Raw genomic sequence first — 112684 nt, forward strand, 5'->3', positions numbered from 1 at the left:
ATATTCCTGTCCCGGTGATCGCACCGCCGCTCGACCTGCGCGCTGACGCGGGCGGTTCTGTGCCGCGGCCAAAGACCAACGTGGCCGACGAGATGCTGTCCGGCGTCAAGTCGATGTTCCACGCCGTTCTGCCAAAGAGCGCTACCCCCGATTAAGACGGCGCCTGCACTGCGCCAAATCTGTCAGCCGCCGACGCGGGTAAGACCGCTGCGGGCGGCATCGTCGCGTGGACGAAGGGCGACAGCCTTCGTGTAGGACGCCGCCGCCTTGGTCTTGTCGCCCAGCCGCTCATAGGCCTGCCCCCGAATCGTCCAGACCTGCGCGTTGTGCGGATCGGCCTCGGAGGCCTCATCGAGATCGGCCGCCGCCTCCTTGACCTTGCCGATGGCGAGATAGCTGATCGCGCGGCCGAGCAGCGGTTCGACCTTTTGCGGATTGAGCCCGCTTGCGGCGCCGAAATCGGCGATCGCGAGGTCGTGCTCGTTGTTGCCCTGGTAGACCAGGGCGCGGCCATAGAGGGCCTGTGCATTGTAGGGATCGAGCGCGACAGCGCGATTGAACTCGTCGAGCGCCGCGGTCGTGTCCCCCGACTTGGCAAGCGCTTGGGCTTTTGCCGTGTGGCTCTGTGCTTCGCTGACGTTCCCGGTGCTCACGGCGTTGTCGGCGGTGGCCGGCTTGGATTCCTGCTGCGGCTTCTCCTTCTCGGGCATCAGCGAGCCCAGATCAAAGGAGCAGCCGGACAGTGCGACCGCCACCAACAGCAAAGCGAGCGGGCGTCGGCAGGGTCGAAGCGACTGTGCAAAGCCGGGCTCGGGGAAAGGGGAGACCATCTACGGTTCGCTCGCGCGCTGGTGCCGCATCTGTAGTGCCCCATCCCAGAAAAGGCACCGCTACAAAATAATAACGCGGGCCCGGGGCCCGCGTCATCGAAAACTCAGTCTTGCAATTTCGGCAAAATCAGCGCGGACCTGCACCTGCGCCTGGGCCACCACGGCCGCCGCGATCACCACCCGGGCCGGCGCCGAACACCGGCTTCGGCTTCATCGGCAGCAGGCCTTCGCGCTGCAGCTTCTTGCGGGCCAACTTGCGCGCGCGGCGCACGGCTTCGGCCTTTTCGCGGGCCTTCTTCTCGGAGGGCTTTTCGTAGTGACCGCGGAGCTTCATCTCGCGGAAAATGCCCTCGCGCTGCATCTTCTTCTTCAGCGCCTTGAGGGCTTGGTCGACATTGTTATCGCGAACGAGAACCTGCACGCGGCATCCTCTTCAGTGGATCGGATTTGAATTCTGGTAAGTCTAAGGGGATGGCGAAACGCCCGGCCCTTAACCTTGAGGGCGCGGATGTATCAGACAAAACCCGACATGTCCACCTGTGAGGCGGCTTTTCGGGCCAAGTTCAGCCATTAAATGAGGCCAAAACTATCCCTGTGCGGTCCCAATTTGGGTGATTTGGCGCCAAAATGCGGGCCGTTGTTCCGGAGGTTGATCCGGAGGTCTTGAAATCAGGGGAGACGCCACATGGATATGAAGAAATATGCCGCCGAGGCCATCGGTACGTTCTGGCTGACATTCGCAGGCTGCGGCAGCGCGGTCATCGCAGCGGGCTTTCCGCAGGTCGGAATCGGTCTGGTCGGCGTGTCCTTGGCCTTCGGCTTAAGCGTCGTCACCATGGCCTATGCGATCGGCCACATCTCGGGCTGCCATCTCAATCCGGCCGTCACGGTCGGCCTTGCCGCCGGCGGTCGCTTTCCGACAGGGCAGATCCTGCCTTACGTGATTGCGCAGGTCTGCGGCGCGATCGTTGCCGCCGAGCTGCTCTATGTGATCGCCAGCGGCGCCCCGGGCTTCGACGTCACCAAGGGCTTTGCCTCCAACGGCTATGACGCGCATTCGCCTGGTCAGTACAGCATGGTCGTGTGCTTCGTGACCGAGGTGGTGATGACCATGATGTTCCTGTTCGTCATCATGGGCGCAACCCATGGCCGCGCGCCGGCCGGCTTCGCGCCGCTCGCGATCGGGCTTGCGCTGGTGATGATCCATCTCGTCAGTATCCCCGTCACCAACACGTCGGTGAACCCGGCGCGCAGCACGGGCCCCGCGCTGTTCGTCGGCGGCTGGGCGCTGGCGCAGCTCTGGATGTTCTGGGTCGCGCCGTTGATCGGCGGTGCGCTGGGCGGAGTAATCTATCGCTGGCTCAGCGAGGACCCCACCGGCGTCGTCGCGGGCGTGAAGACGGCGTGATGACGAAGCGGGATCGCGGCGGGCGCCGCGGTCCCCTCACTTGGCTTTCGCAGATCGGACTTCGGTGACATGGCCCATCTTGCGGCCGGGGCGCGGCGCGCCCTTGCCGTAGATGTGCACGGTCGCGCCCGGGACGGTCAGCCACCTTTCGTAATCGTCGATCTCGTCGCCGATCAGATTGGTCATGGTGACGACCTCGCCGAGGCGAACGGGCTTGCCGAGCGGCCAGCCGGCGATGGCGCGGATGTGCTGCTCGAACTGGGAGACCGACGCGCCGTCGAGTGTCCAGTGCCCGGAATTGTGCACGCGCGGGGCGATCTCGTTGACCAGCACCTTCGGTCCGGCGCCGTTGGCGAGCACGAACATCTCGACGGCGAGCACGCCGACATAGTCGAGCGCGGTCGCGATCTTGCCGGCGATGCTGCGCGCCTCTTCGGCTAGTGCATCCGGGATCGGCGCGGGCGCCCGGGATATCTTCAGAATGTGGTCGCGGTGCTCGTTCTCGGTGACGTCGAAGCATTCGACCTGGCCTGCGGCCGAGCGCGCGGCAATCACGGAGATCTCACGCTCGAACGGCACGAAGGCTTCCAGGATCGCCGCCTTGGTGGCGAGGCTGGTCCAGACCTTCGCGATGTCGTCGCCCTCGCGGATGATGACCTGGCCCTTGCCATCATAGCCAAAGCGGCGGGTCTTGAGCACGGCCGGGAGGCCAATCCTTGCGATCGCTTCGCGCAACGATGCGACCGAGGTGACATCGGCGTAAGCGGCGGTGCCGATGCCGAGCCGCGTGGCAAAATCCTTCTCGGCGAGCCGGTCCTGTGTGGTCTCGAGAATCTTGCGGTTGGGCAGCACCGGGCGGCGCGCTGCCAGCACCATTGCGGCGGCCGATGGCACGTTCTCGAATTCGTAGGTGATGACGTCGACGTCGTTGGCGAACAGCTCCAACGCCTCGACATCGGCGTATTCCGCACAGGTCGCGTTCAGCACGACGTCGAAGGCCGGCGAATCCGGATCGGGCGAGAACACCTGGCAGCGCAGGCCTAACCGCGCCGCGGCCATCGCCAGCATCCGGCCCAGCTGCCCGCCGCCGAGGATTCCGATGGTGTCGCCGGGCTTCAGCTTCACCTGCTTTGAGTCAGTCACGCCTTGTCCTCCGGGCGCTCGGCGACCGCCTCGGTCTGCGCCTTGCGCCAGGCGGCAAGGCGGTCGGACAGGGCCGGATCGGACAGTGCCAGCACGGCCGCCGCAAGCAGCGCCGCGTTGATCGCGCCGGCCTTGCCGATGGCCAGGGTGCCGACCGGGATGCCGGCGGGCATCTGGACGATCGAATAGAGCGAATCGATGCCCTTGAGCGTCCTGGATTCGACCGGGACGCCGAACACCGGCAGTTCCGTCAAGGCGGCGGCCATGCCGGGCAGATGCGCAGCGCCGCCGGCACCGGCGATGATGACTTTGAAACCAGCGGCCTTGGCGCCCTTGGCGAAAGTAAACAGCCGGTCCGGGGTCCGATGCGCCGAAACGATGCGGGATTCACAGGCAACGCCGAGCGCTGCAAGCGTGTCGGCGGCATGCCGCATGGTGTCCCAGTCCGACTGGCTTCCCATGATGATGGCGATCGGCGCGGTCATGTCGTCAATTGTTCTCGGGAAAACAGAAACATAGGCCAGATTAACGGTTCCGGCCGGCGGCTCGCAAGGCGGTGGCAAGGAGAAGGGAATGCACTATCCTGTCTTGGTGAATCCCCGCAAGCCTTCATTGAGCAGGATGCCCATGAAGAAACCAAGAAGGGCGACCGCGGTGAAGGCCAAAAAGGGCGGAAAAACCAGCGGGAGCCGAGCGAAAACTGCCCCCAAGCGTTCTGCGGCTCCGAAGCGGCGCCGCGCGTCCGCTGCTGACGGCGCCAAGGCGACCATCAAGGCGACCATCCGCGGCCTGCGAACCAAGCTCAAGCAGGCGCTGCGGCGGATCGCGGAACTCGAGGCGGCCGCCGACACCGATTTCCTGCTCGACATTCCGAACCGCCGCGGTTTCGAGCGCGAGCTCCAGCGCGCCGTCGCCTACATGAAGCGCTACCATGCCAGCGGCGCGCTGATCGTGCTCGACGTCGACCGGCTGAAACCGATCAACGATTCCTTTGGCCACGCCGCCGGCGACGAAGTGCTCAAGGCGATCGCCGGTACGCTGACGCGGCAGATCCGCGCGTCCGACGTGGTCGGACGTCTCGGCGGCGACGAATTTGCGCTGCTGTTGTGGAATCTCGGCGAGACCGATGCCAAGGCGAAAGCCGTGATCTTCGAGCAGACGGTCGACGAATTGTCGTTCGTCTTTCGCGGCCAGCACGTGACGGCGGGCGCCTCCGCCGGTGTCGCGCTGCTGGGCTCGCAGTCCGATGCAGCGCGCGCCCTCGAGGAGGCCGATGCTGCCATGTATGTGCGCAAGGCGCACCGCCGGCATGAGCCGCGGATCGGGCTGATGAGCAGCTAGAGCGTGATCCGGAAAAGTGTGCATCGGCTTTCGCTTGCGACAAACGCAGAATGCGTTTGCGCGGAGATCATGCTCAAACAATAATCTACAGCGTGGCGAGGTCTTCCGGCACGTTGCCGAATTTTCGCAGCAGTTTTGCGTCACCGAATTCGCCGGTCATGGGATCGCCGCTGCGGCTGAACGCAACCGCGCCGATGTGGCCGGCACCGCGGGCCAGACTCTCGGCACGCCGTAACGCGGCGGTCGAGGTCTGGAATTCTTCGGCGGCGCCTGCGACCGGCGATCCGTCGGCATCGATCAGGAATGGCATTGCAACGTAGTAGGTGACATCCGACATGGCGTTGCTCCCAATGGTGACATCAGGCGGCGCTGCTCCGCGCCTTGCTGGGTGAGGTTTCGGGAATGCAGCCTGCCGAGATCGCCGCCTGCAATTCCTCGAGCTCGGTTTCCAGATATTCGTTGGCCATGATCAGCGCCTTGATGGTGCTGCGCAGATTGCCGTCGCACATCGCGATGGCCTGATCGCAGGCTTGTTCATAATGGCTGTTGTCGAAAAGGACGGTTGCGGACATCTGCGTTTCCCTGGGCGGTTGGGTCCAAATGTTCTCTCTTTGTTCCTTTTGAGTCAAGCGGATTCAAATGCCGCGGCTTCCCTGCGAAACGATGCCTGTGGATCAGGCGATGATGTCGGGCGTGATCTGGTCTTCGATGAAGGCGATACGGTCGCGCAACAACAGCTTGCGCTTCTTCAACCGCTGCAACCGCAATAGGTCGGGGGCTGGCGATTGATGCAGTGCATCGATCGCCGCATCGAGATCTCGGTGTTCCTGGTGCAACCGGGCGAGTTCGGCTTCGAGCTCGCGCTCGTGTTCATTGGTCATGTCTGCGGTGGCCGAAAACCGATAGGCTTGAGATTAAGGCTGTGGATGCCCTGTGGAAATTATCGTCCTTGCGCGGCGTGATCGCAAGCATCTGGATCGTCGGTCAGCATTCTCTCGCAAGATATTTCGGTGGATCGCTTACCGCGGCTCAGGCAAGCGCGTTGATATCATGGATTTTTCGCCGCGCGGTTCCTTACTCACGCTTCATTACATATGAATTTTCAAAAATGACACTGCGACGATGGATATCCATCGACAGATCGAATCGGTGATGTACACTTGCTCGTCCGGATCGAATCCAAGGTTCACCCCTACCGAGGAGGTTTCGAATGACAATTCAGGCACATCTGGTTGAATTGGAACGGAAGCACAAAACTCTCGAACACGAATTGCACGAAGCTCTCGTGCACCTTTCAACAGACGACCTGCAAATTGTTGAGTTGAAGCGCCGGAAGTTGATGGTCAAGGACCAGATCGAGCGTCTGAAGCACACCGGCGACACGCTTCACTAATAACCCCCGTAAACAGCGTAGAGTTTGATCGTACCCTTTCACGCAGGGATCAGAGCCATTGCGCTCATCCCTGCTGCAAGCTGCGCGCTGCGCAATCATCGTTGCGCGGCGCTTATATGTCTGCGAGCTCGGCGACGTGGTCTGCGATCGCGAGCGACGACGTCAAGCCCGGTGATTCGATGCCGAACAGATTGATCAGGCCTTCGACGCCGTGGTCGCGCGGACCCTGCATCAGAAAGTCCTGCGTGGCGACGGCTGGCGGCACGATCTTCGGGCGAATGCCGGAATAGCTCGGCATCAAGGCTCCATCGGGCAGCGTCGGCCAGTATTTGCGGATCGCCGGATAGAAGCGCTCGGCGCGCGACGGATCGACCTCATAGTCGATCGTCTCGATCCACTCGACATCGGGGCCGAAACGCGCCTGTCCCGCCATGTCCAGCGTCAGATGGACGCCGAGCCCGCCCGGCTCGGGCACCGGATAGATCAGGCGCGAGAACGGCGCTTTCGCGTTGCAGCTGAAGTAGTTTCCCTTGGCGAGATAGGCCGGCGGAATCCGCTCCAGCGGCATGCCGTCGATGTGGCGCGCCACGGTCGTCGCCGAAAGCCCGGCGGCGTTGACGAGAAGGCCACATTGCAGCGTCATCGGCGCCTCGCCGCCGGCCTCGATCTCGATGATGCCGCCGACCGCCTTGGCGCGGATCAGCGGTGTGTGAAATGCAAAGGCCGCGCCCGCCGCCTCGGCCTCGCCGCGCAGCGAGAGCATGTAGGCATGGCTGTCGATGATGCCGGTCGACGGTGAAAGCAGTGCGGCGTCGCAGGCAAGCGACGGCTCCAGCGCGCGCGCGGCTTCGCCCGAGAGCAGCTGCATGTCGAGCACGCCGTTGGCCGCGGCGTGCGCCTTGATCGATTGCAGCTTCTCGGTTTCCTTCGCACTGGTTGCGACGATCAGCTTGCCGCAGTTCTTGTGCGGGATGCCGCGCTCGCCGCAGTAGCGGTAGAGCGCGTGCTTGCCGCTGACGCACATGCGCGCCATCCAGCTTCCGGCGCGGTAGTAGATGCCGGCATGGATCACCTCGCTGTTGCGCGAGGAGGTCACGGTGCCAATGGCCTCGGCTTCCTCGAGCACGATCACCTCGCGCCCGGCCTGTGCCAGCTTCCGGGCCACCGCGAGCCCGACCACGCCGGCTCCGATGACGACGCAGTCGACCCTATCCATGGTTATTCAGGGTTCTTGCTGGAGGTGCCGAGGGCGCCGGAGCCTGTTTGCCTGGGAAACCTGCCGCGCGGCCGTTTTCCATTAAGGAAGCGTTTATCATGTCAGGGCAATTGCCGTATTTTACGTCACATTTTTCTGTTGCGCGTACAGGCGTTTACCCGATCCAAACCCGTGAAGCCAGACAATCCGCAGCTGAAATCGCGGGTGGCGGATGGCTGAGAAGAACTGGCACGCGGACAGCACCATTCTGATAGCTGTGCAGGTCGTCGTGTGCCTGGCCGGAGCGATGACGCCTGCGCGCGCCCTTGCGCTGTCCGAACGGTTCGCCCCGGCGGACTATCTCGGCGGGCTCGATCCCAGTCTGGTCTGGGAAAGCCTGATCGGCGGCATTGTTGTCTGCGCGCTGCTGGCGGCCATCGCCCTTTGGATCAATTCCGCCTTGCACCGCGCCAGGCGGTCCCAGTTGCGGCGCAACGCCTTCGTCTCCTCCGCCATGAACAATCTCAACCAGGGCGTGGTGATGACGGATGCGCAGCGGCGCATCATCTTCTGCAACGACCGCTATCTCGAGATCTACAGCCTGTCGCGGTCGGACCTCTGGGCCGACATGACCGGCTACGACATCCTCGAGCTGCGGCGCGCGCGCGGAGTCCTCGGCGGTGTTTCCGACGACGAGTTCTACGAGAAGGCGGCAAGCACCAACGGCCTGATCACCGAACTGCCGGACGGGCGCGCCATCCTGGTGAAATATTTCATTCTGCCGAACGGCGGGTCGGTGGCGACCCATCTCGACGTCAGCGAGCAGCGCAAGCTGTCGCGGCAGCTCGCCTCCACCAAGCAGTTTCTGGAAACGGTGCTGGACAACGTGCCGGCCTGCGTCGCCGCCAAGACCATCGAGGACGGCCGCTACATCTTCGCCAACAGCGCCTACGAGCGCTTCTGGGGCTTCTCGCGGGACTTCGTTGCCGGCAAGAACGCGCGCGAGCTGTTTGCGCCGGTCTCGGCGGCCAGCATCGAGGCCACCGACCGCGCGGCGCTCGCGGCGCCCGACGGCCAGTACCGCAACGAATTCGAGGTCGAGCGCGACGGGGCGCGGAGCATGGTTGCCTCGATCCGGATCGTGGTCCGCAACGAAAACAACAAGCCCGAATTCCTGCTGCTCCTGTTCGAGGACATCACCGACCGCCGCTCGCTGTCGCAAGAGCTGGAGAGCACCAAGAAATTCCTCGAGCTCGTGGTCGACAACATCCCGGTGGCGCTGATCGTGGAGCAGGTCAAGGATGGCCGCTATCTGCTTGCCAATCGCAGCGCGGAGACGATCCTCAACCGCAGGCGCGAGGAAGCCACCGGACTGACCGCGTCCGATATCTTCAATCCCAAGGAAGCCAAGCTGATCATCTCGCGCGACGAGGCCGCGATCAAGAAGCGCGGGATGGTCACCGAGGAGCATCCGATCTCCACCAAGGATGGCCTGCGGTTGTTCCTCACCCGCCGCGCCACCGTGCTAAGCGATGCCGGCGAGCCGCAATATCTGATCAAGACCCACGAGGACGTCACCGACCGGCGGCAGACCGAGTCGCGCATGGCGCACATGGCCTATCATGACGGCCTGACCGACCTGCCCAACCGGGCCGCTTTCCTCCAGGCGCTGACCCAGATGATCGAGGCGTGCGAGGGCACCGACGAGGAGTTCGCCGTCCTCTGCATCGATCTCGACGGGTTGAAGGAGGTCAATGACGTCTTCGGCCATGCTCTCGGCGACAAGCTGCTGGTCGAGGTGGCCCAGCGGCTCCAGGACGCCGCGCGCGGCGGCGTGGTGGCGCGCCTCTCCGGCGACGAGTTCGGGCTCATCATCGACGGCAAGCAGCCTGATGCGGGCCTCGCGCTGGCGCAGCAGCTTGGCGACGCCATCGCCCAGGAATTCCAGATCGACGGCCGCGCGGTCCGCGCCGGTGTCACCACCGGCATGTCGGTCTTCCCGCATAATGGTGCCGACGGTGCCTCGCTGCTCGCCAATGCCGGCGCCGCGCTGTTCCGCGCCAAGCAGAAGTCGCGCGGCACGATCAGCCTCTACCAGCCGGAAATGGACCAGCAGATCCGCGACCGCCGCGTGCTGCACCAGGACCTGTCGAAGGCGATCAAGAACGGCGAATTGTCGCTCGCGTTCCAGCCGCAAGGGATTGCGAGACACAGCGTCGCCGAGAGCGAGATCATCGGTTTCGAAGCGCTGGCGCGCTGGCAGCATCCGGTTCGCGGCCAGGTCTCGCCGGCCGAATTCATCCCGATCGCGGAGGAGAGCGGCCTGATCGTCGAGATGGGCGAATGGATTTTGCGCCAGGTCTGCCGCGAGGCGGCGTCGTGGCCAAAGCCGCTCCAGGTTGCGGTCAATCTGTCGCCAGCGCAGTTCATGCACGGCGACGTGGTCGGGCTCGTCCATTCCATCCTGCTCGAAACCGGGCTTGCGCCCGGCCGGCTCGAGCTCGAAATCACCGAGGGCGTGCTGATCGAGGATTTTGATCGCGGCCTGGCGCTGCTGCGCCGGCTAAAGGCGCTCGGCGTGCGCATCTCCATGGACGATTTCGGCAGCGGCTACTCCTCGCTGAGCTATCTCCAGGCGTTCCCGTTCGACAAGATCAAGATCGACCGCGCCTTCATCATGAATCTCGGCCGCAACCCGCAATCGGCGGCGATCGTCCGCGCCGTGATCGATCTCGGCCACGGCCTCGAAATGTCGATCATCGCCGAGGGCGTCGAGACGATCGAGCAGCTCGCCTTCCTTGCCAAGGAAGGCTGCGACGGCGTGCAGGGCTATCTGCTCGGCAAGCCCTTGCCGATCGGGCAATATGCCGGCCTCGTCGGCCGCGCCGAGGCCATGGAGCTTGCGCTCAAGACCGGCTAGAGCGTTCTCGAGCGAAGTGGATTCCGGTTCGCGTCAAGAAAACGCGTCAAAATAGGAATCCAGAGCCCCGTTCCGATTTCATCGGAACGGAAATGGCTCTAGTGATGGGGCGCTTCGTTCCCTCTCGACGGTTTCATGGCGGATTACGATCTTGCGATCATCGGCGGCGGCCTGAACGGTGTCAGCCTCGCGCGCGATGCCTCTGGCCGCGGCCTCCGCGTGATTCTGGTCGAGCAGGGTGATCTTGGCGGTGCTGCTTCGTCGGCGACACCGCGGCTGATCCATGGCGATCTGTCAGTGCTGGAACGGCGCGGCTTCTGGCGGGTGCGCCGGGCGCTGGCCGAGCGCGGGACCTGGCTCCGGATCGCGCCGCATCTGGTCCGGCCGATGCGCTTTGTGATCCCCGTCCATTCCGAGGCGCGTCCGCCATGGCTGCTACGGGCAGGCCTTTATGTCTATGACAGCCTCACGAATCGGGGCGGGCTTTCGGGATCGACCACCCTCGACATCACGCATCATCCGGTTGGCAACGCCCTGAAGCGTCCGTTCGGCATCGCCTTCGAATATGCCGACTGCGTGGTCGACGATACCCGCCTGGTCGTGCTCACGGCGCTGGATGCCGCCGAACGTGGCGCCACGATCCGGACCGGCGCGCGCTGCGTCCGTGCCGACAGGACCGACACCTGGCGGCTCGCGGTGGTCGATCGTGGCCATCGCTGGGTGGTCACCGCCCGCGCGCTGGCCAATGTCACGGGCGGCTGGACGTCGATGGTCGCGGAGACCGTGCTGCGGCAGCCGCAACCCTCAATGGCAGCGATGCAGATGAGCCAGATCATCGTGCCGCGGCTGTTCGAGTCCGACAACGTCTATGTCTTCCAGAACAACGACGGGCGGCTGATCTTTGCCAGCCCCTTTGAGCGCGACTTCACGCTGATCGGCACGGTCACGCACGCCTTCACTGGTGATCCAGCGATCGTTGCGATGCCCGGTGCGGACGTCACTTATCTCTGTGAAGCGGCCAGCCGTTATTTTCGCGAGCGGGTCGCGCCGGCCGATGTGGTGCGGACGGTCTCGGGCGTCAATCTGATGCCAGCAGCAGCGCAGCGGCGCGATGGGACAACGCTGTTCCATGCGCGCCGGCGCAAGGCGCCGCTGCTCACGATGTTCAGCGGCGACGTCACGACGTCGCGCCTGCGCGCGGAGCGGGCGGTGACGCGGCTGACGCCGTTCTATCCGATGTCGCCGCCCTGGACCGCCGGCGCAGCGTTGCCCGGCGGAGATTTTGCCTGGGATCGTTTCGATACCGAGGTTGACCTTGCACGCGACCGCTGGCGCTTTCTCTCGGAGCCGCAGGCGCAGCGGCTGGTCGCGGCCTATGGTTCGCGATTGCCGGCGGTGTTGGGCGAGGCGAAGAGCCGCGAAGAACTTGGCCCAGCCTTCGGTCCCGAACTGACCGGCGCCGAAGTGCGCTATCTGATGAGCCACGAATGGGCGCGCTTCCCCGACGATATCCTCTGGCGCCGGTCCAAGCTGGGCCTGACGATGCCTGCGGCGGACCGGGATGCGCTCGCTGCGTTCATGGCGGGGGTGAACGACTCACCTCGAACCGGTTGAGCAAAGGCCGATCCGCCGCTAGCGTGCGGCGGAATCGGGGTTGGCAGGGAACATGACTGACGAGTTGCCCAGGACTGACGTCGCGGTTGATGCGGCCGGCGGAAATGCGCATCCGGCGGCGGATCAGCCGTTGCTGCGCATCGAGGGCGTGGCGAAGACGTTCGGCACCTTCCGCGCCGTTGACGGTGTGTCGCTCGACATCAAGGCCGGCGAGTTCTTTGCTCTCCTTGGCCCGAGCGGTTGCGGGAAGACGACGCTGCTTCGCATGCTCGCCGGCTTCGAGGCGCCGGACGAGGGGCGCATCCTGCTCGGCGGCAAGGATATCGCGCAGGCGATGCCGCATGAGCGGCCGATCAACATGATGTTCCAGAACTATGCACTGTTTCCGCATCTTGCGGTGCGCGACAACATTGCCTTCGGCCTGAAGCGCGCCGGGATGGCGCGCGCCGACATCGCCACCCGGGTGGCGGAGATGGTGGCGCTGGTGAAGCTCGAGGGATTGGAGAAGCGCAAGCCCGACCAGCTTTCCGGCGGCCAGCGGCAGCGCGTGGCGCTGGCCCGCGCGCTGGCGCGTCGACCCCAACTGCTGCTGCTCGACGAGCCGCTCGCAGCGCTCGACAAGAAGCTGCGCGAGAGCACGCAAGGCGAGCTGATGGAGCTGCAGCGCCGGCTCGGCATGACCTTCATCATCGTCACCCACGATCAGGAGGAAGCGATGACGATGGCGAGCCGGATCGGCGTGATGAACGCCGGCAGGCTCGCTCAGGTCGCAACCCCGCGCGAGCTCTATGAGGCGCCGCGCTCGCGCTGGATCGCGGAGTTTGTCGGCGACATCAATCTGTTCGACGGCGAATTCAAGCTGCGCGACGGTCATCGTCTGGTGATTGCTACGCGCGATGCCGGCACGCTGGTGGCGGCCGAGCCGCGCGAGCCGATCGGCGAGACAAGATTGTCGGTCGCGATCCGCCCTGAGAAGGTCAAGCTGTCGCGCCGCGGCCCGGTGAGCGAGGCCGGTATTGAAACGGCGATCAACCGGCTGGACGGCGTGGTCGCCGATATCTGCTATCTCGGCGGCACCACCACCTACCAGGTGAAGCTCGATTCCGGCGGAATGCTGCAAGCTTCGGTGGCCAACAGCGCGCGTCTCGATGTCGACGCCTACAGCCTGAACCAGCACGTCGTTGCCTGGTTCACGCCCGACGACTGCGTGGTGCTGCCGTCATGAGCGCGCGCCGTATCTTCGCGCGACCGGCGCGCTTCGCCGCGATCGGGCCCTATGTCTGGATGGTGCTGTTCTTCCTGGTGCCGTTCGGCTTCGTGCTGAAGATCAGCCTGTCGCAGACCGCGATCGCGCAGCCGCCTTACGAGCCGGTATTCGACCTGACGGCGGGGTGGACATCGCTCAAGGCGGCCTTAGCTGCACTGTCGATCGACAATTTCAAGCTGCTCGCCTCCGACGACATCTATGTGTTTGCCTATGCGCGCAGCCTCACCGTCGCTGTCACGGCGACCGCGCTGCTGCTTTTGATCGGCTATCCCATCGCCTACGGCATGGCGCGGCTGCCGAAGCGCTGGCAGGCGGTGGCGATGGTGCTGGTGATCGTGCCGTTCTGGACCTCGTTCCTGATCCGCATCTATGCCTGGATCAACATCCTCCAGCACGACGGCCTGCTCAATCAGATCCTGCTGGCGCTGCATCTGGTCAGCCTGCCGGTGGTGTGGCTTTCCACCGACAGCGCGATGTATATCGGTATCGTCTATTCCTACCTGCCGTTCATGATACTGCCGCTCTACGCCACGCTCGCGAAGATGGAGCCGGTGCTGGAGGAGGCGGCTTCCGATCTCGGTGCCCCGCCGTGGCAGGTATTCTGGCTCGTCACCTTCCCGCTGTCGCTGCCCGGCCTCGGCGCCGGCGTGCTGCTGTGCTTCATCCCGATCGTCGGCGAGTTCGTGATTCCGGACCTGCTCGCCGGCTCCAATTCGCTGATGATCGGCCAGACGCTGTGGCTTGAATTCTTCACCAACAAGGACTGGCCGGTCGCTTCCGCGGCGGCGATCGTGCTGCTCGTGGTGTTGCTGCTGCCGCTCTTGCTCTACGAGCGGCTCCAGCGGCGGCAATTGGAGGAGCGGTGAGATGCGGAAGGCTTTTCGCCTGTCCCGCTTCAACATCGCCTCGCTCGCGCTGGGTCTGGCGTTCCTCTATCTGCCGATCCTCATTCTCGTGATCTACTCCTTCAATGCCTCGCGGCTGGTGACGGTGTGGGGTGGCTGGTCGCTGCGCTGGTATTATGAGTTCTTCAATGACCGCGCCATGATCGAGGCGTCCTGGATGAGCCTGCGGGTCGCGGTCTCGTCCGCAACCATTGCCACCCTGCTCGGCACGCTCGCGGCAGTCGCACTGTCACGCGGCGAGCGTTTTCGCGGCCGCACGCTGTTCTCGGGCATACTCTACGCCCCATTGGTGATGCCAGAGGTGATCTCGGGCCTGTCGCTGCTGCTGCTGTTCGTGGCGCTGAACGCCGAGCGCGGCTTCTGGACGGTGACGATCGCTCATACCACGCTGACGATGTGTTTCGTCGCCGTCGTCGTCCAGTCCCGCCTCGGCTCGCTCGATCGTTCGCTGGAGGAGGCCGCGATGGACCTCGGCTGCGATCCCGTCCGCGCCTTCCTGTCGGTGACGCTGCCGCTGATCGCGCCTGCAATCGTCGCCGGATGGATGCTGGCCTTCACGCTGTCACTCGACGATCTCGTGATCGCGAGTTTTACCACGGGCCCCGGCTCGGCGACCTTGCCGATCCGGATCTATTCCGAGGTGCGACTCGGTGTGAAGCCCGAGATCAACGCGATCTGCACGCTGGTGATCGGCCTGATCGCGGTTGTCATCGTCGTCGCCTCGCTCGCCTCAAAACTGTCGAGCTCGCAGGCCGAGAGCGCTGCGCCAATGTGATCCGGAGGCGGTCATGACATTCGCCTACCAGATACTGACCCACACGCCGCTCTGGGTCTTCGCGCTGCTGGCCTATCTGGTCTGGCAGGGCATCAAGGCGACGCAGCCGGGCACCGTGCCGATTTGGCGTGCGCTGATCGTGCCGGTCGTGTTCATCGTCTGGGGCGTCTCGCGGATCAGCTTCGGGCATCAGGATAACGTCTGGCCGCTGGTCGCCTGGACCGTGGCGGCGCTTGCGCTGTTGCCCCTTGGCGTGCTGACGCCGCGCCCGTTTGAAGTGGATCACGCCAGCGGGCTGATCATCCGCCCGGGCAGCGCGTCTGCCTTGGTCCGCAACCTCGTCGTGTTCTCGCTGCAATATGCCGTCGGCGTGATCTCGGCGATCGACGCCAGCGACCGCGCGCTCGCAATCATCGTCGGCCGCGCCATCTCCGGCGCCACCGCCGGTTATTTCCTCGGCTCGACGATCGCGCTGCTGGTCGCCTATCGCAGGAAGCGCGCTGCGGTTGTTTAGGACTTCACCGCACCCGCCGTGAGCCCGCCCACCATGTAGCGGCGGAAGGCGTAGTAGATCGCGGCCGGCGGCAGCGCGTAGATGAAGCCGGTGGTCATCAACAGCTCCCACGGCGAATCGTCGGCGGCAAGGAAGTTGCCGAGCGCGACGGGAAGCGTGATCTCGCGGTCGTTCGACAGCAGCAGGAATGCGTAGAGATATTCGTTCCAGGCGAGCAGCACCGCATAGGTGCCGATCGCGACCAGCGAGGGCATCATCAGTGGCAAATAGACCAGGCGGAAGATCTGGGGCGTCGTCGCGCCGTCCATCACCGCGGCCTCGTCCAGCTCGACCGGCAGCTTGTCGGATGCCTGTTTCAGCACCCAGATCGCGTAGGGCGAGGCGATCGTCACCATCGCCAGGATCAGCGCCCAGTGATTGTTGAGCAGGCCGTAATTGCCCATGGTGCGGTACATCGGCACGGCAAGGAACGCCGCGGGGATGAAATAGGTGAACAGCGCCAGATTCATCACGATGCGTCCGCCGGGCACGCGCAACCGCGAGATCGAGAACGCCGCTGCGGTCGCGATGACCAGCGTCAACACGCCGACGGCTGCCGCGATCACCAGCGAATTCCAGAACTGCACATAGAAGTCGCGCAGGAAATAATGCTGCTGCTTGAACACGATTTCGAAGTTGTGCAGCGTCGGATGGTCCGGCCACAGCTTGCCGGAGAACGCGTCTTCCTTCGGCGAGATCGCGAACAGGAACATGTGGTAGATCGGTATCATCGTCCAGAGGAAGACGGGAATGCCGATCAGGAGCAATCGCGCTTCGGTCGCGACTTCGCGTAAGGTAGGGAGCTTCATCGCGACAACCGTTTCATCATGAAGTACACGAGCGGCAGGACGAACGGCATCGCGCAGACGATGGAGGCCATCGCGAGCGAGAGCTGGTCGAGCCGGAGATAGCGGATGCCGAGCGTGGCCAGCACGTGCGTCAGGTCGGCGGGGCCGCCACCGGTGAGCAGGTAAACGCTGTTGAAATCGCCGAGCGTCCAGATCATCGAAAGCAGCGTGCAGGTGATGTAGAGGGTCTGCATCGACGGCCAGGTGATGAAACGGAACTTCTGCCACCAGCTCGCGCCGTCGACTTCGGCGGCCTCGAACAGATCGTGCGAGATCGCAAGGCGCCCGGTGATCAGGATCAGCGTCCAGAACGGCAGCGACTTCCAGATATGTACGCCGATCGCCATGGTCAGTGCGACCGTCGGGTCGTTCAGCCAGTTCGGGCCGTCATCGCCGGTGAAGGAGAAGATCAGGTGGTTGATCACGCCCCATTCGGGATTGAGCATGAAGCGCACCGACAGGATGGTCGGGATCGACGGCACCGCCCAGGGCAGGATGAAGATCACCGAGAGCCATTTGATCCAGGTGCGCTGCTGCGCGAAGAATCCGGACAGGAACAGCGCGATCAGCATCTTGATGTTGATGCCGATGACCAGGAAGATCAGCGTGTTGACCGCAGCACGCGCGAAGATCGGATCGTTGTAGAGGGCGACATAGTTTGCCGGAGCGCGCGCCAGCCACAGCCCGTAACAGACGGGATAGACGACGAAGGCAAGGAAGACGAGCAGATAGGGCGTGAGCAGCACGATGCCCCAGACCTGCGCCGGGGTCAGCCGCGACGACAAGGGCGGTGAGGGGATCGCATGATCGCCAGAGAGCGTAATCGCCATTCGTTCGGACTCTTCTCTCGAATCTTACACCTCTCCCCGCCTGTGGGGAGAGGTCGGATCGCCCTTGGGCGATCCGGGTGAGGGGGTACAGGACTCACTGTGCGCGCTACTGGCGGAGAGAGCCCCTGGCCCCAACCCTCTCCCCGTAAGAACGGGGAGAGGGTGGAGTGCTTTAACCCGCGACCTGCTTGATGCGGATGATCAGTTCGTCGACGGCCTTGTCGACCGGCACCTTCTCGCTGACGACCCGGTTCATCGCCTTGGCCCAGACGTTCTCGTTGTTGAGGATCGTGAACTTCCAGTTCTTGGTGAAGTCGAACGGCGCGGTACCGCCGGTGAACTGGGCGTAAACCGCCTTGCGGTGCTTGTCGGCCTGCCAGAACGGGCTCGCCTGGCTTTCCTTGGTCACCGGGAACCAGCGGCCGAGCGCGCCCTCGATATAGGGGCGAACGTTCTCTTCCTGGAGCAGGAAGCTGATGAACTGCTTGGCCTCGGCCTTGTTCTTGGCCGCGGTGAAGATCAGCCCGGTCTTGACGTCGGAGCGGTAGCGGATGGTCGAGCCGTCGGGTGCCTTCGGGAAGGACGCCGTGATGATGTCCTGCTCGTAGGCCTTCTTGCCGGCCTCGCGCTGCTCGGGCGTGAGCGCCTGGTTCTGCGAGTCCTCGTACCACTTCGCCGCGATCGAAATCGTGAAGTTGTGGGTCATCACGATCGTCTTGTTGTGGAAGGCGACGTTGTTGTCCGGATCCTTCCAGGTCGTGGAGGAGGGCGGGGTGCAGCCCTTGATATAGGTGTCGGTGTAGTCCTTCAGCGCATGAATCAGGCCGTCGCGGACCTTGGGATCGTCGACCAGCAACTTGCCGTCGTCGTCGACGAGCTTGACGTGGTAGGCGTCCATGAAGGTGTAGAACGACTGGAAGGCGTCGGTGGATTCCACGCCCATCGGTTGCCCGACAGCATAGATGCGTTGGCCGGTGGCCTTGCGGATCCCCGGCTGGACCTTGTCGCACCAGAACGTCCAGTAGCCTGCCCAGTCGGTCGGAATGTCGCTCTGCTTGAAGCCGGCCTTCTCCAGCATGTCGCTCCAGATCTGGACGTGCATGCTCTGCTGCTTCAGCGGGAAGCCGTAATAGGCCTTCTTCTTGGTGACGTCGTTATAGAGGATCGACGCATCCAGGGTGTTTTGCACGAACCGATCCTTGATCGGCTCCATGACATCAGTGAGGTCTTCGAGCTTGCCCTCATAGGCCCACTTGCCCTGCGCCTGCACGTCATAGCTGTCGGAATAGGCGACATCGGGCACGGTGCCGGCGTCGAGTGCGGCGACCGTCTTCGGAATCATGTCCTGGATCGCGTACTGCGACAATTCGACCTTGATGCCGGTCTTGGCTTCGAACTTCTTGATCGTGTCGAGCAGCGCGTCGTCTTCCGAGCGATAGAAGCCCTTGCCCCACCAGACCGTAATCGTCTTTTGTTGCGCAAATGCGGGTGCAGCAGCTGCAAACAGCCCGGCCGCAGCGACCGCCAATGATACCGCGCCAATAACCTTGGATTTCACGTTTTTCTCCCTCAAGCCGCCGGTGTTTAACCGGTCGGATAAAACACTAGCGCATGGCCGCTATCCGATCTAGCGGCATGTTGTCAGACCTAGGTCGTGGGGTATCGGGCCGGAGGAGATGCTTAACGCGTGCATCGATCCAATCGCCGCATCAATTCGCCCTGATCAATTCGCGCGGTCAGCGGGCGCCATCCTCAGTTGGACTTGGCGTTTTCTTTGGCGTTCTCCGCCGTCGGCGATCCCTCGGGCGCCGGTCGCTTTCCGCCGCCGGTGATGCGCTGCTTCAGGAGGTCGAGGAAGGGAGACGCCGCGGGCGAGTGGCGGATCAGGCTTTCAGGGTCGGGGAAGATCAAGGGATCGTCCCAGGGACCCTGCACCATGAAGGGCAATTGAAAGCCGGCCGTTGTGTTGAGGCTCGCAACTCCCTTCATGTCGTATTCGCGCGTCGGCACCGACGCGGTACCGGTCAGCGTAATCTTCGCCGCGGGCCCTTCGATGCGGATGTCCTCGGCGGTTGCGATCCCGTCGGCGAATTTCACCGCGACGGTGAGATTGTCATAGGGCGTTGAGCCGCTGCGGAAATTGCCGCCGCCGGACAGCGGCCGCCGCTCCAGCCGCTTGAGCAGTTGCTCGGCGTTGAAGCCCGCGATCGCGCCGTCATGCCCGGTCACGCTGGCGCTGCCGTCGAGCGACTGCACGAGGCCGAACGGGCTCGAGCCGGAGGCGACGAGGGAGACGCTGATGTTGCCGCGGCCGGACAGCTTGTTGATGCCGAACAGTTCGGAGGTGCAGGCCTGGAGGTCGACATCGGTGAACTGGAATTGCGCCTTGACGTCGGCGACGGTGTCGGAGCGCGCGATCCCGAACGAGCCCTTGGCGATGCCGCCATAGACCTGCGCCTCGCCGACCGAGAGCGCCAGCGTGCCGTTGCGCAAATTGGCGCCGATCGCGGTGCGGCCGAGTTTTGATGGCCCGACCGTCAGCCGCGCCGCCGACAGGCGCATGTCGAGGTCGGTGGTCGAGAGCCCATTGAGATCGAACAGCTGCCGGTTCCAGTCGCGCGCGCCGCTCGCGAGCAGGCGGAAGGTGGAGATGTAAGGCGTGAAGTCGAGCGCGTCGGCGGCGAGCGTCGCCTGGAGCGTCTGCCGGCCGTTATTGGCGTAGGTCATCACGCCCTCGGCGGTGTTGCCGTCGAGCTCGACATTGACGTTGGTCAGCGCGATCGAGGCGCCCACGACATTGGCGCGCGCCTTCAATGCGAAGCGGCCGAAGCCGCCGCTGCCGGGCTGCGGCTGTCCGGTCCAGCGCAGCGCGTTGCGCAAGGAGGGGCTGTCGATGGTGAGCGTGCCTTCCATCATCGGGCTGGTGCGGTTGGCGACGCTGCCGTCGAAGGCGAGCTTGAGCGGAGCGCTGGCGATCCGCGCCTTCAATCCGGAGCGGTCCCCGGAAAGGGCGGCGACGAAATCAGCAAAGCTGATCGAGCCGTCCACACGCTCGCCGCGCCAGTCGAACTGGCCGGTCGCGGCGAAGGAGCGCGAGATCGAGGGCCAGGCCAGCGACAGGTCGATGTCGTCGAACTGCTCGGTGGCGCGCGTTGCGGCGTCCTCGTAATTGAGCACGCCGTCCTGGATCCTGATTTCGGAGAATGACACCTGGTTGTCGGCGCCGGGCTTCATGGTGCGCGCGATCGTCTGGATGAAGGGCGTCCAGTTGCTCTCGCCGTCCGGCTTCAGGCTGACATGGATGTGCGGCCGCAACAGCGTCAAATCGGCGATCTCGAACCGTTGCAGCAGCAGGGGCAGCAGCCGCAGGTTGGCGGTGAGCACGTCGACATGGAGCGCGGGGTCGCTGGTGCCGCCGCCCTTCAGGCCGACGTCATGAAAGGAGATGTAGCTTGCCGGCAGCAGCGAGATGTCGATCGCGCCGGCGACACTGAGCTCGAGCCCGGTGACGTCACGGATCTGCGCTTCCACCGCCTTGCGCAGCGCGTCGCGGTTGATGAGCCAGGAGGTCGTGATCAGGGCGATCAGCACGACGCCGAGCAGCGCCGCGATCGGCGTCCCGAGGCGCTTCATTCCTTGGGCCATGGTCAATGGCATGTCCTGATCGGGTTGGTCGCTGGAGCCAAAAGGACGGGCCGGGATACCTGCGCGCCCCACGCCCAAGTCCTATTACGTTAAGCCCCGCAACTTGATGGGTTTTCTTGTCGCTTTCAAGGCCGCGGACGGGTCTGCCCACGGCGTGGGCAGCTTCTACCACCGGGCTGCGAAACGGAGAACCCCGTATCATTGACGGCTTCGGACGATTTCGCCTAATAATCGCCGCCAATAAGGCGCGACGCCTGCAAGCCGAAGGTTCAGTCGAGGGTTTTTTGCATGAACAAGGTCTATCCCGACGCCAAGTCGGCGCTTGAGGGCGTTCTCAAGGACAACATGATGATCATGTCGGGCGGCTTCGGCCTCTGCGGCATCGCGGAGGTGCTGTCGGATGCTATCCGCGAGTCCGGCGTCAAGGGCCTGACAGTGGTTTCCAACAATGCCGGCGTCGACGGCATTGGCCTTAGCCGCCTGCTCGAAACCCGCCAGATCAAGAAGATGATCTCGTCCTATGTCGGCGAGAACAAGCTGTTCGCCCAGCAATTCCTCGCCGGTGAGCTGGAACTCGAATTCAATCCGCAGGGCACGCTGGCCGAGCGCATCCGCGCCGGCGGCGCCGGCATTCCGGCTTTCTATACCAAGACCGGCGTCGGCACGCTGATCGCCGAGGGCAAGGAAGTGAAGGAGTTCGACGGCGAGAAGTATTTGATGGAGCGCGGCCTGTTCGCCGACCTCGCCATCGTGCACGCCTGGAAGGGCGACACCGCCGGCAACCTGATCTACCGCAAAACCGCGCGCAACTTTAACCCGATGATGGCGACCGCCGCCAAGGTCACGGTGGCCGAGGTCGAGCATCTGGTTCCCGCCGGTGAACTCAATCCCGACCACATCCACACGCCCGGTATTTTCGTGAAGCGCATCGTCGAGGTCGGCATGGCCAAGAAGCGCATCGAATTCCGCAACACCCGACCGCGCACCGCCGCCTAACACATCAGGAGATTGAGATGGCCTGGACCCGTGAACAGATGGCCGCGCGCGCAGCGAAGGAATTGCGTGACGGCTACTACGTCAATCTCGGCATCGGCATCCCGACGCTGGTCTCGAACTACATCCCGGACGGCGTCGACGTCAGCCTCCAGAGCGAGAACGGCATGCTCGGCATGGGACCGTTCCCCTATGAGGGCGAAGAGGACGCCGATCTCATCAACGCCGGCAAGCAGACCGTCAGCGAGCTGCCCACAACCAGCTATTTCTCCAGCGCCGATTCCTTCGGCATGATCCGCGGCGGCCACATGGATCTGTCGATCCTCGGCGCCATGCAGGTGGCCCAGAACGGCGATCTCGCCAACTGGATGATCCCCGGCAAGATGGTCAAGGGCATGGGCGGCGCGATGGATCTCGTCGCCGGCGTCAAGCGCGTCGTCGTGGTGATGGAGCACTCCGCCAAGGACGGTTCTAAACTCCTGAAGACGTGCAACCTGCCGCTGACCGGCGAGCGCGTGGTCGACATGGTCGTCACCGATCTCGCCGTCTTCACCATCGACAAGCACGGTGACGGTGGCATGGCTCTGATCGAGCTCGCCGACGGCGTCTCGCTCGACGAGGTCAAGGCCAAGACCGAGGCCGAATTCCGCGTCGCGCTGAAGAATACGTAAGGTCCTCGCGAAGGAGCGCGCATGACGATACGGTCTGCGCGCCCCGACGATGCCGATTTCATCGCTGGCACCATTCTGTCCTCGATGCGCGGTCATCGGCCACGCGGCTGGTTCGACATCGCGCTCGGCCGGCCCGAGGCTGAGTGCCTTGCGTTTGCGGCGCGCATCGCCGTCGCGCGGACCGTGTCGATCTGGCACGTCTCCCGTTTCCTGGTTGCTGACGTTGATGGCAGGCCCGCGGCTGCGCTGTGCGCGCTGCCCTTCGCCGGCTCCGGCATGGCTGCGTGGCGCGCGCTCGAGGAGGTCGCCCGCGAGGATGGGCTTGGCGCCACCGAACTGGAGGCCATCCGCCGGCGCGGCGCGTACTTGCGGAGCTGCTGGCTCGCGGGCGACGACGATGACTGGCTCATCGAGCATGTTGCGGCCAATCCGGCCCATCGCGGCCGCGGCCTGGTGCAGGCGCTGATTACCCACGCGCTGGAGGCAGGACGGGCCGCCGGATTCTCGCGCGCGACGATCCCCTTCCTGATCGGCAACGCGGCTGCGGAGCGGTGTTACGCCAGGGCCGGATTTAGTTTCGCAGGCGAGAAGCGCGACGCGGATTTCGAAGCGCTGATCGGCGCGCCGGGTTTCCGCAGGTTCGTGCGGGCGATGTGAGCGTCGTGCATATCCACGCGCGCTGACTACAGAAACGTAATCGCAGGCCAGACCGCGCCTTAGGCCGCGGCTGCCGACGGCACGCCAGCCGGCTTGGCCGGCGGCCGCACGCCCTTGCGCCATTCGGTGATGGTGCAGCCGAAGCGGCCGCGGAACCAGCGGGCCATGGCGCTCTGCGCGGAGAAGCCGAGTTGCGCGGCGATATCGGCCAACGGCCGGTCGGGGTCCTCGATCAGCTGGATCACGAGATCGGCGCGTTGCGCGTCGAGGATCGCCGAAAAGCTGGTGCCGGCTTCGGCGAGGTGGCGATGGATGGTGCGGCGGCTGCAGACGAGATGCTCGGCCACGCGCTCGACCGTGCAGTCGCCCCCAGTGAGCAGGAGGCGCACGACTTCGTCGACCTTCTCCTCCCAGCCTGCCGGCCGGTTTTCGATCGCCTCGATCCGCTTGCGCAGATAGCTCGCGATCAAAGGATGCGCGCTCGGGATCCGGCGCTCCATGTCATGCGTCGACAACAGGATCGCGTCCTCCTTCGCGTTGAAGGTCACGCGGCAGCCGAAGAACTCGCGATAACGCTTGCGGTCGTGCGGCGGCGCATAGTGCAGGTGCACCTCCTGCGGCCGCCAGTCACTTCCGAACAGTGACTGGATGATGCGGTGGACGCTGCCCAGGGCCATGTCGATGGATTGGCGTGGCGCGGTCGGTTGCCGGCCGCGCAGATGCAGCGTGACGGTCACGGTCTGCTTGCCGCGCGCGACGTCGAGCCGCATGCCGTCATGATGGATATGGATGAAGCGCGAGAACGCTTCGATCGCCTCGCCGACGGTGGCCTGTTCGCGCACGATCAAACCGACCGCGCCGAAATTGGTCAGGCCGCCGCGCTCGGCGAGCCGCAAGCCGAAATCTTCGGCACCAGACGCCTCTGCCGACAATTCGAGCAGGCGCCGCAGACCAGTGACGGCAATGGGGATATCGGGCTTGTCGAAGCAGGCGAGCGGCAGCCTGACCTTTCGCATCATCTGTCTGGGGTCGAGCCCGACCGACCGGGCGACCTCCGGGTAATAGCTCAAGCCTGCGCTGCGAATGAGATCGGTCATGCGAACCGTTCCTGTCAGGCATTCCCGCAGATGTCCCGAAATGTAAAGTTTCTGTCCCGATCCGTCAAATCAGGGAACAGGATGGAACATACATAAGCGAAACCGAAGCACTGGCGCGAATGCCGTGCGCACGACGGCGGGGCGCGACGGGCCCCCGGCCGCCTCGGACCATTTGACCAAGACATTATTGGATCGGGATTATGCCGGGAAACATGCTTTCCAAGGGTGAGGTATTCGTCATCGACACCGACGCCGCCTCCCGCGAACAGCTTTCAACTGCGCTCGAACAGAGCGCCTATGACATGATCTGCTTCGCCGACGGTGCGTCTTTGTTGTCGGAAGCAAAGGCGCGGATGCCGGCTTGCGTGTTGCTGGAGATGCCGCCAGATCGCTCCGCCCTCGACGTGCTCAAGCGACTGCGCGAGGAGAATTGCATGGCGCCGGTTCTCGTGACCTCCGCGAACGGCAGCATCGCCATGGCCGTCGACGCGATCAAGAGCGGCGCGTCCGATTTCATCGAGAAGCCATTCCGCACCCATGACATCGTCGACCGTATCGATGCCGCGATCGAAGCGTTCGCACAGCCCGATGCGAACCGGCAGCGCTGGCTTCCCGGCTGCGAGCCGCTGACTGCGCGCGAAAACGACGTGCTCGTCCATCTTGCTGCCGGCCTGACCAACAAGGAAATCGCCCGCCGCATGCATCTGAGCGCACGGACAATCGAGGGCTATCGCGCCAGCATTTTGAAGAAGGCCGGCGCCAGGAATGTGACAGACCTGCTCCGCCGCATCTTCGGCCAGGCGTCGCCCAGCCAGGTCTGAGGCTCTCCTTCAAAGCCTTGGGTGAAAAGCCTTGGCTGTGCCGCGGCGCGATCAGGCGTTCCGCGGTCATGGTGCCGCCGCGGCGGCGCCCCACGGAAACCCCAATCGAACCGGTTCCTTCTCTGCCGCGTCTCATCACGATGGCGCTGCATGTTTTCACGCGTCCGGCTGGCGGCGCGGCGACATTGGCAGGAGGGAATTTTGATGCGCACGATCGCAAGATGTCTGGCGACGACGAGTCTGGTGCTGGTGACAACGGCGTTCGCGTTGCCGTCATGGGCCGCCGATGTGGACGCCACGTCTAGCATCGACACGGTCACCGTTTATCCCGATGGTGCGACCGTCACCCGCGTTATCGCACTGGACATTGCTTCCGGCGACAGCACGCTGGTCGCGAAGGACTTTCCGCTTTCGCTCGATCCGTCCTCCCTTCGCGTCGAAGGCGAGGCGGGCACCAAGCTCACCATTGGTACGATCGACGCACGACCGCCGCGCGCGGCCCCTCCTGTCAATCTGCCCGAACTCGACCAGCGCATCGAAGCGCTCAGGGATCAGCGCGCCGATTTGCAGGGCGCGATCGACTCCGCCACCGCCCGGCGCAAGTTCGCACAGCACTTTGCCGAGGCCTCTCCCGCCGGCCTCGGCGACAAGGGCGAGGCGAGGCCGATCACCGAATGGCGCGCGGCCTTTGCTGCAGTTGCCGAGGAGATCGCGACCGCCGACACCGCGATCCGTGACGCCGCGCGAAAGCAGCGCGAGATCGATCGCCAGATCGCGCAACTCGAAGCCGAGCGCTCGGCCAAACCGCCGAGCAAGCTCGAGGTGCGGATCGACGTTGCCTCTGCCGCCGCAACGAAGGCGACGCTGCGGGTGACCTACGCTGTCCGTAATGCGCGCTGGCTGCCGCTCTACGACGCCCGGCTCGACACCGGCGCCAAGGACCGCAAGCCGCAGTTGGAGCTGGTCCGCCGCGCCGAAGTCACGCAATCGACCGGCGAAGATTGGTCCAACGTTACGCTCGGCGTTTCCACCGTTCGCATCGGCCGCGGCGGCGGCGCCCCGGAGCTGAATTCGCTGGTCGCGCAATACCCGCAACCGCCCAAGCCGATGGCACTTGGTGCAGCCTCCGATCTGGCGCGGCCTGCTCCGGTGATGCGCCAGGTGCAATCGCCCGCTATGGCCAAAGTCGCAGACGCGCTCGAGCGCGTCGACGAGCAACAGGCGGTCGCCGAGATCGGCGACTTCCAGGCCACCTTCCGGATTCCCGGTCGCGTCAGCCTCGGCGCCGCCGAGGGCGCCAAGAGCTTGCGCATTGCTTCCATGAGCGTGCCCGCCGACCTCGCGGTGCGCGCCGCACCGGTGATGGATCCCACCGCCTTCCTCGAAGCCAGCTTCAAGCAGACCGACGACACGACGCTGCTGCCGGGCAAGGTCGCGATCTATCGCGACGGTGTCTTCGTCGGCCGCGGCAAGCTCTCGGCTTCAGCCAAGGACGATATCGCCCGGCTCGGCTTCGGCGCTGATGACAAGGTCAAAATCGAGCGTGCGGTGCTCAAGCGCAACGAGGGCTCGGCCGGCCTGCTGGTCACGACCTCGAAGACCGACGAGCGCGCGTTCAAGACCACCATCCGCAACGGTCACGACTTCCCGATTCACGTCGCGATCGAGGACCAATTGCCGGTCAGCGAGAACGAGGACATCGTCGTCGAGATGCTGCCCGCGACCACGCCGCCGACCGCAAGCAACATCCGCGACAAGCGCGGCGTGCTGGAATGGTCGTTCGACGCCAAGCCCGGTGAGGTCAAGGACATCAACTTCGCCTGGCGCATCCGCTGGCCGAAGGACAAGGGCATGGTGATCGTGCCGGCGGGCTAAGATTGCTCGCCACGAAGCAAGCGCGCTCCCTCTCCCGCATGCGGGAGAGGGCTGGGGTGAGGGTGCTTCCACATAGAGACTCCCAATGTGGAGAAAGCCCTCACCCGGCGCTTCGCGCCGACCTCTCCCGCAAGCGGGAGAGGTGCAGCGAGTCCGCGGTCGCATCGATCGTCCCAAAGCCTATATGTTCTAGCGAATTGGCGCAGACGCCGCGGTGCGCATCGATTGCGGCAGCACGTAAGGCACGCCGTCGGCCTGATGCACGACGGCGTCGATCTCGAAGATCTCGCGGATGGTCTCGCGTGTGACGACATCGGCGCGCGGGCCGTCGGCGGCCAGCCTGCCTCCATTCAGCACGATCAGCCGATCTGCGAAGCGGATCGCGAGATTGAGGTCGTGCAGGATCGCGATCACGGCCGTGCCGCCGGCCGCGCGGCGCCGCGCCGCCTCGACGAGATCGATCTGATGGCGCAGATCGAGGCTTGAGGTCGGCTCATCCAGCAGCAAAAGTCCGGGTCCATGCGCGGCCTCACCGCAGGCGAGCTGCACCAGCACGCGGGCGAAATGAGCGCGTTGCTGCTCGCCACCCGATAGCGTCGGCAATTGCCGTTCGCGAAAATGCTCCAGACCAACCTCGTGCAGCGCGGCGTCCACGAGCCCGCCCGCGTCGCGCGGGCTGCGATCGCCGGCGCCCATCAGCACGATCTCCTCGACCGTGAAGGGGAAGGCGACGTTGACGTGCTGGGAGAGCATCGCGCGGTGTGCAGCCAGCTCGCGCGGTGTGAAGTTTTGGATATCGCGCTGCTTCAGCCGCAGCTCGCCCTGGCTCGGGCGGAGGTCACCGGACAATAGCCGCAGCAACGTGGATTTGCCCGCGCCGTTAGGACCGATAATGGCGACCATCTCGCCGGCCGTCACAGTCAGGCTGACTCCATCCAGCAGCGTTGCGCGCCCGGCACGCTTGCTGAGGCCGCGCGCCTCGATCACCGCGCTCATAGCGAGGCGAGCCCGCGCTGCCGCATCAATATCCCCAGGAACAACGGCGCGCCGACCGCCGCTGTCAAAATGCCGATCGGCATCTCCGCCGGCGCCACGATGGTGCGCGCTAGCGTGTCGGCGCCGACCATCAGGATGGCGCCGAGCAGCACCGAGGCCGGCAGCAGCAGTCGATGCGCCGGTCCGATGATCAGGCGCAACAGATGCGGCACGACGATGCCAACAAAGCCGATGACGCCGCTGATCGAGACCGCGACGCCGGTCATGGCGGAAACCAAGACGATCGAAATCCGCTTCAGTCTCTCGACGTCGACGCCGCCGTGAAACGCGTCGGCCTCGCCAAGCAACAGCAGATCGAGGCCACGCGCAATAAACGTGCAGGCCGCGAGCGCGACGACGAGAACCGGCGCGAGCACGGCCGCCTTGGTCCAGGTCGCGCCGCTCATCGAGCCCAGGAGCCAGAAGGTAATGTCGCGGAGCTGACGGTCGTCCGCGACGAAGACGAGCAGGCCGATGCCGGCATTGGTGATGGCGGTGATGGCGACGCCCGCGAGCAGGAAGATCGCAATCGAGGTTTTGCCGGCACGGCTAGAGATGCTGTAAAGGATCGCGGTCGTGGCCAGCGAGCCCGCGAAGGCTGCGAGCGGCAACAGCTCTGTCTGGAGGAAGCGGTAGGCCTCGCCGAATCGCGAATCGGTAAAGACAATCGCGCTCGCGGCCGCGAGCGCGCCGCCGCTGGAGACGCCGACCAACGCGGGGTCGGCGAGCGGATTGCGAAACAGGCCCTGCATGATCGCGCCGGCGGTGCCAAGCAGGCCACCGACCATCGCCGTCGCCGCGATCCGGGGAATGCGGATCGACCACAACACGAGCTGGTCGCGCGTGGTCACGGCATTCGCTGTGCCATCCGAGACGAAGCCCAGCGCAGCAGGCAATCGGGAGAGCGGAATGCCGGCTGCGCCGACTGTGAGCGCGATGATCGCAGTGGCTGCGAGCGCGGCAAGGAGCGCCGGAATTGCGATCGACGCGGATCGTCGTCCCGCGTTGCGTCGCGCGGCCCGCGCCTCCGTCCCGATCGCCATGGTCATTGCCGGCAATTCGCCGCCGACAAGGCCGACGTGAATGTGCCGCCCTGTTCTGCCAATGCCGGATAGAGCTTTATGGACAGATCCCGCGCGGCTGCTGCGGTGCGCGGTCCGAAGCCGAGCAAATAAAGCCCGTCCATCGTCACAAAACTCTTGTTGGCCGCGACCGGCGTCAGGGCAAAGCCGGGATGAGCGTAGATCGCGTCGGCCTGGAGCGAATCCTTGCCTCGCTCGATCGACAGCACGAATTCGGGCTTGGCCGCCACGATGGCTTCGTCGCCGATGATCTTGTAGCCGTCGTAATCATCGACGGCGTTGGCCGCGCCCGCGAGTTGGATGATCTCGTCGGCCGCGGTCTTGTGGCCGGCAACCATCGCCCGCCCGTTCTGGAGCGACATCACGAACATCACGTGCACCGGCTTCGTCACCTTGGCGCGCAGCGCGCGGAGCTGGGCGAGATCGGCGCTGACCGCCGCGCTCAGGCATTCGGCGCGCGCATCGACTCCCATGGCGTGGCCGACCAGTCTGATCTTCTCGATCAGGCCCTCCTCGGAGAAGGTCTCCGGCACCAGTACCAGCGGCACTTTCGCGGCCTCCAGGATGTCCATGGTCTCACGCGGGCCAGATCCCTGGATGGCCAGGATCAGCGTGGGGTTGAGGCCCAGCACGCCCTCGGCCGAGATCTGGCGCATGTAGCCGACATTTGGTTTGTCGTGCAGCGCCGCGGCCGGATAGAGGCTCGTGGTGTCGACACCGACCAGCCGGCTCTCGAGCCCGAGCTCATAGAGGATCTCGGTGATGGCGCCGCCGATCGAGACTGTGCGCGCGTAGTCGGTGACAGCGACGTCGCGATTGCGCGCGTCGTGCACGGTGATGCTGGTGGCGTGCGCGGCGGAAGCGAGTGCGATCGTACTGGTGAGCAGCAGATGTGAGAGGGTGCGACAAAATGTCATTGCAGGTTACTTCGTCAGGATCAGCTTGTTTTGCGAGGTCAGACGGAGGCGATAGCTCTCCTCGCCATGCGCGATGATGATCTCCCGCTCGGCGGCAAACAGCTCGCGGCTGTCGATCCGGTTACCCCGCATCATTAGGGTTCTCGTTGTTGCAGAAGGGTTTTCTCCGTGCCCTTCGGCGTCGCTGATGTTGTCTCCGGATGCGGCTGACATTGGTGTTGTGATGCGCCTTCGAAATTTCAGATGCGTCCTGCTTGTATAAGCGGCGCGAAGCGCATTCCAACCGCAGCAAATTACAATCGATATAAACTGCAACCTCGCGACATTGACCGTCAGAGTGTTGCCACGTAACCAATCAAGACGCGGCGCAACTTGCCCGCGTCTTGAGAAAATTAGCCAGCCAGTCGCTCTCTTTGCGAGCGCACGCCAGCCAACCAACAAAGTGAAGTGCAGGCTGAGGCTGATATGGCTGACGGGGCTAGGTATTCGCGCGCTCTCATTTTGGGCGCGTCGGTGGTTTCAATCGCGGCAATGGTGACGGAGAGCGGTCTCGCGCAGACCGCTCAGCCGCAGGCCGAAAATGCGTCGTCGGAACGGCCGAAGCAGGCCAAACGCAAGCAAGCCAAGCCGCAAGTTGTTCAGCAGGCCAAGCCTGACGTGATGAATGCCCGGGCCCAGGCCGGCGGCACGGCGCCCGTGCAGACGCTCGACACCATTACAGTCGCCGCAACCAAAACCCCGGAGCGCGCGATCGATGCGCTCGCGCCGGTCAGCTCAGTGTCGCTCGACAAGATCCAGGGCCTGCAGCCAAACCGGTTGTCAGACGTCTTCTACGCCGTCCCCGGCGTGTCGTTCCAGGAGCGCGGCGATGATCCCGCGACCGTCATCAATGTCCGCGGCTTGCAGGATTTCGGGCGCGTCGCCGTGGTCGTCGACGGTGCGCGGCAGAACTATCAGCGCACCGGCCACAACGCCAACGGCTCCTTCTTCCTCGATCCCGAACTGATCGGTGGCGTCGACGTGGTGCGGGGGCCTACGGCCAACATCTATGGCTCCGGCGCGATCGGCGGCCTGGTCTCGTTCCGGACCAAGGACATCAACGACGTGCTGCGCCCTGGCGAGCGCTGGGGTGTCGATCTCTCCGGCTCCTATGGCTCGAACAACAGCCGCGGCCTCGGCTCGGTGTTCGGCGGCGTGCGCGCCACGCCCGATGTCGATATTTTCGGCGGCGCGGTCTACCGCACCCAGGGCAACTACAAGGACGGCAACGGCACCGAGATCGGCAACACCGGCAACCAGGTCGAGGCCGGGCTGATGAAGCTCACGGTGCGTCCCGCGCTCGGTCACGAGGTCAAGTTCGGCGCCACCTTCCAGGACTATCAATACGACATCGGTCAGATCAACCGCGGTCCGACAACGACTGCTGCCTTGATTGCGTTGAATCGCGGTTCGTCGGTCTATGCGTCCGACACCAAGAACTACACCGGCACCGTCACCTGGAACTACGCGTTGCCGAGCGACAATCTGTTCGACTGGCACATGTCGGTCTATGGCAACCGCACCGACAACGACCAGACCAAGACCTATCACTACAGCACCACGCCCACGGCCTATTGCGGTGGCGGCCTCGGCAACAACATCTCGGGCTGCGTCGGCGACAAGCGGGGCTATGCCCTCAACACGTTCGGCGTCGATGCCAACAACACTACGCGCTTCAACGTCGGCGACTGGCGCAACGCGCTGACTTACGGCGTCGACGCGTTCCAGGACGACGTGATCACGACCGACAGCCGCGGCAACTCCAACATCACCACGCCGAGCGGCATTCGCACCGTGTCGGGCGGCTTCCTCCAGCTGAAGCAAAACTACGGCACCTGGTTCGAGGCTGTCAGCGCGATACGCTATGATCGCTATAATCTGCAATCGGGCAATACGAACACAGGCGGTGACCGCTTCTCGCCGAAGATCACCCTCGGCGTCACGCCGGTGGCGGGCTTCCAGCCCTATGTCAGCTATGCCGAAGGCTATCGCGCGCCCTCGATCACCGAGACCGTGATTTCCGGTGCGCATGCGACCGGTGGCGGACCGGCTTTCTTCGTCTGTCCGGACGGCACCTCCGGCCTGTTCTGCTTCCAGCCCAACCCGAACCTTCGTCCCGAGGTCGGCAAGAACAAGGAAGTCGGCATCAACTTGAAATACGACAACATCTTCACCGCGTCAGACTCGTTCCGCGGCAAGATCAATCTGTTCCGCAATGATGTCTCAGACTACATCGATCTCGTCGCCTCGACGCCGGTCGCGACGCCGTTCGGCTCGTTCAGCCAGTTCTATCAGTACCAGAACATCGCCAATGCCCGCATCCAGGGCTTCGAGGCGGAGACGATGTACGATGCCGGCAGCTGGTTCGTCGGCGTTGCCGGTCACTATATCCAGGGCAAGAACGTCGCGACCAATGTCGGGCTCGCGACCATCACTCCGCGCAAGGTCGCCACGACCGGCGGCGTCCGCCTGCTCGATCGCACGCTGATCCTGACCGCGCAGTGGGCCTCGTTCGGTCCCAACAATGACGTGCCCGCCGGCTATCTGCCCGCGACCGGGTACGAGCTGGTCAATCTGTACCTGACTTACAACGCGACCAGGGACATCGTGTTCTCGGCGTCGATCGACAATCTCCTGAACCAGTACTACCGGCCTTACGCAATTCCCGGCAGCTCGACCGACGGCACCACGCAGAACGACGTGCTGTGGTCGAGCCCGGGACCGGGCCGGGTCTACAAGGCCGGCCTGAAGATTCACTTCGGAGGTGCGTAACCGCTAGCACCACGCCACCAACCTCCGCCGGGCCGCGTTGATGCTCCAGCGCGGCCTCAGCGTGTTTTCGTCTTGATCAGAAGGAGAGACTTTCATGTTCATCGCCATGAACCGGTTTCAGGTGAAGAAGGGCGCGGAGACCGCGTTCGAAACCGTCTGGGCCACCCGCGAATCCTATCTCGGCAGCATGCCGGGCTTCGTCGAGTTTCATCTGCTGAAGGGTCCGGAGGCCGAGGACCACACGCTCTATTCCTCGCACACGACCTGGGTCGACAAGGCGGCGTTTGAGGGATGGACGCGCTCGGATCAATTTCGCCGAGCCCATGCCCGCGCCGACAATCCGACCGGCGAGAGCCTCTATCTCGGCCATCCCAGGTTCGAAGGCTTTGAGGTGATCCAGAGCGAGCGCAAGGCTGCGGCCGCCTGAGGCGGCGAACGACAAGAGGAGCCGGACATGCTGAGCACCGATCTCGCCGATCTCAGGGCGCATATGGCCGACAATCCCGGCGCGGTGATCGAGGATGTTGCGCGCGAGCGCAAGGTCTCGCCGCGCGCGCTGATCGAGGCGCTGCCGTCGTCGATGGTGCGCGTCGGCAGCGGCGAGCACTTCGCCGCGGCCATGCAGGACATCGCGGAGTGGGGCGAAGTCACGCTGATCGTGCATACCGATGACGCGATCTTCGAGTTCACGGGCTCAATTCCCGCGGGCGAGATCGGCCGCGGCTATTTCAACCTGATGCAGCCGAAGGGGTTGCACGGCCATCTCCGCCACGAGCGCTGCGCAGGCGTGGCTTTCGTCGAGCGGCCCTTCATGGGCAAGACCTCTGCCTTTGTCGCCTTCGTCAATGCCGATGGCGGCATCATGTTCAAGGTCTTCGTCGGCCGCGACGAGACCCGGGCGTTGCGTGCGGATCAGTTCGCGCGGTTCCGGCAGCTTGCCGACCGGATCGCGGCGCAGCCCGCGGCGTAGCTTCTTTCTATCTGTCGGGAGATCAGGATGCAGGGCATTTCCGGGCTTCGGCACATGATCGGATCCATCCTGGCGGTGGCGCTCGCGCCGTCGCCGGCCGTCGCGATGGACGAGGCATTGCTGCCACGTAATTTGTCGCCCTGGGGCATGTTCATGGGGGCCGACATCGTCGTGAAGACGGTGATGATCGGGCTCGCCTGCGCCTCACTGGTGACGTGGACGGTGTGGCTTGCCAAGACCATCGAGCTTCGCCGCAAGAGCGTGCTCGCCCTGCGGCGCACGCGCGCGCTCGAAGGCAATTTGAAGCTGACTGAAGCGGCAGAGCAAACCGGTGACGTGCACGATCCAGTCGCCCAACTCATCCAGTCCTGTGCCAGGGAGGCGGAGCTCTCCGGTGGCATCCTCGACGACGGCCTTCAGGAACGGGTAGCCCTGCGGCTCGAGCGGGTCGAGGCGGCGATGTCCCGGCAGATCGCGCGCGGCACCGGCGTGCTCGCGACCATCGGCGCCACCGCACCGTTCGTCGGTCTGTTCGGCACGGTCTGGGGCATCATGAATTCCTTCATCGGCATCTCCGAGAGCCACACCACGAGCCTCGCGGTGGTCGCGCCCGGCATCGCGGAAGCACTGCTCGCCACCGCGCTCGGCCTCGTCGCCGCGATCCCGGCGGTGGTGATCTACAATCATCTGGTCCGCGGCATTGCCAATTACCGCGCGCTGCTCGGCGACGCCTCGGCACAGCTCATGCTGCTGGTCAGCCGCCAGCGCGACCATCGCGATTTCCGCCTGGCACGGGCGGCGGAGTAGGTCATGGCCGCGAAGCTCGGCGCACGCTCGCTATCTGCGCTCAGGTCGCGCGGCGACGTGAGCGACCTCGACGTAACCCATGAGATCAACGTCACGCCGTTCATCGACGTGATGCTGGTGCTCCTCATCATCTTCATGGTGGCCGCGCCGCTTGCCACCGTCGACATCGGCGTCGAGCTGCCGGCGACCGCCGCCGCGCCGGCACCGCGGCCGGACAAGCCGGTCTTCGTCACCGTGAAGCCGGATCTCTCGATCGCCGTGGGCGAGGAGACAGTCGCGCGCGATGGGCTTAGTGGTTCGCTCGACGCCGCCACCAAGGGCAGCAAGGACGAGCGCATCTATCTGCGCGCCGACAAGGCCGTCTCCTACGGCGACCTGATGGAGGTGATGAACGCCCTGCGCAATGCCGGTTATCTCAAGGTCGCGCTGGTCGGCCTCGACGGACGCAGTTGATGGCTGCGAACGCTTTTGCCCTGCATGAGCCGCTCGGTGAGCGCGAAACCGCGCGGTGGAGCCTTTCGGCCGTGGTGATCGTGGCGTTGCATATTGCCGCCGCGCTGCTTGCCATGAGCTGGCTCAAGTCGCAACCAGAGCAGGGCGTGAGCCTCCCGGCGATCATGGTCGACTTGGCGCCGGTGACCTCGGCGCCGCAATCGACGCAGGACGATGTCGCGCCGGGACCGCCGATGCAGGCGGCCGACGCTTCGCCGCCGGAGCCGATGCAGCAGCAGGCCGTCGAGGAAACGATCGCGCCGACGCCGCCGCAGGAGAAGCCGGAGGTCGTGGCACCGCCGGAGCAGAAGCTGGAGCCGACGCCGGCCAAGCCTGAGCCAGCGAAGATCGTGCCGGTTGAAAAGGCCACACCGGCGAAGCCGAAGGTGGTTCGCCGTGAGGCGAAAAAGCCGTCGAATGCAACGCCCGCGTCCCGCACCAGCGCGCCGCCGCGTGCCGAGCGTGAGGCGCCGATGGCGTCCGCCATGAGCCCAGGGGCTGTCGCTTCAGTGATCGCGTCCTACAATCAACGCGTCCGCGCCCATCTGATGCGCTTCCACCAATATCCTTCCGGCGGCGGCGGTCAACGCGGCGTGGCCAGGCTGAGCTTCACTCTCACCCGCAGCGGGCAGGTCACATCCAGCCGTCTCGGCTCGTCCGGCGTCGCTGCGTTCGATGCTCAAGCCACGTCGATGATCCGCCAGGCCTCGCCGTTTCCGCCGTTCCCGGACGAGATCAAGAACGGCTCGATGAGCTTTTCGATCCCGGTAGAGTTTACGGTGAGATAGCTCGGCTTCTTCACCTCGCCCCGCTTGCGGGGAGAGGTCGGATTGCATCGAAGATGCAATCCGGGTGAGGGGGACTCTCCGCGAGTCTGTCTCTGACCGTGATCCTGGAAGCAGCCCCTCACCCCAACCCTCTCGCCGTTAGAACGGGGAGAGGGAGAGGAGAGAGCAGGGCCCTACTTCGCCTTCAGAAAATCAGCGACTTCGAGCAGCATGAACTCGTCGTCATCGGCCTTGTTGGGATCGCGGCTCGACGAGAACGGTAGATTATTGTCGTTGCCCACGATGATGTGGGTATCGTCGACGCGATCGACGTTCTCGATGGTGAAGAACGGGAAGGTGTAGACGCCGTCATTGAGCGGCTTGCGGGCCTTCTTGTCGGGGTCCTGGATCTTCAACAGGTCGATATAGCCGATCTTGCGCACGGGCTTGCCGACATTGGCCTCCGTCAGCTCGATCTTGTAGACGCGCTTGAACTTGGCGACGTCAGGGAAGCAGTTCTCGCCGCGAGTACCTTGCGGGCAGGCCTTGTCGGGCGTGCCTTCGCCGTTATCGCGCTCGATGACGAGGCCGGCGCTCGGATCGATCATGTTGAAATCGCCGATGGCGTTACCGTTCTGCTCGAACACGTACTGCCAATAGCGGCCGGTGAATTTTTCCGCGGCGACGTCGAATTCGAGGATGCGGGAGGCTTCCTTGCCGTCGACCCGCTCCCAATCCTTCTTGTCGGCGTCCCACAGCGGCCCCTCGAGCAGGCCGTAGAGGAATTTGCCGTCCTTGGACGACGCAAAGCCCTCAAAGCCCTTGGAGCGGCGGAGGTTGACATTGGTGTAGGTCGCGCCCGGCGCGCCCGGCGTCGCCACCGCCCAATGATCGGGCGAGCGCACCCGCTTGCCGTCGGCAATCGTCTCGAAAAGCCCAAGGATCTTGCCGGTCTTGTCGGCCTTCAGGATATAGGGGCCGAACTCGTCGCCGATCCAGAAGGTGTCGCCGACGATCTGAAAACCTTCGGTGTCGAAGTCGGAGCCGGTGAGGTAGCGCTTCTGCGTGTCCTCGTGGACGATGCGGAACGGCACCTTCTTGTCGGGATCGTGCAGGAAGACGGTTTCCTGGCGCTCGATCTTGCCGCTCGCCCAATCCATCTTGTAGCGGTTCAGGTACAGCATCGAGTCCGGCGAGTTGGCGCGCGCGCCCATGCCGTTGTCGGTGATGACCCAGAAGCTGCCGTCGGGCATGGTCTTGATGCCGGAATGGCCCTGGAGCGGCTGGCCCTTGAACGGCAGCGCGACGCCGGTCGGACGCTCAAAGGACTTGCCCATCACGGTGCCGAGCGCCTCGACGCGCTTGCCGGTGGTGTATTTGCCCGAGGTCTTGAGATCGGCGGGCGCGTCAGCCGGCGCGTCGATGAAGGTCGCGGCCGGCATCACCACGTGGCCGGCGAGCTTGGCCGGGAATTCGCCTTCGCTCTGCGCGAGCGCCGTGCTCGCGGTGAGAAGGATCGTTGCGACGGATGCAAGAAAAGTCGCGCGCATGTGCGTCTCCTGTTGTCGGAGGCCGTCTTATGCGGACCGCACGTTGCAGTTTTGTGAAACCGGGCCAAACGCCGCAGGCGCCGGCTATTCTTTGACCGCGCCGGTCAGCGAGGACACGTAGTAATCCACGAACAGCGAGTAGAAGATCGCAACCGGCAGCGAGCCAAGCAGCGAGCCCGCCATCAACGCGCCCCACTGGTAGACGTCGCCGGTGACGAGCTCGGTCAGGATCGCGACTGGCACGGTCTTGTTGGCGCCGCTCTGGATGAAGGCGAGCGCGTAGATGAACTCGTTCCAGGACAGCGTGAAGGAAAAGATGCCGGCCGAGATCAGGCCGGGCACGGCGAGCGGCAGCGTAATCCGGCGCAGGATCTGGAGCCGCGTCGCGCCGTCGACCAGCGCGCATTCCTCGAGCTCGTAGGGGATCGACTTGAAATAGCCGATCAGCAGCCAGGTGCAGAACGGCACCAGGAAGGTCGGATAGACCAGGATCAGGGCCAGCGGGCTGTCGAACAGGCCGAACTGCACCACGACGGTGGCGAGCGGAATGAACAGGATCGACGGCGGCACCAGATAGGCCAGATAAATGCCAAGGCCGACATAGGGGCTGCCACGGAAGCGCAGTCGCTCGATGGCGTAGGCCGCCAGCGTGCTGGCGATCAGCGACAGCGTGGTCGCGCCGATCGCGACCAGCATCGTCGTCCACAGCCAGCGCGGATAGGCGGTCTCGAACAGCAGATGCTTGATGTGCACGAGCGTCGGCGAGGTGATCCAGAACGGGTTGTGATCCTTGTAGTTCATCAGCTCCGCGTTCGGCTTGAACGACGTGATCGCCATCCAGTAGAACGGAAACAGCAGGATCAGCACGAAGCAGCCGAGCGGCAAATAGATCATCATCAGCCGCCGCAGCCCGGAATCCCAGGCCATGGTGTCCGGCGGTGTGGTGGCGACGGCGGCAGGTTGCGCGACGGTGTCAGTCATTACTCTCTCCCTGCTGCCATTTGCGGCGCGCCAGGCCGAAGTAAGAGAACAGCGTCGCGAACACCAGGAACGGGATCATCGACACCGCGATCGCGGCGCCTTCGCCGAGTTCGCCGCCGGCGATGCCGCGCTGGAAGGCGAGGGTGGCGAGGAGGTGGGTCGAATTCCCGGGGCCACCGCGGGTGATGGCGTAGACGAGCTGGAAGTCGGTGAAGGTGAAGATGATCGAGAAGGTCATGACGATCGCCAGGATCGGCATCATCATCGGGAAGGTGATGTAGCGGAAGCGCTGCCAGGCGCTGGCACCGTCAAGCATCGCCGCCTCGTAGAGCGAGGGCGAGATGGTCTGGAGGCCCGCCAGCAGCGAGATCGCGACGAAGGGAATCCCGCGCCAGATGTTGGCGGCGATCAGCGAGAAGCGCGCCGGCCAGGGCGAGCCGAGGAAGTCGATATTGGTGGTGCGCCAATGCAGCACGTCGACCAGGAGATAGGAGATGATCGAGAACTGCGGATCGTAGATCCACCAGAACGCCAGCGCCGAGAGCACAGTCGGCACGATCCATGGCATCAGGATGACCGCGCGCAACAGGCTCTTGAACGGAAAATGGTTGTTGAGCAGCAGCGCAAGCCAGAAGCCGAGCGCGAACTTCCCGAAGGTCGCTATGCCTGTGTATATCACGCTGTAGAACACCGCGTTCCACCACAGGGAATCGGTGAGCAGATACTGGAAATTCTCAAGGCCGACGAAGACGCCCTTGCGGCCGATCGTGGTGTCGGTGAAGGCGAGCCAGATGCCGAGGCCGAGTGGATAGGTCAGGAACACCGCGAGCAGCCCGATCGCGGGCGCAAGGCACATCACGATCAGGAACGGCTTGTAGTCGAACAGGCGTACGATCCAGCCCGGCCGCCGCTGTGCCAGTACGGGAGAAGAGAGTGTGGTCACGGACATCAGTTTGTTGTCCTGTCGTTGAAGGTCACCACACCGTCATTGCGAGCGAAGCGAAGCAATCCAGTCTGCCTCCGCAGTTGCAGTCTGGATTGCTTCGTCGCTTCAGTGCAAAATTGCTTCGCAATTTTGTCACGAGCTCCTCGCAATGACGGCCGCTCTGTCGGGCGTTACTTCTGCCGCCGGAAGTACCGCTTGCAGCGCTGCTCGGCTTCGGCGGCCGCGGCCTCCGGCGTGGCAGCGCCGGTCGCGACGGATGCGAACATCTGAATCAGCACGTAGTCGGCGCTGACGGCGCCGGTCGCGGTCGAGATCGGGCCAGCGTAACCGTCATAGTAGATGGTGTTCATGGTGTCCTTGAAGATCTTGACCTTGGGGTCTTCGCTCCAGACCTTGGCCTCCGCATAGGCGGCCAGCGGCTGGGCCCAGTAGCCGGAATTGGCGTTGAGCCACGGTTCGTACTGGTCCTTTTCCAGCATGTATTGCAGGAAGGCCTTTGCGGCGTTGGGGTACTGGCTGTGCTTGAATACCATGGCGTTCAGCGTCAGGCCCGCCATCGGGGAGACCTTGGCGACACCCTTCGGCAGCAGTTGATGTTCGCTGTCCTCGGCGATCGCCTTGGTCGCCGGATCGTTCTTCAGTGAAAAGTATAGCGAGACGCCGTTGGCGGTCAGCGCGATCTCCTGCGCGGCATAGGCGCGGTTGTTGCTGACGTCGTTCCATGACGTCGTGCCGGCGATGAAGGTCGGATAGAGCTGCTTGACCCAGTTCAGCGCGGCGATCGTCTCCTTGCTGTTGATGACGACATTGCCCTCTTCGTCGAGCAGCGCCGCGTTGTGCGACCACAGCGCCCAGTTCGCAAAACCGTTGCCGTCGCCCTTGGCATTGCCGAGCGCAAGGCCGGCCGGCTTGCCGGCCTTCTGGAGCTTCTGGCAGAGATCGAGGATGCCGGCATGGTCTTCCGGCACCTTGTCGAAGCCGACCGATTGCAGGATCGACTTGCGGTAGATCAGCGGACCCGCGGTGGCGCCGAACGGTAGTCCGATCCAGGTGTCGCTCTTGTTCTTCTTGCCGTAGCGCTGCGCCAGCGGCAGCCAGCCGCCATAACGCTTGCCGACATAATCGGCCACGTCGGTCAGCTCGATCAGCTTGTCGACATAGATGTGCGGAGCATCGGAGAAGCCGATGATGATGTCGGGGCCCGCGCCGGAATTGGCGGTCACCGCGGTCTGCTGGTTGATGTCCTCCCAGCCGACGAAATCGACCTTGACCTCGACTCCGGTGTCCTTGGTGAACTTCGCGGCATTGGCGCGGAATACGTCCTCGTCGGCCTGGACGAAGCGCACCGGCCGCAGCATGCGCAGGCTTGCGCCTTTCTCGATCGGCAATTTCGGGGCGGGGACGTCCGCCGCCTTGATCGCGGACTGGGCGTTCGCCGGAGCACCGGTTGCCGCGATTGCCGCGGCGGACAGGCCCAGCGCCAAGGCATCACGACGTGTGATGTCGTTCCTCATCAGTTCCTCCCTATGATGTTTCCCTTCCCGGCGTTGATCGCCGGTGAAGGGTCGTTCCGGTCTCCGGCGCGTTTTGCGCCGGCCGCCTAGCTGTTCGGCCCGCGATCCATGCTGACGGGCTGCCAGCGGCGGAGCGCGGTGTCTTGCAGCACCGACGGGTTGACGCAGCTTACCGGCCACATGCCCTGAAGCACCAGTGACAATTCGTAGCCCACGCGGCGCTTGCGCGCTTCGTCGAACCGTGCCGAGGCGGAGGCCACGTGGGCGGTCAGGGTCACGTTCTCCATGCTGAGGATGGGGTTGTTATGCGAGGGCGGTTCCTTCTCCAGCACGTCCAGGGCTGCGTGCGCGATCCAGCCCTCCTGAAGCGCCTTGATCAGGCTCTCCTCGTCCACCGTGGCGCCGCGGCCGGTGTTGATGAAGACCGAGCCCTTCTTCATCTGCCGAAAATGCTTCTCGGTCAGCATGTGATGCACCTCCGGCCGGGCGGGCGCATGCATCGAGACGAAGTCGGACTGCGACAGCACCTCGTTCAGCGTCGCCGGGATCACGCCGTGGTCGTACATCAGCGTTTCCTGGATGAAGGGATCGTAGGCCATCATGCGCAGGCCGAAGGGCGCTGCGCGCTTCGCAACCGCACGCGCGACGCGGCCGAACGAGATGAAGCCGAGCGTCTGGCCCATCAGCCGCGGGATCTTGAGCAGCGCCGGCCGGCCCTCGGCCCAGCGGCCGGTGCGCACCATCCTGTCCTGCTCGACCAGGCGGCGGAAGCCCGCGAGCAGCAGCATCATGGCGTGGTCAGCGACCTCCTCGATGAAGGTGTCGGGAATGTTGGTGACGGGAATGCCGCGGGCAGTCGCGGCCTTCACATCAACGCTGTCGACGCCGACCGAGCCGAGCGTGATGACCTTGCAGCTCTCCAGCGCGTCGATGATGGTCTTGGTGATGGGGATGCCCTTGGCATAGATGGCATCGGCGGTCCTGGCGGCGGCGATGAACTCGGCCTCATTGGCGGGCGCCTCGACGATCTCGGCATCGATCGAATCGAGCGCCTCGCGCTCGTACGAATAGTCGCTGCCGGCGACCGTGAAGCTCGCGCCCTTCGGCGTCACCACCCTGTATTTCGGCATTTCCTGCTCCCGATTTGGTTTGTCGGTTCTTGTTGTGGCCCGCACCTGTGGCAGGCCTTTGCGTCTTTTACGCGAAATCGACGCGAGCGCGTACAATTCCCGGTTGTCCGGAGCGACGATTTTTGCCGTTTTTCCCGGTATTGCCCGGGCTTCTACGGAGGCGTGTAAGTAACTTGCTAAGGGGTCTCACACTACAAGTTGATTTAATTTCGATCGATTCACTCGCGCGCCCGCATCCCTTTATCTCCGGAGCCACCCCGTGAAGTTGAGCAATATGAAGATCGCCCCCAAGCTTGGCATCCTTGTCGGCGTCACCTTGTTCGGCCTGTGCGTTGCCGGAGTTCTCGCCGGTTATTTGATGAAGCGCGAGATGGTGAATGCGCGCATCGATCAGGCCAAGTCGATCGTCGATTTGGGTCGCAACTACGCTGCCGCGCTGAAGAAGCGCGTCGATGCCGGCGAGATGACGAAGGACGCGGCCATGGCCGAGCTTCGCCGTTACGGCAACGCGATGACCTATGACAACGGCTCGGGCTATTTGTTCGGCACCTCCTATGACGGCATCACCCAGCTCGCGCCCGATCCGAAGCAGGTCGGCACCAACCGCATGGAGGTCGTCACCAACGGCCGCAAGCTGTCGGTCGAGCTGATGGATGGCGTCAAGGCCAGCGGCTCGATCCTGCTGTATTATGAATATGTGAAGCCCGGCCAGGAAACGCCGATCCGCAAGATCGGCTACGCTGTCGCTGTACCCGGCTTCGACATGTATCTCGGCACCGGCGCCTATCTCGACGACATCGACGCCAAGATGGGCCCGGTGTTCTGGTTGCTCGGCCTCGCCATGCTCGCCATTGTCATCGTGGCCGGCGGCGTCGCCTGGCTGATCGGCCGCAGCATCAGCCATCCGCTGGCGCTGCTCGGGACCCGCATGAAGGATCTTGCCGATGGCAAGCTCGAGGGGGACATCCCCGGCGTCGGCCGCGGCGACGAGGTCGGCGCGATGGCCGCGACAGTCCAGATCTTCAAGGACAACGCGGTCCGCATCCGCAACATCGAGAAGACCGAAGCGGAGGCCAAGGAGCGCGCCGCGGTGGAGCGTCGCAGCGCGATGGAAGGCATCGCCAGCGACTTCGAACGCAGCGTCAACGGTATCGTGCGCTCGGTCTCCTCGGCCGCGGCCGGCATGCAGAGCACGGCGCAGTCGATGACCGCCACCGCCAGCGACGCCTCTTCGCGGGCGGCGACCGTCGGTGCGGCCTCGCAGAAGGCCTCCGGCAATGTCGGCACGGTTGCGGCCGCCGCCGAAGAGTTGTCGAGCTCGGTTGCGGAAATCTCCCGCCAGGTGACGCGTTCGACCGAAGTGGCGAGCCGCGCCGTCAGCGACGCCGAGCGTACCAACGCTACGGTGCAGGAGCTCTCCACCGGAGCCGAGAAGATCGGCGAGGTGGTCAAGCTCATTCATTCGATTGCGGCGCAGACCAATTTGCTCGCGCTCAACGCCACGATCGAAGCGGCGCGAGCCGGCGAATCCGGCCGCGGCTTCGCCGTGGTCGCCTCCGAGGTCAAGGCGCTGGCCAACCAGACCGCCAAGGCGACCGAGGAGATCTCCGCCCAGGTCGCGGCGATGCAGACCTCGACCAGCGATGCGGTCGCGGCGATTGGCGGCATCACCCAGACGATCGCCGAGATGAGCGAGATCACCGCCGGCATCTCCGCATCCATCGAGCAGCAGGGCGAGGCGACCCGCGAGATCGCCCGCAATATCCAGTCGGTCGCGGCCGGCTCGAGCGAGATCAACACGCATATCGGCGGCGTCACCTCGGCCGCGGAAGCGACCGGCAGCGCGGCCACCGACGTGCTCACGAACGCCCGCGAGCTGGACAACCAGTCCGGCGCGCTGCGCAGCGCCGTCGACGGCTTCCTCGCCAAGGTGCGCGCGGCGTAAGTTTCGACGTATCCGTGCCCCGGGCGCAGCGCAGCACGTAGTGGTGCGCTGCTGAACCGGGGCCCATGCTTGCGGCTCTCTGGATCCCGGCCAGCGGCGCATCGCGCCTCGCCGCGTCCGTGACACGGGCCTATTGCTTCTCGATGCCCGCGTCCCGGATCAGCCGTTCCCAGAGCACGAGCTGCTCGCCCACGAAGGTGCCGAGCTGCTCCGGCGTGCCGGAGAACGCGTCCATGCCAAGGGTGGCGAGCTGGGCCTTGATCTCCGGCTTCTCGACGATCTTCCGGATCTCGGCGTTGAGCCGCGCCACGATCTGCTTCGGCACGCCGGCCGGGCCGAAATAGCCCTGCCATGACGAGATGTCGAAATCCGGCACGCCGGCCTCCTGCATCGAGGGCAGGTTCGGCACTAGTGGCGTACGGTCCTTGGTGGTGACCGCGAGCGCCCGCAGCGCGTTGCCGTTGACGTGCGGCAGGCCGGTCAGAATGTCCACGAACATCATCGAGACGCGGCCGCCCATGACGTCGTTGAGCGCCGGCGGCGAGCCCTTGTAGGGCACATGCAACAGGTCGAGCCCGGCATTGTGCGCAAAGGTTGCACCCGACACGATCGCCGAGGACGAGCCCGAGGCGTAGCTCAGCTTACCCGGATTGGCCTTGCCATAGGCGACGAGCTCGCTGACGGTCTTTGCCGGCACGTCCGGATGGATCACCAGCATGAAGGGCAGGTCGCCGGTGCGGGCGATCGGGGTGAAATCCTTCACCGGATCGTAGGTCAAGCTCTTGAGCAGATAGGGATTGGCCGAATGCGTGGTGTTGGTGGTCACCAGCAGCGTGTAGCCGTCCGGTGCGGAGCGTGCGACGTAGGTCGCAGCGATCATGCCGTTGGCGCCCGCCTTGTTCTCGATCACGATGCCGACGCCAAGCGCCTGCGACAAATGCTGCGAGATCAGCCGCGTCGTGGTGTCGGTGCCGCTGCCGGCCGCAAACGGCAGCACCAACGTGATGTTGCGGCTGGGCCAAGTGTCAGCCTGCGCGGTGGATGCGGCTGCAAGACACAGCGCGGCCACCCCGACGGTGCGTATGACGCGGAAGAGCGATGGCAGCATGTTTGGACGTTCCCTCTTTTTCGTTGGCGGGGAACCTAGCCTCTCCTCATTGAAACCGGAAGGCGCGAGTTTGTCGCTGGCTCTCGTGCCCCGGATGCAGCGCAGCGCTTCCCTGGCGATGCGAAGCATCGTCCAGTTCAGCGGTGCGCTGCTGAGCCGGGGCCCATGCCAGCGGTAACTGCGTCCCGGCTCCGCGATGCACCGCTTGCGCGCTGCATCGCGTCCGGGACACGAGACTTCACTCGTTGCACCCGCGACGTGGAATTACTTCACCGCGGAGCCCTGCCGCGACGCGATTACGACGCCGGCGAGCACCAGCGCGTAGCCGATCAGGTGAAACGGCTGGAGCTTTTCGCCGAGCAGCAGGATCGCCATCGCCGAACCGAACACCGGCACCAGATGGAAGAACGGCGCGGCGCGGTTCGGCCCGATCAGCGCCACGCCGCGGTTGAAGAAGAGATAGGCGAGTGTCGAGGGGAAGATCAGGATGTAGCCGAGCGTCGCCAGCGTCACCGTGTCGAATTGCAGGACGCGGCCGCTCCAGGCCTCCCAGACGGCCGTGGGCAGCAGCATCATCGCGCCACAGCAGGTGGTGAAGGAGAGAAACGAGAGCTGATGAACCTTCGGCCGGCGCGGGATGAAGGCCGAGTAGATCCCGAACGCCACCAGCGAGGACGCGAACATGATGTCGCCCCTGTTGAAGCTGATGCTCGCGAGCGCCGCAAGATCGCCGTGCAGGATGATGACCAGGACGCCGAGAAGCGAGATCGCGATGCCGGCGAGCTGCGCACCGGTCAGCCCTACGCCGAACAGCGCCAGCGACCACAGCGCCACGAACAGCGGTCCGGCCGACTGAATCAGCAGCGCGTTCAGCGCCTCCGTATATTGCAGCGCCCAGTAGGAGATCGCGTTGTTGAAGGCGAAGCCGACCATCGACAGGAACAGCATCAGCGGCAGGCTTTTGCGCAACGCGGGCCAGTCGCGCTTCAGATGCGGCCAGGAGAATGGCAGCAGGATCAGGAACACGCCGAACCAGCGGATCGTGGTCACCGTCAGCGGCGGCACATGCGCGCCGACATGGCGCGCGAGCACGATGTTGCCGGCCCAGAACAGCGAGCTCAGGCTCAACAGCAGATAAGGCTGGTTATTGAGCCAACTGGCTGGATTGGAGGCCGGTGGCGCGGGCGAAGCGATCGTCATTGGCGTTGGATACGACCTTGCGCCGGATTGCTGTTGTGACACAAGTCACGCCGCCGCAAGGCTACAATGCAGGCATGGTCAGAGGAGGCGTCTTTGGCGATCAATATGTTGAACATCGAAGGCCTGGAGCGGCTCGACCCGCATGCGCCGGTGGTGATGTTGAACCTGATGCGCTTCCACGCACGCTCGCGCGACGGCGACGGATCCGGCTGGGATGCCTATTTGCGCTACAGCGCGATCACCGTGCCCATGATCAAGGCGCGCGGCGGCACGCTGCTCTGGACCGGCGAAGCAAAAACGGTCGCGCTCGGCCCGCACGACGGCAACAAATGGGATTTCGTGGCGCTGGTCTATTATCCCAGCGTCGCGGCTTTCCTCGACATGATGACGTCGGAGGCCTACGAGCGAGAGGCCGATCCGCATCGCGTCAACGGCTGTGCCGAGCACGTCATCATCGCGACGGAGCAAGCCTACAGCAAGTTCAGCCGCGGCTGATATCGCCGGCTTGCGACCAGAGGCGCGCGTTCGGGTCGAGTTTCGCAACTTTCGGCATGGCTTCTACGCAGTTGCGCGCCAAATGTGAACTATTCGGTTGCGTGGGGGTGCCAAAGGTGGTGCCTTTGGCAGGAGAGCGCGCAAGTCGGGGCATTGCAGGCCCGGCATGAAGCGTTGCAGTGCTGCTTCCTCCTGGCCGATTTTGCTTCGTTTGGGGATCAGATGCTTTGTGAGCGTTGCGGCGGGGACAATCCGTCGACGAATCGCTTCTGTCACGGCTGCGGCGCGGCTCTGCCGATGGCTTGTCCCGCCTGCAATCATCTCAGCCCGCCCGGCTCGGGCTTTTGCGGCGCCTGCGGCACTGGCCTGAGCGCTGCGAGTAGGCCAATCCCGGCACCGGCGGGGCATTCCACGAGGCCGGTTCGGGGCGAGCTGAAGCAGGTGACGGTGCTGTTCGCCGATCTCGTCAGCTCGACCGAGATCGTTGCCGGCCTCACCGCCGAAGATGCCATGCAGCGCCTCAAGCCCGCGCTCGATGCCATGTGCGACGCCGTGGCGCGATTCGAGGGCACGGTGGTGCGAACTCTCGGCGACGGTATCCTCGCATTCTTCGGCGCGCCGCGCGCGCAGGAAGGCCACGCCCTGCTGGCGTGCGAGGCGGCGCTGGCGATCCGGGATACGTTTCGCGCGCGCGACGATGCCATGTCGGTACGCGTCGGCTTGCATTCCGGCGAGATCGTCGCGGATGCTCCGCTTGTCGACACCGTTACCGAGCACGGCGCCTACGGCCTCACCATTCATCTCGCAAGCCGCCTGCCGGCCAAGGCGGAGGCGGGCGAAATCTGCCTGACCGACGAGACCTACCGTCTGGTGCGCTCGTTCTGCGACGTCGGCCGGCTCGGCCGTCATCGTCTGCGCGGCGTGCCGGAGCCGATCGAACTGTATCTTCTGAAGAACCTCAAGCCGGCGGTCGCCAGCCAGCAGTTTCGCGGCGTCGCCCTGGCGACGTTCCGCGGGCGCGAGCGTGAGATGGCTCTGCTGCAGCGGACCCTGGCGGCGGTGGAAACCGGCGGCTCGCGCGTCACCGGCATCGTCGGCCCCCCCGGGACCGGCAAGAGCCGGTTGTGCTACGAGTTCGCGGAATGGTGCCGCGCGCGTCTCATTCCGGTGTTCGAGGCCCGCGCGCAGCCCTATGGCGCGGCAACGCCGCTGCAGCCGGTGCTGGAGTTCTTGCGTTCGACCTATTTCAACGTCTCGCCGGACGACGAGCCCGATCTGGCGGTAAAGCAGATCGCCACGCGCCTTGCCGAGCTCGGTTCGACCTTCGAGGCGGACCTGCGGCTGGTCTGCGATTTTCTCGGCATCAGGCACGGCCAGGGCCCGCCCTCCTGGCTCGGTCCGCGCGCCCGTAACGTCCGTCTGCTCGACATCATCCGGCACATGATCCGCCAGCGCGGGGCGTCGGCGTCGGTGATCATCATCGAGGATCTGCATTGGCTCGATCAGGCGAGCGAGGAGTTCGTCGCAACGCTGGTCGACGCGGTGATCTCCACCAAGACTGTCCTGATCGTGAATTTCCGGCCGGCCTATTTCGCGCCCTGGATGCGCGGGCCGCCGTACCAGCAGATCGAGCTCGCAGAACTCTCGCCGACGGATACGGACGATCTCGTCGATGAACTGCTCGGACTGGGGGACGAGCTTTTCGACGTGCGGCGGCGCGTCGCCGAACGCAGCGGAGGCAATCCGTTCTTCGCCGAGGAGCTGATCCGTTCCCTGGTCGAGCATCTGGCCATCGTCGGCGAGCAGGGCGGCTACCGGCGCGGTATCTCCGGCGTCTCGGACATGTTGCCGCCGACCGTGCAGGCCGTGATCGGCGCGCGGATCGATCGGTTGGCGGCCGGCGACCGCGACCTGCTGCACACGGCTGCGATCATCGGCAAGGAGTTCCAGCTCGCGGTCCTGCAGAGCGTCGCCAGCCTGTCCGCCGCTGAGCTCGAGGCGACGCTGGTTCGGCTCTGTTCGGGCGAGATGCTCCAGGCGCGCAGCGGCCAGGACGGCCACGGCTATAGCTTCCGGCATCCCTTGATCCAGGAGGTCGCCTATTCGACGCAGCTCCGCGCGCGGCGCAGCATCCTGCACGCGCGGGTGGCGCGGGCGATCGAGCAATTCTATCCGGAGCGGCTTGAGGAGTTCGCGGCACTCCTGTCGCACCATTTCGAGCAGGCCGGCGAGGTCGATGCCGCCGCCGAATATGCCGCGCGCGCCGCGCGCTGGATCGGCTCGACCAGTCCGGCGGAAGCGATCCGGCATTGGCACAAGGTGCGTGCGCTGAAGGCGGGACAGAAGCGCAGCCCGGCGGGCGATGCGCTCAGGATCACGGCCAGCAGCCAGATCGCCTGGCTCGGCTGGCGCGAGGGCATGACGTCGGAGGACGCCAAGCCCTTCATCCAGGAAGCGCTGGAATGGGCGCAGGACACCGACGATTCCATGATCCCGCTCCTGCTGTTCGTCGAAGGACGCATCGCGGGTGCGAGCGGCGGGCAGGCCGATGCCTATGTCGACACGGTCAAGCAGGCGCTGGCGCTGACGGAATCGCGCCAACTCACCGGCCGCGCTGCGATGCTCAATGCCTCGCTCAGCCAGGCCTATGGCTGGGCGGGCCTTTTACGTGAAGCGCTCGTGGCAAGTGATGCGGCGCTCGCCGGCGCCGCAGCCATCACCGACTTCGAGCACCGGTTCCTCGGCTACAATGTCGAGCACTGGATCCTCAGCCTGCGCGGCCGGATCCTGGTTCGGCTCGGGCGTTTCGACGAGGCGCGGCTTTGCTTCGATCGCATCCTCGCCATCGATCCGACGCTGATCGATCCGACGGTGCAGTTCATCGCCAATCTCGGGCACGTCGATCTCGCCTGGTGCCTCGGCGATTCCGCGATGGCCTCGACCCATGCCTGGCGCGTGATCGAGCTGGCGACGCGCCAGGCCAGCCCCTATTTGCGCGCCTATTCGCTGGCCTGCATCGGCACGGCGCAGGGCATCGCCCTGAACTATCAGGCGGCAATCCCGTCGTTGACGGAGGGCGTCGAGTTCGTGCGCGCGGCGCGCGTCGCCATGGAGATCGAGCCGGAGATGCTTGCGAGCATCGCCGACTATCAGCTCCGTTCCGGCGCCCATGCCGCGGCCGTCGACAAGGCGCGGGAAGCGATCGCGGTGGCCCAGGAGCGGCGCGCCCGCCTGCCGGAATGCCGCGCCACCATCACGCTCGCCGCCGCGCTTGCGGCGAGCAACGATCCGGATCACCTCGGTGAGGTAGCCCGCCTCGTCGATCGCGCCGATGCCTTGATCAAGTTGACTGGGGCCGGCATCTACCGGCGGCTGCTGGAGGAGACGCGGCGACGGCTGTCGGTCGGCGCGTGAGGGCTAGAGCATGATCCGGAATAGCGTGTATCGGTTTTCCGAAAAGATCATGCTCAAACGATAACCTGAAGCGCGATGACGATTCATTCCATCATCGCGCTTTAGGCTCTCCGCACGATGAGCGTGAACTCCATCAATCCATATCCGTCATGCACCTCGGCCGTGGCATTGAACCGGGTGGCGCAGTAGCGCGCCCAGGACGCGATGTCGGTGGTGTAGAGGCCGTGGCGGGTGGTTGCCCCTGCCGGCCGCTTCATGAAATTGACGGCGAAACCGCGCCTGGTGGTGCGATGGAGGTCGTCGAGGCTCGCCGCGATGAAGCGCTCCCAGTCGCGCCGCGGCTGGTCCTGCGCGACGTTGAAGATGCCGCTGGCGACCGCATAGTCGACCATCCGCGGGCTGGCATGGCCGAGGGTGAAGGCGGCATTGCTACGGCCCCGCCACAGCCGCCGCGCCCGCCGAACCATCGCCTCCGAGACGTCGATGCCGAGATAGTCGACGGCGCAGTCGTCGTGCCGGCGGTCGAGATAGGCGATCAGCGCGCCATAGCCGCAGCCGAAATCGTTCAGCGAGAAGGGCAATGTGAAGTCGCATAATTTCAGGAGCTGGACGAAGCGCATCTCCTGCGTGGCCTGGCAGGTCCAGTCGACGCCGGACGGCGTCGCGCCGAAGCGTGCGATCTTCGCCGAATAATAGGCCGCGATACCGGCGTAGATCCCGCTCAACTCTCTGTCGCCCTGAGAAGCAAGCTCCCTTGCGACGGCGGCGGCGCGCATCGGTCTGCCTATTTCTTCGACTTCTTCTTGGCCTTGCCCTTGCCTCCGGGCGGGACGCCAGGTGCCATCGGCAGCGAGATCGTGAGGTATGTTCGCTCGATGTAGAAGACCGGCTTGTCCTCGCTAACAATAACCCGCAGCCCCTCGGGACCGCGGGAATCGTGGGCCTTCATGAAGCAAGGCAGCGGAGTCTTGCGCGCAAAATTCTTGATCAGGGCGTTCACGATGCACTCATCGCCGGTTTCGCCGTCTTGGTTCGACGGGACCCTGGCCAGCCAGGTCAGCAGGCTGAACCACCGGTTCTTCGCGCGATTGTTGTGCAGGCCGCCCAGTCCGAGAAGCTTTGCGCTTTCGACGAACGGCCGCCCTTCCTGGAAGATCTCGAATTCGTCCTGGAGGGCCTTGATCTCGGACGTGCCCCCGGCAGTGAGTTCGTGATCTGTCTGCTCGGGACCAAACCTCAAATTAAACAAATCGAACAGCGGGCCGATATAGATATCGTCCTCGGCCATCAACGCGCCCATACCACTCTCCCTGACAACCAGAGTTGGATTATTGGATTGGAAAGCCAGCAATGGGGGTATTGAACCTTGGTCGCCGACAAATTGCAAGGATGCCGGATCGCCAATCCGCGCGGGCCGCTCCGCCAAGTTGCAAGCGCGCCGATCTGCTGCTCAGGCTGCCGCCTGCTTCCTCGACGCCACGAACACGCCGAACAGCACAAGTGCGAAGCCGATGAAGTGGAAGGCCTGCGGGCGTTCGCCGAGGAAGGCCATCGCCATGATCGCGCCGAACACCGGCACGACGTGAAAGAACGGCGCGGCGCGGTTGGCGCCGATCAGACGCACGCCGCGATTGAAGCAGAGATAGGCGAGCGTCGAGGGAAAGACGGCGACGTAGAACAGGGTCAGCAGGTTCGACCCGTCCAGCTTCATCACGGGGCGCGCGGACAATTCCCAGATTTCGAGCGGAATGAGGCAGGCGGCGCCGCAGCCGAAGGTGAAGGCAAGGAACGACAGGCCGTGCATCGGCGGCCGTTTCAAGGTCAGCACCGAATACAGCGCAAAGATGACCAGCGCGACCATGAAGATCAGATCGCCCTTGTTGAAGTCGATGTTCGACAGCGTGGTGAAATCGCCGTGCAACAGGATGACCAGGACGCCGCACATCGAGAGCAGCACGCCGAAGGCCTGCGCCGCGGTGAGCCGGACGCCGAGGATGAGCAGCGACCACAGCGCGACGACCAGCGGCGCGGCCGACTGCAACAAAAGGGTGTTGAGCGCCTGGGTATGCTCCAGCGCCCAGTATTGCAGGGTGTTGAAGGCGCCGATTCCAGTGATCGACAGCACGATCATCAGGCCGAGCTTGCTGCGGATCGCGGGCCAGTCCTGGGCGAGATGTTTCCAGGCGAACGGCAACACCAGCAGGAAGGCGAAGGACCAGCGCAGGAACGACAGCGTGACCGGCGGGATGTGACCGGCGGCGAGCCGACCGACGACGGCATTTCCGGCCCAGCACAGCGCGGTGATGCTGAGCAGGATGTAAGGCTGGTTGGCGATCCAGTTGTGGCCGGACGATTCGGCGCTCGTGGTCTGGCCGGTGGCGGACATTGTGATTGTTATTGCCCCGCGTGGAGTGCGCCAAGGCCTTCGGCCCGGCGATGTCCGGGCCGGTCGAGACCCAGCCTCACCCACAGACACGGAAATCGAGGTTGCATCAACGGGGGGCGGATGCATCGCGACCATGCAGCGGCGAAGATCGTGTCTAGCGCTTTGGTCGAGGCCGGCGCATGGTCTTGGAGGGTTTCCGGATTTTCGGGGGATATCAAAGGCTTGGATCGCGCCTTGGGTCCTGAAAAAGCCCGGTTCTTGCTTGCCTAGAGAGGCTGCTTCCTTTATCCGGTTGGGCTGCCTCGCGTGCGAACGGCCTTGGGCCGGGAATTGGGCTGGGCGTAGGTATGATCCCGGAAAAGTGGGTACCGGTTTTCCGTTTGGATCATGCCACTTACAGAGAAATCTTCGAAGGATTACCCGCGAATGGCCAATGTTGTCGTCGTCGGCGCCCAGTGGGGCGACGAAGGAAAGGGCAAGATCGTCGACTGGTTGTCGGAGCAGGCCGACATCGTTGCGCGTTTCCAGGGCGGCCATAACGCCGGTCATACGCTGGTCATCAACGGCGAGACCTACAAGCTCGCGCTGTTGCCCTCGGGCGTGCTGCGCCCATCGAAACTGGCGGTGATCGGCAACGGCGTGGTGTTCGATCCGCAGGCCTTCCTCGACGAGGTTGCCAAGCTGCGCGCGCAGGGCGTGGCGGTCGGCCCGGAGAATCTGCGCGTCGCGGAGAACGTCACCCTGATCCTGCCGTTGCATCGTGAGCTCGACGCCCTGCGCGAATCCTCCAACGCCGCGACCGCGATCGGTACCACGCGTCGCGGCATCGGGCCGGCTTACGAAGACAAGGTCGGCCGCCGTGCCATCCGCCTGATGGACCTCGCCGACCTCGACACGCTCCCGCACAAGATCGACCGGCTTCTTGCTCACCACAACGCATTGCGCCGTGGCCTCAACCTGCCGGAGTTCGACGGCAAGGATATCCTGAAGGAATTGATCGCGTTCGCGCCGCAGCTGCTGCCCTATGCCGAGACTGTATGGCGCCTGCTCGACATCGAGCGGCGCGCGGGCAAGCGGATCTTGTTTGAGGGTGCGCAGGGCGCGCTGCTCGACGTCGACCACGGCACATATCCCTACGTCACCTCGTCGAACACGGTGGCGGCGCAGGCCGCGACCGGAACGGGCCTCGGTCCGAACGCGGTCGGCTACGTACTCGGTATCTGCAAGGCCTATACGACCCGGGTCGGCCAGGGTCCGTTTCCGACCGAGCTCCTGAACGAGATCGGCGAGGAGATCGGCCGTCGCGGCCGCGAGTTTGGGGTCAATACCGGACGCAAGCGCCGCTGCGGCTGGTTCGACGCCGTCCTGGTCCGTCAGACCGTGCGGACCTGCGGTATCACCGGCCTGGCGCTGACCAAGCTCGACATTCTCGATGGCTTCGATTCGATCGAGGTCTGCATCGGCTACAAGCTGGACGGCAAGGAGATCGACCATTTCCCGGCCGGCGAGGGCGCCCAGGCCCGGGTCGAGCCGATCTACGAGACCATCGAGGGCTGGAAGGAGCCGACCGCGAACGCCCGGTCGTGGGCGGACCTGCCGGCCCAGGCGATCAAATATGTCCGCCGGATCGAGGAATTGGTGGGCTGCCCGGTCGCGCTGCTTTCCACCAGCCCCGAACGCGAGGATACTATTCTGGTGCAAAATCCGTTTGAGGCTTAACGATATCTTACCCGGACGTGCGCTAGTTGAGTTGAAATGGCTGATTACTATCCGCTGATCGCCCGCGCTATTTCCGCCCTGGACCCCAACGCTCCCGGCGAAAGCCGTCGCGCGCTCTATGAGCGGGCGCGCACGGCGTTGATCGCGCAACTCCGCAGTGTGCAGCCGCCGCTCTCCGAATCCGAGATCACGCGCGAACGGCTGTCGCTGGAAGAGGCCGTCCGCAAGGTCGAATCGGAGGCCGCCCAGCGCGCCCGCGAGGCCTCGCGCCCCGGCGGCGGCAGCCGCAGTGGCAGCGGCAGCGGTGACGCTTTCCGTCGGGCCAGCGCCCGCGCCGCAGAAGGCACCCCGCCTCCACCCCCTCAGCCGGCCGCTCCGCCGCGCGCCCGTCCGGCCGCGCCGCCGCCGCGCAACGACCGCCCGCCTCTCGGCGGCGACGACCAGGGCGATGCCCAGCGTCCGCCGCGCGCCCCGCGTTTCGACGCGCCGCGCCAGCCGGAGCCACCGCCGCCTCCGCCGGCCGGGCGTGATCGCTCCGCCGGACGCCGTCCGCCGGATGCCGGCCCACCGCTGCCGCCGGCCCCGGGCGTGCGCGGATTCCGCGACATTACCGCTGACGTCAATGATCTCGGCGGCGCCGCCGCGCAGGCCAACCGCGCCGCGCGTCGCACCTATGCCAACGTGCCCTCGCCTTCGCCGGAATTTGACCGGCTCGAGCCGAGCCTGGAAAACCGCGCGGCCGAACCCGACGCGCCCTATTCCTATGACGAGTCGATGGAGGAGGCCGAGCGCTATGCGCCGCGGCAGCCGCCGGGGCGCCCGCACATCCCCGTCCTCGGCCGCGATAGCAACAAGAAGAGCAGGCGCGCCGGCTCCATTTTCCCGTTCAAGAGCGCGATCGCCATCGGCATCGTGCTGATCCTGGTCGGCGCCGGCATCCTCTGGGGCAAGTCGCTGGTTCAGACCGCGAGTGGCCTGTTCAAGTCCTCGCCCACCCAGGTGGTGGAGGCGCCGAAGGATACCTCGCAGCCGCAGAGCAAGCCCAAGATCCCGGATCGTGTTGGCCAGCCCTCGGCGAGCGACCAGCCGGCCGCGCCGGTGGCGCAGAAGGTCGTGCTCTATGACGAGGATCCGTCCGACCCGAAGGGCAAGCAATATGTAGGCTCGGTGGTGTGGCGGCTCGAACCGATCAAGGCCTCAGGCAACCAGAAGGCCGACGTCGCGGTGCGCGCCGACATCGAGATTCCCGACCGCAAGTTCAAGATGACGATGTCGTTCCGCCGCAACACCGACTCGTCGCTGCCGGCGAGCCACACCGCGGAATTGACCTTCATCCTGCCGCCGGACTTCCCGGGCGGCAGCGTCTCCAACGTGCCGGGGATCCTGATGAAGTCGAACGAGCAGGCGCGTGGCACGCCGCTCGCGGGCCTCGCGGTCAAGGTCACCGACGGCTTCTTCCTGGTCGGCCTCTCCAATGTCGACGCCGACCGCGCCCGCAACGTCCAGCTCCTGAAGGAGCGCTCCTGGTTCGACGTGCCGCTGGTCTATGCCAACCAGCGCCGCGCCATCATCGCCATCGAGAAGGGCGCCCCCGGCGAGCGCGCCTTCAACGACGCGTTCGCGCAGTGGGGCGACTGAGCCCGCGCCTACTCGGTGCTCATCTCTCCCTATGTGAGAGGAGAGTGGGGTTCTCTCGCCAGCAGCGTCCCAATCGAAATTGAGCAGACCTATTGCGCGGTGGCTTCCCGCTTGCGCGCCGCCGCGGCGGCTGCGTGCTCGCGATCCATCACGGCGCGGCAGCCGGGGCTGACCTGCGCCTTTTTCTGGACCATGCAGGCCCTTATCCGCGGGATGTCGGGAATCTCACTGGAGCACAGCCGCATCGCATCGCCCGCGCACATCTGCTGCGCTTCGGACGAGAAAGCGAGGCCGGGTGATGTCTGGAGTGCGATGGCGGTGGCGGTGAGGGCGAAGAGCGAAGCGATGGTCTGGTAGCGTGTCATGAAGAATGCGTCCCCGAGTTCCGTGGGTTGAACCACTTGATTTTGGGGCGCCGCACGCGGCTTGATCTGCCGCATGTCACAGCCTTCACGCCGGGAACTCAATCCCGCGTGTGGTCGCTCGATCTCGTGATGTTCGAATCGAAAAGTGCTGCGCCGCCCGAACGAAGTATGCGCGATTGTCAAAGAGCTGCAATGGGCGCCGCGAATGAATTCGCAATTGTTGCGCGTCCGTCACGCAAAATGCCAAGACGGACTTGCAAGACGGACTTGCAAGACGGACTTACAAGACGCGCTTACAACACGCGCTCACATGCCGTGGCTCTCGAACACCTTGCTGCACGATCTCGACAGCTTGGCCCGGTTGGCTTGCAGACAACCTTGCACTGCACCGTCATTGCCGAGGTCCTTGCGGCACAACCGCGAGGCGTCGCGCGAGCAGGCCTGCTGCTCCCGCGGCGAGCCCATATGACCTTGCGCGAGAACGGGCGCGTTCGACAGGCCGCCGAGGGCCGCCAGCGTGATGGTCGCCAGGAGGAACAGTTTACGGGACATCGGCGGCTCCAAATCTGACATGTGAATTTCAAGTCCTGTCAGAACTCGACGTTTTGCCACTTGTTCCCCCAAACCACCTGTAGCCCGCTATTCAAGGTTCCCGCCGCGCTGCTATAAATGCCCCGAGTATGAGGAGTGCTTGATGAAACGCTATCTGGTGTTTGCGCTCGTTGGTCCGTTCGTGGGCGGGTTCCTGCTTTTGCTGACGACGACCTACCAGTCCGGCTACTGGACCCAGACCAACCTCGGCGAGGTCGGCAAGCTGTTCGTGGTGTTCTTCAAGACCCTGCAATACAGCTATCTGTTCGGCTTCCTGCCGTCGCTGATGATCGGTGCGGTGGACGACATCCTGCTCCACATCAGGCGGATCGGGCCGGTGCTGCGGATGCTGCTGGTCGGCCTGTTCGCCTTCATCCTGGCCGCGCTGACCTACAGCTCGCGCGGATCGGATTCGGGCGCGGTGCAGTTCATCCTGTACGGCCTGGTCGGTTTCGTGCCGGCGGTGCTTTCATCCTGGCTCGTGCATCGCTATGTCGAGGAGCCGCTGCCGGCGGCGGCGACCAGCTGAGCGCGCGACCTTCGGGCGCAGCGCAGCAACCTCCGCCGCGCTGGCGCGTTTCCTCCAGGCCATGACCATGTCCGACGACGACATTCTTGCTCCGCGCCAATCCCGTTCCGGGGCGCGCCCCCGCTCGACCTCGGGCGCCGAGGCGCGCGGTCCGATCATCGACCAGGAAGGCCACGAGATCCGGCCCGAGACGCTCGAGCGGGGGTTCCGCGAGTTTCGCTTCGAGTTCGGCAAAGACAATCCGTTCGCTGCCAATCCGTTCGGCAATCTGACGCGAGAGCAGCGGATCGCGCGGCTCGAGGCGCTCGCAAAGCTGCTCGACGTCGCCTTCGTTCTGCCCGGCACCAACATCCGTTACGGCATCGACGGCCTGATCGGACTGATCCCGATCGTCGGTGACATCATCACGACCGCGATCTCGCTGTGGCTGGTGCGCGAGGCCCGCGCGCTGGGCGCGCCCTGGTACCTCACGGCGCGGATGCTCGGCAATGTCGCGGTCGACGGCGTGGTCGGCATGGTCCCGTTCGCAGGCGACGCCTTCGACGTCATGTTCCGCGCCAACATGCGCAACGTCCGCCTCTTGCGCCGCTGGCTCGACAAGCAGCCGCGGATGTGAAGCGTCTTCCTTCGCCTCTCCCCGCTTGCACGGAGAGGCCGGATCGCATCGCTAGATGCGATCCGGGTGAGGGGGCCTCCGCGAGTCTCACTGCTACCGTTATTGCTGATGCAGGCCCCTCACCCCGACCTTCTCCCCGTAAGAACGGGAAGAGGGAGAAAAGAGAGAATCCCCAAACGCAAAAAGCGCGACGACCTTTCGGCCATCGCGCCTTCAGCGCACATCGGAGGCTTGCGAAAAACTTACGCCGCGTCGGCGTCGGTGGTCGTCTCAGCCGGCTTGCGGCTGCGGGGCAGCGGGAAGGCTTCGCTCTCATAGAGCGAGCGGATGCCGTTCTGGTCGAAGCGCGCTTCCTCGACCTGGAGGTAGGCGCCGTTCAGCGAATCCGTCGGCAACTGCTCCATCGCGAACTGCACGGCTTCGGCCGCGGTGCCGAACCGCCGATAGGTGAAGCCCGCGCGCTTCTTCTTGCGGATCGCGGCGGGGAAGAGTTCGGCGGAGGTGTTGAAGTTGAACGGACGCAGTGGACGCATGGTCAAAGACCTCGTGATCTTCTCTGGGGCTTTAAGCGCGTGGGGTTTGGGAGGGCAAAGACCCAATCGAGGGGCCCGCCCTACATGTCATTTTCGCCCTCTAATATAGGCCGATTTGACAAAATTGCGACCCCTGTGATGGGAGATGATGAATCCACGCATGGCAGATCCGCAACGGTCGTAAACCAAGTTATTTCAATGACTTAATTGGTTTACAGTTTGCCAAGAAGCAGCAGCACGATCAGCACCACGAGCACGACGCCGCCGATCCCCATGCCGGAATGGCCCATGCCATAGCCATAGCCGCCGATGCGGCCCGACATGCCGCCGAGCAGATAGATGATCACCAGGATGATCAGGATGGTCCCGAGTGACATGGCATCCTCCCTGGCGGCCGCCAAAATGTGATGATCGGCCGCACCGCCAGCGAAGAAAAGCACATCACGGCGCCGGGTTCCATGCCGGAACCCGGCGCCGTGCGATGTTATTTCGGCTCGAGCTTCAGCGAAGCCGAGTTGATGCAGTAGCGCAGGCCGGTTGGTCCCGGGCCGTCGGGGAAGACATGGCCGAGATGGCCGCTGCATTTGGAGCAGAGCACCTCGGTGCGGATCATGCCGTGGCTGACGTCCCTTTCCTCGTCGACATGGCTGTCGACGGCGGGCTGGGTGAAGCTCGGCCAGCCGCAGCCGGAATCGAACTTGGCATCGGACTCGAACAGCGCGTTGCCGCAACCGGCGCAGACGTAGGTGCCGGCGCGGTGGTCGTGCTCATATTCGCCGGAGAAGGGACGCTCGGTCGCCTTCTCGCGGAGCACCGCGTACTGCATCGGCGACAGTTCCTGCCGCCACTGCTCTTCGCTCTTGATGACCTTGTCGTCTGTGGTTTTCGTCTTGGTGTCGGGCATGGGTCTCCCGTTTTTTCAGTGATCTTGTTTTCGGTGATCTCGCGATCAGTTGGTGGCCTTGCTGGCACTCACCAGCGTCGGCTTCTCAATGTAGTTATCCGCGAACAGTTTTTTCAGGTTCTCGACCTTCGGGATATCGTTGTAGGCGATGTAGGGCTGGCTCGGGTGCAGCGTCAGGTAGTCCTGGTGATAGGCCTCCGCCGGATAGAACGCCTCGAGCGCGCCGACCTTGGTCACGATCGGCTTGCTGTAGACCTTGGCGCCGTTGAGCTGGGCGATATAGGCCTCCGCGACCTTCTTCTGCTCGTCGGAGGTGGTGAAGATCGCCGAGCGATATTGCGTCCCGGTGTCGGGTCCCTGGCGGTTGAGTTGGGTCGGATCGTGCGCCACCGAGAAGTAGATCTGGAGGATCTTGCCGTAGGAGATCTTCTTGGGGTCGTATTTGATCTCGACGGATTCCGCGTGCCCGGTCGTGCCGGACGAGACGGTGTGATAGTCGGCGGTCGCCTTGCTGCCGCCGGCATAGCCGGAGACCGCGTTGACGACGCCCGCGGTGTGCTGGAACACGCCCTGCACGCCCCAGAAGCAGCCGCCGGCGACCACCGCGGTCTGCATCCCGCTCGCGGGAGCTGCGTCCACAGCGGGGGCGGGGATCACGACTGCGTCTTCCGCGGCCCTGGACGGCACGGCGAAGGCCAGCGTCAGAGCGGTGGTGGCGGCGAGCAGGGACAGGAGGGCGGGACGGCGCATGGCGGATCCTCTTTCCGGAAGATGTGGCAGTGTAGGGTGGTTGGCGCCGGGCGAATAGTCTGCCGGCGGCGTTTTCGGTCACCTGAGATACGGCCGCACCCTGCGTTTGTTACGCCCGAACGGACACGAGACTGTGAAAAACCACGCCTAAGACAGCCTGGCTTGGTGGGTGAGGAACTCCGCGCCAGATGAACCCGCGCGATGGATGACCGACTTAAAAATGTGGTGGCTGGAGCTGATCTGACAACATGCTGCGCGTCGTTCCCGTGACCCTCGTCATCCTGGCCGCCTGCGTCTCGATCGCCGCGGCCGAGCCCCCGCCTGGCGACGATCTCGCCACCTGCCGCGATCGCCAGGCCGAGGCCCAGGCCCGTGCGACGGCCTGCGACAATCTGCTCAACGCCGATCGCGTCACCGGCAAGGACAAGTCGGTCGCGCTCGGCGTGCGCGGCAACACGCTGGTCAACAAGCGCGACTACGATGGTGCGATCGAGGTGCTGTCGTCGGCCATCGCCGCCGATCCGGACAATGTCGGGGTCATCAACCTGCGCGGCGTCGCCTATGAGCGCAAGGGCCAGGACGATCTCGCGATGGCCGACTACAACCTCGCCATCCAGAAGCGCGCGAATTACGGCGTCCCCTATAGCAATCGCGCCACCATCCAGCTGCGCAGGGGCGCGCTGCAAAGTGCGCTCGACGATTTGAACGTGGCGGTCAAATACGCGCCGAAGTTCCTGCTCGGCTGGACCAACCGCGCTCGCGTGCGCACGCTGATGAAGGATTTCGACGGAGCGCTGGGAGACTTTGCGGAAGCCGAGAAGATCGATCCGACCGCGCCGCAGATCGCCGGCAACCGCTGCATCACCTACGGCCTGATGGGCAAGTACGACCAGGCCGTCGCCGACTGCGACGGCCTGATCCAGAGGCAGCCGAAGAACCAGTTTGCGCTCAACAATCGCGGCGATGTCTACCTCATGAAGGGTGATCTCGATGCGGCGTTCAAGGACTACAACATGGTTCTCCAGCTCAATCCGAATAACGTGCGTGCCCATTCCGCCCGGGGCCAGGTGTTCGAGCAGAAGCACGATCTCGCCCAGGCGCGCGCCGACTATCGCTCGGCGGCCTATGCGCTGTCGCAGTTCGACGATCTCGACGTCGCCCGTGCCCGCGCCAAGGCGCAGGAGCGGCTCGCTGCGCTGACGCCGCAGACGCCCGTGATCGCGTCAAATGCGCGCCGCATCGCGCTGGTGATCGGCAACGGCGCCTACAAGAACGTCCACGCGCTCGACAATCCGCCGCGGGATTCCAAGCTGATTGCAAACGTGCTGCGCGACGTCGGCTTCCAGACTGTGACCATCGCCAACGACCTGACGCGCGACAAGTTCTTCGAGACGCTGCGGGCGTTCGCGGCGGAGGCGGAGAAGGCCGACTGGGCCGTGGTCTACTATGCCGGCCACGGTTTCGAGATCGGCGGGGTCAACTATCTCGTGCCGGTCGACACGAAGCTCGCCGCCGACAAGGATGCCGAGACGGAGGCCGTAGCGCTCGAACAGGTGATCGCGGCGGTCGGTGGTGCCCGCAAGCTGCGCCTGGTCATTCTCGATGCCTGCCGCGACAATCCGTTCGCGCCGACCATGCAGCGCACGCTGTCGCTGAAGCTGGTCGACAAGGGCTTTTCCAACATCGAACCCGGCGCCGGCTTCATGGTGGTCTACGCCGCCAAGCACGGCGAGACCGCAATCGACGGCGATGGTGGCGCCGACAGCCCGTTCGCCACCGCGCTCGCCCGCGACATCAAGGAGCCGCGCGTCGAGATCCGAAAACTGTTCGACATCGTCCGCGACGACGTCTGGTCCGCGACCAGGCACGAGCAGCAGCCGTTCACCTACGGCTCGCCGCCGGGGCGGGAGGATTTTTATTTTGTGGCGGGGAAGTGAGGCCTGCAGATGTGATGCGATGTTGGCGCCTCGCAACCGCTGTCGTCCCGGCCTAGTGCGCAATTGCGCACGGGGGGCCGGGACCCATAACCCCAGGGAGGAGTTTGGCGCGAATTGGTAACCGCGAGTCTTCGCCAAACCCAATCCTGTTGTTATGGGTTCCGGATCAGCGCTCGCTACGCTCGCTTGTCCGGGACGACGAGCGCGGTTGACGTCGCGACGTCGTCAAGCCTCGCCGACTAAACCACAATACTCAACCGCTTCGCCGCCCGCGTGATGCCGGTGTACAGCCACCGTGCCCTGGAGTCCTGGAACGCAAAACTCTCGTCGAACAGCACGACGTCGTCCCATTGCGAGCCCTGCGACTTGTGCACAGTCAGCACATAACCGAAGTCGAACTCGTCATAGGGCTTGCGCTGCTCCCAGGCGATCGCCTCGATGCCGCCCTCGAAGCAGTCGGCGCGCACGGAGACCTTCGTCACCTTGTGGCCAAAATCCTCGTCCGGCGACAGCCGCATGCTGAGGATGCGCGATTTCGAGCGCGAGGTGTTGCGCGACTTGACGCGCCAAAGTCCGCCGTTGAACAGGCCCTTCTTGCGGTTGTTGCGCAGGCACACCAGCTTGTCGCCGGCGACCGGAAAGGGGTCCTCGATGTTCTGGCGCTGGCGCACCCGCATATTGTAGGCGCGGCGGGTGTTGTTGCGGCCGACCAGGACCTGGTCGGCGCCCATGACTCGGTCGGGATCGAGCTCCTTGCGCGACACCACCTCGCTCTCACCATAGCGGCCGATGTCGAGTTCGCGGCCTTCGCGGACGTCCATCGACATCCGCACGATCGGATCGTCCTGTGCCTGGCGGTGCACTTCGGTGAGCATCGCGTCGGGCTCGGTGTTGGTGAAGAAGCCGCCGCCCTGGATCGGCGGCAACTGCGCGGGATCGCCCAGCACCAGCAGCGGGCAGTCGAACGACATCAAGTCGCGCCCGAGTTCCGCGTCGACCATCGAGCATTCGTCGATCACGATCAGCTTGGCTTTCGAGGCCGGCGCATCGTCCCACAGCTCGAAGCTCGGTTGCTCCTCGCCGGATTCGCGGGCGCGATAGATCAGGGAATGGATGGTGGAGGCGTCGTCGCAGCCCTTGTTGCGCATGACGAGCGCGGCCTTGCCGGTGAAGGCAGCGAACTTCACCTCGCCGTCGACACCGTCGGCGATGTGCCGCGCCAGCGTGGTCTTGCCGGTGCCGGCAAAGCCGAACAGGCGGAACACCGGCGGCGTGCCATTGCGGCCGGGCTTGGCCTTGAGCCAGTCGCCAACAGCCTTGAGGGCGGCATCCTGATGCGGGGTAAATGTGGGCATGTTTTTCCGGAAAGATCGAGGCGCCACAGTGACATGAGTCGCCGCTCGCAAACTAACCATTCGGCCCGCGCAATCAAGCCGTTCTCCCGCGCAGCGGAATTGCTGCTCCGTAGACAGCGCCGCCTCACCCATTAAAATGAGCGCAACAAAGAATAATGCGGGAGAGGCGTCATGAAGTTCGGCATCTTCTATGAGCTGCAACTGCCACGGCCCTGGGTGGCCGGTGACGAGCTCAGGCTCTACCAGAACGCACTCTCGCAGCTGGAACTCGCCGACAAGTCCGGCTACGACCACGCCTGGGTCGTCGAACATCATTTCCTCGAGGAATATTCGCACTCGCCCTCGCCGGAATCCTTCCTCGCCGCCGCGAGCCAGCGCACGAAAAATATCCGGCTCGGTCACGGCATCATCCAGCTCACCACCAACCATCCGGCCCGTGTCGCCGAGCGTGTCGCGGTGCTTGATCTGCTCTCGAACGGCCGTTGCGAGTTCGGCATGGGCGAGAGCGCCTCCATCACCGAGCTCGAGCCGTTCGGCCGCGACATGGAGAGCAAGAAGGAGGTGTTCGAGGAGGCCGTGCGCGCGATCGTCCCGATGTTCAAGGATGCGGGCAGCGAGCATCACGGCAAGTATTTCGACATCCCCTTGCGCAACGTCGTGCCGAAGCCGGTGCAGAAGCCGCATCCGCCGCTGTGGATGGCCTGCTCGCAATTGCCGACGATCGAGCGTGCCGGCCGCCACGGCTTTGGCGCGCTCGGCTTCCAGTTCGTCAGTGCGGATGCCGCGCATGCCTGGGTGCATGCCTATTACAACGCCATGACCAAGCGGCTGCACAAATTGGCCGACTACGAGATCAACCCGAACATGGCGCTGGTGTCGTTCTTCATGTGCGCCAGGACCGACGAGGAGGCGCGTGCGCGCGCCGACGGTGCCACCTTCTTCCAGTTCGCGCTGCGCTTCTATGGCGCCGCGCAGAACCGCCAGCGTCCCGCGCCCGGCACCGTCAACATGTGGGACGAGTACAACAAATGGAAGCGCGATAATCCCGAGGCGCAGGAGGCGGCGCTGCGCGGTGGCCTGATCGGCTCGCCCGAGACCATCCGCAAGAAGCTCAAGCGCTTCCAGGGCTCGCATATCGACCAGGTCATCCTGCTCAACCAGGCCGGCAAGAACAGCCACGAGCACATCTGCGAATCGCTCGAGCTGTTCGGCCGCGAGGTGATGCCGGAGTTCCAGAACGATCCGGCCCAGGCGGCCTGGAAGCAGGGTGTGATGAGCGGCGAGATCAAGCTCGAGGAGATCGACACCCAGGCTTTCACCGACCGCTATGGCAAGCTGGCGGTCAGCGTCGCGCCGGCGAAGGCTGTGGCAGGGTAGGCCGCCTTCCGCGCCGCCGCCTTTGCTGATAGGTTTCGGCAAAACGCGGCAGGGAGAGAACGATGCCCCACGGGACAGGCTCAGGCTTGGCGGCTGGCGATGTCACGTCCGCGGTGCTTGCCATCGGCCGGCCGGATTTTCCCAAGGTGCTGATCGAGACGCTGCGCCAGCAGGCGGATGTCGGCCATTGCATGGTGTTCGCACTGACACGGACGGGCGCCGCAAGCTGCCTGCTCGATGCCGGCAACATCCCGACCGGCGGCGATCTCGGGGCTGCCTATGCCGGGCAGTTCCACGAATCCGATCCCAATCGCGACGCAATGTTCGAAGGCGAGGGCAGCGCCGCGATTGTGTTGCCGTCCTTTGCGCCGCGCATGTACGGCGCGCGCTACCGAAAAATCTTCTTCAACGATTCCGGCATCGTCGACAAATGCGCGATCGCGATCTGGGTCGACGACACCTGCTTCTACGTCAATTTCTACCGCATCGCCGCCCAGGGCCGGTTCAACGACGCCGAGCGCGCGCGGCTCCAGGCCATTGCGCCGGCGATCGGCGCGAGCGTTGCCCGCCATTTCCAGCACAGCACGCCCGACCATAATCTCTCCGCGCTGTTTGCGGCCCGCGCGCCGCTCGCCGACCTCACGCCGCGCGAGCAGGAGGTCTGCCGGCGCATCCTGCTTGGCTTCAGCTCCGAGGCGATCTCGCAGGCGCTCGGCATCAGCCTGCATTCGACGCTGACCTACCGCAAGCGCGCCTATGAACGGCTCGGCATCTCCTCGCAGAGCGAGCTGTTCGCGATCGTGCTGGGCCTGCTCGCGGGGGCTGGTCGCCTGAACTGAGGGGTACGCTAAGTACGCAGTATCTCCTTCCGAGAGTAATGTGGACATGGGGCCCGTCCTTCCGGATCGTCGCCTTTTGGGCCCTTAGCGGACGAGTGTTCGGCGTTAACCACTGCTAACGGTTCCAGCCTGAGCGAAATCGCTTCGAAGTTTCTTAAATTTTGCTGGGTACCTCTTCCAGGCATGATGACCTGGGGAAAGCTATGAGTAAGCGGGCCAAACGTGGAAAGGCGGATACGCTCGCGATACCAATGGCCGGGAGAGCTGCAATTGGCGCCGTGGCCGTCGCCGCGTTGGGCTACGGTTTGCTGTCTCGTCCGGCGAGCGTGCAGCCGATGCGGAAGCCGTCCGCACTCCAAGCCCAGGCATCGTCAACTCCGGCTTACGTGGCAACTCCGGTTCATGCATCAGCTCCGGCTCCGATTTCGGCTCCGTCGCCTCTGGTCGAACCACCAAAAGCGGCTGCCGGTCCCGGAGCATTTGTCCGGCAGGTGGTTGACTACGCCAGCCACCAGACGCCGGGCACCGTCATCATCGATACCAAGAACACGTTCCTCTATTTCGTTCTGAACGACGCGCAAGCAATGCGTTACGGCATCGGTGTTGGCCGCGAAGGTTTCGCATGGTCCGGTGAACAGACTGTGGCCCGTAAGACAGAATGGCCGGATTGGCGTCCGCCTGCAGAGATGGTTGTGCGTCAGCCCTATCTGCCGCGGTTCATGGCGGGCGGTCCCGGCAACCCGCTCGGCGCTCGGGCGATGTATCTGGGCGAGACCGAATACAGAATTCACGGCACCAACAAGCCCGATACGATCGGGAAGCGGGTTTCGTCCGGCTGTATCCGGCTGACCAATGAGGACGTGGTCGACCTTTATGAGCGGGTGAAAATCGGAGCGAAAGTGATCGTGCTTCCGGCAGCCGCTGCCCGGCGACCATCCCAGGGAGCGCCGCCCGACCCCGCTTTCCGATCGCCGGACCCTGCATTGCCGTCGAACCGGCCCTCGGCAACTAACGCGCAGATGCAATCCTCTGGACCGAAGATGGCCGAGGTTCAGTAACTCAGTCCTCCGTCCTCGGTCTGCACCCGACTCTATAAGACACGCCTCGGTCTGTCCCTATCGCTAGGGACAGACGCCGGCCCCGCAGCGCGCTAGTGTGGCCTGAAGGATACAAGAATCCAGGGGAGACCGCCTTGAGCACCGCGCCGCGCATCGACATCGACCCTGCCGCATTTTGGGCCGATCCCTATCCGATGCTTGCGAGGCTGAGGAAGGAGGCGCCGATCGCGTTCGTGCCGCAGCTCGGCTCGACATTGCTGGCGAGCCGTGACGACATCTCGATCTCCGAGAAGCAGATCGACGTGTTCTCCTCGCACCAGCCGGCGGGGCTGATGAACCGGCTGATGGGCCACAACATGATGCGCAAGGACGGCGAGGCGCACCAGGTCGAGCGTCGCGCGATGTTTCCGACAGTGTCGCCGAAGACGGTGAAGGCACACTGGACCGCGCAGTTCCAGGCCCATGCGGATCGCATCCTTGACGGCATCGGGTCCGGAGGCCGGATCGATTTCATGCGCGACTTCGCGCTGCCGTTCTCCGGCGAGTGCTTGAAGTCGATCACCGGCCTCACCAATATCGGTTTTGGCGACATGGACGCATGGTCGCAAGGCATGATCGAGGGCATTGCCAACTACAGCGGCGACCCCGCGGTCGAGGCGCGCTGCCATGCGGCAACCGCCGGCATCGATGCAGCGATCGACGACATGCTGCCGGTGATCAGGAAGAATCCCGACCAGAGCATTCTCGGCGTGCTCCTCGCTGCGGGCATGCCGATGGAGAGCGTGCGCGCAAATGTAAAACTCGCGATCTCCGGCGGCCAGAACGAGCCGCGCAAGGCGATCGCCGGCACGGTGTGGGCGCTGCTCAGTCATCCCGAGCAGCTTGATCTCGTGCGCAAGGGGGAAGTGTCCTGGCTCCAGGCTTTCGAGGAATATGCCCGCTGGATCTCGCCGATCGGCATGTCGCCGCGGCGGATCGCAAAGCCGTGGATCATCCGCGACGTCGCATTCGAGCTCGATGAACGCGTGTTCCTGATGTTCGGCTCCGCCAACCGCGACGAGAAACATTTTGAGCGCGCCGACGAGTTCGACGTGCGGCGCGACACGTCCAAGAGCGTCGCTTTTGGCGCCGGGCCGCATTTCTGCGCCGGCGCCTGGGCCTCGCGCGCGATGATCGCCGACGTCGCGCTGCCGACCGTGTTCGCGCGTGCCGGCCGGATCGAGATCGCTGATGACGAGCCGGTGCGGATCGGCGGCTGGGCGTTCCGCGGGCTGCAGAATTTGCCGGTGAGATGGTTGCGCTAGGAAGGAAGGCGCCTGCACGCGCTACAACAGCTCCCAGTCCGCGACGATGGCATCATGCTCCTGTTTTGCCCGGCGGGTCAAACGACGTTGCCTGCAACGTAAGTCATTGATCCGATTGTCATCGGCTACTGTGCATGGGGTTGTTTTCTACATTTTTTGTTCCGGCCTGCGGGCTTGGACCAAATTCGTGCGGCTCTCACATTCGCGTGCAGAAAAAATCTCTCTGCATGAGCGCAACCGCTTGAAAGATTAATCATGCGCTTCGCCACAAGCGCAGTGCTCGCATCGCTATTTTTCCGGCCGTCTCGACACCTCTGCTGACCCGCACCATCATTCAACGAACCCGAATGAACGACGGCCGCAAGCGGCCGGGAGTGTGGAATGCAGCGTCGCGACTTCTTGAAACTGTCCGTTGGAACCGCAGCCGCCGCTGCATTTGCGCCGCGCGCGAATGCGCAAGGTGCGGTGAAGGAGATTCGTATCGGCTACCAGAAGAACGGCGTGCTGGTCATCACGCGCCGGCAGGCCGCCTTGGAAAAACATTTCACCCCGCAGGGCATCGAGGTGAAATGGATCGAGTTCTCCTCGGGACCGCCGATGATGGAAGCGATGAATGTCGGCAGCGTCGACTATGGCGCGGTCGGCGATTCCCCGCCGGTGTTCGCCCAGGCCGCGGGCGCCGCGATCGTCTATGCCGCGGGCCAGCCCATCACTAATGGTCAGGGCATTCTGGTGCCGAAGGATTCGCTGATCCGCTCGATCGCCGGGCTGAAAGGTAAGCGCGTCGGCTTCACCAAGGGGTCCAGTGCCCACAACATCGTGGTGCAGACGCTGGAGAAGGCCGGTCTCACCTATGCCGACATCACGCCGGTCTATCTGACGCCGCCGGACGCCGGCCCCGCGTTTGCCAATGGCAGCATCGACGCCTGGGCGATCTGGGATCCGTACTTTGCGATCGGCGAGACCAGGCAGAACGGCCGCATCCTGATCAACGCCAATGAAATCACCAAGACCAACTCCTTCTACATCGCCAACCGCGATTTCGCGAAGAACCACGGCGGGATCCTTCAGCAGATCATCGACGTCACGACCGCGACCGCCAAATGGGCCGAACAGAACCGCGACGAGGTCGCCAAATCGCTCGCCGCAGTGACCGGCATTCCTCTCGATATCCAGACCATCGCGGCCAACAGGTCATCCTATGCGGTCGGTCCGGTCACCGACGACGTCATCGCGACCCAGCAGGGCGTCGCCGACCGCTTCTACAAGCTCGGCCTGATCCCGAAGCCGATCGTCATCCGCGACATCGTCTGGCGCAGCACGGCGACCTGACCGTGCCGACCAATCTTCCCATTTCAAAAGGTCTGAACATGAGGCGCATCATCCAACGCTTGATTGCGGCCATCGTCCTGTCGATCGGCATCGTCGCGGCCGCGGTCGGGACCACTTACGGCTAGTCATTGAGGCAAGAGACATCCATGAGCCAATCCAAGAGCAACATCCTCTGGTTCCTGCCGACCCATGGCGACGGCCGCTATCTCGGCACCGGCATCGGCGGCCGCGAGGTCAACTTCAACTATCTGCGTCAGATCGCGCAGGCCGCCGACCAGCTCGGCTATTACGGCGTGCTGCTGCCGACGGGGCGATCTTGCGAGGATTCCTGGATCGTCGCCTCCAGCGTCGCGCCATTCACCGAGCGGCTGCGCTATCTCGTGGCGGTCAGGCCCGGCCTGCAATCGCCGAGCGTGGCGGCGCGCATGACATCGACGCTCGACCGCATCACCGATGGCCGCTTGCTGGTCAACGTCGTCACCGGTGGCGATCCCGTCGAGAACAAGGGCGACGGCATCTTCCTTGGCCATGACGAGCGCTACGAAGTCACCCGCGAGTTCCTCAACGTCTATGGCGATCTGCTCGCGGGCAAGACCGTCAATGTCGAGGGCAAGCACATCCACATCGAGGGTGGCAAGCTTCTGTTTCCCCCGGTCCAGTCGCCGCGCCCGCCGCTCTATTTCGGCGGCTCATCGGATGCCGGCATCGACGTCGCCGTCGACGCAGTCGACAAATATCTAACGTGGGGTGAGCCGCCGGCTTTAGTCGCCGAGAAGATCGCGAAGGTGAGGGATGTCGCCGCCGCACGCGGCCGAAAACTTTCCTTCGGCATCCGGCTTCACGTGATCGTCCGAGAGACCAACGAAGAGGCCTGGCGCGCCGCCAACGAGCTGATCAAACATGTCAGCGACGAGACCATCGCGACCGCGCAGAAGAACTTTGCGCGGATGGACTCCGTCGGCCAACAGCGGATGGCGCAGCTCCATGGCGGCAAGCGCGACAAGCTCGAGATCGCTCCGAACCTCTGGGCCGGCGTCGGCCTCGTGCGCGGCGGTGCCGGCACGGCGCTGGTCGGCGACGCCCAGACCGTCGCCGCCCGCATCAAGGAGTATCAGGATATCGGCATCGATACCTTCATCATGTCGGGTTACCCGCATCTGGAGGAGGCCTATCGCTTCGCCGAGCTGGTCTTCCCGCTGCTCTCGCTGGAGCAGCCCAGCAACGTGACGAAGCTTCACTTCAACGGCGGTCCGTTTGGTGAAACGGTCGGCAGCGATTTCCGTCCGCAGCACCGGGTGTCGCAGTCATGAGCCTGATCGACAGCATTTCGATTCCGCGCAGCTTTCGCCTGCCGCGCGCCGACGGCCTGATCCAGTGGATCGTGCCGCTCGCCATCGTCGCGCTCTGGCAGGTTGCCTGCGTCACCGGATTCGTGCCGACACGGGTGTTGCCGGCACCGTCCGACGTCGCACTGGCCGGCTGGAAGCTGCTGCTGTCCGGCGAGCTCGTCCGCAACATCTGGGTCTCGTTTTGGCGTGCCTCGATCGGCTTTCTGATCGGCGGCAGCATCGGCTTCGCCTTCGGGCTTGCGAACGGCCTGTCGCAGCTCTCGGCCAGGCTCACCGACACCACGCTCCAGATGGTGCGCAACGTGCCGCATCTGGCGCTTATCCCGCTGGTGATCCTGTGGTTCGGCATCGACGAGAGCGCAAAGCTGTTTCTGGTGGCGCTTGGGGTGTTCTTCCCGATCTATCTCAACACGCTGCACGGCATCCGCACCGTCGATCCGCAATTGATCGAGATGGGCCGCACCTACGGCATGACTGATAGCGAATTGTTCCGCCGCGTGATCTTCCCGGGCGCGCTGCCCTCGATCTTCGTCGGCATCCGCTTCGCGCTCGGCATCATGTGGCTGACCCTGATCGTCGCCGAGACTATCGCGGCCTCCTCGGGCCTCGGCTACATGGCGATGCAAGCGCGCGAGTTCATGCTGATCGACGTCGTCGTGCTCTCGATCCTGATCTACGCTCTGCTCGGCAAGCTCGCCGACAGCGCCTCCCGCGTGCTGGAGCGCCTGACGCTCTCCTGGCACCCCGCCTTCCAGAAACGTTGAGATTGATATGCAGACAGCGCTTCGTACCTCCGTTCCCGAAACCGAGCTCGCCAGCCGCGCCAATTTCGCGCCAACGGCACGTGTCGTACGCGAGGAGCGGCCGGTGCAGACCAGCGGCCTGCCGCTCAGCATCCGCGGCCTGCGCAAATCCTTCGGCGACAACGAGGTGCTGCGCGGCATCGATTTGCATATCCCCGCCGGCCAGTTCGTCGCGATCGTGGGCAAGAGCGGCTGCGGCAAGAGCACGCTGCTGCGCCTGATCGCGGGCCTGGACAAGATCGACGCCGGCAGCGTCAGCTTCGGTGATGCGGTGGTCCAGCCCGAGGACATCCGGGTGATGTTCCAGGAGCCGCGGCTATTGCCCTGGGCGCGGGTGCTCTCCAATGTCGAGGTCGGTCTCGGTCGCGATCGTTCGTCCGGCGACGCGCAGTCGCGCGCCGAGAAGGCGCTGACCGAGGTCGGTCTGACTGACAAGCGCGACCAGTGGCCGTCGGTGCTGTCGGGTGGCCAGAAGCAGCGCGTCGCGCTCGCCCGCGCGCTGGTCTCCCGTCCGCGCGTGCTCGCCTTTGACGAGCCGCTCGGCGCGCTGGATGCGCTGACCCGGATTTCGATGCAGCGGCTGCTGGAGCGGGTCTGGCGCGACCAGGGCTTTACCGCGATCCTGGTGACCCACGACGTCGCCGAGGCGGTCGCGCTGGCCGACCGGGTGCTGGTGATCGAGGACGGCCGCATCGCCCACGACGTCTTGGTTAACGCGGCCCGGCCCCGCGCGCGGGGCTCGGTCGAGCTCGCGGGCCTCGAAGGCTCGATCCTCAACCACCTTTTATCTGCGGACGATCGCACCTAAATATAACGGGACCCCGCTTCGGGGAGCTTGCCATGAATGTAGTGCCCCGCGATCTCATGACCGAAATCCCCATCTCTCCTGCCGATTTCCGCGGCGCCATGCGCCATCTCACCGGCGGCGTCAGCGTCATCACCGCCGGGCGGGGCAAGGACATCACCGGCATGACGGTGACCTCGGTGACCTCGCTGTCGGTCGATCCGCCGACGCTGCTGGTCAGCATCAACCGCGACGCCTCGTCCTTCCCTCTGATCCGGCGTCATGGCGCCTTTGGCGTGAACATCCTCAATGCCGACCAGCTCGATGTCGCCGAGCGCTTTGCCGGCAAGGGCGGGTTGAAGGGCGCCGATCGCTTTGCCGGCGCCAAATGGGTGACTTCCGTGTCGGGCGTTCCGCTGCTGGTCGGCGCATTGTCGGCGTTCGATTGCGAGGTCGAGGAGATCGTCGAACGACACTCGCACGGCATCGTCATCGGCCGGGTCAGGGACATCAAGAACTCGACCCGAACCGCCGCGCTCGCCTATTGGCACGGCCAGTATGTGGCGGTGGACCAGGACGAGGACGCCGCAAAGCTCGCGGACGTCAGTCTTCCCGCGCGCGGCCGGCGCAGCATTTGATCGCCGTCGGCCACAGGCTGCGCAGGCTGGCCTTTTCCCTGTCACCGCTCTAGAAGCGCCCGAGCCTCCCTTACCAGGGCGGCAATGGAGCGGAACGATGAAGCGCGTCGCGATCCTAGCCTTCTACGCCGTCGGCGCGCTGGCGATCGCTTATTTGGCGCTCTACGCCTATGCGACGTTCCGCGGCCAGCCCATCATTCCCGGCGATCCCATCCACATTTTCCGCAAGCCGGATGCGCCGAGTTATTCGTAGGACTTGAGAGGTCTCGTAGGGTGGGCAAAGCGAAGCGTGCCCACCACTTCTATCCAACGAAGATAAATGGTGGGCACGGCGCAAGTGCGCCTTTGCCCACCTTACGGCACCTGCGTTCACCCCCGCAAAATCGCCAGCGCCAGCGCCTGCGCGCGCGGCACGATGCTGTCGAGCTCGAGATATTCCTCCGGCGAATGTGCGAGACCACCAACCGGCCCGACCCCGCAGATGGTCGGCGTGCCGACCGCGGCGGTGAAGCCGGAATCGGCGCAGCCGCCGGAGAACTCGCCCTGGAGCGTGGTGAGGCCGGCCTGCTTTGCGGCCGCCTGATAGCCTTCGAACAGCGCCTTCGAGCTCTCGCTCTGCACGACCGGCACGAACTCGCCCTTGATCGTCAGTGTAGCACTGGTGCCCGGCACGTAAGGCGTAGCGATGATCCTTTCGATCTCGGCCATAACCCGCGCGCGATCAGCCGGATCGACGTAGCGCATGTCGATCTGGCCCTCGGCGTAGGGCGCTGTCGTGTTGACGGACTGGCCGCCGGCGACCAGGCCGACATTGAGCGTGATGCCTTTGGTGAGATCGGTCAACGCGTGGATCTGGACGATCTTGTGCGCGAGTTCACCGATCGCGCTGACGCCGGCGGCGAAGTTGGCGCCGGAATGCGCAGCTTTGCCGGTGATGCCGAAATGCATGAAGATGCCGCCCTTGCGGCTGGTGACGACATTGCCGGTCGGGCGCCCTGGCTCGGAATTGAACACCGCACGCGCGGCGCGCCCTTCGCGCTCGATCACCGGCCGCGACGAGGGCGAGCCGATCTCCTCGTCCGAGGTGATCAGCACCTTGATCGGGTGCGGGCTGCCGCCGAATTTATGGAAGGCGGTCGCCACGAACACGTTCATGACGAGGCCGGCCTTCATGTCGGCAACCCCGGGCCCGTAAGCGCGCTTGTCGCGAATCGTGAATGGACGGCGGCCGGCCTCGCCCTTGCCGAACACGGTGTCGCGATGCCCCATCAACAGCACCGGCTTCTCATTGCTGCCGGGTTTTGCGACTTCCGCATGGATCGCGTCGCCGAAGGTGCCGTGGCTTTCCCGCCGGGAGGGAATGCCGTGCTCCGAAAAATGCCGCTCGAATCGCGCGCCGACCGCATCGACGCCTTCCTTGTCGTAGGACCCGGAATCGATGTTCACGACGTCGCGCAACAGATCGATCATCGCCTGCCGCTGCGCCGCCAGCCAATCCGTGATTTGAGCTTCAGACATGTTTATCCTCGCGTGGTTCTCAGCGCGCTTATAGGGCGTTCCATGTGCGCGACCTAGTCGCGGAATGCGGTGCGGCCATGTCGCGGTCCAAAGCGGGATATCTCCCCACCGTCGTCCCGGCGAAGGCCGGGACCCATACCGCGGAATCTCTCGATTGGCGGTAGTGGGAGCACCGAACGACTAATCTTCGCCAAACCTCTCCCTGTGGTTATGGGTCCCGGCCTTCGCCGGGACGACACTGAGGGTTTGGCGGCAGCGTACACTCCACTAAAAGAAAATGCCCGGGACTTGGCCCCGGGCATTTTGCACATCTCTCGATATTGCGGCGTCCCTACGCCCCCACCATCGGCATCCGCGGATATTCACCGGGGGTGCCGGCGGGGGTGATCGGGATGCCGCCGTCGGAATATTCGTTGAGCTTGTTGCGGAGCGTGCGGATCGAGATTCCCAGGATGTTGGCGGCGTGGGTCCGGTTGCCGAGGCAGTGTTTCAGCGTCTCCAGGATCAGATCGCGTTCGACGTCCGCGACCGTGCGCCCAACCAGCGCCCGCGTCACCTGCTCGGCGGCAAACGTGGCGTGCGCGACCGCGGGCGCGGTCTTGGCGAGGTCGAGGCGGTCGCCGTCCGGCGTGAGGATCGCGTCGGGTCCGATCTCGTCGCCCTGCGCCATCAGCACGGAGCGGTGCATGGTGTTTTCGAGCTCGCGGACGTTACCCTGCCAGCGGTTGGTGGAGAGCACGCGGCGCGCGTCCGCCGAGATCGGCCGCACCGGCACGCCGTTGGCCCCGGCATATTTCTTCACGAAGTGCTGGGCGAGCTCCAGAATGTCGGCGGGGCGCTCGCGCAGCGGCGGGATCTTCAGGTTCACGACGTTGAGGCGGAACAGCAGATCCTCGCGGAACGTGCCTTCGCGCACGGCCTCCGCCAGATTGCGGTTCGAGGTCGCGATGATGCGGATGTCGACCGGTACCGGCTTGGTGCCGCCGACGCGGTCGATCACGCGCTCCTGGATGGCGCGGAGCAGCTTCGATTGCAGGCGGACGTCCATCTCGGAGATTTCGTCGAGCAGCAGCGTGCCGCCGGTCGCTTCCTCGAACTTGCCGATGCGGCGCGCAATCGCGCCGGTGAAGGCGCCCTTCTCATGGCCGAACAGCTCGGACTCCAGGAGATGCTCGGGGATCGCGGCGCAATTGATCGAGATGAACGGGCGCTTGGCGCGGGCCGAGCGGGTGTGGACGTAGCGCGCCAGCACTTCCTTGCCGGTGCCGGATTCGCCGGTGATCATCACCGAGGCATCGGAGCCGGCGATCTGCTGGGCGAGCTTCACGACCTTCGCCATCGCCTCGTCGCGATAGATCAACTCGCGGGAATCGTTGGCGACCGCGGCGAGCACGGCCGCGATCAGCTCCGGGTCCGGCGGCAGCGGGATGTATTCCTTGGCGCCGGCGTGGATCGCCGCGACCGCCGCGCGGGCGTCGTTGGTGATGCCGCAGGCGACGATCGGGGCGTGGATGTGCTCGGCCTCGAGCCGCATCACGAGGTCGCGGATGTCGAGGGCGACGTCGACCAGCAGCAGGTCGGCGCCCTTGCCGCCGCGCAGCACGCGCATCGCCTGCTCGTGATCCTCGGCGTGGGTCACGGTGGCGCCGTTCTCCATCGCGATCTTGGTGGCGGTGGTGAGCTGGCCCTTCAATGTGCCAACGATGAGAAGCCGCATGTCAGTCTCCTGTCCGTCTGGTCGCGCTGCCGCGCGTCATTCCCTGTTTAACCGCGTTCGGTCCTGATGATTTCCGTCATGGTCACGCCGAGCTTGTCCTCGACCAGCACCACCTCGCCGCGGGCGACGAGCTTGTTGTTGACGTAGATGTCGATGGCCTCGCCGACGCGCCGGTCGAGCTCGAGCACGGTGCCGGGTCCGAGCTTCAACAGCTCGCCGACATCCATCTTGGAGCGGCCGAGCACGGCCGAGACCTGCACCGGCACGTCGAACACGGCTTCGAGGTCGGCGGCGACGCGGGCCGCATATTCTTCCTCGTTGTAGCCGACATCGGTGCCGGTCGGCGGCATCGGGCCGTTGAGATCTGGCAGCGGGACCTGTCCGTCGGTGTCGCTCATGGCTTAATTCCCCCTGCGGGACGCGATATAGCGCCCGACCAGTTCGTCCACCTTGGCTGCGATGGCGCCGCGCTCCAGCACGACGCCGCCATCGGCCCATTCGATCCGGCAGTCGCCGGTCGCAATCTCCGGCTCGGCCAGGATCACCAGCCGTCCCTCGAAGCCGCTCTGCTTGGCGAGCCGCTCGATCTTCTCGCGCGCGCTGTCATAGAGCGCGTCGTTGATGCGGACGACGAGATGCGGCGTCGCGACCAGATGCGAGAAGCAGTCCTTGACCAGCGCCATGATCTCGCCATGCGGCTCGGCGGCGACCAGATCGGCGCACAGCTTGCGCGCCACCGCGACCGCGACGTCGACCGCTTCGGTCTCCATCTTGCTCTCGATATTGCCGATGCCCGAAGCAATTCCCCGGGTCGCGATGCTGATCTCTTCCATGGCAAGCGCGACGCGGCGGTCGCTCTCGGCCTTGGCTTCGCGCTGGCCCGCGGCAAAGCCGTCCTGATAGGCGCGCGCTTCGGCTTCCGCGACCTTGTGGGCGATCTCGGCTGCGGTCGCGGCCTTCTCGCGCGTCCGGTCGGGAGCGGCGAAGTCGGTATCGAAGAGGAATTTTGCCGGTGCGCCCATCAATACACCAGCTCGTCGTCGGCGCGGTTCTTGGTCAGCATGATCTCGCCCTTGGCGGCGAGGTCCTTGGCGAGGTTGACCAGCAGCGCCTGAGCCTCGTCGACGTCGCGCAGGCGCACCGGGCCCATCGCCGCCATGTCGTCCTGAAGCATCTTGGCCGCGCGCGAGGACATGTTGCCGAAGAAGAAGTTGCGGACGTCCTCGTTGGCGCTCTTCAGCGCGACGCCGAGCTTGTCCTTGTCGACGTTGCGCATCAGCGTCTGGGCCGAGCCGGAATCCAGCTTCACGAGGTCGTCGAAGGTGAACATCAGCGCCTTGATGCGCTCGGCGGATTCCCGGTTGTCTTCTTCCAGCGAGGTGATGAAGCGGGTTTCGGTCTGGCGGTCGAAATTGTTGAAGATTTCCGCCATCACCTCGTGGGCGTCGCGGCGGCGGGTCTGCGACAAATTGGACATGAATTCGGTGCGCAGCGTCTTCTCCACGCTCTCGATCACCTCCTTCTGCACCGCCTCCATCTTCAGCATGCGGTTGACGACGTCGAGCGCGAGCTCCTCGGGGAAGATGCCGAGCACGCGCGCGGCGTGCTCCGGCTTCAGCTTCGACAGCACCACCGCGATGGTCTGCGGATATTCGTTCTTGAGATAGTTGGCGAGGACCTCTTCCTGCACGTTGGAGAGCTTCTCCCACATGTTGCGGCCTGCGGGCCCGCGGATCTCGTCCATGATGCCGTTGACGCGCTCGGGCGCCAGGTATTGCTGGAGCAGCCGCTCGGTGGCGTCGAAATTGCCCATCAGCGCGCCGGAGGCCGACATGCGCGAGACGAATTCGAGCAGCATGTCCTCCACCGTGTCGACCTCGACGGTGCCGAGCGTCGACATTTCCAGCGAGAGCTGGCGCACCTCGTCGTCGTCGAGCAACGACCAGATCTTGCCGCCATACTGCTCGCCGAGCGCCAGCATCAGGATCGCAGCGCGCTTCGGTCCCGCCACCACCTCGGTCTTGGCGCCCGCGCGGCTGCCGGCACGCTGACCGAGCGTGGAGATCACGCTGGTGATGTCGTTCGAGTTGGCGTTTTGCAGGTTGCCGGCCATGTCAGATCACTTCTCGAATCATTTCGCGGGTTCGGTCAGCCATTGACGGATGATGGCGACGGTTTCGTTGGGGTTGCGCTCGGCGAGCTCGCCGACGCGATGAACGGACTGGGCGTGGACCTGGCCCTGGACGGTGGCGACGTCGATCGCGCTCGCGGCGCCGCCCGGCAGCAGCGCCTGGCCGCCGGCCGGCGCGGCATCGTCCGAGGCGGCGGGGCCGGTGAGGGCGCCGGAGATGGCGGCGGCAACCTCCTCGGAGGCCAGGATCCGCTTGACCAGCGGCCGGATCACCATGAACAGCACGACCAGGCCGAGCAGCATCATCACGCCGAGCTCGACGAAGTACATGACGTCGTCCTTGGTGAACTGGAGCATGCCGAGGAAACCGCTCGGCTCCGCGATCGGGGCTGTGGAGGGCGCGTCCGCAAAGCGCAGATTGACGACCTCGACCTGGTCGCCGCGCTTCTGGTCGAAGCCGATGGCCGAGCGCACCAGGGCAGCGATGCGGTCGAGTTGCTCCTTGGTGCGGTCCTGATAGGCCAGATCGCCCTTCTCGTTCTTGGAATAGATGCCGTCGACCAGGACCGCGACCGAGATGCGGTTGACCCGGCCCGCCTCGGTGACCTCGGTCTTGGTGGTGCGGGAAATCTCGTAATTGTTGGTTTCTTCGGTCTTCTTGCTCTGGTCCTTTGCCGCGACGCCGCCGTTCTGCTGGTTGCCGGGCAGCTCGTTGTTGACGGTGACCTGGCCGTTGTTGTCGGCGGTCATGCTCTGCTCTTCGCGGGTCTGGCTTGAGCGCAACACGCGACCCTCGGGATCGAACTTGTCCGAGGTCTGGGTGACCTTGTTGAAGTCGAAATCGGCGGAGAGCTGAACGCGGGCGCGGCCCGAGCCGACGACGGAGGAGACGATGTCCTCGACCTGCTTGCGCATCCGCTTCTCGTAGGCGGTGCGACGCTCGTCGCCGATCTCCTGGTCCGGATCGGTCTGGGCGCCGTCGGCGAGCAACGTGCCGGCCTCGTCGACGATCGAGACCCGCTGCGGCTTCAGCCCGTTGACGGCGGAGGCGACGAGATGGCGGATGGCCCTGATCTGCTGCGCTTCCAGCGAGCCGCGGACCCGCACCACAATCGAGGCCGACGGCTCCGGCGCCTCGCGCGAGAACAGCGGGCGCTCGGGCAGCACCAGATGGACGCGGGCGGCCTGGATGCGGTCGATGGCGCGGATGGTGCGGGCGAGTTCGCCCTCCAGCGCGCGCAAATGATTGATGTTCTGGACGAACGAGGTGGTGCCGAGCGCGTCCGACTTGTCGAACACCTCGTAGCCGACGCCGCCGCCCTTGGGCAGGCCGCCCTCGGCGAGCTTCATCCGCAGCCGGGTGACCTTGTCCTTCGGCACCATGATGATGGTGCCCTCATTGCGCAGCTCGAACTGGATGCCCTGACGTTCCAGGTCCTTGATAATGCTGGACGAGTCTTCGACGCTGAGGTCGGTGAACAGCGTCGTCATCTGCGGCGTGGTGACGCGCATGATGACGAACGCAAAGAAGCCGATGAGCGCGGCGGTGACCGCGATCATCGCCCCGAACCGGGCGGCGCCGATACCCTTCAGAAAGTCCGCAAGACCTTGCAAGCAACCGCCCCGACAGATTCGGCTGCTTTCACTGGAAAGGCCGACTGGGCAATTATTGCCTAGGTGATGGTTTCGATATGGTTAACGAAGGTTAAGAGCTCGGACAAAAGTCGCGCCAAAAGGAAACATGAAAAAAATCGGCCTCGCGCGGCGGGGCCGATTTTCGTCAAAAGCCGCAGATTTCCGGATCGCTTACTGGCGATATTGCTGAATGCGGGTGGTGCGAAGCCCCGCAAGACCATGCTGGTCGATGGAAAACTGCCAGGAAAGGAATTCGTCGACCGTCAAAGTGTAACGGCTGCAGGCCTCCTCGAGGGACAGGAGCCCGCCGCGAACGGCGGCGACGACTTCGGCCTTGCGGCGGATGACCCAGCGTTTGGTGCCGGGTGCGGGCAAGTCTGCAATCGTCAGCGGACTGCCGTCCGGCCCGATGACGTATTTTACCCTCGGGCGATGGGGTTCTGTCATGGCGTACTCACAAACTCTCAACCACTGAACTCACGCCGTAACCCTACGCGCGGCGACTTAAAAATCCGCTAAGCCTAAGGGTTCAATACAATTCTCGTTGAAACTGGCTGGAACGCGACCGGCCCGGCGGGCTGAACAGGTGATTTCAGCCGGCCGAGCGGGGTCTTCGTAAATACTTTACTAACGAACGAGGCCTGCAAATCGCACGAATCGGGAGGTGCGAGGCCTAGCTGCCGGTGCTGCTGGTGGCGACGATGCTCTTCACCTGGCTCAGGGTGTAGCTGGTGCCGTCGATCGTGAGCAGCGGCGGCGACTGGGTCAGGTCGACGGACGACACCGTGCCCTGCACCTGGGCCGCGATGCCGACGTTGTTGCCCGCGACGTCCTTGCCGGTCGCAGTGATCGTATATTTGCCGTCCGGCCATTGCGTGCCGTCATTGCCCTGGCCGTTCCAGGTGAAGGGAACGTCGCTGGCCGCGCCGGCGGTATATTTGCCGGTGAACACGGTCTGGCCGCTGGAATTGGCGACGGAAATATCGACGGTCGCGTCGGTCGGAACGTTGAGGTGCCAGGTCGCGGACGAATTCGTCATGGTCGCGGTGGTGCCGTCGACCACCGCGGTCTTGCCGACGAAGCCCAGCGCCTGCGTTGCCTGCGTGGTCTGTTGCAGGGTGACGAGCTGCGACAGCGAATCGTTGGTCTTGAGCTGCTGCTCGACGCCGGCGAACTGTACCAGCTGCTGGGTGAACTGGTTGGTGTCGAGCGGATCGAGTGGGTTCTGATTCTGCAGCTGCGTCGTCAGCAGCGTCAGGAAGGTCTGGAAGTTGCCGGCGAGCGTCGCGCCGGTGGACGAGCCCAGGCTCGAGCTCGACGAGGACGACGACGATGACGTCTGCGTCGTGCCGGAGACGACGGCAGGTGCGGTGGCGGAATTCGTGGTGGTCATCTGCGAATACTCCTCACACTCTGATGTCGACGCCGCTGCTCGATCCGAGCATGCGGCCATAGCTGCGGCTCACGGGCGCCGCGGGAGTTGCATCGTCATCGCTGATGATCAGCCGGCGGGCGTTGCCGTTATTGTCGTTGTTGTTGCCGGAGTTCTGCCCCGACGAATTCTGGTCGCGCAGGCTGAACGAAAGCCCGTTGCTGCCGGTCTTGAGGCCGGCATCGTCGAGCGCGCGCTGCAATTGCGGCGCGTCCTGCTTCAGCAGCGACAGCGTCTCCGGCTTCTCGACGGTGAGATGCGAGGTGACCTGGCCGTTGCGGTCGACATTGATGCGCACGTCGATGCGGCCGAGATCGACCGGGTCGAGGCTGATGTCGAACCGCGTCTTGCCGGCACGCGCGGCAGCTGCGATCTCGACCGGCAGGCCGCTGATCGGTACGGGTGTGGATGTGGCCGCGGTCGCGGTGAGCGTCGCGGTCGATGCGCTGGCAGTCGATGTCGTCGTGGTCAGCGGCGCCTGCACGGCGTTGGCCGCCTGCGCGCTGGCGTCCGTCGCCGCTGCAACGGCTTGCGTGTCGGCATGAACGTGCGGGGTTGGCGCCGCCGGCGTGGCATCGGCGGTGCGATCGGTTGCGCCGGCCTTCGCATCGGTCGCAGTCGCATCAGCCTGCGGCTTGGCGGCTTGCGGATGCGCGGCGGCGTTGGTGGCGGCAGCCGTCGCGGCATTTTGCGTGGTGGCCGCAGCCGCGGTCTTGCCCGCGTCCTGGCCGATATTGGAGACGTCGCTCTCGCCTTGCGCTGTGGCGGCAGCCTTGAACGACGTCTTCGGCGTGCCCTGGTCGACGGCGGTGAGCTGCGCGGCGTTCGCCTTGGCATCGGCCGCCGTGGCATCGGTCGTCGCTGTTGCCGCATCGCCAAGCGCGGTCTTCGCGTCGGTAGTCTTGGCGTCCCCGGTCTTGCCGGTCTTGTCGCCGGTGGTCGCGTCGGTCTTGGCGCCTGCGATCTGGGCTGCGGTCGAGGCGCTGGCGGCGATGCCGGCAGCCGCGATCGTCAGCGGCGAGGGGGCGGTGCTGGCGGCCTGGTTCGCGGCCGCATTCGGATCGACCGGCGCGACGGGCGCGACGACGATCGCGTTCGGATCGGGCACGGCGGCTTGCGTCGCCGCGGTCTGGGCATTGGCCGCGCCGTCCACGGCGGCGGCGAGGCCATCGGTGCCGTCGGTCTTGTCACTCTTCGCGCTGTCGGATTTGTCGCCGGACTTGGTACTGGAGGCGTCAGCCTTGTCCTTGCTCTTTCCGGATGCCTTGGCCGGATCGGGCGTGGTGTCACCGGCCGGCGGTGCCGAGGAATCGGTGCTGTTGCTCGCCTGGCTCTGCGAGGATTGATCGGTCGACGAGCTGTCGCGCGTGCTCCGGTCGGACGAGGACGACGACGACGACGAGGAATCCGTCCGCCGCGGCGCGGGGTCCTGGCTCGAGGATGACGCGCTGTTGCTGATCGCCTGGGTGTTGCTGTCGACCAGCGAACCGAAGGAGTCGCTCGGGGAGGTGTTCGAGCTCTGCGACCGGGCAGGCTTCTGCTGCGCGCTGGCGACTGGCACGCTCGCAGCTACATCTGACGTCACACCAACCACAGGCGACCCCTCAAAAACATCTTCGGACCAGGAGGTTAGCAAGGAGCGGGCCAGCCCCGCGCTTTTCTATTTTGTTAAGTAAAATCAATACCTTGAGAATCCGTGCCCGCGCCGAGAGGGCCCTTCCAGCCCCGGCATTTCTGCCGCCCCGGCAAGAATTGCCCTCAGCTTTCGGCCCGCGCGATTGCTTCACCGGAATGCCGCCTATATTAAAGGGTGCTCTCAGCCGCTTTCGACCGGGCATGACAGCCCCCGGGGGAACCGACGTTCCCGGGGACTGCTGATGTCCCGGCCCAAAGCACAGGAATTGGCACCACATCGCGGATCGCCGCCGTCAAACCGCTTAAGCCCATGCTCAACAGTCTGGATCTCGAAGGCCGTCCGCAGGACACCAGGGTCGTCGTCGCCATGTCGGGCGGCGTCGATTCCTCGACCACGGCTGCGCTGTTGAAGGCGGAAGGCTATGACGTCGTCGGCATCACGCTCCAGCTCTACGACCATGGCGCGGCGACCCACCGCAAGGGCGCCTGCTGCGCCGGCCAGGACATCCACGACGCCCGCGACGTCGCGGCCAAGCTCGGCATTCCCCATTACGTGCTCGACTACGAGGACCGCTTCCGCGAGTCCGTCATCGACAATTTCGCCGACTCTTACGCGCTCGGCGAGACGCCGGTGCCGTGCATCGAGTGCAACCGCTCGGTCAAGTTTCGCGACCTGCTGAAGACCGCGCGCGAACTCGGCGCCACCGCGCTCGCCACCGGCCATTACGTCGCCTCGCGCCGTCGCGCCGACGGCTCGCGCGCGCTGGTGTGCGCCGCCGACGGCGATCGCGACCAGAGCTATTTCCTGTTCGCGACCACGCAGGAGCAGCTCGACTATCTGCGCTTTCCGCTCGGTGACATGACCAAGCCCGAGACGCGCGAGCTCGCCCGCCGCTTTGGCCTCTCCGTCGCCGACAAGCACGACAGCCAGGACATCTGCTTCGTGCCGACGGGGCGCTACACCGACATCATCACCCGCCTGCGTCCGAACGCGATGGACCCCGGCGACATCGTCGATCTCGACGGCCGCGTGCTCGGCCAGCATCACGGCATCGCCAATTTCACCGTCGGCCAGCGCCGTGGCCTCGGCATTGCGGCAGCCGCGCCGCTGTTCGTGGTGCGGCTCGATGCCGCCAACCGCCGCGTCGTGGTCGGCCCGCGCCAGGCGCTGAAGATGCACCGCATCAGCTTGCGCGACATCAACTGGATCGGCGACGGCGACATCGACCGCGCCATCGGCAATGGCCTCGAGATGTTCGTGCGCGTGCGCTCGACCCGCAGCCCCCAGCCGGCGTGGCTGCGCGGCGGCAACGGCCAATATGAAGTCGAGCTCGTCGCGGGCGAAGAGGGCGTTTCGCCCGGCCAGGCCTGCGTGTTCTACGACGCACCGACGGGGCAAGCCCGCGTGCTCGGCGGCGGCTTCATCCAGAGCGCCGCGGCGAAGGTCGCAAGCAACGCGGCGCGGCCGCTCGCAGAAGCCGTGCGCGGCTAATCATGAAGTCGGATCGCACTGCCGCGGTACCGGAAATGCGCCCCCTCGCCCGCCTGCGGGAGAGGGTTGGGGAGAGGGCTCTCTCCACCAGCGATATCTCGCGAGCGGATAAAGCCCTCACCCGCCGCGCTCTTGCGAGCGCGCCGACCTCTCCCGCAAGCGGGAGAGGCCCAGAGCGCGCGCGGGGCTGGATTTGATCTCACCAACAGCTATTAAACTCTAGAATCTTCAGGGCAGGGGGCATGGCAGCAGACATCTCGCGGGCCGGGGTCGAGAAGGCCTATGGCCGCTGGGCGCCGGTCTACGATCTCGTGTTCGGCAAGGTGTTTGACGCCGGAAGGCAGTCGACCATCGTGGAGGCCGACCGCATCGGCGGCCGCATCCTCGATGTCGGCGTCGGCACCGGGCTTTCGCTGTCGGATTATGCGCGCACCACAAAAATCTGCGGCGTCGACATCTCCGAGCCGATGCTGCGCAAGGCGCAGGCGCGCGTGCGCGCGATGCGCCTGTCCAATGTCGAAGTGCTCTCGGTGATGGATGCGAAGAATCTCGCCTTCCCCGAAGCCTTCTTCGACGCGGTGGTCGCGCAATATGTCATCACCGCCGTGCCCGATCCCGAAGGCACGCTCGACGAGTTCGTGCGCGTGCTCAAGCCCGGCGGCGAACTGATCCTCGTCAACCACATCGGCGCCGAGAGTGGTTTTCGAAAACTCTCCGAGCTTGCGTTTGCGCCCTTAGCCCGCCGCCTCGGCTGGCGCCCGGAATTCCCGTGGCAGCGCCTGGTCGACTGGGCCGCCAAACACGGCGGCATCACGCTCGCCGAGCGCCGGCCGATGCCCCCGATGGGTCATTTTTCGCTGATCCGCTACGTTAAATCGTGACGAGATTGGCCTCGCGCGCAGCCAAACCGGCGGTGCGCCCCCTCTCCCGCTAGCGGGAGAGGGGCACCGAGTTTGCGGCGGCAATCGAATCTAAATTCGTCGTGATTTGATGCGCGATCACTTCGCGCTTTGGCGGGAACATCGGGCCCAACCCCGGCGTTTCCCTCCCATGCGCAAGACATCAAACCTCATCCTTGCGGGCCTCGTGATCGCCGCCTCCGGCGCCGCGATCGCGCAGGCCCCGCCCGCCCCGGCGACGCCGCCGCAACAGGCCGCGCCGCCGTCCCCGCAGCACGCCACCGACTGCACGCCCTCCGACCGGCTGCGCGGCAGCGCTGCCCCCGACGGCACCACCACCGGCCAGGCCAGGGAACCGCTCGGCGATAAACTTGCCAAATCCGACGGCGTGCTCTGCCCGCCCTCCGGCGTAGACCCCGAAATGCACGCCCCCGCGCCCTCGACCGGCGGCACCATGCCCGTCATCCCGCCCCCCGGCAGCCCCGGCGGCGACCCCTCGGTCAGGCCGAAATAGGCGGTTTTTCGCCTCTAGCGCCTTCGCCTCTCCCCACCGGGGAGAGGCCGGAATCCGCGCAAGGCGCGGATTCCGGGTGAGGGGGGACTCTCCACGAGTCCGGTGCCAAAAAATCGCAGTTTCTCGTGCTAAATCCGCCCGCAACGGCCCTGTCCCGCCGACTTGTCGCGCCGTAGCGTCAGCGAAGGCGGAAGCTTTAGCGAAGGCGGATTGACAGCCCGCCGCCCCCTTCCTTATATGCCGCGCGTTCGCGAGATCGGCCTTATTCGGCCCTCGCGTACCCTGTGGCGGGGTAGCTCAGCTGGTTAGAGCACGGGAATCATAATCCTGGGGTCGGGGGTTCGAGTCCCTCTCCCGCTACCAAATCCCGCGTGATGCTGATTTTGCAACCGCATCTGTCGTCATCTTCCACTCATCAGCGACCGGTCGCCGTTCCGGATTGGAAGCGGCTGCTTTGCGAAGGAATTACGGGAATTACGGTGACAGTGCACTCAACTCACTCAACTGCCATTCCTGCCGCGTCAGTTGACGACGAGGCGGACCGAACGGCGTAATCCGCAAGAAGTTTCGATTGCCAATTGAGTGCACTGCGTAACTGCTGCTGTGGGCGTTCAGTCCTCCGCGCCAGCGTGATGGTCGTTTTGCGCAATCCGGCAGTGCATTTTCTGAGTTGCCGGATCGTTACGTCACCGACTAGTTTCCGAAGACGGTGTTGCGGACAAACTGCACATGTCGAGAAGGCAGTATAAATGAGAAGTGCTATGGAAGGCGTGGCGCGCGGGCACCGCACGGAGAGGCGCGCTCGATGAGGAGTACAAGCGTTCGCGCCGCGGTGGTAGCCGTGCTTCTCGCCGCGGGCTCTGCCGCGCAGGCGCGGGTCACCAGGATCGTTGTCGATCAGACCGTTGCGCTTCCCGATGGGCTGAACGAGAGCTTGACGGGGCACGCCTTTGGCGAACTCGATCCCAACGACCCCATGAACGCGATCATTACCGACATCCAGCTTGCGCCACGCAACAGCCGTGGCCGTGTTGAATACGTGTCCAAGTTTACGCTGACGAAGCCGAGGGACATGGCGAGAGCGAGCGGCGTTCTCTGGTATGACGTCGTCAATCGTGGAAAGCCTGTCGCGGCCAACGTCAGTCCGAGCAGCCTCGGCCCATCAGCGACGAAACCACAGGATCTTGGTCATGTTGCGCTCATCAGCGGTTGGCAAGGAGATATCGCGCAGGCAAGTGACAATTGGACCGTTCAGGTTCCCGTTGCCCGTAATCCCGATGGATCGTCCATCATCGGCGTTGTTCTAGCGCGCATTGCCAACGCGCCCGCAGGATCGAACTCGCGCCCCTTGGGCATGCTCTCGACCCTGATCCCGTATGATGCGGCGAGCCTTGACACGACGAAGGCGCATCTCATTGCCAAGAGCTCGGAGACACGCATTGGTGAAACGGGAGCGCCGAAAGGCGTCGGGCCCGGCGACTGGGCGTTCGCTGACTGCACCAAGACGAAATTCCCTGGCGATCCGAACCCGCGTTCGCTTTGCCTGAAGGATGGATTTGATCCGGGCACCCTTTACGAGCTGGTCTACCAGGCCAAGGATCCGAAGGTGCTCGGGGTCGGCCTAGCTGCGATGCGCGATGTTGCGTCGTTCTTCCGTTTCGAAGCCGCGGATGACGAAGGGACTCTGAACCCGGTTGGCGGCAAAATCCAGCATGCCGTTGTGCAGGGAATCTCTCAATCCGGAAATGCCCTCAAGACGTTTCTCCTTCTCGGGTTCAACGAAGACGAAAAGAAGCGACGAGTATTCGACGGTGCCAACCCGCATATCGCGGGCCGCCTGACATCGATCAATGTGCGCTTTGGCCTACCAAGCGGATCCGGCACCCTCTACGAACCGGGCGGCGAGGGCACGCTGTGGTGGGCCGACTATGCCGACGAAAAACGCGGCCGCCCCCGTTCAAGCCTGCTGGATCGCTGTTCCGCTTCGGACACATGCCCGAAGATTTTCGAGACGTTTGGCGCGAGCGAATACAATGCGCGTCTGATGACAATCGCCGAAACGGGTACCGATGGGAAGGCGGATCTGGGGCTCCCTGCGATCGTCAGGCGCTACTTCTTTCCAGGCACGACCCACGGAGGAGGGGCCGGCGGATTCATCGCGGTCCCACGTCCCGCGGCCGGATGCGTCCTGGCTCAGAATCCCAATCCTGAAGACGAAACGATGAATGCCTTGCAGGTCGCGCTCGTCGATTGGGTGGTGAACGGCACCGAACCTCCGCCCAGTGTCTATCCCACGCTTGCGCATGGTGATCTCGTCGCGAACACGCAGGAAGCCATGAACTTTCCGACGATACCCGGGACACCTTCGCCGACGGGAATGGCCGTCGGCCTGATGGACTACGACTTTGGCCCGGCGCTCAACTATGCCGATTTTTCAGGCGTGATCTCGCGCCAGCCGCCCGCGATCAAGCAAATCATTCCGGCCTTGATGCTCAAGGTGAATGCTGACGGAAACGAGACGGTCGGTGTCGGCTCGGTCCTTCATCAAGTTCCACTCGGGACCTATCTCGGCTGGAATGCGACGGCCAAAGGTTTCTTCAAGGGGCAGCCTTGCGGTGGCGGCCTGACGGGTGGTTACGTTCCCTTCGCCAAGTCGAAAGCCGAACGCCTGTCGTCCAACGATCCGCGCCCATCGCTCGAAGAGCGCTATGGGACGCAGGCCGGCTATCTATGCCTAGTCAAGAAGGTGGCCGACCAGGAGGTCTCTCGACGCTTTCTGCGGAGGGAGGATGCGGATCGTCTGGTGAAGGAGGCGACCGCGGCCGACAATTTTGTCGGTATTCCCGACGACCCCGCGCGCGATGCGCTTGCCGAGAAGCTTTGTGGCCGTTGAAGATCAGGGGCCGCTAGAGCGGGTAGGATGGGAAGAGCACTTGCGAAACCCATCGTGCTTCACCTTTTCCGCAGCTGCCGGCCGCGGCGGCCAACAATCGGTCGCGCCGCGGCAGCGCTGATTGGGCCGTGGCGTGTCTTTTGATCCGTTGTCGGTCATCCGGGCCGCTCGCCGCGTTGCGCCCCTTTCGCCAGAAGACTGCCGGGCGAGCTCCGACATCCGGCTGAGGGCAGGCCCGATTTGTTGAGCTTGCTCACCGCTCCGGCCGGGAGGAAGCTTAGCGGTGCGCGTTAGAGCCGCTCCTGTAAGCTCAAGTCGTGCCGCTGGCGGTTCACTTGTTCTTCGCCTTGGATTGCTTTTTTGGCACCGGGCCCGCTGCGGCTTCCCGCGCCAGCCGCTCTGCCTTCAGCCGCTCTCGATTCTGAGCGAAGGCCTCCTCGGCGAGCGCGTGCTCGGACATTGCCTTCACCGCATCGACTTGGCGGAAGGCCTTGCGTGCTTCACGCTCCGCTTTGCTGATTGGCTTCGGCGGTTGGTGCTCAACAATTGTTTTTGTCATCTTTTCTCGATCCAAACGCTGCTCGAAAGTCGGGTCAATTCTTGCTTGTCGGCCCGGCATCTCGCGCCAGGCGCTCCGCCCTGAGACGCTTATGGTTTTCCTGAAACTCCGGATCGGCGTGGCTGTCCGCTATCGTTTGCCGCGCCCCGATTGGATTTTGCGCCTTTCGGTCCGCTTCATCCGCGACCTGTTGCTCGGCGGAGCGCTTCCGTTTGGTCATTGCTCGATCCTTGCACCTGCAATTTGTCCAGAACTATTCAAACGAATCCTGGGAACCATAATAGGCGCTTGTCGCGCAGGCGGCGACCTCAAAAGTGCAGGGCGTCTAGCCCAACGGTCCCAGCGCCCCGGCGAAGCTGCCACACCAACGCTTCCAGGGGGGAGATTGCAAAGGGCGACAGACCCGCCCCAAACCTGAGGACATCGTTGGACACGGTCGGACCGCAGCGCTGTTTCTGCTTTCATGAGTCTGAGCCGGAGGGCATTGGTTACATTGCGTCACGGCATGCTCTACGCTAGAGCAATCGTAGGTGACTTTAGAGGTAAGCACATGTCATATGCCTATAAGCTGAATGAAGACGTTCGCCACCGGCCCCAAGGTCCACAAGGACGTGCAGCAATTGATCCAGCAATGATTTACACCATCGTTCAATGTATGCCCATCGAGGCAGATGGACGTCTTCGATACCGTATCAAGAGCAAGTCGGAGAATGTCGAGCGAGTCGTAACGGAAGATCAGCTGTCGTACTTTCAGTGACTTGGCGCGCTTGTTGGCAGGAGGAGTTTCGTCGTGCTGAATGATCGAGAAAATATCCTGATTGCGCTTCGAGAGAAGCCGCTCAAAGTCTACGAGGTCATGAAACGCGCCAATGTCGCGAACGAGGAAGCTTGCCAGTCCCTCCTGTTGAAAATGCGAGACGAAGGCTCGGTGAAGTTCGATATCCACAAAGGGCGATGGCTCATCGGATGAGCCGTGAATTGCGGCGACGGTCCAAGCATGCCGTCCTTTTCAGCATGCCTTCCCTTTCAGAATGTCCTCCTCGTAGCTTAAGTCCCTTGCTTGGCCAAGCTGCCAAAGCCACCAGAAGCGCAGTCAGCTGCTCGCCCGTCGGTCAAACCCCCGCCCTGTGTCGCCACCCCCGTCAACCCCTCTCCACAAAAATATTCCACTTTACCGAAATTCGGAAATGACGTATGTGTCGTTCATCCCGGCTTGACCTTGAGGGGCGATCTTGTGTCGTCATTTTTCGCGAGCTGGGCTTGCGGTGGACGCGGCAGCGTCGGGCGCGAGAAGTGCGGGCAGGGCGGATTGCTCTCCGTGAGCCCGAGGCTTCGCGCTAGATGAGCGGCGCTGTCAGGTTCGTCTCGCCAGCATTCTTCCGGCAACGTCGACAACGCCGGGAGATGATGCGGCGAACAAGCGAGCCGTGCGTACGGCAAAACCGTGTGGTCCTGATCGTCGTCGCTACGGTCAAGCTTTCGCGGAGGTGAAGGCCGGCTCAACCGGGCGGGCCTTTGCAGATATTCGCTAGGGTGAGGGAGGCCAGAAGGAATTCGGCTCCCGGGAGAGCGCGGCATAAGCCGTCAACCCACTGCGCAGGGAAGGCCGAGTGATTGGCTACACCTGTATGCTGCTGTGCGGTTCTTTTGCGCTACATCTTCGCGCAGCGGACCGCGGGTGCCAGCCGGCACCCGGCCTTCCCTGCGCCCTCTTGGATAAAGAGGGTGGAGCGACGAAGCAAAGCTCGGGCGAAATGCGCCGCGAGACCGCGATGTCGCGTCTGCGGTCTGAATGCGGATGTCGACGCTCGTGGCTAGTTCCCGATCCATACCGTCATGCCCGGTTCGAGGCCTGCCGGCTCTCCCTGCGGGTCGAGACGCAAACGCAGCGTGTTGCGGTCATGATCGCCAATGACCCGCTCGGCCTGCCAGGTGGCAAAGATTCCGAGCGGCCGCAGTTCGGTGATGACGGCCTTGGTCGCGCCGTCGGCGCCGTTCCGCATCACGCTCGCCGTTTTGCCGATCCCGAGATCCCTCATATGGTCCTCGCGCACATTGAACGAAAGCCATTGCTTGCCCGCCGCCTCGACCATCAGGATCGGTTGACCCGCGCGAACATTCTCGCCGACCTCGGCGGCAATGACGCTGACCACACCGTCGGCCGGCGCGCGCAACACCATCTTGTCGAGGCGCCGTTCGAGCACAGTTACCGCGGCGGCCGCGGCCCGCACCTGCGCGTCGGCGATCGCGCGCTCCTCCCGGGTCGGACCCGCCACGGCCGCATCGTAATTGGCCTGGGCCTCGGCCACGTCGGCGCGCGCACTGGCAACGTCGTTCTCGGCCTGGTCGAGCGATTGCTGCGATTCGAAGCTCTGGCGCGCCAGCGTGCTGGTCCTGGTGAGCTGGGCCTGCACATAATCGAGGCGGGCGCTGGCCTTGGCGATGGCAGCTTTCAGCGAGTCGACCTGTTCGCGGCGGACGCCGGCATAAACATTGTTGCGGTTGGCGGTGGTGGACGCCAGCGCAGCTCGCGCCTGGTCCGCCTGCGCCGTCAACTCCACCGCGGAGAGCCGGGCCAGGATATCGCCCGCGCGCACCTGGGCACCCTTCGCGACCGCAATCGACTGGAGCTGGCCGGTCACCTCCGGCTCCACCCTGACTTCGGTCGTGCGCACGACACCGACGATCGCAGGCGGCGGTTCGGAACGATTTGCGGAATAGATCAAGGCGCCCGCGATGAGCACGAGCGGGATCGCAATCATGGCGGCACGGCTAGCCTTGCGCATGTCCCTGTCCTCTCCTGACGGCAAGCGCCGAAATCACGGCGAGCGCGAAATAGGCCAGCGCCAGCAGCCAGAGGCCGAGCCAGTCATGCGCGACCTCCCAGATGCCGGCCCCGAGCTGGTTGATGCGGACGAGGCCGTCGATCGCGGAGTCGGCCGGGAACAGCCGCCCCAGCGCCTGGACCGCATCAGGGATAGCCTCGCGCGGCCATGCGAAGCCGGCGGTGAAGAACTGGGGCAGACTGGTCGCGAGCAGAAGGAGGGTCGCGTTCTCCGGCCGCGTGAACCACGCCCCGATCGCCTGTCCCATGAAACTCGTCGCCAGCAGGAAAATGGTTGCGAGCGCGAAGATCTGGGGAAGATGGCCGAGTGTCGAGAAGCCGTAGATCCGCGGCAACACGATCAGATAAAGTGCGAGCGCCGGAAGGTAGATGGTCAGATGGGCGACGCCGCGGCCGAGCACGCCGGAGAACGCTCCGCCGGCTCCCGCCAGCGCGCCGCCGGTCAGCATCGCCGCCCCGATCAGCAGGGTTTGCTGGAGGATCAGCACGAAGGCTGCCGGAACGACATAGCTCGCATAGCCGCCGACCGGATTGAAGATCGGTTGCAGCAGAACATCGGCCGGGCTCGAGCTCGCCAGTTTCGCCTTGATGAGGCTTCCGTCCGAGCGGGCGCCGCGCGAGACCAGCTCGGACGTCAACGCGCCGACGGCGGTGGCCACGCCACTTGCGGTCGATCTGAACAAGAACAGGTAGGTGGCGTCGGCGTAGACCGGGATGTGCGCGGTGATGCCCTTGAGCACGTCGCGCTCGGTGTCGGCCGGGATCTCGACGGCGGCAAAGGCGTGCCCGCGATTGACGGCGGTGCGCGCCTCCGCGAGCGTGCGCGCGCGAACCACAACGCTCAATGCGCCGCTCGCATCCAGCGTCTCGACGATCCGGCGGCTGAGATCGCTGAGATCGTTGTCGACGACCGCGATGGGCAGCTTGCGAAGGATCTGGTTCAAATAGGGCTGCGGATAGTAAATGCCGTAAACCAGCGGCGCCAGGAACAGCACGCTGAAGGCGCTGCGCGTTCCCAGCACGCGCCGCCACTCCGCGGTGAAGGCGCCGCCGATGCCGCGCGGTGCGGGCCCGGCCACCGGCTGCTCGTCCGGCCGCGCCGACTCGAACCAGCCTTTGCGCGTGAGGCTCGCCATGCGCAGCAAAGCGACAGCGGCAAACAGCAGCGCCAGTCCCGCAAGCGCCGCGAAGGGAATGGCGGAATCCGAGACCGGCAGCCCCCGCGCGGCTTGTCCGAGCAAAACGGCCATGTACCAGCGCAGCGGCAGGATCGCACCCCAGCCCTGCGCAAACGTGTTCATGCCGATCGTGGGAAAGCCGACGCCCGCGTAGCCGAAGGCGGGCGATGCAACGAGGCCCGCGAGCCCGAGTCCGGTCGCGAGGTCGCGAACCAGGAGCTGGAGCAGGGCGCCCAGCGACAGATAGGCGATGATCAGGAGGGAGCCGGCGGCGACCATCAACGGCAGGTCTCCCCGGAAGGGGATTTCCAGCACGCCCTCCAGGACCAGCGGCTCGGCCAGCATGATCAGGAAGAAGATGCAAAACAGCGGCGCGAGCTTGCCCACAAGCGCGACAACCGGATCGCCTCCAGCGCTTGCGAGCCAGGCCCGCGCGTCGCGACGGCGGAATTCGGAGCCGACGGAATAGCCCGCGGCGAGCGTGATCACCACATGGATGATGGTCGGCAGCAGCGCGCGCAACAGGAACTGCGCATAGTTCTTCTGCGGATTGACCAGCGCGATGGTCTCCGTGGAGAACGTTCCGATCGACGCCGCCGTGGCCGCGGCGCGCTTCGCAGGGGCGGCAACGGCCGCCACGGCAGACAGCCCATCGTTCAGGCCCGAAGAAGCAATGCCGGCCGCGGTCAGAAACTGCTGGTTATAGAACCCGACGATCTGCGGGCGGCGCTGGGCCTTCAGGTCGCGCTCGAAATCCGGCGGGATATGGATGGCCGAGATCGCCCTGCCGGAGCGTATGTCCTGCACGGCGGTGGACAGCGTCCCGGAGCGGTCGACGATCTTCAGGCTCGGCGAGGCCGCGACGTACTCCACCAGGGCCCGCGAGGCATCCGACTTGTCCTCGTCGACGACCGTGACGCCGAGCCCCCGGATGACCGGATGGCTGAAGACCGTGGTGAGAACCGCGAACGCAAACAGCGGCACGCCGAAGATCAGGAGCAGCGCCACGCGATCATGGAACAGCCAGCCGCACTCGCGCCGTACGACCAGCCAGAATCCGGGCTTTGCCGGCCTCATTGCCGTGACCGCCAGTCGAGATAGGCGCTCATCCCAGGTCGCAGCTCGGGCACGGACTGGACCGGGTATGCGCGGATCGAAAACGTCCGCAGGTCGAAATCGCCGGACGCGCGCGTGGCCCGCCAGCTCGCGTATTCACCCTTGGTGGCGATGAGCTTGACCTCGACCGTGATGGGGCGGTCGCCGAGCGCCGGGATGCGGACGTCGAAGCGATCGCCGACCTTCAGGCCTTTGACGAGATCCTCGCGAAGATCGAAATGCACCCAGAGGTCGGCCAGATCGATCAAGGTGACGAGCGGCACGCCGGGCGATACGTATTCGCCAGGCTCCACATTGCGCTGATAGACCTGCGAGGCGACGGGCGCATAGACCACGAGCTGATCGATGATCGATTGGACGCTCTCGATATCGGCGCTGGCCTTTTCGACGTTGCTCCCGGCGATGGCCCGCTCCTCCTTGGTGTAGCCATTGACCGCCTGCTCATAGGCCGATTTCGCCTGGTCGACCGCGCGCTCGCTTTCGTGCAGCGCATCGGTGGCCTGATCGAGGCGGGCCTGCGGCGCGTTGCCTTGATCGGTCAGGGTGTGCGTGCGCTCGAACGTCTTCTGCGCCAGCACCAGCGCCGCCTGCGCCCGCTCCATTTCCGCCTTCCGTGCCGCGATCACTTCCACCCGCGTTCCGACCAGCACGTTGGCAAGCTGGGCGTCTGCAACAGCCTTGGCCGCCTTCATCTGCTCGTGCTTGGCCAGCGTTTCGGGATTGTCGATCTGGACCAGCACCGCGCCCGCAGCAACGTTCTGTCCACGCTGGACGGGAATCTTGCCGACGCGTCCGTCCACACGCGCGGCAATATCGAGCCGCGTTGCATCGACCTCGCCCTGCACGAGCAGTGGCTCAGGCCGCAACAGATAGAAGACAGAAAGTGCGGCAACGGCCACTGCAACGATGCCGACGATGATGGAGGGGGTGTGCGCCGGGCTGTGCGCGCTCTTCTCCTGTCCGTCATTCGGCGCGTCGGGCGCACTCGGGATGTCCTTGTCAGAGCTCGGCGTGTCCATGCCTGACTCCCTTTCTCCTGACCACGAGGGTCATTGACTATATTTCGTTGTCGGGGCCAGTCCAATCTCGATACGCCCGATTTTTTCGAGATCGAAGATCAACCATGTGGCCGGTCGATCGCCCTTGCTTGAAGGTTTGACGCTCCACTTGTTGAAAGCTGCTGCTCTCGCTTCGGTCGTCGTCCCGACGCTCGGCCAATTTCGCCGAGATTGCTGCGAGATGATCTCGAATTAGATGGCTGGCTGCGCCAAGCAAGGGATCAAGCAGCAACATTCCAGCGGTGACATTCCTGTCCAAGCCGTACGTCGGCAATCGCGTCATAGTCGCGGCCACCTGACCAGCTCGTGGTCGGGCCACGATGCAGGTGCGACATGCCAAAAGCCGTCACGAAATCTTCCGCAAACTCCACAGTCTCTCGCCTTTTCGTTCTCGAACTGAATGCGGGTTGCATTCATTTGATGAATGCGGATGGCTCCGATCGCACGACCATCGTGACGGGTTGTCATCTGCCGGACGGCATCGTCGTGGACGTCGACGCGGGCCATATCTACTGGACCAATATGGGCATCCCAAGCCTGAATGACGGGTCGATCGAGCGGGCCGACATCGACGGCAAGAACCGCAAGACGATCGTGCCGCAGGGAGAGACCCACACTCCGAAGCAGATCATTCTCGATAAGAAAGGCGGCAAGCTCTACTGGTGCGATCGCGAGGGCATGCGCCTGATGCGCTGCAATCTCGATGGCTCGCGGCTGGAGACGCTGATCGAGGCCGGGCACGGCGACGCCGATAGCAAGGACCAGACGCGATGGTGCGTCGGGCTGGCGATCGACCCGAAATTCGGACACATCTACTGGACGCAAAAGGGCCCCGACAATGCCGGGCTCGGCCGCATCTTCCGCGCCAATGTCGAAATACCCGCCGGCCAGACCGCAGCCACAAGATCCGACATCGAGATCTTCTACGACGGTCTGCCCGAGCCGATCGATCTGGAGATCGACCACAAGAGTCGGATTCTCTACTGGACCGACCGCGGCGACCCTCCGCGCGGCAACACGGTGAACCGGGCCTCGATCGACAACAAGCCTGCCGAGCCGGAGATCGTGGTGACCCATCTCATGGAGGGGATCGGTATCGCGCTCGACGTTCCGAACGATCGCATGTTCGTGACCGACTTCGCCGGCTCGATTTACTCCGCACGGCTCGATGGATCCGGCGAGCGCAACTTCCTCTTCGCCCAGGGCAATCTCACCGGCATTGCCTATGCCGAAGTCTGATCAACGCATTGGAGAGAAATGACATGACTGACATCAAGCCCATTCGCCGCATCGCCATCATCGGTACCGGTGTGATCGGCGCGAGCTGGAGCTCGCTGTTTCTCGCCAAGGGACTTCAGGTCGTCGCGACCGATATCGCACCGAACGCAGAAGCCGCGCTGAGGAAGTTCGTCGAGACGGCTTGGCCGGCGCTCAAGCGATTGGGCCTGTCGCCCGGAGCGTCGCAGTCGAATCTCAAATTCACGCCCGATATCGCGCAGGCCCTCGCCGGCGCCGACCTAGTCCAGGAGAACGGGCCCGAGCGGATCGAGTTCAAGCAGAAGCTCTATGGTCAGCTCGATGAGCTGTTGCCGCCCGACGTGATCATCGCATCGAGCTCGTCGGGGCTCACCATGAGCGAAATCCAGAAGGGCGCCGCGTCCCATCCCGAGCGCTGCGTCATCGCCCATCCGTTCAATCCGCCCCACTTGATTCCGCTGACGGAGATCGTCGGCGGAGCAAAGACCTCGGAAGCCACGATTCGGCGCGCAGCGGAATTCTACACGTCGATCGGGCAACGGACGGTGCGCCTCAACAAGGAAATGCCGGGGCATGTCGCCAACCGTCTCCAGGCCGCGCTGAGCCGCGAGGTCTATTACCTTGTCGCCGAGGGTGTGGTGAGCGCCGCCGACGTCGACACCGCCCTGAGCTGGGGCCCGGGCCTGCGCTGGGGCGTCATGGGCAGCCTGATGCTCAACCATCTCGGCGGTGGTCCGGGCGGCATCGAGCACTTCTTCCAGCAGTTCACCGGCCCGATGACGGCCTGGTGGAAGACGCTCGGCTCGCCGGTGCTGACGCCGGAGGTGCAAAAGAAGCTCATCGACAGCGTCCATGCCGAGGCCGGATCGCGCACCATCGAGCAGTTGGAGGCGGAGCGCGACGAAGTTCTGCTCGGCCTGATCGAGCTGCGCAAGAAAGCGGCCAAGCCGGGCTGACGAAATCGGCGGCGCCGACGAGACCATTCACACGTCAAACCCGTCCTTCACTTTTCAGGCTTCCGAGCCGCAGCAAGGAGAGATCCCAAATGCCAACCGCAACCCCAGCAAGCAAGACCGCCGCGCCGAAGCCGGCGCCTGCACCCAATGGCGACTTCTATCAGCTGGTCGACCTTCTCACTCCGGAGGAGAAAGCGCTCGTCAAGAAGGTGCGGACCTACATGGAAACCAAGGTCCAGCCGGTCATCAACAAATATTGGTCCGACGACGCCTTTCCGTTCGAGCTGCTGCCGTCGTTCAAGGAACTCGGTCTCGGCGGGCTCGGCTTCGAAGGCTATGGCTGCGCGGGCGGCAGCCAGAAGCTGTTCGGCTTCGTCGCGATGGAGCTGGCGCGCACCGACGCCTCGTTCTGCACGTTCTTCGGCGTGCATAGCGGCCTCGCCATGGGCTCGATCTATCTCGACGGCTCCGAGGAGCAGAAGCAGAAATGGCTGCCGGCGATGGCGCGCTGGGAAAAGATCGGCTGCTTCGGCCTCACCGAGCCGCTGGTCGGTTCCGGAACGAGCGGCGGTCTGACCACGACGGCGAAGCGGGAAGGCGATACCTGGATTCTCAACGGGCAGAAGCGATGGATCGGCAACGCACCGTGGTGCGACCTCTCCATCATCTGGGCGCGCGATCTTGCCGACAATCAGGTCAAGGGCTTCATCGTCGAGAACAAGTCGACGCCGGGTTTCAGCGTCGAGAAGATCGAGCACAAGATTGCGCTCAAGGTGGTGCAGAACGGCCAGATCACGCTGAAGGACGTGCGGGTGCCTGAAGCGAATCGCCTGCAGGGCGGCAATTCGTTCCGCGATACCGCACGCGTGCTGCGGATGACGCGATACATGGTGGGCTGGGCGTCGACCGGCATCCAGATGGGCGCATACGAAGCGACCCTTAAATACGCCCAGGAGCGGCTGCAATTCGGCAAGCCGATCGCTTCGTTCCAGCTGATCCAGGATCTGCTCGCCAAGATGCTTGGCAATCTGACTGCTTGCCAATGCCTGATGCTCCGCCTGGCGCAGCTCGACGACGAGGGCAAGCTCGGTGACCATCACGCGGCGCTGGCGAAGGCGTTCTGTACCTCGAAATCGCGTGAGACGGTCTCCTGGGGTCGCGAAGTGCTGGGCGGCAACGGTATCGTCGCCGACTACAACGTCGCCCGTTTCTTCGCCGATGCAGAGGCGCTCTACTCCTACGAAGGTACCTATCAGATGCAGAATCTGATCGTGGGCAAGGCCATCACCGGTCACGGCGCTTTCCTCTGACCTCTCAGCGGCGCCGGCGCACCAGCGCCGGCTGCCCTACCTAGGAGACATCATCATGGTTTCGGGAACTGCACCGTTCACCCCCTCGCCTGCAACAGCACCAGGCTCCGCACCGAGAGCGGCGCTGGCCCTTGCAAACGTCCAGTACGAAAAAAAAGGTTCGATCGCCTACGTCACGGTCAATCGGCCGAAGGTGCTCAACGCGCTCAATACGCCGACCTGGACCGATCTGCACGCCGCGTTCGAGGACGCCAAAGCGGACGCGTCCGTTCGCGGTGTCATCCTCACCGGTGCGGGCGACAAGGCGTTCATCGCCGGCGCCGACATCAGTGAACTTGCACATGTCGATGCCTATGACGCCGAGGAGTCCAGCCGGTTCGGGCAGGGTGTGCTGGACCTCATCGAGAATCTCGGCAAGCCGGTGATCGCGGCGATCAACGGCTTTGCCCTCGGCGGCGGCTGCGAGACCGCGATGGCCTGCACCATCAGGATCGCCGCGGAGCACGCCAAATTCGGTCAACCGGAGGTCAAGCTGGGCCTGTTGCCCGGCGGTGGCGGAACGCAACGCCTGCCGCGCCTGGTGGGAAAGGGGCGTGCGTTGCAGCTGATCCTCACGGGCGAGACGATTTCCGCGCAGGAAGCCTATCGCATCGGCCTCGTCAACGAAGTCGTTGCCGCGGCGGGCCTGATCGATCGCGCCGAGACGGTCCTGAAGCAGATCATGGCCAACGCGCCGATCGCGGTGAAGTTCTCGCTGGAAGCCGCCAACAAGGGGATGGAGACCAACCAAAGCGAAGGCCTCGCATTGGAAGCTTCCTTCTTCGGCATTTGCGCCGCCACTGAAGACAAGAAGGAAGGCACCGCCGCCTTCCTCGAGAAACGTGCACCGCAGTTTCGCGGACGCTGAAACAAGGCCGCTGTCTACGAGGATCTGGAAAGGACACCCATGGCAAACGACAACATTTTCTCCGGACTGAAGGTGGTGGACCTCGCGAGCTTCATCGCGGGTCCCAGCGCCGCTGTGATCTTGTCCGATTTTGGCGCCGACGTGATCAAGGTCGAGCCGCCGACCGGCGAGCTGTGGCGACATGCAAACCATCTCCCGCCGCAGCCGGTCGCCGACGATGCCTATCCCTGGCATCTGGCCAATCGCAACAAGCGCGGCATGGCGCTCGATCTGAAATCGCCGAGCGCCCATCAGGTTCTCGAGAAGCTCGTCAAATGGGCTGACGTTCTCATCGTCAACACGCCGCATCCGGCGCGCAAGAAATTGAAGCTCGAATATGAAGATGTGGTGGGGTGGAATCCGCGGCTGATCTACGCCGACATCACGGGTTTCGGCGACAAGGGGCCGGATGCGAATCTTCCGGGGTTCGACATCACGTCGTACTGGGCCCGCAGCGGATTGCTGTCGATGACGCGCGATGCCGGCGCGCCGCCGACCTGGCCTGTGGCTGGCAGTGGCGACAACGCCACCGCCGTCGGACTCTATTCGGCGATCGTCACGGCGCTTTATCGTCGCGAGCGCACCGGCGAGGGAGCGCATGTCACGACCTCGCTGCTCGCCGAGGGCGTGTGGTCCGCCAGCGTCTCGATCCAGGCCGCGCTGTGCGATGCGAAATTCTTCGGGCTGCATGATCGTATGCACCCCGCAAATGCGGCCATGAACGTGTATCGCGCCAAGGATGACACCTGGTTCGTTCTCATCATCACGCCGGACAAGGTGGAGGCCGTGGCGAAGGCGATCGGCCGACCCGATCTCCTGACTGATCCGCGATTCTCCGACCCGGCCAAGCTGATGGCGAACATGACGGAGCTCACAGCGATTCTCGACCAGACCTTCTGTGGCGAGCCGATGTCCCATTGGTACGAGGTGTTCAATGGCGTTCACGTGACCTTCGGAGCGGTGCGTGGGCCGCAGGAGGTGATCAACGATCCGCAGCTCCGGGCCAATGACATCATCGTTCCGCTCGACGGTGCCGGCGGCAAGCTGACGTCAACGATCAGCAGTCCACTTCAGGTGCATGGCGTTGCCAAGGTGCCCGCGAAGCGCGCCCCGAAGGTTGGAGAGCACAACGACGAAGTTCTCCGGCAGCTGGGATTTAGCGCGGCCGAGATCGATGGTTTGCGCGCTAGCGGTGCTGTTCCGACAGCGAAGGAACACGCGGCTTAGCGTGATGACATTGTCGGGGGGAGCCATCCCCGGAGCCTATCGGCAGCGAAATTCACTAACGGAACCAGGATGCGGACAAATGGATGAGATCGTTACTGAACACGCTGGGAGCGTCCTGCGCATCCAGTTGAACCGCCCAACCAAGCGGAACGCCATGACGTCAGCCATGTACGTGGCTCTCGCGGGTCTCTTCAACGAGGCGGCGAATGACGACAATACGCGAGTCGTCCTCTGGCATGGAGCGGGCGATTCGTTCTGCGCGGGCAACGACATCGAGGACTTTCTCAAGAATCCGCCGGGGCCAGGCGAATCGCCCCAGGCTCGTCTCATGAACGCGTTGATCAACTTCGACAAGCCGCTGGTCGCGGCCGTCCATGGCGCAGCAATCGGTGGTGGCACTACCATGTTGACGCACTGTGATTTCATCTACGCGGGCGAGAGCGCGAAATTCCAGATGCCCTTCATCAATCTTGCCGTCGTGCCGGAATTCGGATCGAGCTGCTCCGTGCCGGCGCGGATCGGCCATATCCGCGCGGCGGAGCTGATTATGTTGGGAGCGCCCTTTGATGCCAGGCGCGCCGCAGAGTTGGGTCTGGTGACCGAAGTCGTATCCGATACGGATCTCCGGGCGAAAGCAACCGATACCGCCCGGAAATTGGCCGCCAAGCCGGCCGCAGCGCTGCAGGCCAGCAAGAGGCTCATGAAGCAGCCATTTCGCGAGCAGATCAAGGCCGCGATGAAGGCCGAGAACGAAGAGTTCAGCGCGCAAGTCCGCTCCGAAGACGCAAAAGAGGCGTTCACGGCTTTCATGGAAAAGCGCAAGCCTGACTTCACCAGGACTGTCAAATTTCAGGCGACCGCATGACTATGGATAAGCCGATGAACGTGTGTGTGCTGGTTGGAAGCCTCCGGAAGGCATCGTTTAACCGGACGTTGGCGAATGCGTTGATCTCGCTCGCGCCATCGTCGCTCAAGCTCGAGATCGTCGAGATCGGGCAACTGCCTCTCTACAACGAGGATGTCGACATCGACCCGCCGGCGTCATGGACCGCATTCCGGCAGCGCGTCGAGGGCACCGACGCTGTGCTGTTCGTCACGCCCGAATACAACCGCTCGGTGCCGGCCGCTCTCAAGAATGCGCTGGATGTCGGCTCCAGGCCGTATGGAAGCAGCGTCTGGGACCGCAAGCCTGGAGCGATCGTCAGCGGCTCGCCGGGTGCGATCGGCGCCTTCGGCGCCAATCATCATCTCAGGCAATCGCTGGTGTTCTTGAACGTGCCGACCATGCAGCAGCCCGAGGCTTATGTCGGTCGCGTCGACAAGCTCTTCGATGAACGCGGCAACATCGCCAGCGAGGGCACCGGTAAATTCCTCCAAGGATTCATGCGGGCGTTCGAGAATTGGATCGAGGCGGTCCGATCCCGGGATTAGCGCATCCAGGGCTTGCGACAAGAGCGAGCTGAAATTGTAGGGTGACGGTCAGAAATGTACTGGCCGCATCCCCTCGAATTCGTCGCGGCACGCATGACTGAAGCCAAGCAACAGATCGATCGTGCCATCGATGGCCATTTCGCGCAGTTCGACGAAGTTCTTGTCCGGCTCCAGATAGGTGTCGAGGATCTTTCGGGCGACGTCTTCGGCTCGATGGACCACCTGCTTTGACGACACCGCCCGCATCGCGCTCAACTTGGCGTAAAGACTGACCAGGTTTGGAATGTCGGCCTTGTCATGCTGGAGCGCATCGATGTAGCACTTGGCGGCGTCCTCGATGAAATCTCTGTAGAGGGTCTGCCGGCGGGTCTCCTCGTGGAGAATCCATTGGGCGCGGACCTGGCTTCGTTGGCTCCGCCAATTTGCGATTCCGCTCGTCAATCCGCCGACGGCTGCGCCGGTGAGGGCGGCGAGGGCGGTGATGATGGAGGCATCCACGGGTGCAGTCCTCAACCAATTGCCGGAAAACGTGACTGCCTGGGCCTAATCACTACTCTGACGAGGACCGCCCCTCGGAAATCAGCCGTGAGCTGCGCTGCCCCGACAGATACGACCAGAACCATTGCGTCTGGACACGGAACCGGTTCTGTAGCTGCGGCAGCGCGAGCACGTGCAGCGCGGCCCACACCAGCCAGGTCAAAAAGCCGCTGCTGTGCAAATGTCCCGCCTCGAGGATCGCAAAGTTCTTGCCGACCACCGCCATATTGCCCTTGTTGCGGTACCGAAACGGTCGGCCATCCTTACGTCCCCTGACACGGTTGGCGATGACCTGCCCGACAAATCGCCCCTGTTGAATGGCTGCCTGGGCCACGCCAGGGACGGGGTGACCATCCTGGGTCATCGCGGCCGCGTCACCTGCCACAAACACGTTGGGCGCTTCGGGAATGTCCATGAACGCGCCAACGCAAGCGCGCCCGGTGCGGTCCGTGGTCGTTCCAAGCATTTTCACCACCGGCGACGCGCTGACGCCTGCCGTCCAGAGCACAGTGGCACTGGGAATCCGGACGCCCGCCGCGATCACGCCCTGCTCGTCGACCTTCTCGACCCGTACGCCCGTCGAAACGTCAACGCCGAGCTTCGTCAATCGCTTGGCCGCCTTCTGCGACAGCGACTCCGCGAACGTCGGAAGAACCCGAGCGCCGCCGTCCAGCAATACAATTCGGCTCTTGGCAGGATCTATCTTGCGGAAGTTCTTGCGCAAGGTAACGGAGACAAGTTGGGCGATTGAAGCAGCAAGCTCGACGCCGGTCGGGCCAGCGCCCACCAAGACGAAGGTCATTTGTCGGGCGCGTTCCTGCTCGTCATCAGTGGATTCGGCCAGCTCAAATGCACTCAGAATCTTAGCTCGAATTGTCTCGGCATCGTTGAGGCTTTTGAGCCCTGGAGCAAAACGCGCGAACTCGTCATGACCGAAATAGCTCGGGTGCATTCCGGTGGCGATCATCAGGAAATCATATTCGAGTTTTCGACTGCCAATCCCTGGGCAAACAGCCTCGACGGTACGAACTCCGAGGTTGATGGCCCTGACCTCCGCCAGCAATACGCTGAGGTTCTTCTGCTTCGCCTCGAGCTGACGGATCGGCGCCGCTATCTCGGATGGCGCCAAAACGGCGGTTGCGACCTGATACAGAAGCGGCTGAAAGATATGGTGATTGCGCCGATCGATTAGCGTGATTTCGACATCGGCTCGTTTCAGTGCCCGCGCCGCCGCGATGCCGGCAAAGCCAGCACCGACGATCAAGACACGCTTTCTGCCCGGGACGGCTCTCGCTACAGGCGGCTGTTCTTGCGGGAACGATTTGGTCAGAACTGTAGTCATTGATGTACCGACGGTCTCGAGGGCCAGCAGCGCGATGAGAATCGATACAGCGGTTCTCCCGGATATTCTTGGACGGCGCTGCGGTGCATTGAACGGCCGTGCCTCCTTATGCAGGGGAGGGTGGTACGTGCTCGAACAGCATGCGCGGGAGGATCAGTCCGAAGGCCATGGCCATGATGACCAGAAATGCCGTGACGCCGCTCGTGGCGATACTGGTCAGCAAAGCGGGCGGCGCGCTCGGTCCAATCGAAACCAATTCCACGAGGCCGGTCGCGGTGTTGAACAGGAAGAAGCCTGGCATCAACGAGACAACCGCGGAGAAGGCGACAGCGGCGAAAGGCAGATGCAGGCGATCGACGACCGGCGTCGTGAGAACGCTGACGAGCATGCAGGCGACGAGCGCCCCGGTCGGAGCACTGGCTCCCGCGAGGGAGATCAGCGCCCAGCGTGCGGCATGTGCGACCATACCGACCGCGATCGGGAACGCCAGCAAGCGTCATGGCATTGAGAAGAACGTGCCGAAGGAAGCGACGGCGCATCCTGCTGCGATTGCGTCGATGAGGAATGGCACGGGAGGAGGCGATGCGGCCATCGCGAGGTTTGCGCCGCCCGCTGCGAACCCGAACAGGCCACCGGCGCAGATCAGGAGCACAATGATGAGGCCAGCATAGGTCAGGCGCGCGATTCCGAGCGCGACGCGGGTGCGAGCGAGGTCAATGGCTCCGTTGAGGATATGCGGACCAGGAACCAGCACCATGCAGGGACAGAAACCAATCAGCGCGACTGCATCCGACGGCTGGAAATGGCCGGCTGCACTGGCCGCGGCGCCCGCAATAAACGCCGCGCAAAGCGGTTGGATCAGTGGATTGCTGCTGAACCCGGACAGCCAGCGGCGGATAAGAGCAGCGATGGCCGCGCTCGCCGCGATCAGCAACAGGCTCGTGGGATTGAGGGTACCGAAAATGACACCAAGCGAAGCCGCGCCGGTCGCTGCGAACAATGCGAAGCGTGGGGTGGAGGCCGGCGGCAGTCGGCCAGCCGACTCAAGGGCAGATTGGGCAGCCCCGGTCGGCAACGTTCCGTCGCAGACCTGATCGATCACCGTCATGACGGCCAATACCCTGCCCATGTCGACGCCGAGCGGCTTGGCAGGGACGATCTGCGAGACGGACGCGCAGTCGACCTTGACGATGAGTTCTCCCCAATATGGCAGTACAGCCACGGTCACGCCGAGCGCGTGCCCAAGGCGTTCGGTCGCCGTAACCGTCCGTTCTGTGGTCTGCCCGTGAGAAAACAGGAGCGTCGCTGCCAGCGCGGCCGTCTCCAATGCCGCCTCGCACGATAGCGGCTCGGGGTACAGTGTTTCCGTTCTCAAGCCGGTCAATTGCGCTGTGCGGTCCAGTAGCCCGAGCACCTCTCAGTTCCCGCATAGCCACTCCATCTTCCGCGGCCGGTGGCCCCGGTAAGTCTGCCCGTACCGGACGCGAACTTGTCGTGAACCGTCACCGAAGCGCGAACCGAGCCGGATTTCGCGACGTATCCCCGGAATTTCACGAGATTGGGGTGAGTGACGACTCCGTCGGCGATATTGACGGTGAAGTTATAGCTGGGATCGCATGCACCCCTTTGCGTTACGAAGATGAGATCCCAGGAGCCATCATAAACCGAACGCGCGTGTGCCAGAGACGCTGATGCGATCGAGCATGTGACCGCAATCCCCCAGAGCCAAGAGATCTTCATTGATTAGTCCTCCATCAGCAAAGCCGCATTTCGGAGCACCGCAACAGACCTCATCAACCATTCAAATCGGAAGCGGCGCGCCATGGCGGGTCCAACAACAATTAGATCTAGGAAACGCTTGCCCGGAACGCTTGTTCAAATGTGCTTGAATGATCCTGAATCTGCGATCGCGCGCTTCGTCGGACGCGAAGCGATCGGCGGGGCGAATTTGAGCATGATTGGCCCCAATCGAGCAGCCGCGTTCAATCTCGGCCGGAAGTGACAATGCATATTCAGTGGCGCCCTGACGGCTGTTCAGACCGAACACGACTGCGCTCATTTTGAATGATCCGGAGCAGCGAGATGAACGTCAAATCCATTGTCCAGTCCGGGAAAGGACGAGCGCGACCCGCGCTATCGCCTCGTTACGCTCACCCGCTGGCTCGTCGTTGGATTGTGTTCGACTTTGCCGCGCTGACGAAGCCGCGTGTGATGATGCTTGCGGTCTTTACCGCGCTTGTCGGAATGAGCATCGCTCCAAACCGACTGGATTCGCTGACGACTTCTGCGGCAGTTCTTGCCATCGCCGCCGGGGCCGGAGCCGCCGGCGTTCTCAACATGTGGTACGACGCCGATATTGATGCGGTCATGACGCGGACCGCGATGCGGCCAATCCCGCGGGGTAGAATTTCCCGCTTCGCCGCGCTGGTCTTCGGACTCCTACTCGGTAGTTTCGCAGTGGTTGTTCTCGCTTTGGCGACCAACCTCATGGCAGCCGCGCTGTTGGCCTGTACCATCGTTTTCTACGTTGTCGTGTACACCGCCTGGCTAAAGCGCGCGACGCGACAAAACATCGTCATCGGTGGCGCCGCCGGGGCGTTGCCGCCGCTGATCGGATGGGCCGCGGCAACCGGAGAGGTCGGGCTCGAGCCGCTTGCGCTGTTTCTTGTTATCTTCCTTTGGACGCCGCCCCATTTCTGGGCTCTTGCGCTCAATCGCACCGATGACTACGCGCGTGCCGGCCTGCCTATGTTACCGGTTGTCGCGGGCCGCGTTGCAACGACGCGCCTGGTCCTGATCTACAGCGGCCTCCTGGTGCTTGCCTCGGAAGTACCCTGGATGCTCGGGTTTGCAGGGGTAATCTATGGCGCGATCGCCGCGATCTGCGGCGCGCTTTTCCTGCTGCTTGCACGTCAGTTGAACAGAAGCGTTGAGGCCGATCGCCGCGCTGCACACAGGTTGTTCGTGTTCTCCATCGCCTATTTGTTCGTCCTGTTTGCGGCCCTCCTGATCGACCATCGACCTGGCTCATTCTCGGACAAGCGAACGCTGCGTGCCGGCCGCGGCGTCTCGATGCTTGCCGAACGCGCGCCGGGCTCCGACCGCAGCGCATGCTGCGCCTTCAAACTCAGCGAGGCCTGACATGCGATACGGTTTGCTTGCGGTCGTCCTGGTCGGTGCCGCGACACTCGGTGGATGCACCGAGGGCGTGCTCGATCCGAAGGGGCCCGTTGCCCTCGCCGAGCGGCAGATCCTGCTCAACGCGCTTGGCATCATGCTGGCGATCGTGATCCCGGTCATCGTTGCCACACTCGGCGTTGCGTTCTGGTTTCGCGCGTCGAACGCGCGCGCGCGCTATCGGCCGGATTTCGCCTATTCCGGGCGTCTGGAGATGCTCGTCTGGTCGATTCCCGCAATGACCGTGTTCCTGGTTGGCGGCGTGGCGTGGGTGGGATCACATGACCTGAGCCCGCGCAAGCCGATCGCATCCACGGTGAAGCCGCTGCGAGTCCAGGTCGCCTCGCTCGACTGGAAATGGCTGTTCATCTACCCGGACGAAGGTGTCGCAAGCGTCAATTACCTGGCGATTCCCGTGGGCACGCCTGTCAGCTTCGAACTGACGTCTTCGGGTGTGATGAACAGCTTCTTCGTGCCGCAGCTCGGCAGTCAGATCTACACCATGGCCGGCATGATAACCCGCCTTCAGTTGCAGGCCGACCATCCGGGAAGCTACCGCGGAATGTCCGCGCAATTCAGCGGCGAGGGCTTTGCGGATATGTACTTCAATGTCGAAGCCGTTGCTCCCGAGAAGTTCTCGGAGTGGGTCGATACAACGCGCAACGTCGGTGCGGAGCTAAATGCTGCGGCTTACACCGAGCTCGCCAAGCCGAGTGCGTCGGTCGCACCATTCACCTATCGCGCGGTCGCGCCCGGCGTCTTCAACAGCATCATGGTCTCCGACATGCAATCCGACGACGCGATGTGCCGCAGGGATCCGACGTCAACGAGGGCGGAAAAATGAATCTACTTGGCAAGCTGGATTGGAGCGCGGTCCCTCTCGACCAGCCCATCATCATGGGAGCGTCGGGCGGCATGGTCCTCGTCATCGTCTCCATCCTCGCGTGGGTGACGCTCAAGGGTTACGTGCCCTATTTGTGGCGAGAGTGGATCACCTCCGTCGACCACAAGCGCATCGGCATCATGTATATCATCCTGGCACTGGTCATGCTGCTGCGCGGCTTCGCCGACGCCATCATGATGCGGGCGCAGCAGGCGGTCGCGGCCGGCGGTGCGCAGGGTTATCTGCCGCCCGAGCACTTCGATCAGATATTCTCCGCGCATGGCACGATCATGATCTTTTTCATGGCGATGCCGTTCGTGATCGGGATGATGAATTTCGTCGTGCCGCTGCAGCTTGGCGTCCGCGACATGGCATTTCCGACCTTGAATTCGGTGGCGCTGGGGTTGACCGCGTCGGGTATTCTCCTGACGAATATCTCGCTCGCGGTCGGCGAGTTCTCAAAAGCCGGCTGGGTCGCCTACCCGCCGCTCAGCGAGCTCCAGTTCTCGCCCGGCGTCGGCGTCGACTACTATCTCTGGGCGCTTCAGATCTCCGGCGTGGGCACGTTGATGACGGGCATAAACTTCGTCGCAACCATCCTGAAGACGCGCGCACCGGGGATGAGTTACATGCGCATGCCCGTGTTCTGCTGGACGTCGCTCGCCGCCAATCTGCTCATTGTCGCGGCGTTCCCGGTCCTGACTGCGACCTTGGCGATGCTGCTGCTCGATCGTTACCTCGGCTTCCATTTCTTCACGACCGACGGCCAGGGCAACGCGATGATGTACGTCAACCTGTTCTGGGTGTGGGGCCATCCCGAGGTCTACATCCTGGTGTTGCCGGCGTTCGGCGTCTTTTCCGAGGTCGTCTCGACCTTCTCCGGCAAGCCACTGTTCGGCTATCGCTCGATGGTTGCGGCGACGATGGCGATTTGCGTGCTGTCCTTCATTGTCTGGCTGCACCACTTTTTCACCATGGGAGCCAGCGCCAACGTCAACGGCTTCTTCGGGGTCATGACCATGATCATCGCCGTGCCGACCGGCGTCAAAGTCTTCAACTGGCTGTTCACGATGTATGGCGGCCGCGTCAGGTTCACGGTCCCGATCCTGTGGTCGATCGGCTTCATGGTGACGTTCGTGATCGGCGGCATGACCGGCGTGCTGATGGCCGTGCCTCCCGCCGACTTCCAGCTGCACAACAGCCTGTTCCTGATCGCGCATTTCCACAACGTCATCATTGGCGGGACGGTGTTCGGCTTGATGGCCGGCTACAATTACTGGTTCCCCAAGGCATTCGGCTTCAGGCTCGATGAACGCTGGGGCAGAATTTCGTTCTGGTGCTGGCTGGTCGGCTTTTACGTCGCGTTCATGCCGCTCTACGCGCTGGGTCTCATGGGCATGACCCGCCGCATGCAACACTACGATGTCGTCAGCTGGCAGCCGTGGCTGGTCGCTGCGGCGATCGGCGTCATCATCATTCTCGCGGGAATCGTCAGCCAAATTATCCAGCTCGTGGTCTCGATCCGCAATCGCGAGCAGCTGAAGGTGACCGCCGATCCATGGAACGGCCGCACGCTGGAGTGGGCGACGGCTTCGCCGCCCCCGGCCTGGAATTTTGCCGTGCTTCCACGGGTCACGGACATCGACGCGCTCTGGAAGGGGAAAGAGCGCGACCGGGCGCAACAGGCACAGTCGCCGAAAGAGCGAAAATTCGAATCGATCGAGATGCCGAAGAACAGCGCGACCGGCTTCATCACCGCATTTTTTGCGGTCGTCTCCGGCTTTGCCCTGATCTGGCACATCTGGTGGATGGCGGGTGTAGGGCTGATCGGGATCTTTCTGACCGTGCTCGCCTTCGCCTTTCGCAGCGAGGAGGAGATCGAGATCCCGGCCGAGCAGATTGCGCGGTTCGAGCAGGCGAACCAGGCGGAGATTGCGGTATGAACATTGCTGTTGCAGTTGAAGATGACGTTCGGCAACTGAGCGGAAGCGAGGCTGGTCCGGCGACGAAGCGAATCGTGGTCGGATATGGGTTCTGGGTCTTCCTCCTGAGCGACATCATCATGTTTGCGGCGATCTTTGCCGCTTACGCCGGGCTCACGCATGCGACGGCCGGCGGCCCGAGCGGTGTGCAGTTGTTCAGCCAACGCAGTGTCGCGATCGAGACCGGCTGCCTTCTGGCGTCGAGTTATACCTGCGGATTGATGTCCATGGCGATAGGCGAGCGACGCTATGCCGGCACGTATTGGGCGGCTCTCATCACCTTCGTGTTGGGAGCCGCGTTCGTGGCATTGGAGTTGCGCGAGTTCGTCGGCATGATCGCCATAGGAGCCTATCCGCAACGCAGCGCCTTCCTCTCTGCCTTTTTCATGCTCGTCGGCTGTCACGGGCTGCATGTCACCGTCGGCCTGATCTGGCTCGCCGTGATGATGGCGCAGGTCACAATCAAAGGCTTTCGCGCGACCGTGGAGCGGCGTCTGCTTTGTTTCTCACTGTTTTGGCATGCGCTCGACATCGTCTGGGTGTGGCTGTTCACGGTGGTCTATCTGATGGGAGTCCGGACATGAGCGAGATGCAGTACGATCGCGCGCCCGGTGATGCGTCGGCACTTCCCGACGTGGAACGGGGGACATCCTCGGGTCTGCTTGTCTACACGATCGGATTGGGTCTCGCGGTGGTCCTCACGGCGATGTCGTTCTGGGTCGCCAACACGTCACTGCTCTGGGCAGGCGGCATCTCCCTCGGCCTGACCGTCCTCGCGATCGCACAAATGGGTGTCCACCTGGTGTTTTTCCTGCACGTCACCACGGGGCCGGACAACACCAACAACGTGATGGCGCTGGCGTTCGGTGTGTTGATCGTCTTTCTGGTGGTGGTCGGATCGCTCGTGATCATGGCAGATCTGAACGACAACATGATGCCCGCCACGGAGCTGATGGATCTGCACATGCAGCGCTGAGGCGCGGGGCTGGCTGGTTTGATTGCACTTGCCATCAGCACCCGCACGAATGACCAAGTTCCCGCATGGTCGTCCAAGCGTGGGAGTCGGCACTAACGCTAACGTCTATGTTGGAATAGTGCGCTCGCGTGGTGCGCCACTGGCGGTGGGAACGAGAGATGCTGAAAGGATTCACGGCCCCTCGGTCCCCCCTTGGCATTGCCGCATTGGTACCGCCGCCGCCCTGGCACTTCGCGGGTGACGTGCTCGCGGTGGAATTCTGGAATGATCCCGATTTATCGGTTCATATCCTTCCGACGGGCGTGGAGCTTGACCAGGAATGTCGAGGCCACTCTGTTGCGGTCTTCACAGACTATCAGTTCACCGCGCAGAACGATGAGCATCTGGATCCGGCCAGATATCAGTGTCGCGGATTCAGCGTTCTCCTCGACGCGATGTGGAAGGGGACACGAATAGCATGGTGCCCGTATTGTTTTGTCGACAACGACGCTGCGTTGATGCGAGGCTGGATTCAAGGGTATCCGAGGAAGTTCGCCGCTGTACACCAGACGCGTACCTTTGCTGCCGCGAGCCTGGCTTCGGCGCCACTCGCACATGATGGCAGATTCTCCGCCTGCATGTCCGCTTACGGCCGGCTGCTGGTACAAGCCCGCGTCACCTTGCGCGAAAGAGCAGAGCGTCTTGTCGGCTTGCTCGATCGCCGGATTGTGGGACGGCGGTATTTTCCGCGGCTTTCCGCCGGCATGCACGACAGGCCAGCCGTGGATGAGCTCGTTCGATGTGTCTCGGACCATCTCGTCATCACAAACATCTGGATGGGCGACGGCGACCTCAATTTTCCGGAAGCCTACGGCGAGGAGCTGGAAATGCTGGGGCCGCTCAAGGTGGGACGCGGATATCGCTTCTCGTTTTCCTATTCCGTCAGCGATATCGAGGTCCTCGCAGACTTGACCGGCTAGCACTGCGGTTGATGCCAGCAAGCGCGTTCCGGATTGTGGCAGGAATAGACAAACCGATGCACTTCAATCAAATCAAGCCTTTGCCGGTTCTGATAGCCTCCATGCCGAACTTGGATGTATCAGGACACGGGAAATGCTCAAGGGCTTTACAGTTCCGAAGTCACCATTCGGCCAAGCCGCTCTAACGCCGCCGCCGCCCTGGCACTATGCCGGCGATGCCGTTGGAGTCGAATTCTGGACAGACCCCGGCGCGACGGCAGCTACATTGCCGACTGGTCTTGCACAAGATCCGAAGTCGAACGGTCACGCCGTCATGATGTTCCTGGA

Annotated in this window: 112 protein-coding genes and 1 tRNA gene (2 of these 113 only partly in view); 59 read left to right on the top strand and 54 right to left on the bottom strand. The window is 64.1% G+C overall.

The window, feature by feature from the left end; all coding sequences use genetic code 11:
* On the top strand, positions 1–155 hold the 3' portion of the coding sequence (locus tag ABIB73_RS07965) for a hypothetical protein (protein WP_354222809.1). 751 nt of this gene lie to the left of the window's left edge; only the last 155 of its 906 coding nucleotides appear in the window; the start codon falls outside the window, past its left edge; it ends in the stop codon at positions 153–155.
* 27 nt (positions 156–182) lie between these two features.
* On the opposite strand, the gene ABIB73_RS07970 is transcribed toward ABIB73_RS07965, so the two are convergent.
* Together ABIB73_RS07970 and rpsU are read right to left on the bottom strand one after the other, a co-directional pair.
* Positions 183–830: a tetratricopeptide repeat protein gene (locus ABIB73_RS07970; protein ID WP_354222811.1), complete on the bottom strand. Its 648-nt coding sequence runs from the start codon at positions 828–830 to the stop codon at positions 183–185.
* Positions 831–957: 127 nt separating this feature from the next.
* Positions 958–1251, bottom strand: coding sequence for a 30S ribosomal protein S21 (gene rpsU, locus ABIB73_RS07975; RefSeq protein WP_354222813.1), 294 nt, complete (start codon positions 1249–1251; stop codon positions 958–960).
* A gap of 264 nt (positions 1252–1515) precedes the next feature.
* Here rpsU and aqpZ point away from each other — a divergent pair, with 264 nt between their 5' ends.
* The gene (gene aqpZ, locus ABIB73_RS07980) at positions 1516–2238 is read left to right on the top strand and encodes an aquaporin Z (protein ID WP_354222815.1); all 723 of its coding nucleotides are present in this window, start codon (positions 1516–1518) and stop codon (positions 2236–2238) included.
* Positions 2239–2274: 36 nt separating this feature from the next.
* Here the strand turns inward: aqpZ and ABIB73_RS07985 are convergent, their stop codons facing one another.
* A complete protein-coding gene (locus ABIB73_RS07985) occupies positions 2275–3381 on the bottom strand; it encodes a 5-(carboxyamino)imidazole ribonucleotide synthase (protein ID WP_354222817.1) in 1107 nt (368 codons plus the stop codon).
* The gene (purE, locus tag ABIB73_RS07990) at positions 3378–3866 is read right to left on the bottom strand and encodes a 5-(carboxyamino)imidazole ribonucleotide mutase (RefSeq protein WP_354222819.1); all 489 of its coding nucleotides are present in this window, start codon (positions 3864–3866) and stop codon (positions 3378–3380) included. Before purE ends, ABIB73_RS07985 begins: the two co-directional genes overlap by 4 nt.
* 142 nt (positions 3867–4008) lie before the next feature.
* Here purE and ABIB73_RS07995 point away from each other — a divergent pair, with 142 nt between their 5' ends.
* Entirely contained in the window at positions 4009–4722 is a 714-nt protein-coding gene (locus ABIB73_RS07995) for a GGDEF domain-containing protein (protein WP_354222821.1), read from the top strand.
* Between the two features lie 85 nt (positions 4723–4807).
* Here the strand turns inward: ABIB73_RS07995 and ABIB73_RS08000 are convergent, their stop codons facing one another.
* From ABIB73_RS08000 to ABIB73_RS08010, 3 genes are all read right to left on the bottom strand, one after another.
* The gene (locus tag ABIB73_RS08000; protein WP_354222823.1) at positions 4808–5059 is read right to left on the bottom strand and encodes a hypothetical protein; all 252 of its coding nucleotides are present in this window, start codon (positions 5057–5059) and stop codon (positions 4808–4810) included.
* Between the two features lie 22 nt (positions 5060–5081).
* Entirely contained in the window at positions 5082–5294 is a 213-nt protein-coding gene (locus tag ABIB73_RS08005; protein ID WP_354222825.1) for a hypothetical protein, read from the bottom strand.
* 102 nt (positions 5295–5396) lie between these two features.
* Complete coding sequence (locus ABIB73_RS08010; protein WP_354222827.1) at positions 5397–5603, bottom strand: YdcH family protein; 207 nt, start codon at positions 5601–5603, stop codon at positions 5397–5399.
* Positions 5604–5932: 329 nt separating this feature from the next.
* On the opposite strand from ABIB73_RS08010, the gene ABIB73_RS08015 reads away from it, so the two are divergent.
* Positions 5933–6115 (top strand): YdcH family protein, encoded by a 183-nt coding sequence (locus tag ABIB73_RS08015; protein WP_200469715.1) that lies wholly within the window; start codon positions 5933–5935, stop codon positions 6113–6115.
* A gap of 112 nt (positions 6116–6227) precedes the next feature.
* Here the strand turns inward: ABIB73_RS08015 and ABIB73_RS08020 are convergent, their stop codons facing one another.
* Positions 6228–7331 carry an NAD(P)/FAD-dependent oxidoreductase gene (locus ABIB73_RS08020; protein ID WP_354222830.1) on the bottom strand — a complete coding sequence of 368 codons (1104 nt, stop codon included), beginning with the start codon at positions 7329–7331 and terminating at the stop codon, positions 6228–6230.
* 211 nt (positions 7332–7542) lie between these two features.
* On the opposite strand from ABIB73_RS08020, the gene ABIB73_RS08025 reads away from it, so the two are divergent.
* The 6 genes from ABIB73_RS08025 (at position 7543) to ABIB73_RS08050 (ending at position 15305) form a co-directional block, all read left to right on the top strand.
* Complete coding sequence (locus ABIB73_RS08025) at positions 7543–10230, top strand: sensor domain-containing protein (RefSeq protein WP_354222832.1); 2688 nt, start codon at positions 7543–7545, stop codon at positions 10228–10230.
* A 135-nt stretch (positions 10231–10365) separates the two neighbouring features.
* A complete protein-coding gene (locus tag ABIB73_RS08030; protein WP_354222834.1) occupies positions 10366–11844 on the top strand; it encodes a glycerol-3-phosphate dehydrogenase in 1479 nt (492 codons plus the stop codon).
* 52 nt (positions 11845–11896) lie between these two features.
* The gene (locus tag ABIB73_RS08035) at positions 11897–13069 is read left to right on the top strand and encodes an ABC transporter ATP-binding protein (protein ID WP_354222836.1); all 1173 of its coding nucleotides are present in this window, start codon (positions 11897–11899) and stop codon (positions 13067–13069) included.
* On the top strand, positions 13066–13977 hold the full coding sequence (locus ABIB73_RS08040; RefSeq protein ID WP_354222837.1) for an ABC transporter permease: 912 nt from the start codon (positions 13066–13068) through the stop codon (positions 13975–13977). The genes ABIB73_RS08035 and ABIB73_RS08040 overlap by 4 nt, the downstream gene beginning before the upstream one ends.
* Position 13978: 1 nt before the next feature.
* Complete coding sequence (locus tag ABIB73_RS08045) at positions 13979–14791, top strand: ABC transporter permease (protein ID WP_354222839.1); 813 nt, start codon at positions 13979–13981, stop codon at positions 14789–14791.
* Between the two features lie 13 nt (positions 14792–14804).
* Positions 14805–15305, top strand: a complete 501-nt coding sequence (locus ABIB73_RS08050) for a DUF6622 family protein (RefSeq protein WP_354222841.1) — start codon at positions 14805–14807, stop codon at positions 15303–15305.
* Here ABIB73_RS08050 and ABIB73_RS08055 read toward each other — a convergent pair.
* The 4 genes from ABIB73_RS08055 to ABIB73_RS08070 all read right to left on the bottom strand — a co-directional run bounded on the left by ABIB73_RS08055 (position 15302) and on the right by ABIB73_RS08070 (position 20667).
* A complete protein-coding gene (locus ABIB73_RS08055) occupies positions 15302–16153 on the bottom strand; it encodes a carbohydrate ABC transporter permease (RefSeq protein WP_354222842.1) in 852 nt (283 codons plus the stop codon). The two genes, ABIB73_RS08050 and ABIB73_RS08055, sit on opposite strands and share 4 nt — an antisense overlap.
* On the bottom strand, positions 16150–17022 hold the full coding sequence (locus ABIB73_RS08060; RefSeq protein WP_354222844.1) for a carbohydrate ABC transporter permease: 873 nt from the start codon (positions 17020–17022) through the stop codon (positions 16150–16152). The genes ABIB73_RS08055 and ABIB73_RS08060 overlap by 4 nt, the downstream gene beginning before the upstream one ends.
* Positions 17023–17194: 172 nt before the next feature.
* The gene (locus ABIB73_RS08065) at positions 17195–18580 is read right to left on the bottom strand and encodes an ABC transporter substrate-binding protein (protein ID WP_354222845.1); all 1386 of its coding nucleotides are present in this window, start codon (positions 18578–18580) and stop codon (positions 17195–17197) included.
* Between the two features lie 194 nt (positions 18581–18774).
* Positions 18775–20667 carry an AsmA family protein gene (locus tag ABIB73_RS08070; RefSeq protein WP_354224233.1) on the bottom strand — a complete coding sequence of 631 codons (1893 nt, stop codon included), beginning with the start codon at positions 20665–20667 and terminating at the stop codon, positions 18775–18777.
* A 288-nt stretch (positions 20668–20955) separates the two neighbouring features.
* Here ABIB73_RS08070 and ABIB73_RS08075 point away from each other — a divergent pair, with 288 nt between their 5' ends.
* From ABIB73_RS08075 to ABIB73_RS08085, 3 genes are read left to right on the top strand one after another with little or no spacing between them, the layout of a single operon-like run.
* Positions 20956–21663, top strand: coding sequence for a CoA transferase subunit A (locus ABIB73_RS08075; RefSeq protein WP_354222847.1), 708 nt, complete (start codon positions 20956–20958; stop codon positions 21661–21663).
* Between the two features lie 17 nt (positions 21664–21680).
* Positions 21681–22331, top strand: coding sequence for a 3-oxoacid CoA-transferase subunit B (locus ABIB73_RS08080; protein ID WP_354222849.1), 651 nt, complete (start codon positions 21681–21683; stop codon positions 22329–22331).
* A gap of 21 nt (positions 22332–22352) precedes the next feature.
* Positions 22353–22988 carry a GNAT family N-acetyltransferase gene (locus tag ABIB73_RS08085; RefSeq protein ID WP_354222851.1) on the top strand — a complete coding sequence of 212 codons (636 nt, stop codon included), beginning with the start codon at positions 22353–22355 and terminating at the stop codon, positions 22986–22988.
* A gap of 59 nt (positions 22989–23047) precedes the next feature.
* On the opposite strand, the gene ABIB73_RS08090 is transcribed toward ABIB73_RS08085, so the two are convergent.
* Positions 23048–24085 (bottom strand): AraC family transcriptional regulator, encoded by a 1038-nt coding sequence (locus ABIB73_RS08090; protein WP_354222852.1) that lies wholly within the window; start codon positions 24083–24085, stop codon positions 23048–23050.
* 200 nt (positions 24086–24285) lie between these two features.
* Between ABIB73_RS08090 and ABIB73_RS08095 the strand changes: the two genes are divergently transcribed.
* Both ABIB73_RS08095 and ABIB73_RS08100 read left to right on the top strand, forming a co-directional pair.
* The gene (locus ABIB73_RS08095) at positions 24286–24906 is read left to right on the top strand and encodes a response regulator transcription factor (protein WP_354222854.1); all 621 of its coding nucleotides are present in this window, start codon (positions 24286–24288) and stop codon (positions 24904–24906) included.
* 204 nt (positions 24907–25110) lie between these two features.
* Positions 25111–26781 carry a mucoidy inhibitor MuiA family protein gene (locus tag ABIB73_RS08100; protein WP_354222856.1) on the top strand — a complete coding sequence of 557 codons (1671 nt, stop codon included), beginning with the start codon at positions 25111–25113 and terminating at the stop codon, positions 26779–26781.
* Between the two features lie 189 nt (positions 26782–26970).
* On the opposite strand, the gene ABIB73_RS08105 is transcribed toward ABIB73_RS08100, so the two are convergent.
* From ABIB73_RS08105 to ABIB73_RS08120, 4 genes are read right to left on the bottom strand one after another with little or no spacing between them, the layout of a single operon-like run.
* Positions 26971–27777: a heme ABC transporter ATP-binding protein gene (locus ABIB73_RS08105; RefSeq protein ID WP_354222857.1), complete on the bottom strand. Its 807-nt coding sequence runs from the start codon at positions 27775–27777 to the stop codon at positions 26971–26973.
* Positions 27774–28865, bottom strand: a complete 1092-nt coding sequence (locus tag ABIB73_RS08110) for a FecCD family ABC transporter permease (protein ID WP_354222859.1) — start codon at positions 28863–28865, stop codon at positions 27774–27776. The genes ABIB73_RS08105 and ABIB73_RS08110 overlap by 4 nt, the downstream gene beginning before the upstream one ends.
* The gene (locus tag ABIB73_RS08115) at positions 28862–29815 is read right to left on the bottom strand and encodes a heme/hemin ABC transporter substrate-binding protein (protein ID WP_354222861.1); all 954 of its coding nucleotides are present in this window, start codon (positions 29813–29815) and stop codon (positions 28862–28864) included. Before ABIB73_RS08115 ends, ABIB73_RS08110 begins: the two co-directional genes overlap by 4 nt.
* Positions 29816–29821: 6 nt before the next feature.
* On the bottom strand, positions 29822–30028 hold the full coding sequence (locus ABIB73_RS08120) for a hemin uptake protein HemP (protein WP_354222862.1): 207 nt from the start codon (positions 30026–30028) through the stop codon (positions 29822–29824).
* Between the two features lie 252 nt (positions 30029–30280).
* On the opposite strand from ABIB73_RS08120, the gene ABIB73_RS08125 reads away from it, so the two are divergent.
* From ABIB73_RS08125 to ABIB73_RS08150, 6 genes are all read left to right on the top strand, one after another.
* Positions 30281–32626, top strand: a complete 2346-nt coding sequence (locus ABIB73_RS08125; protein WP_354222863.1) for a TonB-dependent hemoglobin/transferrin/lactoferrin family receptor — start codon at positions 30281–30283, stop codon at positions 32624–32626.
* 94 nt (positions 32627–32720) lie between these two features.
* Positions 32721–33053 carry a heme-degrading protein HmuQ gene (gene hmuQ, locus ABIB73_RS08130; RefSeq protein WP_354222864.1) on the top strand — a complete coding sequence of 111 codons (333 nt, stop codon included), beginning with the start codon at positions 32721–32723 and terminating at the stop codon, positions 33051–33053.
* 27 nt (positions 33054–33080) lie between these two features.
* A complete protein-coding gene (gene hutX / locus ABIB73_RS08135) occupies positions 33081–33596 on the top strand; it encodes a heme utilization cystosolic carrier protein HutX (protein WP_354222865.1) in 516 nt (171 codons plus the stop codon).
* Between the two features lie 27 nt (positions 33597–33623).
* On the top strand, positions 33624–34403 hold the full coding sequence (gene exbB / locus ABIB73_RS08140) for a tonB-system energizer ExbB (protein WP_354222866.1): 780 nt from the start codon (positions 33624–33626) through the stop codon (positions 34401–34403).
* Between the two features lie 3 nt (positions 34404–34406).
* The gene (gene exbD, locus ABIB73_RS08145; protein ID WP_354222868.1) at positions 34407–34856 is read left to right on the top strand and encodes a TonB system transport protein ExbD; all 450 of its coding nucleotides are present in this window, start codon (positions 34407–34409) and stop codon (positions 34854–34856) included.
* Positions 34856–35683, top strand: coding sequence for an energy transducer TonB family protein (locus ABIB73_RS08150; RefSeq protein WP_354222870.1), 828 nt, complete (start codon positions 34856–34858; stop codon positions 35681–35683). The genes exbD and ABIB73_RS08150 overlap by 1 nt, the downstream gene beginning before the upstream one ends.
* Before the next feature lie 173 nt (positions 35684–35856).
* On the opposite strand, the gene ABIB73_RS08155 is transcribed toward ABIB73_RS08150, so the two are convergent.
* The 5 genes from ABIB73_RS08155 to ABIB73_RS08175 all read right to left on the bottom strand — a co-directional run bounded on the left by ABIB73_RS08155 (position 35857) and on the right by ABIB73_RS08175 (position 41783).
* Positions 35857–37212, bottom strand: a complete 1356-nt coding sequence (locus ABIB73_RS08155) for an esterase-like activity of phytase family protein (RefSeq protein WP_354222872.1) — start codon at positions 37210–37212, stop codon at positions 35857–35859.
* Between the two features lie 84 nt (positions 37213–37296).
* Entirely contained in the window at positions 37297–38193 is an 897-nt protein-coding gene (locus ABIB73_RS08160; RefSeq protein ID WP_354222874.1) for a carbohydrate ABC transporter permease, read from the bottom strand.
* The gene (locus ABIB73_RS08165) at positions 38186–39142 is read right to left on the bottom strand and encodes a carbohydrate ABC transporter permease (RefSeq protein ID WP_354222876.1); all 957 of its coding nucleotides are present in this window, start codon (positions 39140–39142) and stop codon (positions 38186–38188) included. Before ABIB73_RS08165 ends, ABIB73_RS08160 begins: the two co-directional genes overlap by 8 nt.
* A 167-nt stretch (positions 39143–39309) precedes the next feature.
* Positions 39310–40653 carry an ABC transporter substrate-binding protein gene (locus ABIB73_RS08170; RefSeq protein ID WP_354222878.1) on the bottom strand — a complete coding sequence of 448 codons (1344 nt, stop codon included), beginning with the start codon at positions 40651–40653 and terminating at the stop codon, positions 39310–39312.
* Between the two features lie 86 nt (positions 40654–40739).
* Positions 40740–41783, bottom strand: coding sequence for a C-terminal binding protein (locus ABIB73_RS08175; RefSeq protein WP_354222880.1), 1044 nt, complete (start codon positions 41781–41783; stop codon positions 40740–40742).
* Positions 41784–42042: 259 nt separating this feature from the next.
* Between ABIB73_RS08175 and ABIB73_RS08180 the strand changes: the two genes are divergently transcribed.
* The gene (locus tag ABIB73_RS08180; protein ID WP_354222882.1) at positions 42043–43728 is read left to right on the top strand and encodes a methyl-accepting chemotaxis protein; all 1686 of its coding nucleotides are present in this window, start codon (positions 42043–42045) and stop codon (positions 43726–43728) included.
* A gap of 130 nt (positions 43729–43858) precedes the next feature.
* Here ABIB73_RS08180 and ABIB73_RS08185 read toward each other — a convergent pair whose 3' ends face one another.
* Together ABIB73_RS08185 and ABIB73_RS08190 are read right to left on the bottom strand one after the other, a co-directional pair.
* Positions 43859–44836, bottom strand: coding sequence for a Bug family tripartite tricarboxylate transporter substrate binding protein (locus ABIB73_RS08185; protein WP_354222884.1), 978 nt, complete (start codon positions 44834–44836; stop codon positions 43859–43861).
* Positions 44837–45100: 264 nt separating this feature from the next.
* Positions 45101–46036 (bottom strand): DMT family transporter, encoded by a 936-nt coding sequence (locus ABIB73_RS08190; RefSeq protein ID WP_354222886.1) that lies wholly within the window; start codon positions 46034–46036, stop codon positions 45101–45103.
* Positions 46037–46141: 105 nt separating this feature from the next.
* Here ABIB73_RS08190 and ABIB73_RS08195 point away from each other — a divergent pair, with 105 nt between their 5' ends.
* Positions 46142–46531, top strand: a complete 390-nt coding sequence (locus tag ABIB73_RS08195) for a DUF1330 domain-containing protein (RefSeq protein WP_354222887.1) — start codon at positions 46142–46144, stop codon at positions 46529–46531.
* A gap of 222 nt (positions 46532–46753) precedes the next feature.
* Entirely contained in the window at positions 46754–49945 is a 3192-nt protein-coding gene (locus tag ABIB73_RS08200) for an ATP-binding protein (RefSeq protein ID WP_354222889.1), read from the top strand.
* Positions 49946–50046: 101 nt separating this feature from the next.
* On the opposite strand, the gene ABIB73_RS08205 is transcribed toward ABIB73_RS08200, so the two are convergent.
* From ABIB73_RS08205 to ABIB73_RS08215, 3 genes are all read right to left on the bottom strand, one after another.
* On the bottom strand, positions 50047–50670 hold the full coding sequence (locus ABIB73_RS08205; RefSeq protein WP_354222891.1) for a class I SAM-dependent methyltransferase: 624 nt from the start codon (positions 50668–50670) through the stop codon (positions 50047–50049).
* Positions 50671–50729: 59 nt separating this feature from the next.
* On the bottom strand, positions 50730–51245 hold the full coding sequence (locus ABIB73_RS08210) for a hypothetical protein (protein ID WP_354222893.1): 516 nt from the start codon (positions 51243–51245) through the stop codon (positions 50730–50732).
* 150 nt (positions 51246–51395) lie between these two features.
* Positions 51396–52331: a DMT family transporter gene (locus ABIB73_RS08215; RefSeq protein WP_354222895.1), complete on the bottom strand. Its 936-nt coding sequence runs from the start codon at positions 52329–52331 to the stop codon at positions 51396–51398.
* A gap of 426 nt (positions 52332–52757) precedes the next feature.
* Between ABIB73_RS08215 and ABIB73_RS08220 the strand changes: the two genes are divergently transcribed.
* Both ABIB73_RS08220 and ABIB73_RS08225 read left to right on the top strand, forming a co-directional pair.
* A complete protein-coding gene (locus ABIB73_RS08220; protein ID WP_354222897.1) occupies positions 52758–54050 on the top strand; it encodes an adenylosuccinate synthase in 1293 nt (430 codons plus the stop codon).
* Between the two features lie 36 nt (positions 54051–54086).
* Positions 54087–55688 carry a hypothetical protein gene (locus tag ABIB73_RS08225; protein WP_354222899.1) on the top strand — a complete coding sequence of 534 codons (1602 nt, stop codon included), beginning with the start codon at positions 54087–54089 and terminating at the stop codon, positions 55686–55688.
* An 89-nt stretch (positions 55689–55777) separates the two neighbouring features.
* On the opposite strand, the gene ABIB73_RS08230 is transcribed toward ABIB73_RS08225, so the two are convergent.
* Both ABIB73_RS08230 and ABIB73_RS08235 read right to left on the bottom strand, forming a co-directional pair.
* Complete coding sequence (locus tag ABIB73_RS08230; RefSeq protein WP_354222901.1) at positions 55778–56128, bottom strand: hypothetical protein; 351 nt, start codon at positions 56126–56128, stop codon at positions 55778–55780.
* A gap of 231 nt (positions 56129–56359) precedes the next feature.
* The gene (locus ABIB73_RS08235) at positions 56360–56605 is read right to left on the bottom strand and encodes a hypothetical protein (protein WP_354222903.1); all 246 of its coding nucleotides are present in this window, start codon (positions 56603–56605) and stop codon (positions 56360–56362) included.
* A 142-nt stretch (positions 56606–56747) separates the two neighbouring features.
* Here ABIB73_RS08235 and ABIB73_RS08240 point away from each other — a divergent pair, with 142 nt between their 5' ends.
* Both ABIB73_RS08240 and ABIB73_RS08245 read left to right on the top strand, forming a co-directional pair.
* Positions 56748–57173, top strand: coding sequence for a DUF5413 family protein (locus ABIB73_RS08240; protein WP_354222905.1), 426 nt, complete (start codon positions 56748–56750; stop codon positions 57171–57173).
* 61 nt (positions 57174–57234) lie between these two features.
* Positions 57235–57789, top strand: coding sequence for a DUF4112 domain-containing protein (locus ABIB73_RS08245; protein ID WP_354222907.1), 555 nt, complete (start codon positions 57235–57237; stop codon positions 57787–57789).
* A gap of 242 nt (positions 57790–58031) precedes the next feature.
* Here the strand turns inward: ABIB73_RS08245 and ABIB73_RS08250 are convergent, their stop codons facing one another.
* From ABIB73_RS08250 to msrA, 4 genes are all read right to left on the bottom strand, one after another.
* Positions 58032–58322: a hypothetical protein gene (locus tag ABIB73_RS08250; protein ID WP_354222909.1), complete on the bottom strand. Its 291-nt coding sequence runs from the start codon at positions 58320–58322 to the stop codon at positions 58032–58034.
* 212 nt (positions 58323–58534) lie between these two features.
* Positions 58535–58699, bottom strand: coding sequence for a DUF3309 family protein (locus ABIB73_RS08255; RefSeq protein WP_074122648.1), 165 nt, complete (start codon positions 58697–58699; stop codon positions 58535–58537).
* A 107-nt stretch (positions 58700–58806) separates the two neighbouring features.
* Positions 58807–59226 carry a peptide-methionine (R)-S-oxide reductase MsrB gene (msrB, locus tag ABIB73_RS08260; protein WP_354222911.1) on the bottom strand — a complete coding sequence of 140 codons (420 nt, stop codon included), beginning with the start codon at positions 59224–59226 and terminating at the stop codon, positions 58807–58809.
* 45 nt (positions 59227–59271) lie between these two features.
* Positions 59272–59976 (bottom strand): peptide-methionine (S)-S-oxide reductase MsrA, encoded by a 705-nt coding sequence (gene msrA, locus ABIB73_RS08265; protein WP_354222913.1) that lies wholly within the window; start codon positions 59974–59976, stop codon positions 59272–59274.
* Positions 59977–60224: 248 nt separating this feature from the next.
* Between msrA and ABIB73_RS08270 the strand changes: the two genes are divergently transcribed.
* Positions 60225–61913 carry a caspase family protein gene (locus tag ABIB73_RS08270; protein WP_354222915.1) on the top strand — a complete coding sequence of 563 codons (1689 nt, stop codon included), beginning with the start codon at positions 60225–60227 and terminating at the stop codon, positions 61911–61913.
* Positions 61914–62152: 239 nt separating this feature from the next.
* Here ABIB73_RS08270 and ABIB73_RS08275 read toward each other — a convergent pair whose 3' ends face one another.
* Positions 62153–63268, bottom strand: a complete 1116-nt coding sequence (locus tag ABIB73_RS08275) for an ATP-dependent DNA helicase (RefSeq protein ID WP_354222916.1) — start codon at positions 63266–63268, stop codon at positions 62153–62155.
* Between the two features lie 171 nt (positions 63269–63439).
* Here ABIB73_RS08275 and ABIB73_RS08280 point away from each other — a divergent pair, with 171 nt between their 5' ends.
* From ABIB73_RS08280 to ABIB73_RS08330, 11 genes are all read left to right on the top strand, one after another.
* Entirely contained in the window at positions 63440–64645 is a 1206-nt protein-coding gene (locus ABIB73_RS08280) for an LLM class flavin-dependent oxidoreductase (RefSeq protein ID WP_354222917.1), read from the top strand.
* 62 nt (positions 64646–64707) lie between these two features.
* Positions 64708–65484, top strand: coding sequence for a helix-turn-helix transcriptional regulator (locus ABIB73_RS08285; protein WP_354222918.1), 777 nt, complete (start codon positions 64708–64710; stop codon positions 65482–65484).
* Between the two features lie 203 nt (positions 65485–65687).
* Positions 65688–66542, top strand: coding sequence for a L,D-transpeptidase family protein (locus ABIB73_RS08290; protein ID WP_354222920.1), 855 nt, complete (start codon positions 65688–65690; stop codon positions 66540–66542).
* Positions 66543–66676: 134 nt separating this feature from the next.
* On the top strand, positions 66677–67846 hold the full coding sequence (locus ABIB73_RS08295) for a cytochrome P450 (RefSeq protein WP_354222921.1): 1170 nt from the start codon (positions 66677–66679) through the stop codon (positions 67844–67846).
* 381 nt (positions 67847–68227) lie between these two features.
* A complete protein-coding gene (locus ABIB73_RS08300) occupies positions 68228–69178 on the top strand; it encodes a sulfonate ABC transporter substrate-binding protein (RefSeq protein ID WP_354222922.1) in 951 nt (316 codons plus the stop codon).
* Positions 69179–69180: 2 nt separating this feature from the next.
* A complete protein-coding gene (locus ABIB73_RS08305) occupies positions 69181–69303 on the top strand; it encodes a hypothetical protein (RefSeq protein WP_354222923.1) in 123 nt (40 codons plus the stop codon).
* A gap of 21 nt (positions 69304–69324) precedes the next feature.
* Positions 69325–70488: an FMNH2-dependent alkanesulfonate monooxygenase gene (ssuD, locus tag ABIB73_RS08310; protein WP_354222924.1), complete on the top strand. Its 1164-nt coding sequence runs from the start codon at positions 69325–69327 to the stop codon at positions 70486–70488.
* Entirely contained in the window at positions 70485–71291 is an 807-nt protein-coding gene (gene ssuC, locus ABIB73_RS08315; RefSeq protein ID WP_354222926.1) for an aliphatic sulfonate ABC transporter permease SsuC, read from the top strand. The genes ssuD and ssuC overlap by 4 nt, the downstream gene beginning before the upstream one ends.
* Positions 71292–71298: 7 nt before the next feature.
* The gene (locus ABIB73_RS08320) at positions 71299–72138 is read left to right on the top strand and encodes an ATP-binding cassette domain-containing protein (RefSeq protein WP_354222928.1); all 840 of its coding nucleotides are present in this window, start codon (positions 71299–71301) and stop codon (positions 72136–72138) included.
* A 32-nt stretch (positions 72139–72170) separates the two neighbouring features.
* On the top strand, positions 72171–72752 hold the full coding sequence (locus ABIB73_RS08325) for a flavin reductase family protein (protein WP_354222930.1): 582 nt from the start codon (positions 72171–72173) through the stop codon (positions 72750–72752).
* A 97-nt stretch (positions 72753–72849) separates the two neighbouring features.
* A complete protein-coding gene (locus ABIB73_RS08330; RefSeq protein ID WP_201724249.1) occupies positions 72850–73005 on the top strand; it encodes a hypothetical protein in 156 nt (51 codons plus the stop codon).
* Positions 73006–73121: 116 nt separating this feature from the next.
* Here the strand turns inward: ABIB73_RS08330 and ABIB73_RS08335 are convergent, their stop codons facing one another.
* From ABIB73_RS08335 to ABIB73_RS08375, 9 genes are all read right to left on the bottom strand, one after another.
* Positions 73122–74270 carry a M20 family metallopeptidase gene (locus ABIB73_RS08335; RefSeq protein ID WP_354222932.1) on the bottom strand — a complete coding sequence of 383 codons (1149 nt, stop codon included), beginning with the start codon at positions 74268–74270 and terminating at the stop codon, positions 73122–73124.
* Positions 74271–74601: 331 nt separating this feature from the next.
* Positions 74602–75987, bottom strand: coding sequence for a sigma-54-dependent transcriptional regulator FlbD (gene flbD, locus ABIB73_RS08340; protein ID WP_354222934.1), 1386 nt, complete (start codon positions 75985–75987; stop codon positions 74602–74604).
* Positions 75988–76034: 47 nt separating this feature from the next.
* Positions 76035–76385, bottom strand: a complete 351-nt coding sequence (fliN, locus tag ABIB73_RS08345) for a flagellar motor switch protein FliN (protein ID WP_354222936.1) — start codon at positions 76383–76385, stop codon at positions 76035–76037.
* 3 nt (positions 76386–76388) lie between these two features.
* Positions 76389–77009: a FliH/SctL family protein gene (locus ABIB73_RS08350; protein ID WP_354222938.1), complete on the bottom strand. Its 621-nt coding sequence runs from the start codon at positions 77007–77009 to the stop codon at positions 76389–76391.
* Positions 77009–78100, bottom strand: coding sequence for a flagellar motor switch protein FliG (gene fliG / locus ABIB73_RS08355; protein WP_354222940.1), 1092 nt, complete (start codon positions 78098–78100; stop codon positions 77009–77011). The genes ABIB73_RS08350 and fliG overlap by 1 nt, the downstream gene beginning before the upstream one ends.
* Before the next feature lie 18 nt (positions 78101–78118).
* On the bottom strand, positions 78119–79732 hold the full coding sequence (gene fliF, locus ABIB73_RS08360; RefSeq protein WP_354222942.1) for a flagellar basal-body MS-ring/collar protein FliF: 1614 nt from the start codon (positions 79730–79732) through the stop codon (positions 78119–78121).
* Positions 79733–79924: 192 nt separating this feature from the next.
* Positions 79925–80200, bottom strand: a complete 276-nt coding sequence (gene sciP / locus ABIB73_RS08365; protein WP_002714638.1) for a CtrA inhibitor SciP — start codon at positions 80198–80200, stop codon at positions 79925–79927.
* 226 nt (positions 80201–80426) lie between these two features.
* Positions 80427–81146, bottom strand: a complete 720-nt coding sequence (locus tag ABIB73_RS08370) for a flagellar hook assembly protein FlgD (RefSeq protein ID WP_354222944.1) — start codon at positions 81144–81146, stop codon at positions 80427–80429.
* Positions 81147–81159: 13 nt separating this feature from the next.
* A complete protein-coding gene (locus tag ABIB73_RS08375; protein WP_502918405.1) occupies positions 81160–82779 on the bottom strand; it encodes a flagellar hook-length control protein FliK in 1620 nt (539 codons plus the stop codon).
* A gap of 351 nt (positions 82780–83130) precedes the next feature.
* Between ABIB73_RS08375 and mnmA the strand changes: the two genes are divergently transcribed.
* From mnmA to ABIB73_RS08400, 5 genes are all read left to right on the top strand, one after another.
* Positions 83131–84312, top strand: coding sequence for a tRNA 2-thiouridine(34) synthase MnmA (mnmA, locus tag ABIB73_RS08380; protein WP_354222948.1), 1182 nt, complete (start codon positions 83131–83133; stop codon positions 84310–84312).
* Between the two features lie 242 nt (positions 84313–84554).
* Positions 84555–85193, top strand: a complete 639-nt coding sequence (locus tag ABIB73_RS08385; RefSeq protein ID WP_354222950.1) for a class I SAM-dependent methyltransferase — start codon at positions 84555–84557, stop codon at positions 85191–85193.
* Between the two features lie 169 nt (positions 85194–85362).
* Positions 85363–85725, top strand: a complete 363-nt coding sequence (locus tag ABIB73_RS08390; protein ID WP_354222952.1) for a hypothetical protein — start codon at positions 85363–85365, stop codon at positions 85723–85725.
* Positions 85726–86011: 286 nt separating this feature from the next.
* Positions 86012–86088: transfer RNA gene (locus ABIB73_RS08395), tRNA-Met, on the top strand.
* A 478-nt stretch (positions 86089–86566) separates the two neighbouring features.
* A complete protein-coding gene (locus ABIB73_RS08400; protein ID WP_354222954.1) occupies positions 86567–88618 on the top strand; it encodes an alpha/beta hydrolase domain-containing protein in 2052 nt (683 codons plus the stop codon).
* A 331-nt stretch (positions 88619–88949) separates the two neighbouring features.
* Here the strand turns inward: ABIB73_RS08400 and ABIB73_RS08405 are convergent, their stop codons facing one another.
* From ABIB73_RS08405 to ABIB73_RS08430, 6 genes are all read right to left on the bottom strand, one after another.
* Positions 88950–89177, bottom strand: coding sequence for a hypothetical protein (locus ABIB73_RS08405; protein ID WP_502918416.1), 228 nt, complete (start codon positions 89175–89177; stop codon positions 88950–88952).
* Positions 89178–89211: 34 nt separating this feature from the next.
* A complete protein-coding gene (locus tag ABIB73_RS08410; RefSeq protein WP_354222958.1) occupies positions 89212–89397 on the bottom strand; it encodes a hypothetical protein in 186 nt (61 codons plus the stop codon).
* 333 nt (positions 89398–89730) lie between these two features.
* Positions 89731–90123 carry a hypothetical protein gene (locus ABIB73_RS08415; protein ID WP_354222960.1) on the bottom strand — a complete coding sequence of 131 codons (393 nt, stop codon included), beginning with the start codon at positions 90121–90123 and terminating at the stop codon, positions 89731–89733.
* A gap of 868 nt (positions 90124–90991) precedes the next feature.
* Complete coding sequence (locus tag ABIB73_RS08420; RefSeq protein ID WP_354222962.1) at positions 90992–91963, bottom strand: HlyD family secretion protein; 972 nt, start codon at positions 91961–91963, stop codon at positions 90992–90994.
* Positions 91950–94277 (bottom strand): ABC transporter permease, encoded by a 2328-nt coding sequence (locus ABIB73_RS08425; protein ID WP_354222964.1) that lies wholly within the window; start codon positions 94275–94277, stop codon positions 91950–91952. Before ABIB73_RS08425 ends, ABIB73_RS08420 begins: the two co-directional genes overlap by 14 nt.
* The gene (locus ABIB73_RS08430) at positions 94274–95335 is read right to left on the bottom strand and encodes an HlyD family secretion protein (RefSeq protein ID WP_354222966.1); all 1062 of its coding nucleotides are present in this window, start codon (positions 95333–95335) and stop codon (positions 94274–94276) included. The genes ABIB73_RS08425 and ABIB73_RS08430 overlap by 4 nt, the downstream gene beginning before the upstream one ends.
* Before the next feature lie 459 nt (positions 95336–95794).
* On the opposite strand from ABIB73_RS08430, the gene ABIB73_RS08435 reads away from it, so the two are divergent.
* The 7 genes from ABIB73_RS08435 to ABIB73_RS08465 all read left to right on the top strand — a co-directional run bounded on the left by ABIB73_RS08435 (position 95795) and on the right by ABIB73_RS08465 (position 102501).
* Positions 95795–96613 carry a 3-hydroxyacyl-CoA dehydrogenase gene (locus ABIB73_RS08435; protein WP_354222968.1) on the top strand — a complete coding sequence of 273 codons (819 nt, stop codon included), beginning with the start codon at positions 95795–95797 and terminating at the stop codon, positions 96611–96613.
* 23 nt (positions 96614–96636) lie between these two features.
* Positions 96637–97587 (top strand): 3-hydroxyacyl-CoA dehydrogenase NAD-binding domain-containing protein, encoded by a 951-nt coding sequence (locus tag ABIB73_RS08440; protein ID WP_354222970.1) that lies wholly within the window; start codon positions 96637–96639, stop codon positions 97585–97587.
* A gap of 89 nt (positions 97588–97676) precedes the next feature.
* Complete coding sequence (locus tag ABIB73_RS08445; RefSeq protein ID WP_354222971.1) at positions 97677–98897, top strand: acyl-CoA dehydrogenase family protein; 1221 nt, start codon at positions 97677–97679, stop codon at positions 98895–98897.
* A 55-nt stretch (positions 98898–98952) separates the two neighbouring features.
* Positions 98953–99804 carry an enoyl-CoA hydratase-related protein gene (locus tag ABIB73_RS08450; protein ID WP_354222973.1) on the top strand — a complete coding sequence of 284 codons (852 nt, stop codon included), beginning with the start codon at positions 98953–98955 and terminating at the stop codon, positions 99802–99804.
* 39 nt (positions 99805–99843) lie between these two features.
* The gene (locus ABIB73_RS08455) at positions 99844–101070 is read left to right on the top strand and encodes a CaiB/BaiF CoA transferase family protein (RefSeq protein ID WP_354222975.1); all 1227 of its coding nucleotides are present in this window, start codon (positions 99844–99846) and stop codon (positions 101068–101070) included.
* Positions 101071–101149: 79 nt separating this feature from the next.
* Entirely contained in the window at positions 101150–101935 is a 786-nt protein-coding gene (locus ABIB73_RS08460) for an enoyl-CoA hydratase (protein WP_354222977.1), read from the top strand.
* 2 nt (positions 101936–101937) lie between these two features.
* On the top strand, positions 101938–102501 hold the full coding sequence (locus ABIB73_RS08465; RefSeq protein WP_354224235.1) for an NADPH-dependent FMN reductase: 564 nt from the start codon (positions 101938–101940) through the stop codon (positions 102499–102501).
* A 48-nt stretch (positions 102502–102549) separates the two neighbouring features.
* Here the strand turns inward: ABIB73_RS08465 and ABIB73_RS08470 are convergent, their stop codons facing one another.
* The 5 genes from ABIB73_RS08470 to ABIB73_RS08490 all read right to left on the bottom strand — a co-directional run bounded on the left by ABIB73_RS08470 (position 102550) and on the right by ABIB73_RS08490 (position 106439).
* Positions 102550–102999 carry a hypothetical protein gene (locus ABIB73_RS08470; RefSeq protein ID WP_354222978.1) on the bottom strand — a complete coding sequence of 150 codons (450 nt, stop codon included), beginning with the start codon at positions 102997–102999 and terminating at the stop codon, positions 102550–102552.
* Positions 103000–103051: 52 nt separating this feature from the next.
* Positions 103052–104302 carry an NAD(P)/FAD-dependent oxidoreductase gene (locus ABIB73_RS08475; protein ID WP_354222980.1) on the bottom strand — a complete coding sequence of 417 codons (1251 nt, stop codon included), beginning with the start codon at positions 104300–104302 and terminating at the stop codon, positions 103052–103054.
* Between the two features lie 184 nt (positions 104303–104486).
* Positions 104487–104873, bottom strand: a complete 387-nt coding sequence (locus ABIB73_RS08480; RefSeq protein WP_354222982.1) for a threonine/serine exporter family protein — start codon at positions 104871–104873, stop codon at positions 104487–104489.
* A gap of 3 nt (positions 104874–104876) precedes the next feature.
* Positions 104877–105794 carry a threonine/serine exporter family protein gene (locus ABIB73_RS08485; protein WP_354222983.1) on the bottom strand — a complete coding sequence of 306 codons (918 nt, stop codon included), beginning with the start codon at positions 105792–105794 and terminating at the stop codon, positions 104877–104879.
* 387 nt (positions 105795–106181) lie between these two features.
* Positions 106182–106439: a hypothetical protein gene (locus ABIB73_RS08490; protein ID WP_354222985.1), complete on the bottom strand. Its 258-nt coding sequence runs from the start codon at positions 106437–106439 to the stop codon at positions 106182–106184.
* A 23-nt stretch (positions 106440–106462) separates the two neighbouring features.
* Here ABIB73_RS08490 and ABIB73_RS08495 point away from each other — a divergent pair, with 23 nt between their 5' ends.
* From ABIB73_RS08495 to ABIB73_RS08525, 7 genes are all read left to right on the top strand, one after another.
* Positions 106463–107521 (top strand): heme o synthase, encoded by a 1059-nt coding sequence (locus tag ABIB73_RS08495; protein WP_354222987.1) that lies wholly within the window; start codon positions 106463–106465, stop codon positions 107519–107521.
* Position 107522: 1 nt separating this feature from the next.
* Positions 107523–108401: a ubiquinol oxidase subunit II gene (gene cyoA, locus ABIB73_RS08500; protein ID WP_354222988.1), complete on the top strand. Its 879-nt coding sequence runs from the start codon at positions 107523–107525 to the stop codon at positions 108399–108401.
* A complete protein-coding gene (cyoB, locus tag ABIB73_RS08505; RefSeq protein ID WP_354222990.1) occupies positions 108398–110383 on the top strand; it encodes a cytochrome o ubiquinol oxidase subunit I in 1986 nt (661 codons plus the stop codon). The genes cyoA and cyoB overlap by 4 nt, the downstream gene beginning before the upstream one ends.
* Entirely contained in the window at positions 110380–111006 is a 627-nt protein-coding gene (locus ABIB73_RS08510; protein WP_354222992.1) for a cytochrome (ubi)quinol oxidase subunit III, read from the top strand. The genes cyoB and ABIB73_RS08510 overlap by 4 nt, the downstream gene beginning before the upstream one ends.
* Positions 111003–111398 carry a cytochrome o ubiquinol oxidase subunit IV gene (gene cyoD / locus ABIB73_RS08515; protein WP_354222994.1) on the top strand — a complete coding sequence of 132 codons (396 nt, stop codon included), beginning with the start codon at positions 111003–111005 and terminating at the stop codon, positions 111396–111398. The genes ABIB73_RS08510 and cyoD overlap by 4 nt, the downstream gene beginning before the upstream one ends.
* A 158-nt stretch (positions 111399–111556) precedes the next feature.
* Positions 111557–112357 (top strand): acetoacetate decarboxylase family protein, encoded by an 801-nt coding sequence (locus ABIB73_RS08520; RefSeq protein WP_354222996.1) that lies wholly within the window; start codon positions 111557–111559, stop codon positions 112355–112357.
* 133 nt (positions 112358–112490) lie between these two features.
* Positions 112491–112684 carry the 5' end (the start) of an acetoacetate decarboxylase family protein gene (locus ABIB73_RS08525; protein ID WP_354222998.1) on the top strand. Its footprint extends 598 nt past the window's final position, so 194 of the gene's 792 nt are visible here — the first part of the coding sequence; it begins with the start codon at positions 112491–112493; the stop codon falls past the right edge of the window.

It is taken from the genome of Bradyrhizobium sp. F1.4.3, assembly GCF_040548375.1.
Taxonomy (GTDB): Bacteria; Pseudomonadota; Alphaproteobacteria; order Rhizobiales; family Xanthobacteraceae; genus Bradyrhizobium.

Coding starts and splice junctions, on each gene's coding strand:
- ABIB73_RS07970 (WP_354222811.1), bottom strand. CDS start 830: ATGGTCTCCCCTTTCCCCGAGCCCGGCTTTGCACAGTCGCTTCGACCC.
- aqpZ (WP_354222815.1), top strand. CDS start 1,516: ATGGATATGAAGAAATATGCCGCCGAGGCCATCGGTACGTTCTGGCTG.
- purE (WP_354222819.1), bottom strand. CDS start 3,866: ATGACCGCGCCGATCGCCATCATCATGGGAAGCCAGTCGGACTGGGAC.
- ABIB73_RS07995 (WP_354222821.1), top strand. CDS start 4,009: ATGAAGAAACCAAGAAGGGCGACCGCGGTGAAGGCCAAAAAGGGCGGA.
- ABIB73_RS08000 (WP_354222823.1), bottom strand. CDS start 5,059: ATGTCGGATGTCACCTACTACGTTGCAATGCCATTCCTGATCGATGCC.
- ABIB73_RS08005 (WP_354222825.1), bottom strand. CDS start 5,294: ATGTCCGCAACCGTCCTTTTCGACAACAGCCATTATGAACAAGCCTGC.
- ABIB73_RS08010 (WP_354222827.1), bottom strand. CDS start 5,603: ATGACCAATGAACACGAGCGCGAGCTCGAAGCCGAACTCGCCCGGTTG.
- ABIB73_RS08015 (WP_200469715.1), top strand. CDS start 5,933: ATGACAATTCAGGCACATCTGGTTGAATTGGAACGGAAGCACAAAACT.
- ABIB73_RS08020 (WP_354222830.1), bottom strand. CDS start 7,331: ATGGATAGGGTCGACTGCGTCGTCATCGGAGCCGGCGTGGTCGGGCTC.
- ABIB73_RS08025 (WP_354222832.1), top strand. CDS start 7,543: ATGGCTGAGAAGAACTGGCACGCGGACAGCACCATTCTGATAGCTGTG.
- ABIB73_RS08030 (WP_354222834.1), top strand. CDS start 10,366: ATGGCGGATTACGATCTTGCGATCATCGGCGGCGGCCTGAACGGTGTC.
- ABIB73_RS08035 (WP_354222836.1), top strand. CDS start 11,897: ATGACTGACGAGTTGCCCAGGACTGACGTCGCGGTTGATGCGGCCGGC.
- ABIB73_RS08040 (WP_354222837.1), top strand. CDS start 13,066: ATGAGCGCGCGCCGTATCTTCGCGCGACCGGCGCGCTTCGCCGCGATC.
- ABIB73_RS08045 (WP_354222839.1), top strand. CDS start 13,979: ATGCGGAAGGCTTTTCGCCTGTCCCGCTTCAACATCGCCTCGCTCGCG.
- ABIB73_RS08050 (WP_354222841.1), top strand. CDS start 14,805: ATGACATTCGCCTACCAGATACTGACCCACACGCCGCTCTGGGTCTTC.
- ABIB73_RS08055 (WP_354222842.1), bottom strand. CDS start 16,153: ATGAAGCTCCCTACCTTACGCGAAGTCGCGACCGAAGCGCGATTGCTC.
- ABIB73_RS08060 (WP_354222844.1), bottom strand. CDS start 17,022: ATGGCGATTACGCTCTCTGGCGATCATGCGATCCCCTCACCGCCCTTG.
- ABIB73_RS08070 (WP_354224233.1), bottom strand. CDS start 20,667: ATGGCCCAAGGAATGAAGCGCCTCGGGACGCCGATCGCGGCGCTGCTC.
- ABIB73_RS08075 (WP_354222847.1), top strand. CDS start 20,956: ATGAACAAGGTCTATCCCGACGCCAAGTCGGCGCTTGAGGGCGTTCTC.
- ABIB73_RS08080 (WP_354222849.1), top strand. CDS start 21,681: ATGGCCTGGACCCGTGAACAGATGGCCGCGCGCGCAGCGAAGGAATTG.
- ABIB73_RS08085 (WP_354222851.1), top strand. CDS start 22,353: ATGACGATACGGTCTGCGCGCCCCGACGATGCCGATTTCATCGCTGGC.
- ABIB73_RS08090 (WP_354222852.1), bottom strand. CDS start 24,085: ATGACCGATCTCATTCGCAGCGCAGGCTTGAGCTATTACCCGGAGGTC.
- ABIB73_RS08095 (WP_354222854.1), top strand. CDS start 24,286: ATGCCGGGAAACATGCTTTCCAAGGGTGAGGTATTCGTCATCGACACC.
- ABIB73_RS08100 (WP_354222856.1), top strand. CDS start 25,111: ATGCGCACGATCGCAAGATGTCTGGCGACGACGAGTCTGGTGCTGGTG.
- ABIB73_RS08105 (WP_354222857.1), bottom strand. CDS start 27,777: ATGAGCGCGGTGATCGAGGCGCGCGGCCTCAGCAAGCGTGCCGGGCGC.
- ABIB73_RS08110 (WP_354222859.1), bottom strand. CDS start 28,865: ATGACCATGGCGATCGGGACGGAGGCGCGGGCCGCGCGACGCAACGCG.
- ABIB73_RS08115 (WP_354222861.1), bottom strand. CDS start 29,815: ATGACATTTTGTCGCACCCTCTCACATCTGCTGCTCACCAGTACGATC.
- ABIB73_RS08120 (WP_354222862.1), bottom strand. CDS start 30,028: ATGTCAGCCGCATCCGGAGACAACATCAGCGACGCCGAAGGGCACGGA.
- ABIB73_RS08125 (WP_354222863.1), top strand. CDS start 30,281: ATGGCTGACGGGGCTAGGTATTCGCGCGCTCTCATTTTGGGCGCGTCG.
- hmuQ (WP_354222864.1), top strand. CDS start 32,721: ATGTTCATCGCCATGAACCGGTTTCAGGTGAAGAAGGGCGCGGAGACC.
- hutX (WP_354222865.1), top strand. CDS start 33,081: ATGCTGAGCACCGATCTCGCCGATCTCAGGGCGCATATGGCCGACAAT.
- exbB (WP_354222866.1), top strand. CDS start 33,624: ATGCAGGGCATTTCCGGGCTTCGGCACATGATCGGATCCATCCTGGCG.
- exbD (WP_354222868.1), top strand. CDS start 34,407: ATGGCCGCGAAGCTCGGCGCACGCTCGCTATCTGCGCTCAGGTCGCGC.
- ABIB73_RS08150 (WP_354222870.1), top strand. CDS start 34,856: ATGGCTGCGAACGCTTTTGCCCTGCATGAGCCGCTCGGTGAGCGCGAA.
- ABIB73_RS08155 (WP_354222872.1), bottom strand. CDS start 37,212: ATGCGCGCGACTTTTCTTGCATCCGTCGCAACGATCCTTCTCACCGCG.
- ABIB73_RS08160 (WP_354222874.1), bottom strand. CDS start 38,193: ATGACTGACACCGTCGCGCAACCTGCCGCCGTCGCCACCACACCGCCG.
- ABIB73_RS08165 (WP_354222876.1), bottom strand. CDS start 39,142: ATGTCCGTGACCACACTCTCTTCTCCCGTACTGGCACAGCGGCGGCCG.
- ABIB73_RS08170 (WP_354222878.1), bottom strand. CDS start 40,653: ATGAGGAACGACATCACACGTCGTGATGCCTTGGCGCTGGGCCTGTCC.
- ABIB73_RS08175 (WP_354222880.1), bottom strand. CDS start 41,783: ATGCCGAAATACAGGGTGGTGACGCCGAAGGGCGCGAGCTTCACGGTC.
- ABIB73_RS08185 (WP_354222884.1), bottom strand. CDS start 44,836: ATGCTGCCATCGCTCTTCCGCGTCATACGCACCGTCGGGGTGGCCGCG.
- ABIB73_RS08190 (WP_354222886.1), bottom strand. CDS start 46,036: ATGACGATCGCTTCGCCCGCGCCACCGGCCTCCAATCCAGCCAGTTGG.
- ABIB73_RS08195 (WP_354222887.1), top strand. CDS start 46,142: ATGTTGAACATCGAAGGCCTGGAGCGGCTCGACCCGCATGCGCCGGTG.
- ABIB73_RS08200 (WP_354222889.1), top strand. CDS start 46,754: ATGCTTTGTGAGCGTTGCGGCGGGGACAATCCGTCGACGAATCGCTTC.
- ABIB73_RS08210 (WP_354222893.1), bottom strand. CDS start 51,245: ATGGGCGCGTTGATGGCCGAGGACGATATCTATATCGGCCCGCTGTTC.
- ABIB73_RS08215 (WP_354222895.1), bottom strand. CDS start 52,331: ATGTCCGCCACCGGCCAGACCACGAGCGCCGAATCGTCCGGCCACAAC.
- ABIB73_RS08220 (WP_354222897.1), top strand. CDS start 52,758: ATGGCCAATGTTGTCGTCGTCGGCGCCCAGTGGGGCGACGAAGGAAAG.
- ABIB73_RS08225 (WP_354222899.1), top strand. CDS start 54,087: ATGGCTGATTACTATCCGCTGATCGCCCGCGCTATTTCCGCCCTGGAC.
- ABIB73_RS08230 (WP_354222901.1), bottom strand. CDS start 56,128: ATGCGGCAGATCAAGCCGCGTGCGGCGCCCCAAAATCAAGTGGTTCAA.
- ABIB73_RS08235 (WP_354222903.1), bottom strand. CDS start 56,605: ATGTCCCGTAAACTGTTCCTCCTGGCGACCATCACGCTGGCGGCCCTC.
- ABIB73_RS08240 (WP_354222905.1), top strand. CDS start 56,748: ATGAAACGCTATCTGGTGTTTGCGCTCGTTGGTCCGTTCGTGGGCGGG.
- ABIB73_RS08245 (WP_354222907.1), top strand. CDS start 57,235: ATGACCATGTCCGACGACGACATTCTTGCTCCGCGCCAATCCCGTTCC.
- ABIB73_RS08250 (WP_354222909.1), bottom strand. CDS start 58,322: ATGCGTCCACTGCGTCCGTTCAACTTCAACACCTCCGCCGAACTCTTC.
- ABIB73_RS08255 (WP_074122648.1), bottom strand. CDS start 58,699: ATGTCACTCGGGACCATCCTGATCATCCTGGTGATCATCTATCTGCTC.
- msrB (WP_354222911.1), bottom strand. CDS start 59,226: ATGCCCGACACCAAGACGAAAACCACAGACGACAAGGTCATCAAGAGC.
- msrA (WP_354222913.1), bottom strand. CDS start 59,976: ATGCGCCGTCCCGCCCTCCTGTCCCTGCTCGCCGCCACCACCGCTCTG.
- ABIB73_RS08270 (WP_354222915.1), top strand. CDS start 60,225: ATGCTGCGCGTCGTTCCCGTGACCCTCGTCATCCTGGCCGCCTGCGTC.
- ABIB73_RS08275 (WP_354222916.1), bottom strand. CDS start 63,268: ATGCCCACATTTACCCCGCATCAGGATGCCGCCCTCAAGGCTGTTGGC.
- ABIB73_RS08280 (WP_354222917.1), top strand. CDS start 63,440: ATGAAGTTCGGCATCTTCTATGAGCTGCAACTGCCACGGCCCTGGGTG.
- ABIB73_RS08285 (WP_354222918.1), top strand. CDS start 64,708: ATGCCCCACGGGACAGGCTCAGGCTTGGCGGCTGGCGATGTCACGTCC.
- ABIB73_RS08290 (WP_354222920.1), top strand. CDS start 65,688: ATGAGTAAGCGGGCCAAACGTGGAAAGGCGGATACGCTCGCGATACCA.
- ABIB73_RS08300 (WP_354222922.1), top strand. CDS start 68,228: ATGCAGCGTCGCGACTTCTTGAAACTGTCCGTTGGAACCGCAGCCGCC.
- ssuD (WP_354222924.1), top strand. CDS start 69,325: ATGAGCCAATCCAAGAGCAACATCCTCTGGTTCCTGCCGACCCATGGC.
- ssuC (WP_354222926.1), top strand. CDS start 70,485: ATGAGCCTGATCGACAGCATTTCGATTCCGCGCAGCTTTCGCCTGCCG.
- ABIB73_RS08320 (WP_354222928.1), top strand. CDS start 71,299: ATGCAGACAGCGCTTCGTACCTCCGTTCCCGAAACCGAGCTCGCCAGC.
- ABIB73_RS08325 (WP_354222930.1), top strand. CDS start 72,171: ATGAATGTAGTGCCCCGCGATCTCATGACCGAAATCCCCATCTCTCCT.
- ABIB73_RS08330 (WP_201724249.1), top strand. CDS start 72,850: ATGAAGCGCGTCGCGATCCTAGCCTTCTACGCCGTCGGCGCGCTGGCG.
- ABIB73_RS08335 (WP_354222932.1), bottom strand. CDS start 74,270: ATGTCTGAAGCTCAAATCACGGATTGGCTGGCGGCGCAGCGGCAGGCG.
- flbD (WP_354222934.1), bottom strand. CDS start 75,987: ATGCGGCTTCTCATCGTTGGCACATTGAAGGGCCAGCTCACCACCGCC.
- fliN (WP_354222936.1), bottom strand. CDS start 76,385: ATGAGCGACACCGACGGACAGGTCCCGCTGCCAGATCTCAACGGCCCG.
- ABIB73_RS08350 (WP_354222938.1), bottom strand. CDS start 77,009: ATGGGCGCACCGGCAAAATTCCTCTTCGATACCGACTTCGCCGCTCCC.
- fliG (WP_354222940.1), bottom strand. CDS start 78,100: ATGGCCGGCAACCTGCAAAACGCCAACTCGAACGACATCACCAGCGTG.
- sciP (WP_002714638.1), bottom strand. CDS start 80,200: ATGACAGAACCCCATCGCCCGAGGGTAAAATACGTCATCGGGCCGGAC.
- ABIB73_RS08370 (WP_354222944.1), bottom strand. CDS start 81,146: ATGACCACCACGAATTCCGCCACCGCACCTGCCGTCGTCTCCGGCACG.
- mnmA (WP_354222948.1), top strand. CDS start 83,131: ATGCTCAACAGTCTGGATCTCGAAGGCCGTCCGCAGGACACCAGGGTC.
- ABIB73_RS08385 (WP_354222950.1), top strand. CDS start 84,555: ATGGCAGCAGACATCTCGCGGGCCGGGGTCGAGAAGGCCTATGGCCGC.
- ABIB73_RS08390 (WP_354222952.1), top strand. CDS start 85,363: ATGCGCAAGACATCAAACCTCATCCTTGCGGGCCTCGTGATCGCCGCC.
- ABIB73_RS08405 (WP_502918416.1), bottom strand. CDS start 89,177: ATGACAAAAACAATTGTTGAGCACCAACCGCCGAAGCCAATCAGCAAA.
- ABIB73_RS08410 (WP_354222958.1), bottom strand. CDS start 89,397: ATGACCAAACGGAAGCGCTCCGCCGAGCAACAGGTCGCGGATGAAGCG.
- ABIB73_RS08420 (WP_354222962.1), bottom strand. CDS start 91,963: ATGCGCAAGGCTAGCCGTGCCGCCATGATTGCGATCCCGCTCGTGCTC.
- ABIB73_RS08425 (WP_354222964.1), bottom strand. CDS start 94,277: ATGAGGCCGGCAAAGCCCGGATTCTGGCTGGTCGTACGGCGCGAGTGC.
- ABIB73_RS08430 (WP_354222966.1), bottom strand. CDS start 95,335: ATGGACACGCCGAGCTCTGACAAGGACATCCCGAGTGCGCCCGACGCG.
- ABIB73_RS08435 (WP_354222968.1), top strand. CDS start 95,795: ATGAATGCGGATGGCTCCGATCGCACGACCATCGTGACGGGTTGTCAT.
- ABIB73_RS08440 (WP_354222970.1), top strand. CDS start 96,637: ATGACTGACATCAAGCCCATTCGCCGCATCGCCATCATCGGTACCGGT.
- ABIB73_RS08445 (WP_354222971.1), top strand. CDS start 97,677: ATGCCAACCGCAACCCCAGCAAGCAAGACCGCCGCGCCGAAGCCGGCG.
- ABIB73_RS08450 (WP_354222973.1), top strand. CDS start 98,953: ATGGTTTCGGGAACTGCACCGTTCACCCCCTCGCCTGCAACAGCACCA.
- ABIB73_RS08455 (WP_354222975.1), top strand. CDS start 99,844: ATGGCAAACGACAACATTTTCTCCGGACTGAAGGTGGTGGACCTCGCG.
- ABIB73_RS08460 (WP_354222977.1), top strand. CDS start 101,150: ATGGATGAGATCGTTACTGAACACGCTGGGAGCGTCCTGCGCATCCAG.
- ABIB73_RS08465 (WP_354224235.1), top strand. CDS start 101,938: ATGGATAAGCCGATGAACGTGTGTGTGCTGGTTGGAAGCCTCCGGAAG.
- ABIB73_RS08490 (WP_354222985.1), bottom strand. CDS start 106,439: ATGAGCGCAGTCGTGTTCGGTCTGAACAGCCGTCAGGGCGCCACTGAA.
- ABIB73_RS08495 (WP_354222987.1), top strand. CDS start 106,463: ATGAACGTCAAATCCATTGTCCAGTCCGGGAAAGGACGAGCGCGACCC.
- cyoA (WP_354222988.1), top strand. CDS start 107,523: ATGCGATACGGTTTGCTTGCGGTCGTCCTGGTCGGTGCCGCGACACTC.
- cyoB (WP_354222990.1), top strand. CDS start 108,398: ATGAATCTACTTGGCAAGCTGGATTGGAGCGCGGTCCCTCTCGACCAG.
- ABIB73_RS08510 (WP_354222992.1), top strand. CDS start 110,380: ATGAACATTGCTGTTGCAGTTGAAGATGACGTTCGGCAACTGAGCGGA.
- cyoD (WP_354222994.1), top strand. CDS start 111,003: ATGAGCGAGATGCAGTACGATCGCGCGCCCGGTGATGCGTCGGCACTT.
- ABIB73_RS08520 (WP_354222996.1), top strand. CDS start 111,557: ATGCTGAAAGGATTCACGGCCCCTCGGTCCCCCCTTGGCATTGCCGCA.